Source organism: Inquilinus sp. YAF38 (assembly GCF_052113205.1).
Lineage (GTDB): Bacteria > Pseudomonadota > Alphaproteobacteria > DSM-16000 > Inquilinaceae > Inquilinus.
On record NZ_JBFRCU010000018.1, the window covers coordinates 1 to 90,776 of the forward strand.

Annotated in this window: 99 protein-coding genes; 28 read left to right on the forward strand and 71 right to left on the reverse strand. The window is 67.9% G+C overall.

The window, feature by feature from the left end; all coding sequences use genetic code 11:
* Positions 1 to 529: 529 nt before the first annotated feature.
* The 5 genes from AB4Z01_RS10605 to AB4Z01_RS10625 all read left to right on the forward strand — a co-directional run bounded on the left by AB4Z01_RS10605 (position 530) and on the right by AB4Z01_RS10625 (position 3,811).
* Positions 530 to 817: a hypothetical protein gene (locus AB4Z01_RS10605; RefSeq protein WP_441693227.1), complete on the forward strand. Its 288-nt coding sequence runs from the start codon at positions 530 to 532 to the stop codon at positions 815 to 817.
* 88 nt (positions 818 to 905) lie between these two features.
* Positions 906 to 1,070, forward strand: a complete 165-nt coding sequence (locus AB4Z01_RS10610) for a hypothetical protein (RefSeq protein WP_441693229.1) — start codon at positions 906 to 908, stop codon at positions 1,068 to 1,070.
* A gap of 185 nt (positions 1,071 to 1,255) precedes the next feature.
* Positions 1,256 to 2,221 (forward strand): homoserine kinase, encoded by a 966-nt coding sequence (locus AB4Z01_RS10615; RefSeq protein WP_441693231.1) that lies wholly within the window; start codon positions 1,256 to 1,258, stop codon positions 2,219 to 2,221.
* Positions 2,222 to 2,253: 32 nt separating this feature from the next.
* Positions 2,254 to 2,718, forward strand: coding sequence for a ribonuclease HI (gene rnhA / locus AB4Z01_RS10620; RefSeq protein ID WP_441693404.1), 465 nt, complete (start codon positions 2,254 to 2,256; stop codon positions 2,716 to 2,718).
* A 94-nt stretch (positions 2,719 to 2,812) separates the two neighbouring features.
* Positions 2,813 to 3,811 (forward strand): saccharopine dehydrogenase NADP-binding domain-containing protein, encoded by a 999-nt coding sequence (locus AB4Z01_RS10625; protein WP_441693233.1) that lies wholly within the window; start codon positions 2,813 to 2,815, stop codon positions 3,809 to 3,811.
* A 123-nt stretch (positions 3,812 to 3,934) separates the two neighbouring features.
* Here the strand turns inward: AB4Z01_RS10625 and AB4Z01_RS10630 are convergent, their stop codons facing one another.
* Entirely contained in the window at positions 3,935 to 4,417 is a 483-nt protein-coding gene (locus AB4Z01_RS10630; protein WP_441693234.1) for a peroxiredoxin, read from the reverse strand.
* A gap of 49 nt (positions 4,418 to 4,466) precedes the next feature.
* Entirely contained in the window at positions 4,467 to 6,587 is a 2,121-nt protein-coding gene (locus AB4Z01_RS10635) for a protein-disulfide reductase DsbD family protein (RefSeq protein ID WP_441693236.1), read from the reverse strand.
* A gap of 115 nt (positions 6,588 to 6,702) precedes the next feature.
* Between AB4Z01_RS10635 and AB4Z01_RS10640 the strand changes: the two genes are divergently transcribed.
* Positions 6,703 to 7,299 carry a YqgE/AlgH family protein gene (locus AB4Z01_RS10640; protein WP_429226398.1) on the forward strand — a complete coding sequence of 199 codons (597 nt, stop codon included), beginning with the start codon at positions 6,703 to 6,705 and terminating at the stop codon, positions 7,297 to 7,299.
* Positions 7,300 to 7,441: 142 nt separating this feature from the next.
* Here the strand turns inward: AB4Z01_RS10640 and leuC are convergent, their stop codons facing one another.
* Complete coding sequence (leuC, locus tag AB4Z01_RS10645; protein WP_441693239.1) at positions 7,442 to 8,848, reverse strand: 3-isopropylmalate dehydratase large subunit; 1,407 nt, start codon at positions 8,846 to 8,848, stop codon at positions 7,442 to 7,444.
* Positions 8,849 to 9,049: 201 nt separating this feature from the next.
* Here leuC and AB4Z01_RS10650 point away from each other — a divergent pair, with 201 nt between their 5' ends.
* Complete coding sequence (locus AB4Z01_RS10650; RefSeq protein ID WP_441693241.1) at positions 9,050 to 9,493, forward strand: DUF2147 domain-containing protein; 444 nt, start codon at positions 9,050 to 9,052, stop codon at positions 9,491 to 9,493.
* 170 nt (positions 9,494 to 9,663) lie between these two features.
* On the opposite strand, the gene AB4Z01_RS10655 is transcribed toward AB4Z01_RS10650, so the two are convergent.
* Positions 9,664 to 10,347, reverse strand: a complete 684-nt coding sequence (locus tag AB4Z01_RS10655; RefSeq protein WP_441693243.1) for a pyrimidine 5'-nucleotidase — start codon at positions 10,345 to 10,347, stop codon at positions 9,664 to 9,666.
* A gap of 2 nt (positions 10,348 to 10,349) precedes the next feature.
* Positions 10,350 to 10,937, reverse strand: coding sequence for a septation protein A (locus AB4Z01_RS10660; protein ID WP_441693245.1), 588 nt, complete (start codon positions 10,935 to 10,937; stop codon positions 10,350 to 10,352).
* A gap of 357 nt (positions 10,938 to 11,294) precedes the next feature.
* On the opposite strand from AB4Z01_RS10660, the gene AB4Z01_RS10665 reads away from it, so the two are divergent.
* On the forward strand, positions 11,295 to 12,785 hold the full coding sequence (locus tag AB4Z01_RS10665) for an MDR family MFS transporter (RefSeq protein WP_441693247.1): 1,491 nt from the start codon (positions 11,295 to 11,297) through the stop codon (positions 12,783 to 12,785).
* A 10-nt stretch (positions 12,786 to 12,795) separates the two neighbouring features.
* Here AB4Z01_RS10665 and AB4Z01_RS10670 read toward each other — a convergent pair whose 3' ends face one another.
* From AB4Z01_RS10670 to AB4Z01_RS10685, 4 genes are all read right to left on the reverse strand, one after another.
* A complete protein-coding gene (locus AB4Z01_RS10670) occupies positions 12,796 to 13,635 on the reverse strand; it encodes a carbohydrate ABC transporter permease (protein WP_441693249.1) in 840 nt (279 codons plus the stop codon).
* 9 nt (positions 13,636 to 13,644) lie between these two features.
* Entirely contained in the window at positions 13,645 to 14,754 is a 1,110-nt protein-coding gene (locus tag AB4Z01_RS10675; RefSeq protein WP_441693251.1) for a carbohydrate ABC transporter permease, read from the reverse strand.
* 268 nt (positions 14,755 to 15,022) lie between these two features.
* Positions 15,023 to 16,300, reverse strand: a complete 1,278-nt coding sequence (locus tag AB4Z01_RS10680; protein ID WP_441693253.1) for an ABC transporter substrate-binding protein — start codon at positions 16,298 to 16,300, stop codon at positions 15,023 to 15,025.
* Between the two features lie 130 nt (positions 16,301 to 16,430).
* Complete coding sequence (locus tag AB4Z01_RS10685; protein WP_441693254.1) at positions 16,431 to 18,071, reverse strand: alpha-glucosidase family protein; 1,641 nt, start codon at positions 18,069 to 18,071, stop codon at positions 16,431 to 16,433.
* Between the two features lie 130 nt (positions 18,072 to 18,201).
* Between AB4Z01_RS10685 and AB4Z01_RS10690 the strand changes: the two genes are divergently transcribed.
* Entirely contained in the window at positions 18,202 to 19,287 is a 1,086-nt protein-coding gene (locus tag AB4Z01_RS10690) for a LacI family DNA-binding transcriptional regulator (protein WP_441693256.1), read from the forward strand.
* Between the two features lie 122 nt (positions 19,288 to 19,409).
* On the opposite strand, the gene AB4Z01_RS10695 is transcribed toward AB4Z01_RS10690, so the two are convergent.
* The gene (locus tag AB4Z01_RS10695; protein ID WP_441693258.1) at positions 19,410 to 20,480 is read right to left on the reverse strand and encodes a glycosyltransferase family 4 protein; all 1,071 of its coding nucleotides are present in this window, start codon (positions 20,478 to 20,480) and stop codon (positions 19,410 to 19,412) included.
* 296 nt (positions 20,481 to 20,776) lie between these two features.
* Between AB4Z01_RS10695 and AB4Z01_RS10700 the strand changes: the two genes are divergently transcribed.
* The 4 genes from AB4Z01_RS10700 (at position 20,777) to AB4Z01_RS10715 (ending at position 25,287) form a co-directional block, all read left to right on the forward strand.
* Positions 20,777 to 22,567, forward strand: a complete 1,791-nt coding sequence (locus tag AB4Z01_RS10700) for an ABC transporter ATP-binding protein (RefSeq protein WP_441693260.1) — start codon at positions 20,777 to 20,779, stop codon at positions 22,565 to 22,567.
* Between the two features lie 77 nt (positions 22,568 to 22,644).
* On the forward strand, positions 22,645 to 23,658 hold the full coding sequence (locus tag AB4Z01_RS10705; protein ID WP_441693262.1) for a D-cysteine desulfhydrase: 1,014 nt from the start codon (positions 22,645 to 22,647) through the stop codon (positions 23,656 to 23,658).
* Complete coding sequence (locus AB4Z01_RS10710) at positions 23,655 to 24,236, forward strand: DNA-3-methyladenine glycosylase I (protein ID WP_441693264.1); 582 nt, start codon at positions 23,655 to 23,657, stop codon at positions 24,234 to 24,236. The genes AB4Z01_RS10705 and AB4Z01_RS10710 overlap by 4 nt, the downstream gene beginning before the upstream one ends.
* A 163-nt stretch (positions 24,237 to 24,399) precedes the next feature.
* The gene (locus AB4Z01_RS10715) at positions 24,400 to 25,287 is read left to right on the forward strand and encodes a fatty acid desaturase (RefSeq protein WP_441693266.1); all 888 of its coding nucleotides are present in this window, start codon (positions 24,400 to 24,402) and stop codon (positions 25,285 to 25,287) included.
* Between the two features lie 119 nt (positions 25,288 to 25,406).
* Here AB4Z01_RS10715 and AB4Z01_RS10720 read toward each other — a convergent pair whose 3' ends face one another.
* Positions 25,407 to 26,303: a LysR family transcriptional regulator gene (locus AB4Z01_RS10720; RefSeq protein WP_441693268.1), complete on the reverse strand. Its 897-nt coding sequence runs from the start codon at positions 26,301 to 26,303 to the stop codon at positions 25,407 to 25,409.
* Positions 26,304 to 26,519: 216 nt separating this feature from the next.
* On the opposite strand from AB4Z01_RS10720, the gene AB4Z01_RS10725 reads away from it, so the two are divergent.
* Positions 26,520 to 26,942, forward strand: coding sequence for a group III truncated hemoglobin (locus AB4Z01_RS10725; RefSeq protein WP_441693270.1), 423 nt, complete (start codon positions 26,520 to 26,522; stop codon positions 26,940 to 26,942).
* A gap of 333 nt (positions 26,943 to 27,275) precedes the next feature.
* Here the strand turns inward: AB4Z01_RS10725 and AB4Z01_RS10730 are convergent, their stop codons facing one another.
* The 8 genes from AB4Z01_RS10730 to AB4Z01_RS10765 all read right to left on the reverse strand — a co-directional run bounded on the left by AB4Z01_RS10730 (position 27,276) and on the right by AB4Z01_RS10765 (position 32,482).
* Entirely contained in the window at positions 27,276 to 27,515 is a 240-nt protein-coding gene (locus AB4Z01_RS10730; protein ID WP_441693272.1) for a hypothetical protein, read from the reverse strand.
* 97 nt (positions 27,516 to 27,612) lie between these two features.
* On the reverse strand, positions 27,613 to 28,182 hold the full coding sequence (locus tag AB4Z01_RS10735) for a hypothetical protein (RefSeq protein WP_441693274.1): 570 nt from the start codon (positions 28,180 to 28,182) through the stop codon (positions 27,613 to 27,615).
* A complete protein-coding gene (locus tag AB4Z01_RS10740) occupies positions 28,173 to 28,808 on the reverse strand; it encodes a lysophospholipid acyltransferase family protein (protein ID WP_441693276.1) in 636 nt (211 codons plus the stop codon). The genes AB4Z01_RS10735 and AB4Z01_RS10740 overlap by 10 nt, the downstream gene beginning before the upstream one ends.
* Before the next feature lie 10 nt (positions 28,809 to 28,818).
* Entirely contained in the window at positions 28,819 to 29,703 is an 885-nt protein-coding gene (locus AB4Z01_RS10745; protein ID WP_441693277.1) for a phosphatidate cytidylyltransferase, read from the reverse strand.
* 325 nt (positions 29,704 to 30,028) lie between these two features.
* A complete protein-coding gene (locus tag AB4Z01_RS10750) occupies positions 30,029 to 30,637 on the reverse strand; it encodes a CDP-alcohol phosphatidyltransferase family protein (protein ID WP_441693279.1) in 609 nt (202 codons plus the stop codon).
* A 34-nt stretch (positions 30,638 to 30,671) separates the two neighbouring features.
* Positions 30,672 to 31,541, reverse strand: a complete 870-nt coding sequence (locus AB4Z01_RS10755) for a lysozyme inhibitor LprI family protein (RefSeq protein WP_441693281.1) — start codon at positions 31,539 to 31,541, stop codon at positions 30,672 to 30,674.
* A 108-nt stretch (positions 31,542 to 31,649) separates the two neighbouring features.
* Complete coding sequence (locus tag AB4Z01_RS10760; protein WP_441693282.1) at positions 31,650 to 31,979, reverse strand: YnfA family protein; 330 nt, start codon at positions 31,977 to 31,979, stop codon at positions 31,650 to 31,652.
* Positions 31,976 to 32,482, reverse strand: a complete 507-nt coding sequence (locus AB4Z01_RS10765; protein WP_441693284.1) for a CinA family protein — start codon at positions 32,480 to 32,482, stop codon at positions 31,976 to 31,978. The genes AB4Z01_RS10760 and AB4Z01_RS10765 overlap by 4 nt, the downstream gene beginning before the upstream one ends.
* 156 nt (positions 32,483 to 32,638) lie before the next feature.
* Between AB4Z01_RS10765 and AB4Z01_RS10770 the strand changes: the two genes are divergently transcribed.
* Together AB4Z01_RS10770 and AB4Z01_RS10775 are read left to right on the forward strand one after the other, a co-directional pair.
* On the forward strand, positions 32,639 to 33,325 hold the full coding sequence (locus tag AB4Z01_RS10770; RefSeq protein WP_441693286.1) for a fumarylacetoacetate hydrolase family protein: 687 nt from the start codon (positions 32,639 to 32,641) through the stop codon (positions 33,323 to 33,325).
* A gap of 115 nt (positions 33,326 to 33,440) precedes the next feature.
* Positions 33,441 to 34,025 carry a pyridoxamine 5'-phosphate oxidase family protein gene (locus AB4Z01_RS10775; protein WP_441693288.1) on the forward strand — a complete coding sequence of 195 codons (585 nt, stop codon included), beginning with the start codon at positions 33,441 to 33,443 and terminating at the stop codon, positions 34,023 to 34,025.
* A gap of 328 nt (positions 34,026 to 34,353) precedes the next feature.
* On the opposite strand, the gene AB4Z01_RS10780 is transcribed toward AB4Z01_RS10775, so the two are convergent.
* A complete protein-coding gene (locus AB4Z01_RS10780; RefSeq protein ID WP_441693290.1) occupies positions 34,354 to 34,602 on the reverse strand; it encodes a type II toxin-antitoxin system Phd/YefM family antitoxin in 249 nt (82 codons plus the stop codon).
* Positions 34,603 to 34,664: 62 nt separating this feature from the next.
* Positions 34,665 to 35,558, reverse strand: a complete 894-nt coding sequence (locus tag AB4Z01_RS10785) for a LysR substrate-binding domain-containing protein (RefSeq protein WP_441693292.1) — start codon at positions 35,556 to 35,558, stop codon at positions 34,665 to 34,667.
* 144 nt (positions 35,559 to 35,702) lie between these two features.
* Here AB4Z01_RS10785 and AB4Z01_RS10790 point away from each other — a divergent pair, with 144 nt between their 5' ends.
* The gene (locus AB4Z01_RS10790) at positions 35,703 to 36,701 is read left to right on the forward strand and encodes a DUF1254 domain-containing protein (protein ID WP_441693294.1); all 999 of its coding nucleotides are present in this window, start codon (positions 35,703 to 35,705) and stop codon (positions 36,699 to 36,701) included.
* A 4-nt stretch (positions 36,702 to 36,705) separates the two neighbouring features.
* Here the strand turns inward: AB4Z01_RS10790 and AB4Z01_RS10795 are convergent, their stop codons facing one another.
* Positions 36,706 to 37,050: a DUF4112 domain-containing protein gene (locus AB4Z01_RS10795; protein WP_441693296.1), complete on the reverse strand. Its 345-nt coding sequence runs from the start codon at positions 37,048 to 37,050 to the stop codon at positions 36,706 to 36,708.
* Between the two features lie 224 nt (positions 37,051 to 37,274).
* On the opposite strand from AB4Z01_RS10795, the gene AB4Z01_RS10800 reads away from it, so the two are divergent.
* Complete coding sequence (locus AB4Z01_RS10800) at positions 37,275 to 40,316, forward strand: hypothetical protein (protein ID WP_441693297.1); 3,042 nt, start codon at positions 37,275 to 37,277, stop codon at positions 40,314 to 40,316.
* 32 nt (positions 40,317 to 40,348) lie between these two features.
* Here the strand turns inward: AB4Z01_RS10800 and AB4Z01_RS10805 are convergent, their stop codons facing one another.
* Positions 40,349 to 41,326, reverse strand: a complete 978-nt coding sequence (locus AB4Z01_RS10805) for a Tim44 domain-containing protein (RefSeq protein ID WP_441693299.1) — start codon at positions 41,324 to 41,326, stop codon at positions 40,349 to 40,351.
* A 228-nt stretch (positions 41,327 to 41,554) separates the two neighbouring features.
* On the opposite strand from AB4Z01_RS10805, the gene AB4Z01_RS10810 reads away from it, so the two are divergent.
* Complete coding sequence (locus tag AB4Z01_RS10810; protein WP_441693300.1) at positions 41,555 to 42,748, forward strand: class I SAM-dependent methyltransferase; 1,194 nt, start codon at positions 41,555 to 41,557, stop codon at positions 42,746 to 42,748.
* A gap of 239 nt (positions 42,749 to 42,987) precedes the next feature.
* Here the strand turns inward: AB4Z01_RS10810 and AB4Z01_RS10815 are convergent, their stop codons facing one another.
* Complete coding sequence (locus AB4Z01_RS10815; protein WP_441693406.1) at positions 42,988 to 43,920, reverse strand: PBSX family phage terminase large subunit; 933 nt, start codon at positions 43,918 to 43,920, stop codon at positions 42,988 to 42,990.
* A gap of 255 nt (positions 43,921 to 44,175) precedes the next feature.
* Between AB4Z01_RS10815 and AB4Z01_RS10820 the strand changes: the two genes are divergently transcribed.
* Positions 44,176 to 45,591 (forward strand): PAS domain S-box protein, encoded by a 1,416-nt coding sequence (locus AB4Z01_RS10820; protein ID WP_441693301.1) that lies wholly within the window; start codon positions 44,176 to 44,178, stop codon positions 45,589 to 45,591.
* 60 nt (positions 45,592 to 45,651) lie between these two features.
* Positions 45,652 to 46,014: a response regulator gene (locus AB4Z01_RS10825; protein ID WP_441693303.1), complete on the forward strand. Its 363-nt coding sequence runs from the start codon at positions 45,652 to 45,654 to the stop codon at positions 46,012 to 46,014.
* Between the two features lie 653 nt (positions 46,015 to 46,667).
* Here the strand turns inward: AB4Z01_RS10825 and AB4Z01_RS10830 are convergent.
* Positions 46,668 to 47,447 carry a DNA-methyltransferase gene (locus AB4Z01_RS10830; RefSeq protein WP_441693304.1) on the reverse strand — a complete coding sequence of 260 codons (780 nt, stop codon included), beginning with the start codon at positions 47,445 to 47,447 and terminating at the stop codon, positions 46,668 to 46,670.
* 171 nt (positions 47,448 to 47,618) lie between these two features.
* Here AB4Z01_RS10830 and AB4Z01_RS10835 point away from each other — a divergent pair, with 171 nt between their 5' ends.
* The 5 genes from AB4Z01_RS10835 (at position 47,619) to AB4Z01_RS10855 (ending at position 51,571) form a co-directional block, all read left to right on the forward strand.
* Positions 47,619 to 48,122, forward strand: a complete 504-nt coding sequence (locus AB4Z01_RS10835) for a hypothetical protein (RefSeq protein WP_441693306.1) — start codon at positions 47,619 to 47,621, stop codon at positions 48,120 to 48,122.
* A gap of 13 nt (positions 48,123 to 48,135) precedes the next feature.
* Positions 48,136 to 48,834, forward strand: a complete 699-nt coding sequence (locus tag AB4Z01_RS10840) for an SOS response-associated peptidase (protein WP_441693308.1) — start codon at positions 48,136 to 48,138, stop codon at positions 48,832 to 48,834.
* Positions 48,831 to 49,046, forward strand: a complete 216-nt coding sequence (locus AB4Z01_RS10845) for a hypothetical protein (RefSeq protein WP_441693310.1) — start codon at positions 48,831 to 48,833, stop codon at positions 49,044 to 49,046. The genes AB4Z01_RS10840 and AB4Z01_RS10845 overlap by 4 nt, the downstream gene beginning before the upstream one ends.
* Before the next feature lie 290 nt (positions 49,047 to 49,336).
* Complete coding sequence (locus AB4Z01_RS10850; protein ID WP_441693312.1) at positions 49,337 to 50,491, forward strand: hypothetical protein; 1,155 nt, start codon at positions 49,337 to 49,339, stop codon at positions 50,489 to 50,491.
* A 594-nt stretch (positions 50,492 to 51,085) separates the two neighbouring features.
* A complete protein-coding gene (locus AB4Z01_RS10855; protein WP_441693313.1) occupies positions 51,086 to 51,571 on the forward strand; it encodes a hypothetical protein in 486 nt (161 codons plus the stop codon).
* Positions 51,572 to 51,676: 105 nt separating this feature from the next.
* Here the strand turns inward: AB4Z01_RS10855 and AB4Z01_RS10860 are convergent, their stop codons facing one another.
* The 46 genes from AB4Z01_RS10860 to AB4Z01_RS11085 all read right to left on the reverse strand — a co-directional run bounded on the left by AB4Z01_RS10860 (position 51,677) and on the right by AB4Z01_RS11085 (position 89,301).
* Complete coding sequence (locus AB4Z01_RS10860) at positions 51,677 to 55,435, reverse strand: host specificity factor TipJ family phage tail protein (protein WP_441693315.1); 3,759 nt, start codon at positions 55,433 to 55,435, stop codon at positions 51,677 to 51,679.
* Positions 55,425 to 55,832 (reverse strand): NlpC/P60 family protein, encoded by a 408-nt coding sequence (locus tag AB4Z01_RS10865; RefSeq protein ID WP_441693317.1) that lies wholly within the window; start codon positions 55,830 to 55,832, stop codon positions 55,425 to 55,427. The genes AB4Z01_RS10860 and AB4Z01_RS10865 overlap by 11 nt, the downstream gene beginning before the upstream one ends.
* Positions 55,829 to 56,368 carry a DUF1833 family protein gene (locus AB4Z01_RS10870; RefSeq protein WP_441693319.1) on the reverse strand — a complete coding sequence of 180 codons (540 nt, stop codon included), beginning with the start codon at positions 56,366 to 56,368 and terminating at the stop codon, positions 55,829 to 55,831. The genes AB4Z01_RS10865 and AB4Z01_RS10870 overlap by 4 nt, the downstream gene beginning before the upstream one ends.
* 4 nt (positions 56,369 to 56,372) lie before the next feature.
* Positions 56,373 to 57,200 carry a hypothetical protein gene (locus tag AB4Z01_RS10875; protein ID WP_441693321.1) on the reverse strand — a complete coding sequence of 276 codons (828 nt, stop codon included), beginning with the start codon at positions 57,198 to 57,200 and terminating at the stop codon, positions 56,373 to 56,375.
* 1 nt (position 57,201) lies between these two features.
* Positions 57,202 to 59,394: a hypothetical protein gene (locus AB4Z01_RS10880; RefSeq protein WP_441693323.1), complete on the reverse strand. Its 2,193-nt coding sequence runs from the start codon at positions 59,392 to 59,394 to the stop codon at positions 57,202 to 57,204.
* 5 nt (positions 59,395 to 59,399) lie between these two features.
* Positions 59,400 to 59,888 carry a hypothetical protein gene (locus tag AB4Z01_RS10885; protein ID WP_441693325.1) on the reverse strand — a complete coding sequence of 163 codons (489 nt, stop codon included), beginning with the start codon at positions 59,886 to 59,888 and terminating at the stop codon, positions 59,400 to 59,402.
* Complete coding sequence (locus tag AB4Z01_RS10890; RefSeq protein WP_441693327.1) at positions 59,885 to 64,846, reverse strand: tape measure protein; 4,962 nt, start codon at positions 64,844 to 64,846, stop codon at positions 59,885 to 59,887. Before AB4Z01_RS10890 ends, AB4Z01_RS10885 begins: the two co-directional genes overlap by 4 nt.
* Positions 64,843 to 65,265 (reverse strand): DUF1799 domain-containing protein, encoded by a 423-nt coding sequence (locus AB4Z01_RS10895; protein WP_441693408.1) that lies wholly within the window; start codon positions 65,263 to 65,265, stop codon positions 64,843 to 64,845. Before AB4Z01_RS10895 ends, AB4Z01_RS10890 begins: the two co-directional genes overlap by 4 nt.
* Positions 65,226 to 65,558: a hypothetical protein gene (locus tag AB4Z01_RS10900; protein ID WP_441693329.1), complete on the reverse strand. Its 333-nt coding sequence runs from the start codon at positions 65,556 to 65,558 to the stop codon at positions 65,226 to 65,228. Before AB4Z01_RS10900 ends, AB4Z01_RS10895 begins: the two co-directional genes overlap by 40 nt.
* Before the next feature lie 14 nt (positions 65,559 to 65,572).
* Positions 65,573 to 66,511: a hypothetical protein gene (locus AB4Z01_RS10905; RefSeq protein WP_441693331.1), complete on the reverse strand. Its 939-nt coding sequence runs from the start codon at positions 66,509 to 66,511 to the stop codon at positions 65,573 to 65,575.
* A gap of 3 nt (positions 66,512 to 66,514) precedes the next feature.
* Positions 66,515 to 66,685: a hypothetical protein gene (locus AB4Z01_RS10910; RefSeq protein WP_441693333.1), complete on the reverse strand. Its 171-nt coding sequence runs from the start codon at positions 66,683 to 66,685 to the stop codon at positions 66,515 to 66,517.
* Positions 66,682 to 67,122 (reverse strand): phage tail terminator protein, encoded by a 441-nt coding sequence (locus AB4Z01_RS10915; RefSeq protein ID WP_441693335.1) that lies wholly within the window; start codon positions 67,120 to 67,122, stop codon positions 66,682 to 66,684. The genes AB4Z01_RS10910 and AB4Z01_RS10915 overlap by 4 nt, the downstream gene beginning before the upstream one ends.
* Positions 67,119 to 67,616, reverse strand: a complete 498-nt coding sequence (locus AB4Z01_RS10920) for a phage virion morphogenesis protein (protein ID WP_441693336.1) — start codon at positions 67,614 to 67,616, stop codon at positions 67,119 to 67,121. Before AB4Z01_RS10920 ends, AB4Z01_RS10915 begins: the two co-directional genes overlap by 4 nt.
* Positions 67,616 to 68,044, reverse strand: coding sequence for a gp436 family protein (locus AB4Z01_RS10925; RefSeq protein ID WP_441693338.1), 429 nt, complete (start codon positions 68,042 to 68,044; stop codon positions 67,616 to 67,618). The genes AB4Z01_RS10920 and AB4Z01_RS10925 overlap by 1 nt, the downstream gene beginning before the upstream one ends.
* A complete protein-coding gene (locus tag AB4Z01_RS10930) occupies positions 68,041 to 68,214 on the reverse strand; it encodes a hypothetical protein (RefSeq protein WP_441693340.1) in 174 nt (57 codons plus the stop codon). Before AB4Z01_RS10930 ends, AB4Z01_RS10925 begins: the two co-directional genes overlap by 4 nt.
* Positions 68,214 to 69,152, reverse strand: coding sequence for a major capsid protein (locus AB4Z01_RS10935; protein ID WP_441693342.1), 939 nt, complete (start codon positions 69,150 to 69,152; stop codon positions 68,214 to 68,216). The genes AB4Z01_RS10930 and AB4Z01_RS10935 overlap by 1 nt, the downstream gene beginning before the upstream one ends.
* Before the next feature lie 17 nt (positions 69,153 to 69,169).
* Positions 69,170 to 69,532 (reverse strand): DUF2190 domain-containing protein, encoded by a 363-nt coding sequence (locus AB4Z01_RS10940; protein ID WP_441693344.1) that lies wholly within the window; start codon positions 69,530 to 69,532, stop codon positions 69,170 to 69,172.
* Entirely contained in the window at positions 69,525 to 70,652 is a 1,128-nt protein-coding gene (locus AB4Z01_RS10945) for a hypothetical protein (RefSeq protein WP_441693345.1), read from the reverse strand. The genes AB4Z01_RS10940 and AB4Z01_RS10945 overlap by 8 nt, the downstream gene beginning before the upstream one ends.
* A gap of 181 nt (positions 70,653 to 70,833) precedes the next feature.
* Complete coding sequence (locus AB4Z01_RS10950) at positions 70,834 to 72,876, reverse strand: ATP-dependent nuclease (RefSeq protein ID WP_441693346.1); 2,043 nt, start codon at positions 72,874 to 72,876, stop codon at positions 70,834 to 70,836.
* Positions 72,877 to 73,039: 163 nt separating this feature from the next.
* Positions 73,040 to 74,335: a PBECR2 nuclease fold domain-containing protein gene (locus AB4Z01_RS10955; RefSeq protein WP_441693347.1), complete on the reverse strand. Its 1,296-nt coding sequence runs from the start codon at positions 74,333 to 74,335 to the stop codon at positions 73,040 to 73,042.
* Positions 74,325 to 75,869: a DUF935 domain-containing protein gene (locus tag AB4Z01_RS10960; RefSeq protein WP_441693349.1), complete on the reverse strand. Its 1,545-nt coding sequence runs from the start codon at positions 75,867 to 75,869 to the stop codon at positions 74,325 to 74,327. Before AB4Z01_RS10960 ends, AB4Z01_RS10955 begins: the two co-directional genes overlap by 11 nt.
* On the reverse strand, positions 75,866 to 77,512 hold the full coding sequence (terL, locus tag AB4Z01_RS10965) for a phage terminase large subunit (RefSeq protein ID WP_441693351.1): 1,647 nt from the start codon (positions 77,510 to 77,512) through the stop codon (positions 75,866 to 75,868). Before terL ends, AB4Z01_RS10960 begins: the two co-directional genes overlap by 4 nt.
* A gap of 4 nt (positions 77,513 to 77,516) precedes the next feature.
* On the reverse strand, positions 77,517 to 78,017 hold the full coding sequence (locus AB4Z01_RS10970) for a DUF1804 family protein (RefSeq protein ID WP_441693353.1): 501 nt from the start codon (positions 78,015 to 78,017) through the stop codon (positions 77,517 to 77,519).
* Positions 78,018 to 78,019: 2 nt separating this feature from the next.
* Entirely contained in the window at positions 78,020 to 78,616 is a 597-nt protein-coding gene (locus AB4Z01_RS10975) for a hypothetical protein (RefSeq protein WP_441693355.1), read from the reverse strand.
* Positions 78,613 to 78,969, reverse strand: a complete 357-nt coding sequence (locus tag AB4Z01_RS10980) for a DUF2730 family protein (RefSeq protein ID WP_441693357.1) — start codon at positions 78,967 to 78,969, stop codon at positions 78,613 to 78,615. The genes AB4Z01_RS10975 and AB4Z01_RS10980 overlap by 4 nt, the downstream gene beginning before the upstream one ends.
* Positions 78,969 to 79,193: a TraR/DksA C4-type zinc finger protein gene (locus AB4Z01_RS10985; protein ID WP_441693359.1), complete on the reverse strand. Its 225-nt coding sequence runs from the start codon at positions 79,191 to 79,193 to the stop codon at positions 78,969 to 78,971. The genes AB4Z01_RS10980 and AB4Z01_RS10985 overlap by 1 nt, the downstream gene beginning before the upstream one ends.
* A gap of 128 nt (positions 79,194 to 79,321) precedes the next feature.
* The gene (locus tag AB4Z01_RS10990) at positions 79,322 to 79,513 is read right to left on the reverse strand and encodes a hypothetical protein (protein ID WP_441693361.1); all 192 of its coding nucleotides are present in this window, start codon (positions 79,511 to 79,513) and stop codon (positions 79,322 to 79,324) included.
* Between the two features lie 13 nt (positions 79,514 to 79,526).
* The gene (locus tag AB4Z01_RS10995; RefSeq protein ID WP_441693363.1) at positions 79,527 to 79,973 is read right to left on the reverse strand and encodes a hypothetical protein; all 447 of its coding nucleotides are present in this window, start codon (positions 79,971 to 79,973) and stop codon (positions 79,527 to 79,529) included.
* Positions 79,970 to 80,473 carry a glycoside hydrolase family 24 protein gene (locus AB4Z01_RS11000; protein WP_441693365.1) on the reverse strand — a complete coding sequence of 168 codons (504 nt, stop codon included), beginning with the start codon at positions 80,471 to 80,473 and terminating at the stop codon, positions 79,970 to 79,972. The genes AB4Z01_RS10995 and AB4Z01_RS11000 overlap by 4 nt, the downstream gene beginning before the upstream one ends.
* Before the next feature lie 154 nt (positions 80,474 to 80,627).
* Positions 80,628 to 81,353 carry a hypothetical protein gene (locus tag AB4Z01_RS11005; RefSeq protein ID WP_441693367.1) on the reverse strand — a complete coding sequence of 242 codons (726 nt, stop codon included), beginning with the start codon at positions 81,351 to 81,353 and terminating at the stop codon, positions 80,628 to 80,630.
* Positions 81,354 to 81,395: 42 nt separating this feature from the next.
* Complete coding sequence (locus tag AB4Z01_RS11010; protein ID WP_441693369.1) at positions 81,396 to 81,869, reverse strand: hypothetical protein; 474 nt, start codon at positions 81,867 to 81,869, stop codon at positions 81,396 to 81,398.
* Positions 81,866 to 82,270 (reverse strand): phage protein GemA/Gp16 family protein, encoded by a 405-nt coding sequence (locus AB4Z01_RS11015; protein WP_441693371.1) that lies wholly within the window; start codon positions 82,268 to 82,270, stop codon positions 81,866 to 81,868. Before AB4Z01_RS11015 ends, AB4Z01_RS11010 begins: the two co-directional genes overlap by 4 nt.
* Positions 82,267 to 82,764, reverse strand: a complete 498-nt coding sequence (locus AB4Z01_RS11020; protein WP_441693373.1) for a DnaA N-terminal domain-containing protein — start codon at positions 82,762 to 82,764, stop codon at positions 82,267 to 82,269. The genes AB4Z01_RS11015 and AB4Z01_RS11020 overlap by 4 nt, the downstream gene beginning before the upstream one ends.
* Positions 82,745 to 83,167 (reverse strand): hypothetical protein, encoded by a 423-nt coding sequence (locus AB4Z01_RS11025; RefSeq protein WP_441693375.1) that lies wholly within the window; start codon positions 83,165 to 83,167, stop codon positions 82,745 to 82,747. The genes AB4Z01_RS11020 and AB4Z01_RS11025 overlap by 20 nt, the downstream gene beginning before the upstream one ends.
* 14 nt (positions 83,168 to 83,181) lie before the next feature.
* Positions 83,182 to 83,445, reverse strand: a complete 264-nt coding sequence (locus AB4Z01_RS11030) for a hypothetical protein (protein ID WP_441693377.1) — start codon at positions 83,443 to 83,445, stop codon at positions 83,182 to 83,184.
* Between the two features lie 8 nt (positions 83,446 to 83,453).
* On the reverse strand, positions 83,454 to 83,768 hold the full coding sequence (locus AB4Z01_RS11035) for a LexA family protein (protein WP_441693378.1): 315 nt from the start codon (positions 83,766 to 83,768) through the stop codon (positions 83,454 to 83,456).
* The gene (locus tag AB4Z01_RS11040; protein ID WP_441693380.1) at positions 83,761 to 84,069 is read right to left on the reverse strand and encodes a hypothetical protein; all 309 of its coding nucleotides are present in this window, start codon (positions 84,067 to 84,069) and stop codon (positions 83,761 to 83,763) included. Before AB4Z01_RS11040 ends, AB4Z01_RS11035 begins: the two co-directional genes overlap by 8 nt.
* 7 nt (positions 84,070 to 84,076) lie before the next feature.
* Positions 84,077 to 84,277: a hypothetical protein gene (locus AB4Z01_RS11045; protein ID WP_441693382.1), complete on the reverse strand. Its 201-nt coding sequence runs from the start codon at positions 84,275 to 84,277 to the stop codon at positions 84,077 to 84,079.
* Positions 84,274 to 84,585, reverse strand: coding sequence for a hypothetical protein (locus AB4Z01_RS11050; RefSeq protein WP_441693384.1), 312 nt, complete (start codon positions 84,583 to 84,585; stop codon positions 84,274 to 84,276). Before AB4Z01_RS11050 ends, AB4Z01_RS11045 begins: the two co-directional genes overlap by 4 nt.
* Positions 84,582 to 84,815, reverse strand: a complete 234-nt coding sequence (locus AB4Z01_RS11055; RefSeq protein ID WP_441693386.1) for a hypothetical protein — start codon at positions 84,813 to 84,815, stop codon at positions 84,582 to 84,584. Before AB4Z01_RS11055 ends, AB4Z01_RS11050 begins: the two co-directional genes overlap by 4 nt.
* On the reverse strand, positions 84,808 to 85,149 hold the full coding sequence (locus AB4Z01_RS11060) for a hypothetical protein (RefSeq protein ID WP_441693388.1): 342 nt from the start codon (positions 85,147 to 85,149) through the stop codon (positions 84,808 to 84,810). Before AB4Z01_RS11060 ends, AB4Z01_RS11055 begins: the two co-directional genes overlap by 8 nt.
* Positions 85,133 to 85,699: a hypothetical protein gene (locus tag AB4Z01_RS11065; protein WP_441693390.1), complete on the reverse strand. Its 567-nt coding sequence runs from the start codon at positions 85,697 to 85,699 to the stop codon at positions 85,133 to 85,135. The genes AB4Z01_RS11060 and AB4Z01_RS11065 overlap by 17 nt, the downstream gene beginning before the upstream one ends.
* Positions 85,699 to 86,466, reverse strand: a complete 768-nt coding sequence (locus AB4Z01_RS11070) for an AAA family ATPase (protein ID WP_441693392.1) — start codon at positions 86,464 to 86,466, stop codon at positions 85,699 to 85,701. Before AB4Z01_RS11070 ends, AB4Z01_RS11065 begins: the two co-directional genes overlap by 1 nt.
* On the reverse strand, positions 86,466 to 88,553 hold the full coding sequence (locus AB4Z01_RS11075; RefSeq protein ID WP_441693394.1) for a Mu transposase C-terminal domain-containing protein: 2,088 nt from the start codon (positions 88,551 to 88,553) through the stop codon (positions 86,466 to 86,468). The genes AB4Z01_RS11070 and AB4Z01_RS11075 overlap by 1 nt, the downstream gene beginning before the upstream one ends.
* Positions 88,550 to 89,002: a DNA transposition protein gene (locus tag AB4Z01_RS11080; RefSeq protein ID WP_441693396.1), complete on the reverse strand. Its 453-nt coding sequence runs from the start codon at positions 89,000 to 89,002 to the stop codon at positions 88,550 to 88,552. The genes AB4Z01_RS11075 and AB4Z01_RS11080 overlap by 4 nt, the downstream gene beginning before the upstream one ends.
* Entirely contained in the window at positions 88,999 to 89,301 is a 303-nt protein-coding gene (locus AB4Z01_RS11085) for a helix-turn-helix domain-containing protein (RefSeq protein ID WP_441693398.1), read from the reverse strand. Before AB4Z01_RS11085 ends, AB4Z01_RS11080 begins: the two co-directional genes overlap by 4 nt.
* A gap of 160 nt (positions 89,302 to 89,461) precedes the next feature.
* Between AB4Z01_RS11085 and AB4Z01_RS11090 the strand changes: the two genes are divergently transcribed.
* Entirely contained in the window at positions 89,462 to 90,142 is a 681-nt protein-coding gene (locus AB4Z01_RS11090) for a S24 family peptidase (RefSeq protein WP_441693400.1), read from the forward strand.
* Positions 90,143 to 90,172: 30 nt separating this feature from the next.
* Positions 90,173 to 90,493 (forward strand): hypothetical protein, encoded by a 321-nt coding sequence (locus AB4Z01_RS11095; RefSeq protein WP_441693402.1) that lies wholly within the window; start codon positions 90,173 to 90,175, stop codon positions 90,491 to 90,493.
* Positions 90,494 to 90,776: the final 283 nt, after the last annotated feature.

Genomic DNA, 90,776 nt, shown 5'->3' on the forward strand with positions numbered 1-90,776 from the left:
GCTCGCGCCCGACCAGCACGGCGGCGCAGACCAGAACAAGGGCGATCGGGGTGCCGATCCGCAGCACCGTCCGGCGGGCGACAAGGGGCATCTGCATCTCTCCAGCGGGCAGGCAATCGAGAGCGACACGGGCGCCGCGGCCGTGACGGCCCCGGCGCCCGCGATCGACGTCTCCTCCCGGTCTTCGGCTGGTCCGATGCGTCTCGGACCGGGGCCGGCGCGGGTGGCGCGCCGGCCCCTCCCTCTTGCTGCTGAACGAATGACGAAAGGTGACTTCGCCCAATTGGGGAGTCAATGAGGGGAATTCAGCAGAGGACAGGATGACGCAGCAGTTTTATTTTTGGTAAGAATCGCGAATATTAGATCTGGATTAGCTCTTTGTTAAAATCCCGTAAGGATGATTCCGCCGCTACCATTGCCGCCCATATGCTGCAGTGCGGAAACGCACGACGCCACCGCGATTCAGAAGGCGTCGCGACCGGTAAGCCGGCCCGACGGGCCGCTCCGGATACGGTTGAAGAGGTCCATCATGGTTCTGCTCAGGCATCCCCGCCCCGCGGGGTTCGTGGCCCTGCTCCTGCTCGGAACGGCTGTCGCCGGGCCGGCCTTCGCCCGCACCGGGCTGCAGTCCGAGCATTATGTGATCCCGCCGCAGATGGCGCAGGCCGAATCCGCCGACAACACGGACATGTCCGTTCCCACCTTCGATCACGGCGAGAACGGCGCCGACCGCGCCGCGGATATGGGCGTCGCCGGCCACGATCTCGGCGGGCACGAGCATGACGGCGGCCATGGCGGCGGTCACGGGAGGCGGTAAGCCTCCGCAAGGTGCCTCAGGCACCGCTTCGCAAGCACGGCATCCCCGCTGTGCCCATTCACCATCTCACTTACCAAAGGAGCCCATCATGTCTGTCCTGAAGATCGCCCGTCCCGTCGGCCTGGCCGTCCTGATCGCCCTGGGTGTCGCCGCGGCCGGCGCCGCCGACGCCCACACCGGCCTGCAGTCGGAGCATGGCCCGAGCGCGTTGCAGAGCTCGCACGGTCCCACCTATCCCAACCCGCGCCGCTGAGCCGCCTCCGCCGGTAGCAGCGAAAGGGCGGCGGCAGGTCTCCCGGCATCGGCCGGCAGGCCTGCCGCCGCCCTTTGCATTTCCGGCCGGTTCCCCGCGGCTGTATCCCGCGCCGCTCTCTCCCTTCGACAAGCCGCCCCCTGCGCTTTATGAAGGCGGCTCAGCCGCTTTCACCCGGGCGCTCCATGGCCGTCTACACCGAAGTCACCGACGAGGATGTCGCCGCCTTCGCGGCGGAGTACGACATCGGCACCGTGCTGTCCCTGAAGGGCATCGCCGAGGGTGTCGAGAACTCCAACTACCTGCTGGTGACCACGGCCGGGCCGCATATCCTCACTCTCTACGAGAAGCGGGTGGCCGAGGCTGACCTGCCGTTCTTCCTCGGGCTGATGCAGCATCTGGCGGCGCGCGGCATCGAATGCCCGCAGCCGGTCGCCGCCCGCGACGGCCAGGCGCTGCGCCGCCTGTCCGGCCGGCCGGCGGTGATCGTCACCTTCCTCGACGGGCTGTGGCCGAAGCGGATTCAGCCCTGGCATTGCCAGGCACTCGGCCCGGCGCTGGCCCGGATGCACGCCGCCGGGGCCGATTTCCCGATGACCCGGCCGAACAACCTGTCGCTCGACGGCTGGCGCCGGCTGGTGGCGGATTGCGCCGATCGCGCCGACACCGTGACGCCGGGCCTGGCCGAGGGCATCACCCGCGAGCTCGCCTTCCTCGAGGCCCATTGGCCGGCGGGCCTGCCGGTGGGCCTGATCCATGCCGACCTGTTCCCCGACAACGTGTTCTTCCGCGACGGCCGCCTGTCCGGGCTGATCGACTTCTACTTCGCCTGCACCGACATGCTGGCCTACGACCTGTCGATCTGCCTGAACGCCTGGTGCTTCGAGCCGGACGGCGCCTTCAACGTCACCAAGGCGCGGGCGCTCCTGTCGGGCTATCGGGCCGAGCGGCCGCTGTCGCCGGCCGAGGTCGCGGCGCTGCCGGTCCTGGCGCGCGGCAACGCGCTGCGCTTCCTCCTCACCCGCCTCTATGACTGGCTGAACCACCCGCCGGGCGCCTTCGTCCGGCCGAAGGACCCGCTCGAATACTGGCGCAAGCTGCGCTTCCACCAGCAGGTCACCAGCGTGGCCGCCTATGGGATCGATCCGTGACCGACATTGCCGAGACGCCGAAGAAGCCCGTGATGAAGCTGCCGAAGGTGGAGATCTTCACCGACGGCGCCTGCAGCGGCAATCCCGGCCCCGGCGGCTGGGGCGTGCTGCTGCGTATGGGCGAGACCGAGCGCGAGCTCTATGGCGGTGAGGTGCTGACCACCAACAACCGGATGGAGCTGATGGCGGCGATCCAGGCGCTGGAGGCGATGAAGCGCCCGGTCGACGCGGTGCTGACCACCGACAGCCAGTATGTCCGCAACGGCGTGATGACGTGGATGAAGGGCTGGAAGGCGCGCGGCTGGGTCACCGCCGACCGCAAGCCGGTGAAGAATATCGACCTGTGGCAGCGGCTCGAAGCCGCCACGGCATCGCACAAGGTCCGCTGGGAATGGACCCGCGGCCATGCCGGCCATGCCGAGAACGAGCGCGTGGACGAGCTGGCCCGGAAGGGCCTGCGCGAGCACGGCCGCGGCCTGGCGCCGATCGAGGGTTGACCCGGACCATCCTCTCTCCATATTACGAATAGTAAGTTACTATTCGTAATAATGCTGCCGTGCCTGTGCCGGCGGCCTGGAGAAGGGGAAGGTCATGGTTCAGCGAGTCCTGATCGCCGGCGGCTATGGCGCGGTCGGCGGCACCGTCGCCCGGTATTTGCGCCGGCTGGCGCCGGATCTCGACATCATCCTCGCCGGGCGGTCGCCGGACTCCGGCGCCGCGCTGGCGCGGGAGATCGGGGCGCAGACGCTGCGGCTCGACGTCGCCGATCCGGCGGCGGCGCTGGCCGATCTCGGGCCGGTCGACCTGATCGTGGCGGCACTGCAGGACCGCGGCGACACGTTGATCCACGCCGCTTTGGCGCAGGGCGCCGCCCATATCGGCATCACCAAGGTGGTGGAGGAGACCGGGCCCGCGGTGTTCGCGGCGCTGCATGCGCCGCCGCGGCGGCCGATCGTGCTGGCGGGACACTGGGCGGCCGGGGTGCCGATCCTGGTGGCCCGGCAGGCGGTCGAGGATTTCGCCCGGATCGACTCCGCTGCCATGGCCGCGCTGTACGATGAGCAGGACGCGGTCGGGCCGATGAGCGCCGCCGATGCCGAGGCCTTCTCCGGCCGTGCCCTGCTGCGCCGGGCCGGGCAATGGGCCTGGGTCGATGGCGCCGAGCACAGCCGCGCCCTGCGCCTGGCCGAGGGGCTCAAAGCGACGGTGCAGCCCCTGGCCGCGCTGGATGTGCCCAGCCTGGCGGCAATCACCGGCGCCCCCGACATCCGCTTCGATTTCGGCATGGGCGAATCGATCGGCACCCGGGCCGGCGGCCGGGCCTCGCATGAGGCGTTGATCGAGATCGCAGGGGTGCTGCGGTCGGGGCAGCCTGCGCGGCGGCGAGTCCTGGTGTCGGACCCGAAGGGGGTGGACCATATGACGGCGCTGGGCGCCGTGGTCGTCGCCGAGCGCGTACTCGGCCTGGATGGGCTGCCGCTGCCGGCCGGCGGCCTGGCGCTGCCCGAGACCCTGGTCACGCCCGAGGCGGCGATCGCGCGGTTCGAGCAGTTCGGAGTCCGGATCACGACCGAGACGGATCCGGCATAGCGATTGCCGACTCTCCATTCCTGGATGCCCGGGCTTGACCCGGGCATCCAGGAAATATCGATGCCGCTCCGGGTGGCCCCTGGATCGCCGGGTCAAGCCCGGCGATGACAGAACGGGGACGGATTACAGCGCCGCGAGGATCGCTTCGCCGCTCGACACCTCGAAGGCGCCCGGCTTCTCGACGGCGAGATGGGTGACGACGCCGTCCTTGGCCACGAGCGCGAAGCGCTGCGACCGGGTGCCCAGGCCGTAACCCGACCCGTCCATCTCCAGCCCCAGCGCCTTGGTCAGGGTGGCGTTGCCGTCGGGCAGCATGAACACCGAGTCGCCGCACTCGTTCTTGTCGGCCCAGGCCTTCATCACGAAGGGGTCGTTGACCGACAGGCAGACGATCTGGTCGACACCCTTGGCCTTCAGCGCCTCGGCATTGCCGGTGAAGCTCGGCAGGTGCTTGGCCGAGCAGGTCGGGGTGAAGGCGCCCGGCACCGCGAACAGGGCCACGGTCTTGCCCTTGAGCAGGTCGTCGGTCGTGATCTCGGCCATGCCCTCCTTGCCGAGATATTTCAGCGTGACCGAGGGGATGCGGTCGCCAACCTTGATCGTCATGGGTGTTCTCTCCGCCAGAATCCGAGGGGCCGGCCGTGCCGGCCGGATGTCATGAGCTCGCGCCGCGGGCCTGCTTCAGGGCGTCCAGGACCGCCTCGGTGCTCAGCAGCTCCGGCAGCAGGATCCCGTCCGGCGCCCCCGGCCCGTACACGGCGTTGAACGGTATGCCGTAGCGGCCATGCGCCGCAAGGTAATCGGCGATGCCCTGGTCGGGATTGGTCCAGTCGGCCAGCAGCGGTGCCACCCCGGCCTCGCCCAGCGCCGCCGCCACCGGGTCGCGGTCGATCACCAGCAGCTTGTTGACCTTGCAGGTCAGGCACCAGTCGGCGGTGACGTCGACGAACACCACCTTGCCCTCGCGCACCAGGCCGGGGATGGCGGACCGGTCGAACCGCGCCCAGGGAATCGCCGAGGCCGCCTGCGGCGTCGCCGCGTCGGACCGGTCGAAGCGCAGCGGCAGCAGCACCGCGGCCAGCGCCAGGACCACGGCGGCGGCGGTGCCCAGCCGCCGGATCGCGATCCCGCCGCGCCGGCGCAGCCACAGCACCAGGACGATCGCCGCCAGCACCGCCGCCACCAGGGCGGCCGCCACCGGCGGCACCTGCACGGCCAGGACCGAGAGCAGCCAAGCCGCCGTTCCGAACAGCGCGAGGCCGAGCACGGCCTTGACCCAGACCATCCAGCGGCCGGGACGCGGCAGCAGCCGGGCCAGGCCCGGCACGGCGGCGATCAGCAGATAGGGCAGGGCCATGCCGAGGCCGAGCGCGGCGAAGATCGTGCCGATCTCCAGCGGCCCGCGCGACAGGGCGAAGCCCAGCGCGGTGCCGACGAAGGGGGCGGAGCAGGGGGTGGCCAGCAGGGTGGCGAAGGCGCCGGTCAGGAACGGGCCGGCGAGACCCTCCGTTTCCGGCCGGCCGGTGCCGCTGGCCCGCGCCGCGGCGTCCATGGCGCGGCCGGGCAGAACCACCTCGAACAGGCCCAGCAGGTTGGCGCCGAACAGGGTGACGATCACCGCCATCGCCGCCAGGAACACCGGCTCCTGAAACTGCAGGCCCCAGCCGACCGAGGCGCCGGCCGCCTTCAGCCCGACGGCGCCGCCCGCCAGCACCAGGAAGGACGCGACGATGCCGCCGGCGGTGGCCAGCAGGCCCAGCCGCTGCCGCCGCGGCGTCCGGCCGCCGGCCTCGACAATCGACAGCAGCTTGAGCGACAGCACCGGCAGCACGCAGGGCATCAGGTTCAGGATCAGCCCGCCCAGCAGGGCCACGCCCAGGATCGACAGCCAGGCGGCGGCCTCCGGCGCCGCGGCGATCGCCGTCCCGACCGTCGCCTTGGCCTCGACGCTGCGCGGCCCGTCGACCAGGGTCAGGACCACCGGGCTGCCGGTCAGCGCCAGCGGCGGATCGGCCGCCGCCTGGACCCTATCGATCTCGGCCACCAGCCGGCGGCCGCCCTCGCTGGTGGTGATCCGCGGCGCGGCGAAGGCGTCGCCCGGCGCACCCTCGACGAACAGGTCCGGCGCCTCGAACGGCTCACGCGCCGTCGCCTCGATCCGCAAGCCGCCATTCTGGCCGGCCGCGGTTGCGGCCACCGGACCGATCGCGAGGCCGGCGGCGGCGCCATCGCCCGGCACCGTGTTGGCGTAGCGGTCGATCAGGTTGGCGGCGGCCGGGTCGGGCGTCGCCGTGCCGGCCGGCAGGTCGAGCGTGAAGCTGAAATTGGCCGGGATGCAGATGTCGCTGCACACCAGCACGGTCGCTGCCAGGGCCAGGTGCTGCGGCTGTCCCGTCTGCGCCACCGGCAGGGTCAGCGGGAACACCACCTCGGTCTCGTAGCCATAGGTCTCCAGGCCGAACAGCTGGAACCGGTGCGGCGCCGGATAGGCCAGGGTCGCGGTGCCGAGATTCGCCGAGCCCGTCCAGTCCAGCGCCGGCGGCAGCCCGGCATCGCCGGGGGACCGCCAATAGGTCTTCCAATGCGGCTCCAGCCGGATGTGCAACCCGGCCGGGATCTCGCTCAAGCGTCCGGTGCCGTCGACCGCCGTGACCAGCCGCGCCGACGCGCCCTTGGCGTTCTGCCACGGCGTCTCGGCGGCCCCGGCCGCTCCCGGCCCGGCCAGCGCGGCGAGGCCGAGGGCGGCAGCCGCAAGGACTGCGAGCCTAGGGGTCATCGAATCTCCGGCACCATGAAACTGCCTTTCTTTGGCCTATATAGTCGTTCGAAACCAGATCGACGCGGGTTAGCCTAGTGTCGCAGCCGGAAGGAAAGACGGAGCAGTGGTCGGTATGAGACGGGCGAAATCCTCCAAGGGCGACAAGGTGCCGGCGGATGGCAGCTACCTCGCGGGGCAGCTGCTGATCGCCATGCCGACCCTGGTCGCGCCACCCTTCGCCCGCACGGTGATCTATCTCTGCGCCCACAACGACCAGGGGGCAATGGGGCTGGTGGTCAACAAGCCGCTGTCGAGCATCGACTTCCCGACCCTGCTCGACCAGCTCGGCATCCCGCATGGCGACCTGCTGGGCAGCACCCGGGTCCAGTTCGGCGGCCCGGTCGAATCGGGCCGCGGCTTCGTGCTGCACTCGACCGACTACCGGGCCGAGAAGACGGTGGTGGTCGGCGATGTCGCGGTGACCTCGACGCTCGAGGTGCTGCAGGCGATCGCCAGCGGCGAGGGGCCGAGCCGTCACCTGCTGGCGCTCGGCTATGCCGGCTGGAGCGCCGGCCAGCTCGACGCCGAGATCCAGGCCAATGGCTGGCTCACCGTGCCCTGCGATTCCGACATCCTGTTCAGCGAGGACCTGTCGGTGAAGTGGGAGCGCGCCATCGCCAAGCTCGGCGTCGACCCGACCATGCTGTCGGGCGAAGCGGGGCACGCCTGAGGAACTGACTTCCCCCTAACTGTCATTGCCGGGCTTGACCCGGCAATCCAGGGGCCACCCAGAGCGGCATCGACATTCCCTGGATGCCCGGGTCAAGCCCGGGCATGACAGATGAAGGGAAGACCGGGCGCGGCCGTCGCGCTCAGTTCAGCTCGCGCACATCGGTCAGGTGGCCGGCGATCGCCGCGGCTGCGGCCATGGCCGGGCTGACCAGATGGGTGCGGCCGCCGCGGCCCTGGCGGCCCTCGAAGTTGCGGTTCGAGGTCGAGGCGCAGCGCTCGCCCGGCGACAGCTTGTCGGCGTTCATCGCCAGGCACATCGAGCAGCCGGGCTCGCGCCAGTCGAAGCCGGCGTCCCGGAACACCACGTCCAGCCCCTCGGCCTCGGCCTGTTCCTTCACCAGGCCGGAGCCCGGGACGATCATGGCGTAGACCGTGTCGGCCACGTGCCGGCCGCGGGCCACCGCGGCGGCGGCGCGCAGATCCTCGATCCGGCCGTTGGTGCAGGAGCCGATGAAGACCTTGTCGACCGGCACCTCGCTCAGGCGCTGGCCGGGCTTCAGGCCCATATAGTCCAGGCTGCGGCGCCAGGCGCTGGCCTTGTTGGCGTCCGGCGCCTTGTCCGGATCCGGCACGATGCCGGTGATCGGCGCCACGTCCTCGGGGCTGGTGCCCCAGGTCACCATCGGCACGATATCCTTGGCCTTCAGCACGATCTCGCGGTCGTAGCGGGCGCCCTGGTCCGACGGCAGGGTGCGCCAGTACTCCACGGCCTGGTCCCAGGCCTCGCCCTTCGGCGCCATCGGCCGGCCCTTCACATAGGCGAAGGTGGTGTCGTCCGGCGCGATCAGCCCGGCCCGGGCGCCGGCCTCGATCGACATGTTGCAGACCGTCATGCGGCCTTCCATCGACAGGGCGCGCACCGCCTCGCCGGCATATTCGATGACATGGCCGGTGCCGCCGGCGGTGCCGATGGTGCCGATGATCGCCAGGATCATGTCCTTCGCGGTCACGCCCAGCGGCAGGTCGCCCTCGACCGTGATGCGCATGTTCTTGGCCGGTTTCTGCAGCAGCGTCTGCGTGGCCAGCACATGCTCGACCTCGCTGGTGCCGATGCCGAAGGCCAGCGCGCCGAAGGCGCCGTGGGTCGAGGTGTGGCTGTCGCCGCAGACGATGGTGGTGCCCGGCAGGGTGAAGCCCTGCTCCGGCCCGATGATGTGGACCACGCCCTGGCGGATGTCGTTCATGGTGAAGATCGGCACGCCGAAATCGGCGGCGTTCTTCTCCAGCGTCTCGACCTGGATCCGGCTCTCCTCGTCGGCGATGCCGCCGGCGCGGTCGCTGGTCGGCACGTTGTGGTCCGGCACCGCCAGGGTGGCCTGCGGCTGGCGAACCTTGCGGCCGGCCAGGCGCAGCCCTTCGAAGGCCTGCGGGCTGGTCACCTCATGCACGAGGTGGCGGTCGATATAGAGGATGCACGTGCCGTCATCCTGGCGGTGGACGACATGGCTGTCCCAGATCTTGTCGAACAGTGTCCGCGGCGCGCTCATCTCTCACATCTCCGTCATCCGGCTCTTCGGCCGGCGGCCCTCTCGGCCGACGCTGGACCATAGCCGAGGGCAAACCGAGGCAAAAGCTGGAATAATTTCAAAGTTGTCACCCTCCTCGCGGTGCAAATCGGGACGATGGACAGGAATCCGGCCCGGCCGCATCCTCGACGGAGAAGCAACGAGACAGATATGGGGGTGCCCATGACCATCCGCAGCGCCGTCCTCGCCACCGGCTTCGTCCTGGCCCTGGCCTCGTCGGCCTCGGCCGCGGAGGGGATCAAGGGGTTCTGGCGCACCGGGGACGGCCGCTCGGTGATCCAGATCACCGACTGCAACACGGGCATCTGCGGCCTGATCGCGGCGCTGCCGCCGGACGCGCCGGCCACCGACGTGAACAACCCGGACGAGAGCAAGCGCGGCAAGCCGCTGTGCAAGCTGATCATGCTGCACAGCTTCACCCAGGTCTCCGACACCGAGTGGGAGGACGGCACGATCTACGACCCGAAGAGCGGCAAGACCTATGACGCCAAGATGCATCTGACCGGGCCGGACACGCTGGACCTGCGCGGCTATGTCGGCATCAGCCTGCTCGGCCGCACCGACACCTGGACCCGGCAGCAGCCGGGCAGCTTCAAGGCGTGTTGATGCTTTGATTGGCCCTTTGCGTTGCCTCTCCCGCCTGGCGGGAGAGGTCGGGCGTCCGCAGGACGACCGGGTGAGGGCTGGCCCGGGCCTCGACAAAGAACCCTCACCCGGAGCCGCTTCGCGTCTCCGACCTCTCCCGTAAACGGGAGAGGCAATGCGTTCTTCTTCGGCTAGGGAGTCCGCCGCGCCGCCGCCACCGCGGCCAGCCATTCGGCGGTGTCGTCGACGGCGATGTCGATATGGCCGTCGCCGGGCAAGGGCTGGCCCCAGTCCGACGGGGTGCGCACCCACACCGTGGTCATGCCCAGCTGATGGGCCGGCAGCAGGTTGCGGGCCATGTCCTCGACCATCGCCGTCGATCGCGGCGCCAGGCGGTAGCGGTCCAGCATCGCCCGGTAGGGGCCGGGGTCGGGCTTCGGCACATAGTCGGCCGCGACGATGTCGAAGATGCCGTCGAACTGCGACACCACGCCGAGCCGGGCCAGCACCCGCTCGGCATGGCGGACCGAGCCGTTGGTGAACACGATCTTGCGGCCCGGCAGGTCGGCCAGCGCCGCGGCCAGGGTCGGGCTCGGCCCGATCGCTGAGATGTCGATGTCGTGGACGAACTCCAGGAACGGGCCGGGATCGATTTCCCGCTCGTTCATCAGCCCCCGCAGGGTGGTGCCGTAGTCGCGGAACAGCCGCTTCTGCAGCGCCTTGGCCTCGGCCTCCGGCAGGTCGTAATGCGACCGGATGTATTCGCCCATGCGCCGGTCGATCTGGGCGAACAGGTTGCTGCGGGCGGGGTACAGCGTGTTGTCCAGGTCGAACACCCAGTGCTCGACATGGCGCAGCGGATCGGCCGGCTGCATCGTCACTCCGCCGGCTTGACCTGGTGCCGCATCAGCACCGGCATCTGCGCCATGGCGAAGACCAGCGTCAGCGGCAGGATGCCGAACAGCTTGAACCCGGCCCAGAAGCTGAACGAAAAGTTGCGCCAGACGATCTCGTTGATCACGGCCAGCACCACGAAAAACACCGCCCAGCGCCAGGTCAGGATGCGCCAGCCCAGTTCGTCCAGCTCGAACACGGTGCCCATCATCAGCTTCAGGAAGTTGCGGCCGGTGGCGAGGCCCGCGAACAGGATGGCGGCGAACAGCAGGTTCACCACCGTCGGCTTCAGCTTGAAGAACAGATCGTCGTTCAGCCACAGCGTCAGGCCGCCGAAGATCAGCACGAAGACGCAGCTGACCATCGGCATGATCGGCCAGCGCCGTTCGAGCCGGACCGATAGCGCGACAGCCACCACCAGCGCGGCCATGAAGACCGCGATCGCCGGCATGGCGCCAACCACCTGGTTGGCGACGAAGAAGATCAGGAGAGGCCCCGCCTCGAGCGCAAGGCGCAGGAACGGGCTCTTCTCGGCTTTGGCGACGGCCCGCGTGTCGGTCTGGTCGATCATGGCCGCACCCTAGACCAAGTGCCGTTTGCTGAAAACCGCGATCCAGCCGGAGCGACAAGATGGGCTCAGGCCGTTTGCGCCTCCCGCTCGCACATTCCCAACATCGTCATTGCGAGCGCAGCGAAGCAATCCAGGGGCTGCACGCACCGGCCTCTGGATTGCTTCGTCGGCTTCGCCTCCTCGCAATGACGGTGAGGGGATGGCTGTCTGCCTTCGCCCATCCCATGCCGCGCGACGATGGCAGCACTGCCGACAGCGCTCTTGTACGACAACCTCCCCGGGCGAAGGTTAAGGGCTCGGGGCGCTTCGCCGCCGCCGGCCTTTCGCATTCCGCCCCCGCCTTCGGAACGCCGCATCATGTCCGTACACAGTCCGGCGGTCGCCGTCCCGGCACCGCTCGACCACGCCACTGTCCGTTCGATCATCATCGGCATCATGCTGGCGATGCTGCTGGCGGCGCTCGACCAGACCATCGTGGCCACGGCGCTGCCGACCATCGGGCAGGAGCTGGGCGACGTCGAGCACCTGTCCTGGGTGGTCAGCGCCTATCTGCTGGCGGCCACCGCGGTGACGCCGCTCTATGGCAAGTTCAGCGACATTCACGGCCGGCGCATCACGCTGCTGGTCAGCATCAGCGTGTTCATCATCGGCTCGGTCGCCTGCGCCCTGGCGCCGACCATGCTGGCGCTGATCCTGGCCCGGGCGCTGCAGGGGCTGGGTGGCGGCGGGCTGATCTCGCTGGCCCAGACCATCATCGCCGACGTGGTCTCGCCGAAGGAGCGCGGGCGCTACCAGGGCTACATCGCCAGCGTCTTCGTCACCTCCAGCGTGGTCGGGCCGGTGCTGGGCGGGCTGATCGCCGACCATCTGCACTGGTCGGTGATCTTCTGGATCAACCTGCCGCTCGGCCTCGGCGCCTTCTGGATGGTCTGGGGCGCGCTGCGCCGCCTGCCGCGGCACGACCGCCGGCACAAGCTCGACGTGCTCGGCGCCGTGCTGATGGTCGGCGCCACCGTGGCGGCGATGCTGGCGCTGACCTGGGGCGGCACCCGCTACCCCTGGGATTCGGCTGAGATCCTCGGCCTGTTCGGCGGCTCGGCGGTGCTGTGGGTGCTGTTCGCGGCGCGCCTTCTGACAGCGGACGAGCCGTTGATCCCGCTGGCGGTGATGTCGAACCAGGTGGTCGGCACCGGCACCGCCGCCGCCTTCTGCGTCATGGGCAGCTTCATCGGCCTGTCGATCTATGTCCCGGTCTATCTCGAAAGCGTGGTCGGCTTGTCGGCCAGCAATTCCGGCCTGGCGCTGATGCCGCTGATGGCCGGCACGGTAACCGGCGCCAACATCGCCGGCCGCTTCATGGCGCGGATGACCCATTACAAGCGCACGCCGCTGGTCGGGCTGGTGATCGCCGCGGCGGCGCTGGTCGGGCTGGCCGCCTATCCGGACGGGCTGCCGCTGTGGCTGGTCGAGGTCGCGCTTGTCGCGGTCGGCCTCGGCCTCGGCACGGTGCTGCCGGTCACCACCATCTCGATCCAGAACGCGGTGGCGATGCACCAGCTCGGCACCGCCACCGGCTGCATGAACTTCTTCCGCTCGCTCGGCAGCGCCATCGTCGTCGCCGGCTTCGGCGCCATCGTGCTCGGCGCCATCGGCGGCGACGGGCGATCGCCGGAGACCCTGGGCGCTCTCACCTCGGCGATGCGCGACGGGCTGGTCGGCGCCTTCCACTGGATGTTCCTGGCCGCCGCTGCCGGCCTCGCCCTCGGCTTCGTCTGGCTGCTGCTGATGGAGGAGCGGCCGCTGCGCAGCGGCGCGGCCGCCCATGCCAAGGAAGCCCTGGTCGAATAACGGGCCGCCGCTACCCCTTCACCGCGCCGGCGGTGAGGCCGGAGACGATGCGGCGCTGGAAGATCATCACCAGCACGATCAGCGGCACGGTCACCACCACCGACGCCGCCATGATGTTGCCCCAGGGGATGTCGAACTGGGTGGCGCCGGAGATCAGGGCGATCGCCACCGGCACCGTCCGCACCTCGTTGGTCAGGGTGAAGGTCAGGGCGAACAGGAACTCGTTCCAGGCGGCGATGAAGGCCAGCAGGCCGGTGGTCGCCAGGGCCGGGCCGAGCAGCGGCAGGAACACCCGGACCAGGATCTGCCACGGCCTGGCGCCGTCGACGATCGCCGCCTCCTCCAGCTCGCGCGGCAGCTCGCGGATGAAGGTGGTCAGCACCCAGACCGAGAAGGGCAGGGTGAAGATCATGTAGCTGAGGATCAGCGAGCCGAGCGAATTGTAGAGCCCGGCCCAGCGCACCAGCTCGAACAGCCCGGTCAGCACCGCCACCTGCGGGAACATCGACACCGCCAGGGTCAGCATCAGGATGGTGCTGCGGCCGCGGAACCGCACCCGGCCCAGCGCATAGGCGGCGCTGACCGAAAGCAGGAGGCAGATCAGCACGGTCGATCCGGCGACGATCAGCGAGTTGACGATGTTGGTCAGGAAGGGCTGCTCGCGGAACACGCTGACATAGTTGTCGAGGGTGGGCGAGGGCGGCACCAGATCGGTGCCGAACAGCTGCTGGCCGCTCTTCAGCGACGAGATCACCGCCCAGTAGAACGGGAACACCGTGTAGACGATGATCGCCGCCACCAGCACGTAGAAGAAGCTGCGGCCGATGCGGCGCCTGGAGGATCTGGTCATGGCCGCCCCCTATTTGTCGAAGCGCACGCGGCCCGCCACCATCCACAGGGCGGCGAGCACGGCGATGATCAGGAACAGCAGGGTCGAGGCGGCAGAGCCGAAGCCGACATTGCCGAAATCGATGCTCTGCTGCCGGGCGAAGACCGACATGCTCATGGTGTTGATGCTGTTCGAGGTCAGCACGTAGATCAGGTCGAACACCCGCAGCGAATCCAGCGCCCGGAACAGGATCGCCACCATCAGCGCCGGCCAGATCAGCGGCAGGGTGATGCGGGTGAAGACCTTCCCGGGCCGGATGCCGTCGACCTTCGCCGCCTCATACACCTCGCCCGGCAGCATCTGCAGCGCGGCCAGGATCAGCAGCGTCATGAAGGGCGTGGTCTTCCAGACGTCGACCGCGATCACGGCGCCCAGCGACAGGCCGGGATCGGCGGTCCAGGCGATGCGGTGGGCGATGACGCCCAGCGACAGCAGCACCTCGTTCACCACGCCGTACTGGTCGTTCAGCATCCAGCCCCACATCTTGGCCGAGACGATGGTGGGGATGGCCCAGGGGATCAGCACCGCGGCCCTGAGCAGCCCCCTCCCGGGCAGATGCGCATTCAGCGTCATGGCGATGAGGAGGCCGAGAACGGTCTCGATCGACACCGAGATCACGGTGAACAGGATGGTGTTCCAGGCGGAGCGCCACCACACCGGGTCGACCAGCAGCCCCTGCCAGTTGAAGATGCCGCTGGTGTCGACGTCGTAATCGACCGGCTTGTTCTGGTCAATGTCCCAGAACTTGCCCTCGTCCGGCCTCCACACCAAGTTGGTGCCCTTGGGGTCGTAGAACACGTAGTAGCCGCCAAGAGAGTCGTCCCAGTCGGCGCGGTTGGGGCCGTAGAACAGGTAGTTGTCGAAGCCGACCAGCCGGGTCGGCCGTTCGGCCTTCAGCGTCGCGTCGGTGAAGCTCAGCGCGATGGTCCGCACCAGCGGCCAGCCGGCGACCAGCGCCAGCACCACCAGCATCGGAATCAGGAACAGCCAGGCGGCGCGGATGCGTTGCCGGCTGAGCCGGGAGACGGCCGGCTTGGCGGCGCGGGCGGCCGGGGCAGGGGTCGAGGTGGCGACGGTCATGGGGTGCTCCCCGAAATCAATGGCAGAGGCACTCAACTCAGGTCAGCCGGGCTGGTCCTCGCGGTGGCTGATTGCCTCTCCCGTTTGCGAACCCTCTCAAAATCCCCAATCCGTCATCCCCGCGAAAGCGGGGATCTCGCAACGCTCTGACCGGAAAGAGATTCCCGCTTTCGCGGGAATGACGGCAAAGGGATGGATCGTTGTTCTGAAAAGGTCTCGCAAGCGGGCGAGGCAATTGGAGCGGGCTCGGCGGAGGCCGGCCCGTCCGTTACCAGCGGCCGCCGCGGCTCAGCCGGTTCAGGTCCTTCTGCAGCTGCGCCAGGTTGGTGGCGCCGTCGCCCTGCTTCGACAGGGTGTTGTGAACCGCGTTCCAGAACAGGGTCGAGACCTCGTTGTAGCGCTCGCCGGTGATCGCCGAGGGGCGGGCCAGAGCGCCGTCGAAGGCGGTCTTCAACGTGGCGAAGAAGGGCTGGGCCTTCAGCACGTCCGGGTCTTCGTACAGCGCCGGGATGGTGGTCTGGAAGGCGCCGGCGATCGCCCGCCGCTTCTGCTCGTCCTTGCCGGTCAGGAAGGCGGCGAGGTCGGCCGCCTCCTTCGGATGGGCCGAATATTTCGACACCGCCAGGTTCCAGCCGCCGAGGGTGGCGGCGCTGCGGGCGCCCTCGCCGTCGCCCTTCGGCAGGGCAGCGACGCCGACCTTGCCCTTGACCGGGCTGTCGCCGGCATCGACCAGGCCGTGGGCATAGGGCCAGTTGCGCATGAAGGCGGCGTTGCCGGACTGGAACACGCCGCGGGCATCCTCCTCCATGTAGTTCAGGACGCCGTCCGGCGCGATGGTGCCGACCCAGGAGGCGGCGAGGTCCAGCGCCTTGGCGGCCTGCGGGGTGTTGACGGTGATCTTGCCGTCCGGCCCGACGATGGTGCCGCCGCCGAAGCTGGCGATCCATTCCAGCGCGTTGCAGGTCAGGCCCTCATAGGACCGGCCCTGGAACACGAAGCCGAAGAAGCGGTCGTTGCCGTCCTTGCGCTCGCCGTCCTGGATGGTCTTGGCGGTCTCGGTCAGCTGATCCCAAGTCTCCGGCACCTTGAGCTTGTATTTGTCCAGCAGGTCCTGGCGGTAGTACAGCAGCCCGGCATCGGTGAACCAGGGCAGGGCCAGCAGCTGGTCGCCGCGCGACAGGCCCTTGATGATGTTGGGGAAATGCTGGTCGATCGTGGCCTGGTCGACATAGGGCTTCAGGTCGATGAAATGGCTGCCCAGGATGCCGGGCCAGACCACGTCGATCTGGAACACGTCGATGTCGCTCGACCCGGCGCTCAGGATCTGCTGGTACAGGGCCAGCTGGTCCGAGGTCGATTGCGGCGCGGCGACGACCTTGACCGTGTTGCCGGTCTTCGCCTCCCATTCCTTGGCGCCCTCCTGGCACTGCGCCTGCTCGGCGCCGACGGAGCCGCAGGCGATCGCGACCGTGACCCCGGCCGCCTGCGCGGCGGTGCCGGCCAGGACCAGAGCGAATGTGAGGGGAAGGATTGCGCTCCTCGACATGGTCTCCTCCTTGTGGTTTTGGCCGCGGGGGAGACCGGCGCGCCCCCGCGTGCTTTAGTCTTGGGGCAAGGGTGACTCGCCAGGCCGGCTCTGGCGAGTCGAAATGATTTTAGTCTTGGACCGAACGTCGTCAGGCCGCGCTTCGTTCCGCCTGCACCGCCTCGGCCGCCATCGCCCCGAAGAAGGCGGCGTAGGGCGGCAGCGCCACCCGGCCGCCATCCAGCCGGGCGCCCAGACCGGGCGCGTCGGTCGGCGCGATCTCGGCCGGCGGCGCGGTCCAGATCCGGGTCTCGCCGGTCAGGTTGAAGACGCAGAGGATGCGCTCGTCCTCCAGCCGCCGCTCGAAGGCCAGCACGCCGTCGGCGGTGTCGAGGAATTTCAACGAGCCCGCGGCGAAGGCCGGGCGGCTGCGGCGCCAGCGCAGGAACTGCCGGGTGAAGGCCAGGGTGGAGTCGGGATCGTGCGCCTGGGCGCCCACGGCCAGGCGGCGATGCGCCTCGGGGATCGGCAGCCAGGGCTCGGCGGCGGAGAAGCCGGCCTGTGGCGCCTCGGCCTCCCACGGCATCGGGGTGCGGCAGCCGTCGCGGCCCTTGAAATCCGGCCAGAAATTGATGCCGTAGGGGTCCTGCAGCTTCTCGTAGGGCACCTCGGCCTCGGGCAGGCCCAGCTCCTCGCCCTGGTACAGGAAGGCGGTGCCGCGCAGCGAGGTCAGGAGGGCGATCAGCAGGCGCGCCAGCCGCGGGTCGGCCTCGGTGCCGCCCCAGCGGGTCAGCACGCGCTTGACGTCGTGGTTGGAGAAGGCCCAGGACGGCCAGCCATCGGTGGTCGCCTGCTCGAAGGCGATCAGCGCCGTGGCGATATGCGCCGCGTTGAAGGTGTCGTTCAGCAGGCTGAAATTATAGGCGGTGTGCAGCAGGTCGGCCTGGACGTATTCCGCGGTCCGGCCGATCGGGTCGTCGTCGCCGATCTCGGCCACCGCCATCCGGTCCGGATAGCGGTCCATCAGCGCCCGCAGCCGGCGCAGGAACATCAGGTTCTCGGGCTGCGACTTGTCGTAGAGATGCAGCTGCATGTAGTAGGGGTTGTCCGCCCGGTCGTCCCCGGTCGGCGCCCGGTCGGCCGGCTTGCCCGGATTGTCGCGCAGCAGCCGGTCGTGCATGTAGAAATTCGCGGTGTCCAGGCGGAAGCCGTCGGCACCGCGCTGCAGCCAGAATTCCAGCGCCGCCAGCACCGCCTCCTGCACCTCCGGATTGTGCAGGTTCAGGTCGGGCTGCGTGGTCAGGAAATTGTGCATGTAGTACTGGCGCCGGCGGGTGTCCCACTGCCAGGCCGAGCCGCCGAAGATCGACAGCCAGTTGTTCGGCGGGTTGCCGTCCGGCTTGGCGTTGGCCCAGACGAACCAGTCGGCCTTGGGGTTGTCGCGGCTGGCCCGGCTCTCGCCGAACCAGGGGTGCTGGTCGGAGGTGTGGCTGATCACCTGGTCGATGATCACCTTCAGCCCCAGCGCATGCGCCTTCTCGACCAGCCGGTCGAAATCCTCGAGCGTGCCGAACATCGGGTCGACGTCGCAGTAATCCGAGACGTCGTAGCCGAAATCCTTCATCGGCGAGGTGAAGAAGGGTGAGATCCAGATCCCGTCGACGCCGAGATCGGCGATGTGGTCGAGCTTGGCGGTGATGCCGGCCAGGTCGCCGATGCCGTCGCCATTGGTGTCCAGGAAGCTGCGCGGATAGATCTGGTACATCACCGCGCCGCGCCACCATTCGCGCATTCAACCCCTCCCGATATCCCCTGCATCCAAGCCGCGATTCGCCATCCGCCGCGATCATCTGAATGCATTCAGTTCCGACACTATCAGAGACTTTCTTGATCGATCAAGAGGGAGACTTTAGGGTGCCCACATGAACGACGGATCGGAGAAGCGGCGGGGCACGCTGCTGGACATCGCGGCGGCCGTCGGCGTGTCGCGCACCACCGTGTCGAACGCCTTCAACCGGCCGGACCAGTTGTCGGCCGAGCTGCGCGACAAGATCATGGCGGCGGCCCGGGCGCTGGGGGTGCACGGGCCGAACCCGGCGGCGCGGATGCTGCGCACCGGCCGGGCCGAGGCGATCGGCCTCCTGTTTCACGAGACCCTGCCCTTCGCCTTCGACGACCCGGCGGCGGTCGGCATGCTGCGCGGCATCGCCAGCGCCTGCGAGAAGGCGCGCTCGGGCCTGCTGATCCTGCCGGCGGTGAAAAGCCCGGCCAGCCGCAGCGCCATCCACCGCGCCGCGGTCGACGGCTTCCTGGTCTACGGCTTCCTGAACGGGGCGGAGGCCTGGACGCCGCTGCTGCGCCGCGGGCTACCGGTGGTGGCGATCGACAACCAGGTGCCGGATGGAGTGCCCTTCGTCGGCATCGACGACCGCGGCGCCGCCCGCCGGGTGGCGCAGCATGTGGTCGGGCTCGGCCACCGCCGGCTCGGCATCATCACGCTGGAATCGGCGGTCGACGGCTATGTCGGGCCGCTCGACGCGGCGCGGCGAACCAAGATGACCTTCCGCACCAGCGTCGACCGGCTGGAGGGTTATCTCGAGGCGATCGCCGCCGCCGGCATCGACCTGGGGTCAGTGCCGGTGGAGGAGCGGCCGGCCTCGAGCGAGGCGCATGGCCGCGATGCCGCGCTTTCACTGCTGCGCCGGCCCGACCGGCCGACCGCGATTCTGGCGATGTCCGACCGGCTGGCGATCGGCGCGATCGAGGCGGCGCGGTCGCTGGGCCTGCGGGTGCCGGAGGATGTGTCGGTCGCCGGCTTCGATGACATCCCGCGCGCGGCGCTGGTGCGCCCGGCCCTGACCACGATCCGCCAGCCGCTGTTCGACAAGGGCGCCACCGCGGCGCGGCTGCTGCTCGACGCCGTGGCCGACGGCGGCACGATCCCGCCCGACCGCCATTTGCTGCCGACGGAGCTGGTGGTCCGGGCCTCGACACGGGCGCCGGGGTAGGGAAGTCCCCTTACACCGTCATAGCGACCCCGGCCTTGAGCCGGGGGAAGCAATCCAGGGCCGTAAGAGCGGCGGCATGGATTGCTTCGTCGGCTTCGCCTCCTCGCAATCACGAACGAGGCTCAGTTCGCCACCGCGCGAAGCACGGCCGGTGTCTTCGGCGCCTCGACCGCCTGCAGGCCCTCATAGATTGCGAGGTAGTCCTGGGCCATGCGGCGGGCGGTGAAGCGCTGGTCGAAGACCTCGCGGATGCGGGTGTTCGACAGCTCGGGCAGGCGCTGCACCGCGGCCACCGCGCCGATCTCGTCCTCGACGATGAAGCCGGTGACGCCCTCGTCGATCACCTCGGGGACGGAGCCGCGGTTGTAGGCCACCACCGGCGTGCCGCAGGCCATCGCCTCGATCATCACCAGGCCGAACGGCTCCGGCCAGTCGATCGGCACCAGCAGGCCGATGGCACCGCTCAGGAAGGCCGCTTTCTGGGAATCGTCGATCTCGCCGATGAAGTCGACATGCGGCGATCGGGCCAGCAGCGGCTTGATCTCGGCGTCGTAATATTCCTGGTCGGCCTTGTCGACCTTGGCCGCGATCTTCAGCTTCAGGCCGCTCTTCGCCGCGATCTCGATCGCCCGGTCGACCCGTTTCTCCGGCGCGATGCGGCCGAGGAAGGCGAGGTAGCCGCGCTCGGCCGGCACCGGCGTCAGCAGCTGCGCCGGCAGGCCGTGATGCACGGTGGCGATCCAGCCGGCCTTCGGCATCGGCCGGCGCTGGGCGTCGGAGATCGACACCACCGGCACATGCGAGAAGGTCTCGAACATCGGGTGCAGCTCGGGCAGGTCGAGCCGGCCGTGCAGCGTGGTCACGAACGGAACGTCGCCGCGGCTGAACAGCGAGAACGGGAAATAGTCGAGATGGCAGTGGATGATGTCGAATTCGTCCGACCGCCGGTACACCTGCTCGAACATGTGCATATGGGGCGCGATCCAGTCACGCACCGAGGCGTCGAGCCGCATCGCCCGCGGCCAGCAGGCCTCGAGCGTGGCGGAGGTCACGGAATCGCCGCTGGCGAACAATGTGACGTCGTGACCGAGGCCGACGAGCTCTTCCGTCAGGAAGGACACGACGCGTTCGGTGCCGCCATAGAGCTTGGGGGGGACCGCTTCGAACAGCGGGGCGACCTGCGCGATTCGCATGTGGATGGAACTCCCTCCGCAGATGGGGGTTTTGTCTGACATCACCGGCGCTGCGGTGCAGCAATGCGGCGCTGCTCTCTTTCAGGTGCTCCCGCGGCAACGGGCACTCGATGACCACAGACAATCGGGGCGGCAAAAGGTTCCGACTCCGCCCCGATAATGTCTGTGGGGTGCGCGCAGATCAGGTGCAGTGCAGCGATGCGCCGTCATCTGTCGGCATGGCGTGCCAAGACTCGCAAGGCGGCCGAACCGTGCCGTCCATGGTGGATGAAGACAAAGCAGGGGAGCTGATGGACATGGCGTCCACGCAGACTCGCACTCTCGAGGGATTCCGGAACCGGCCGATCGGCTTCATCCTGCACTATGTGCGGCAGGAGGCCGCGTCGCATGCGGTGGTGATCGCCTCGGTCGTGGCCGCGGTCGCCTGCGCGATCGGGTCGCAATATGCGATCAAGCATCTGATCGACGTGCTGGCCCTCGGCACCTCCGGGGCGATCTGGCTGGCCTATGGCCTGCTGGTCGGGCTGATCCTGGCCGACAACATGCTGTGGCGGGTCGGCGGCTGGGTCGCCAGCCGGGCCTTCGTCGCGGTCACCGGCGCCGTCCGCCGCGACCTGTTCCGGCATCTCACCGGCCACGCGCCCAGCTACTTCGCCGACCGCCTGCCGGGCATGGTCGCCGGCCGCGTCTCCGCCACGGCGAATGCCATCTTCACGACCGAGAGCATGTTCTCCTGGAACGTGCTGCCGCCGGCACTCTCCCTGGTCGGCGCGATCTGCGTCCTGGCCTCGGTCGATCTCGTCATGGCGGCGGCCCTGGTCGCGGCCGCGGTGGCGCTCTCGATCTTTATCTACCGCCTGGCCAAGCGCGGCGGGCCGATCCACCGCAGCTATGCCACCGAGGCCGCGAAGGTCGACGGCGAGCTGGTCGACGTGATCGGCAATATGGGCCTGGTGCGGCTGTTCGGCGCCACCTTCCGGGAGCAGGAGCGGCTGGCCGACCGCATCGGGGTCGAGCTCGCCGCCCGCCAGCGCAGCCTGCGCTACATGGAGCGGCTGCGGCTGATCCACGCGGCGATCACCGGCGTGCTGACCGCCGGTCTGCTCGGCTGGGCGCTGCTGCTGTGGCAGGCGGGGCGGGCCACGCCCGGCGACATCGTGCTGGTCTGCTCGCTGGGCTTCGCCATCCTGCACGGCACCCGCGACCTCGCGGTGGCGCTGGTCGACCTGACCCAGCACATCGCCCGGCTGTCGGAAGCGATCGCGAGCCTGCTGGTGCCGCACGACCTGCCCGACGCGCCGCATGCCGAGGTGCTGCCGGCGCCGAAGCATGGCGGCGGCGTGCCGATCGCCTTCGAGGGCGTGCGTTTCAGCTATCCCAAGCGGGCGCCGATCCTGGACGGCTTCGACCTGCGCATCGAGCCGGGTGAGCGGGTCGGGCTGGTCGGCCTGTCCGGCGCCGGCAAGTCGACCGTGCTGACCCTGGTGCAGCGCTTCTACGACGTCGAGCTCGGCCGGATCGAGGTGGCGGGGCGCGACATCCGCGACCTGACGCAGGAGAGCCTGCGCCAGATCATCGGCGTGGTGCCGCAGGACATCTCGCTGTTCCACCGCAGCGTGCGCGAGAACATCCGCTACGGCCGGCCGGACGCGACCGATGCCGAGGTGATGGCCGCGGCCGAGGCCGCCCATTGCCGGGAGTTCATCGAGGTGCTGCCGGAAGGCTTCGACACCGTGGTCGGCGACCGCGGCGTGAAGCTCTCGGGCGGCCAGCGCCAGCGCATCGCCATCGCCCGCGCCTTCCTCAAGAACGCGCCGGTGCTGCTGCTGGACGAGGCGACCTCGGCGCTGGACAGCGAATCCGAGCGCGCGGTGCAGGAGGCGCTGGACGACTTGATGCAGGGCCGCACGGTGATCGCCATCGCCCACCGCCTGTCGACGCTGCAGCGTTTCGACCGGATCGTGGTGATGGAGGCGGGGCACGTGATCGACACGGGCACCCCGGCCGCCCTCGCCGCCCGCCCCGGCATCTACCGCTCCCTGCTGCAACGCCAGCTCGGCCATCCGGAAGAAGCCCACGCCGCGTGAGCCGGTTCGCACCCGCCGCCCCGGCGTGATATGCAGCCTGGGCGGCCGCCCGGGGCCGCGCCTCAGGGACGAAGCCGATGCCATCGCTCGACCAGTTGCCGCGCCTCCGCCTGCAGCACGCGCCGACGCCCTTGGAGCCGCTGCCGCGGCTCACGGAAGCGCTCGGTGGCCCGCAGCTCTGGATCAAGCGCGACGACTGCACCGGCCTGGCGCTGGGCGGCAACAAGGTGCGCAAGCTGGAGTTCCTGCTCGGCGACGCACTGGCCCAGGGCGCCGACACCATCATCACCGCCGGCGGCCCGCAATCGAACCACGCTCGGCAGACCGCGGCCGCCGCCGCCCGGCTGGGCCTCGACTGCGTGCTGGTGCTGACCGATGCGGTGGCGGGGCGCGACCCGTCCTATCACGCGAGCGGCAACCTGCTGCTGGACGAGCTGTTCGGCGCGCGGATCGAGCTGCACCCCGGCACCGCCGACCCGGATGTGGAGATGGCGCGTGTCGCCGAGGAGTGCCGGGCCGAGGGCGGCACACCCTATGTCGTCCCGGTCGGTGGGTCGAACGCGCTCGGGCTGGTCGGCTATGTCGATGCGGCGCAGGAGTTGCTGCGCCAGGGCCGCGACCAGGGCGTCGCTTTCACCCATGTGGCCCTGGCCAGCGGCAGCGGCGGCACCCAGGCCGGCCTCGCGCTCGGCCTCGCCCWCGGCGGCAGCACCGCCCCGGCGGTCGGCTACTGCATCAGCCGGTCCTCGGCGGAGCAGCGGCCGAAGGTCGCCGGGCTGGTCCAGGCCGGCGCTGCGCTGCTCGGCGTCCCGGCGCCGCTCTCGGCCGCCGATCTGGTGCTGGAGGACGGCGTGGTCGGCGACGGCTACGGCCTGCCGACGGAGGGCATGGTCGAGGCGCTGCAACTGGCCGCCAGCCGTGACGCGATCGTGCTGGACCCGGTCTACACCGGCAAGGCGATGGCTGGGCTGATCGCCGGCATCCGCGCCGGCCGCTTCCGGCCCGACGACGTCGTGGTGTTCCTGCACACCGGCGGCACGCCCGCCTTGTTCACCTATCCCGACGCCTTCCCGATTCACTGGGGCGAATGACCGATCCGGATCTGCCGCGCTGTGGCTGGGCCGCGGGCGGCCCGGCGATGCTGGCCTATCACGACCGCGACTGGGGCACGCCGGAGCGCGACGACCGCTCCCTGTTCGAGAATCTCAGCCTGCAGGGCACCCAGGCCGGCCTGTCCTGGCGGCTGGTGCTGGAGCGGCGGGAGAACTACCGCCGCGCCTTCCACGGCTTCGACATCGCCCGGGTGGCGGCGATGACCGACGCGGAGATCGAGGTGCTGCTGGCCGATGCCGGGCTGATCCGCAACCGGGCCAAGCTGAACGCGGTGCGGACCAATGCCCGGGCTGTTCTCGCCGTGATCGAAGCCGAGGGCGGGTTTGGCCGCTATCTCTGGTCCTTCGTCGGCGGCGAGCCGCTGGTCAACCGCTGGACCGCCCATGCCGAGATGCCGGCCACCAGCGACATCTCCGACCGGATGAGCCGCGACATGAAGCGCCGCGGCTTCGTCTTCGTCGGCTCGACCGTCTGCTACTCGCTGATGCAGTCGGCCGGGCTGGTGAACGATCACATGGTCGGCTGCTTCCGGCATCCGGAGTTCGGGCAAAGCTAGCTCATGGCTTCCTTTTTTGTCATTGCCGGGCTTGACCCGGCAATCCAGGGGCCACCGAGAACGGCTTTGAAAGCCCCTGGATCCTCGGGTCAAGCCCGAGGATGACAGTTATAGAAGGACCGACAGCCTTGATCCCCACCGCCGCCCGGGACCAGGATGAGGCATGGCGGAGACCAGGGCATTGTCGCCGGAGGCGCTGAAGGCGCTGTCCCGGCGGTCCGACATCGACGGGCTGTGGGCGCTGGCCCGGCATGCCGGGCTGATCGCGCTCGGCGTTGCCCTGGTGCTGGCGGCACGCGGCAGCCTCTGGGTTTGGCCGGCCATGGCGCTGCTCGGCGCCGCCGAGATCTCTCTGTTCGCGCCGCTGCACGAGACCACCCACCGCACGCCGTTCCGCTCGCTGTGGCTGAACCGGCTGGTCGGCTGGGTCGCCGGCTTCCTGCTGGTGCTGCCGCCGGAAGGTTTCCGGCTGTTCCACATGGCGCATCACCGCCATACCCAGGACCCGGCGCGCGACCCGGAGCTGATCGGGGCCAGGCCGCTGACCCGCGGCCGCTATCTCCTGATCCTGACCGGCCTGCCGTATTGGAGAAGCCAGATCCTCGCCCTGCTGCGCACCGCGGCCGGCCGCGACCGGTCGCCTTGGATCCAGGCGGCCGACCGGCCCCGGGTGACGGCCGAGGCCCGGCTCTACGTGCTGCTCTACGCCGCGATCCTGGCCATCAGCTTCGCCACCGGCAGCACCCTGGCCCTGCTGCTCTGGATCGGGCCGGTGGTTCTGGCCCAGCCGCTGCTGCGCTGGGTGCTGCTGGCCGAGCATTCCGGCTGCGTCCTCGGCAACGACCGCTGGGCCAACACCCGCACCACCCTGGCCGGGCTGGTGCTGCGCGGGCTGTTCTGGAACGCCAGCTACCACACCGAGCACCATCTGGCGCCCGGCGTGCCGTTCCACGCCCTGCCGCGGATGCACGACCTGGTCTCCGCCCGGCTCGCCGTGCTGTCGCCGGGCTATCCGGCCGCCCATGCCGAGATCCGCCGCGGCTTGGTGTGAGCGTCGTTTCACGTCATTGCGAGCGCAGCGAAGCAATCCAGGGGCCGCTCATACCGGCCCCTGGATTGCTTCGTCGGCTTCGCCTCCTCGCAATGACGGCCCTTGGGGGTTGACCCGCCTCACCCCCGGTCCGCCTTGATGAGATCGACGAACGCCCTCAGCGGCGCCGGCATATGGGTCCGGCTCTGATAATAGAGGAAGGGGCCGGAGAAGCTCTGCCACCAATCCTCCATCACCGGCACCAGCGCGCCGCTGTCGAGATGCGGCCGCAGCACCTCCTCGAAGGAGCTGATCACCCCCAGCCCGGCGACCGCGGCCGCCACCTCCATCTCCAGCGCGTTGGCGATCAGCGGGCCGTCGGGGCTGATCCGGATGATCTGGCCGTCGCGCTCGAACTCCAGGCCGGCCAGGCGGCCGCTGGCGAAGCGGTGGCGGATGCAGGAATGGTCCAGCAGGTCCTTCGGATGAAGCGGCCGGCCGCGCGCCGCGAGGTAGGACGGCGCGGCGGCGACGACGAAGCGCTGGACCCGCGGGCCGACCGGCACCGCGATCATGTCGCGCTCGACCCGCTCCTCGTAGCGGATGCCGGCGTCGAAGCCCTCGGCCAGCACGTCGACGAAACTGTCCTCCGCCGTCACCTCCAGCCGGATGCCGGGATGCGCCACGAGGAACCGGGCCGCGATCGGCGGCAGGATATGGCGGCCGACGATGGTCGGCACGTTCAGCCGCAGCGTCCCGGTCGGGCTGTCGCGGGCGCTGGTCACGGCATCGAGCGCGCCGGCGATCTCGCCCAGCGCCGGGCCCAGCCGCTCCAGCAGCCGCTCCCCGGCTTCGGTCGGGGTGACGCTGCGGGTGGTGCGGTTCAGCAGCCGCACGCCCAGCCGCGCCTCCAGCCGCCGCAAGGCGTCGCTCAGCGAGGAGGCCGAGACGCCGCGCAAGGCCGCCGCGCCGCGGAAGCTGCGGGCCCGGGCCACGGCGACGAAGGCGTCGAGATCGGACAGGTCGGGGCTGCTCATCGTTCGGCTTTCCGCACGGCTTGTTCGCCACTGCCCGGATTATCGCACGAAATCTGCTCGCCCGTAGTCGGCCTGTCTGGCCCGGATCGAGCAGGCCGTGCCCAAGGGCGCCGCCGCCGGCGACCGCTCCACTCGTCGAGCGCCCTGCACCCTCTTGAAGCCAGACCTGCAGCGATCGGCCTTGGCGTGCCGACTCGGATCTGGCCATATATCCGCATGGATATGACGGATGCCGATCCCATCGAGCCGATCGACGAGGCGATGATCAGGACCCTGGTCCACGCCTTCTACGGCCGCGTGCGCGGCGACGCGGTGCTGGGGCCGATCTTCGCCGGGGTGATCGGCGACAACTGGGACCGGCACCTCGCCAAGATGTGCGATTTCTGGTCGTCGGTGATGCTGCGCAGCGCCCGGTACCAGGGCCGGCCGATGCAGGCCCATGCCGGCGTCTCGGCGCTGCGGCCGGAGCATTTCGCGCATTGGCTGGACCTGTTCCGCGCCACGGCGCGCGAGGTCTGCCCGCCGCGGGCCGCCGCGCGCTTCATCGACCGGGCGGAAAAGATCGCCGAAAGCCTGCGCCTCGGTGTGATGTTCCAGCGCGGGATTCTGCCTGATACCCCGGCGCGCCGGGCGGGCTGAGCCGCGGTCGACCATGTCGCGTTGCCTCTCCCGCAAGCGAGACCTTTTCAGACTCCAGCCACCCGACTCGACCTATGCCTTTAATCCTCCCCCTCCCCTTGCGGGAGGGTGCTAGGGGTCTGCGCGCGGCGGCGCGCATGGGCAGTGAACAGAGATCGCCACCCGGGCCGGTCCTCCGACGATCCAGGCCGGGTCGAGCCGAGAGACCCCCTCCCCCTACCCCCTCCCGCGAGGGGAGGGGGAGGATAAAAAGTCTATGCCGGAAGGGTGGGAGCTATTCTGAAAAGGTCCCGCAAGCGCGAGGGGCAACGCGTTGGCTGAACTGGCTGTGACTTACCGGCGAGCCGCGAACGCCGCGACGGCGAAGCCGGCCGCGACCACGGCCAGGCCGCCGGCTACGGTGACGATGGTGAGCGCGACCGAGAGGTCGCTGCCCGACGGGCCGAACAGGGCCAGCAGGCTGGCGCCCAGCCCGGCCAGCGAGATGCCGCCGACGGTCAGCAGCGACTGCAGGTCGGACGAGGTTTCCGCGGCGGCGCTCTTGGCGCGGCCTTCGGTGCGCGACAGGTCCATGGCTCTCTCCAGGCGGTCCGGCTGAGCCGAAGCCCGCGGCTGTCGTCTCCATATGTCAGACGTGTTGTCCCAGACATAGGGCGGCAGAGGCCTGGCGTCAGCCCCCGACCTTGGACCAGTAGGCCACATAGAACGCAGACCAGCCCAGCGCCGCGAGCAACAGCCGCACCCGCAGCGGCTGCAACCAGCCGGGCATGGCGGGTGTCAAGCCGTGCAGGATCGCCCCGGCCGCGGCGAGTGCGACAAACCGCGGCAGCCGCACCAGCGGCGTCAGCAGCGCCAGCTCCCACACCGGGACGCCCAGTGCCGGCGCGCTGGCGGCGGCGATCTTGTAGGGGATGCCGCTCAGGCTCGCCAGAATCATCGCCCCGGCCAGGCCGGCGGCGGATTCGGTGCCGGCCATCATGGCCTGCATCCGGGCGATCATGGCGGTCGGGATCGCCGGCACCTCATCGATCAGCGCGATCGCGGTCTCCGGTGCGTGGCTGGCGAACAGCGCCAGCGCGGTGCCGCCGACCATCGCCCCGGCCGCGGCGGCGACCGCGGCCCGCAGCCCCGCCCGCCAGCCGCAGGCCAGCGCGATCAGCGACACCGGCACGTCCGGCACCACGAAGAACAGGCAGGCCTCGGCCACGCCCCAGAGGAAGGCCAGCCACGTCAGTCCCATTCGGAAAACCTCGTGCCCTCCACGAGCTTCGCCATCGCCGCTTCCAGCCCCTCGACGAAGGCGTCGGTGTCCTCCGGCCGGTCGGCCAGGGGCGGGCCGACGAAGGCGTCGCAGAAGAACGGCACCGGCAGGAAGGCGCCGCGCGGCAGCACCTTGCCCAGCCCATGCAGATAGACCGGTACGATCGGCACGTCCGGCCGCCGCTTGGCCAGGTGGCAGATGCCCTTCTTGAAGCGCTGCAGGCGCTCCGGCTCGCCGCGCGACCCTTCGGGGAACAGGATCAGGATGCAGCCCCGGTCCAGCGCCTCGATACAGCCGGTCAGCGGGTCCTCGCCGCGCTCCCGCGCATGCCGGTCGAAGGGCAGGATGCCCATGCAGCGGGTCGAGAACCAGGCCATCGCCTTGCTGCTCATGAAATAGTCGGCCGCCGCCACCGGCCGCACCTTGTGCAGGATCCGGCTCGGAAACAGCGAGGTCAGGGCCACCGTGTCGGCATGGCTGTTGTGGTTGGCGACGATGATCGCCGGCCCGGCCATCGGCAGCCGCTCCGGGTTGCGCACATGCAAGCCCACGAACAGCAGCATCAGGGGCTTGGTCACCAGCCAGTGGAACAGCAGTCGCCACATGGTCCGGGCCTCAATAGTAGAAATAGCGCATGAAATGGAAGAACAGCGGCGCCGCGAAGATCAGGCTGTCGATCCGGTCCAAGACGCCGCCATGGCCGGGGATCAGCGTGCCGGTGTCCTTGATGCCGATGTCGCGCTTGACCGCGGAGACGGTCAGGTCGCCGAAGAAGCCGCTGACCGCCATCAGCGCGCCGGCCGCCAGCGCCATGTGCAGCGACAGCGGCGCCAGCAGCGGCCCGATCAGCCCGGCGACCACGGTGGTGGTGACCAGGCCGCCGATGAAGCCCTCCACCGTCTTGTTCGGGCTGACCGAGGGCGCGATCTTGTGCCGGCCGAAGATCCGGCCCCAGACATACTGCGCCACGTCGTTGCCCTGGGTCAGGATCAGCAGCAGCAGGAGCAGCCCGGCGCCGCCCGGCCCGGCCTGGCCTTCCTCCGGCAGCACGAACAGATAGGCGACATGGCCGATGGCGAAGACGCACAGCATCAGGCCCCAATGCAGCGTGCCCAGCGCGCGCAGGAAGCCGGTGACCTCGCCGCGCAGCACCATCATCGCCGGCACCACCATGAACAGATAGACCGGCACCCAGATGATGAAGAAGCCGTACTGCTCCTGCGCGATCCACCACCATTGCGTCGGGATTGCCAGATAGGCGATCAGCAGCACCGCCCGGTCGGCCCTCCGGGTCGGCACCACCGACAGGTACTCCTTCAGCGCCAGGTAGCTCACCACCGCCAGCACCACCAGGACGGCAATCGGGTTCAGCACCAGGGCGATGCCGCCGGCGATCACGATCACCCACCAGGAATGGATGCGTAGCCTGAGCTCGGTCCAGTCCTTGTCCGGCTTGCTGCGGCGCAGGAACAGCACGGTGGCCTCGGCGACCAGCAGCACGACGATCAGCGCGGCCAGCGTCCAGGCGACGGTGGGATCGACATTTAGCCCGGATATCTCACACCCCCTGCGCCCTGCGTCGTCTTGCGGTGAGTCGGATGTGGGGGCGGGACGCGAAAAGCGTATCGGGACATACGGTTGAGCGGCCCGCCCCCGCAGGCGGCCGCCGCAAGACGACCCTTCGGGCCGGTTGAAAATGCCGACAGGGTGCGTCGAACGGCTTGCCCGATGCAAAAGCATCGCGCTGCGCCGCTCTCCTGCCCCGCCGGCATTTTGAACCGGCGCAGGGCACAGGGGGTGTGAGATATCTGGGCTTGCCCGGCGATCATGCCCCGATCTCCGCCAACGCCGCGCGGACGCGGTTCAGAATGGTCAGGATCGACAGCAGCAGCAGCGCCCCCAGCACCAGCGGCATCCACAGCGCCGGGGCCAGGATCTGGAAGTAGGCGGCGACGGCCAGCACCGAGAAGCCCAGCGCCCGGTCGGACTTGCCGAACGGCCCGTCATAGCGCCGGCCGGCGCCGATGCTGCGCGCCGCGATCCCGGCAGCCTCGCCGATCACCGCCAGCAGCACGGTCAGCACCACCAGCCAGGGCGGCGCCGGCAGCAGCAGCGCCAGCGGCAGGTACAGCGCCGCATCCGACACCATGTCGCCGATTTCGTTCAGCAGGGCGCCCAGCGGCGTCGGCTTGAAGAACTCGCGCGCCAGCATGCCGTCGATGGCGTTCAGCGCCATCCGCAGCAGCAGGAAGGGCGGGTACAGCAGCAGCAGCCAGGGCCAGCCGGTGGCGGCGACGACGAGGCCCAGCAGCACCGACAGCCCGGCAGCCGCCAGGGTCACGGTGTTGGCAGTGACACCCTTCTGCGCCAGCCGCGCGGCGGTCGGGCGCAGCAGCGCCTGGAATCTCGGCTTGATGTCGTAGAGCGATGGCATGGATCCCCCGATCCCCATCATACCATCGCGGGCGTCATGGCTTTTTCGTGGTGCCGTCGCTGGCGGAATCCGCCTTCGGATAGCTCGGATCGGTCAAGCAGGCGCGCAGCCAGAGCGCGTCGTCGTCCAGCCCTCCGCCCTCGGCGTCGATCCGGGGCAGGGATCCGACCGCGGCGACGGCATCCGCATTCGGCTGCAGGTCCCAGCCCGCTTCGGCCTCCTGGTCCTGATCCGGGCAGAGCGGCAGGGCGCCTGTGCCGCCGATGGAGCAGGCGGCGACGGTCTTCAGCTTGCCGCCGACGACCTCGGCGACGGAATGGGTCTCGGACACCGAGCCGGACGCCCAATCCTCGGCGACGCCGCAGACCCGGTCCTTGTTCTGATAGAAGCGGGTGGCGAAGCAGCCATAGACATCCGCCGACGCCGACCGGCCGTCGGCCGGCAGGAAGTCGCATGCGGTGCTGAAGCCGGCGAAGGGCCCGCCGGTGAACCGGGCGGCGAAGCGGCGCTGCGCCTCAGCTGCTGCGATCAGGTCGAACTGCTTGGGGTCGGTCCGGGAGCGCAGGCCGAGCGCGTCGGAGCGGTCACGCATCGCCTTCAGCAGCCGGGCATGCCAGGCTGCTTCGTCCTCGTCCTCTTCCGGGCCGGCGAGCCGCTGGTCCCGCGCGGCCAGCCAGCGCCGCTGGCTGGCCACCAGCATGTCGCGGATCTCGGCATCGTCCGCGGCCGCTTTCAGGATCTGAGCATAGGCCTGGCCCATGGCCGCGTCGGCCGCCTTCAGTGTCTTGTCGCCGCAGATCGCGTGCTCGATCCTGGTCGATGCCTTGCCGCAATCCAGCGCCAGGGCGGGGGAGGAGAGGGCGAGAAGGGCGGCCGCGGCGAGCAGCAGGGATCTGATGGTCATCGGACTCTTGGATATGAGACTGAGCAAGATGGCAAGGACATCCGTCCTGCCGCGGTCCGCAGCATCTCCGCGCGGAAAGCGGGCGGCATCGTGGCGGAGGCGGGACGGTCACGCGGCCAGGCGCCGCCCGAGCAGGATCACCGCGGCGCCGCCCAGGCACAGCACCGCGCCGATCAGGTCGAAGCGGTCGGGCCGGCTGCCCTCCACCACCCACAGCCAGGTCAGCGAGGCGGCGATGTAGATGCCGCCATAGGCGGCATAGGCCCGGCCGGCGAACTCGGCGTCGATCCGGGTCAGCAGCAGGGCGAAGGCGATCAGGCTGCCGGTGCCCGGCAGCGCCCACCACGGGCTGCCGCCCAGCCGCAGCCAGGCCCAGAAGGCGAAGCAGCCGGCGATCTCGGCGAAGGCGGCCAGGATGAAGGCGAGGATCGAGGTCACGGCCGGCCGATGCCGTCCTGATCGGCGGTCAGCCCGTCCAGCAGCAGCCGGAGCAGGGCCAGCGCGAAGGCCTCCATGTTCGCGGCGCGGTCGGCGCTGCCGGTTGCCACGGTCGCCGTCGTATTCCGCGGGCCGCAGATCGCGATGCAGCTATGCCCGGCCAAGTCGCCGTAGCGGTTGCCGGTGGGGCCGGCCGCGCCGGTCTCGGCGATGCCCCAATCCGCCTGGAAGCGGTCGCGCACGGTGCGCGCCAGCAGCGCCGCATAGGGCTCGGTCGACGGGCGCAGGCCGGCCATCTCGGCCTCGCCGATCGCCAGTAGCGCCCGCCGGGCCGCCGCGGTGTAGACCACGGCCCCGCCCAGGAAGTAGGCGCTGGCCCCCGGCACCGCCAGCAGGGCCGCGGACACCAGCCCGCCGGCGGAGGATTCAGCCACGGCGATGGTCTGCCGCCGGGCGGTCAGCAGCTGGGCCGCCTGGGCGGCGGCCGCGGCGATGGTCGTCATCCGGTTCCTCGATCTTCGGTCCGACGGCAGGATGCATCGGATCCTGCCGCGCATCCTAGCGGCGGCTGACGCCGGGCATCGATTCCGGGTTTGACAGGCCGGGCGGGTCCGCGCAGCTTCGCCCGCGGACCATCGCCTCCCGTGAAGGACTTCCCGATGTCGACCGTGATCCCACAGCCGCCGCAGACCCTTGTCCCGGTGCTGGGCAGCGACGCCACCTTCCCCGTCGGCCGCATCTTCTGCGTCGGCCGCAACTACGCCGCCCATGCTCGCGAGATGGGCCACGACCCGGACCGCGAGCCGCCGTTCTTCTTCGCCAAATGGGCCGATGCAGTGGTGCCGACCGGCAGCACCATCGCCTATCCGGCGGCGACCAGGGACCTGCATCACGAGATCGAGCTGGTGGTGGCGATCGGCGCCGGCGGCACCGACATCGCGGCGGAGCGCGCGCTCGGCCATGTCTGGGGCTATGGCGTCGGCCTCGACATGACCCGCCGCGACCTCCAGGCCGAGGCCAAGAAGCTGGCCCGGCCCTGGACCATGGCCAAGTCCTTCGACCAGTCGGCGCCGCTGTCGGCGCTGCGTCCGGCCGCCGAGATCGGCCACCCGTCCCAGGGCGCGATCTGGCTGAAGATCAACGGCGAGGACCGGCAGGTCGGCGACCTGGCCGACCAGATCTGGCCGGTGCCGGAGATCATCGCCCACCTGTCCCGCCTGGTGGCGCTGCGCCCCGGCGACCTGATCATGACCGGCACGCCGGACGGCGTCGGCCCGGTCAAGCCGGGCGACCGACTGGAAGGCCATGTCGACGGCGTCGGCGAGCTGACGGTGACCTACCGCTGACGGCCGGCAGCGCCTCTCCGATGATGCTCCCCTCACCGTCATTGCGAGCGCAGCGAAGCGATCCAGGGCAGCTCGCGCGGCCCCTGGATTGCTTCGTCGGCTTYGCCTCCTCGCAATGACGATGGAGGGACAGGACGACCTGGACGCGGTGCTGGCCGATGCCTGGGCCCGGCTCGGCCGCGCCACTGGCGAGCGCCGCCGCACCACCGGCCGGGTCGCGCTGGCCAGCGTCAACGCCCGGGGCGGGCCGGCGCTGCGCACGGTGGTGCTGCGCTCGGCCGACCCGGCGGCGCGCCGGCTCGAGATCCACACCGACCGCCGCTCGGTGAAGGTGGCGGAGATCGAGGCCGATCCCGCCGTGGCGCTGCTGCTGTACGAGGCGGCGGACGAGGTGCAACTCCGGGTCGAGGGCCGGGCGCAGCTGCTGCCGCCGGGGCCGGCGCTCGACGCCGCCTGGGCGGCGACGCCGGGGCCGATCCGTGCCGCCTACCGCATGCCGGGCCCGCCCGGCACCCTGATCGCCGATCCCGCCCTGCCGCCGCCCTCGACCGACGGCTCCGAGGCGGGCCGCGAGAACTTCGCCGTGATCGTGCTGACGGTCGACCGCATCGACTGGGTCCGCCTGGTCCCCGGCGCCGACCGCCGGGCTTTGTTCGACTGGACGGGCAGGGAGCTGCAGGCGAGCTGGCTCATCCCGTGACGTGTTCGACAGGCGAACCCGACTTTGTCCTTTCCTGTCATGCCCACGGCTGTCCGGTTAAGCTTTCGGGTTGCAGATCCAGGTGAGGAACTAAACTTTATTGTCATTGCCGGGCTTGACCCGGCAATCCAGGGGCCACTGAGAGCTGCTTTGGAAGCCCCTGGATCCTCGGGTCAGGCCCGAGGATGACAATTAAATAGAATAGAACCTAAGATAAACACGCTTCAGTTGCGATTTTTCCTCAGCCGGACAGCCGTGGGTCAAGCCCGATAATGACGGTCAGAGAGGCGCGGGCGTGCGTTCTCGGGCTGCGAACCCACCGACGCGCTCATCCCATGTGGGATCGCCGGCCGGTGTCGCTGTCGCGCTCGATACTGAAGCCGCCCACCTTTGGGCCGCCGAGCAGAAGCGCCCGGACATCCGGCTGGAGGGAGAGCAGGGCGCGGTAATCCTCGATCGACAACAGCACCGCGCGCTCACGGCCGTGGCGCGTAATGGTCTGCGGTCCCTCCGTCCGCGCCCTTTCGACCAACTCGCTGAAGCGCGCCTTCGCCTCCTGGACCTGCCACTCCGCCATATCGCGCTCCAAACCGATGTGACTGGACTATTCGCCCCGATCGGCCGCACGGCAAGTCGGAGTCACGCAGCGGCGCCGACCTCGCAGGCCCGGGCGATGTTCGGCAGCCAGCCCTGGCAGAAGTCCAGATAGGTCCGGATGATCGTCGACGGGTGGCGGTGCGGCGGATAGACCAGGTGCAGCGGCCATTCCGGCAGCGGGTATTGCGGCAGCAGCGGCACCAGTCGCCCGTCGCGGATCGGCCCGGCCGCCAAGAAGGGCGGCAGCTCGGTCACCACGTCGCCGTCGAGCGCGCGGCTGCACAGGAAATGGTAGTCGTTGGCGGTCAGCACCGCCCTCGGCACCACCACCTGGCCGCCCAGATCCCAGCGGGCGTCGATCCGCGTCGACCACACCGCGCAGGGGAAGCGCTGCAGCGCGTCGGGGTCGGCCGGCAGGCCCAGCCGCTGCACCAGCGCCGGGCCGGCGACCAGGACGTTGCGGAACGACAGGACGTGCCGCGCCACCATGGCCTCATGGACGATCGCGCCGACACGCAGGGCGACGTCGATGCCGTCCTCCACCAGGTCCATGCGCCGCTCGGTCGAGGTGACATGGACCTGGATGTCGGGATAGCGGCGCTGGAACGCGGCCAGCAGGTCCCACCACGGCAGGAAGGTCTGCGGCAGGGACAGCCGCAGGCGTCCCTTCAGCCGGGCCTGGTCGCTGGCCACGGCCTGCTCGGCCTCCAGCAGCGCCTCGATGCCGCCGCCGGCATGCTCGTAGAGGCGGGCCCCGGCATCGGTCAGCCGGGTGCCGCGGGTCGAGCGTTCCAGCAGCTGTACCTTGAGCTGCCGCTCCAGCTCGCGAATGCGGCGGCTCAGCGTCGGCAGCGGGATGGCCAGGCGGGCCGCCGCCGCCGACAGGCTGCCCGCCTGGACGACGGCGACGAACATGCGGGCGGCGTTCAGATCCATGCGGCACCCTATCATATCCGAGAGGCTGATTGTCATCGGCGCCGGTTCATTTCCAGATCCGGCAGGTCTACCTGTTGCGCTTGGAAGGGTTCCGCCTCCCCGGAAAGCACGATGACCAAGACCTGCAGAAGGATCCTCGCGGCCATGTCCCTGTTGATGAGTTCCGCCGCATCGGCGCAGTCGGTGCCCGCCTTGCCCGTCACCGTCGAGACCTACAGCCGGGCCCAGACCGATGTGAATTTTTCGGGAGTGGTGAAGGCCGGCGGCTTCGGGGCGTTCAAGCACGGCCGCGAGCTCGCCCCGCCGGTGCAGCAGGGCATCGTCCGGCCGAACCGCGACACCCTCTATTCCTTCGCCATCCTCGATCTCGATGCCGGGCCGGCGACGGTCACGCTGCCGGATGCCGGCGAGCGCTTCATGGGCATGCAGGTCGTCAACGAGGACCAGTACACCCGTGCCACATACTACGATTCCGGCCGCCACACCCTGACCCGGGAGGCGATCGGCACGCGCTATGCCATCGTCGTGGTCCGCTTCCTGGTCGACTTCGCGAGCAAGGACGACGTCGCCCAGGTCCATGCGCTGCAGGACAAGGTCACGCTCGGCCAGGATCGTCCTGGCAGTTTCGAGATCCCGGACTGGGACCTGGCCAGCCTCAGGACGATCCAGGCGGGGCTGCAGCAGCTCGGCACCACCGTGTCCGACACCCGGCGGATGTTCGGCGCCGGCCCGGATGCGGTCGATCCGGTCCGGCACCTGATCGGCAGCGCCATGCTGTGGGGCGGCAATCCGGAGAAGGACGCGCTGTACCTGCCGACCACGCCGGCCCGGAACGACGGCCGGACCGTCCATCGGCTGACGGTCGGGGACGTGCCGGTCGACGGCTTCTGGTCGCTGACCGTCTACAACAGTGCGGGCTATCTCCAGGCGAACCCGGAGAACGTCTATTCGGTGAACAGCCTCACGGCGAGGAAGGGCCTGGATGGCGCGGTCACCATCCAGTTCGGCGGCTGCGACGGCACGGTCGCGAACTGCCTGCCGATCACGGCGGGCTGGAACTACACTGTGCGCCTGTTCCGCCCGCGGGCGGAGATCCTCGACGGGCGCTGGACCTTCCCGACCGCCCAGCCCGTCGCCGGCTGAGGATTCAAATCCCCTGGCGCTCGAAATGCCGCCGCAGCAGCCGGGCGTTGCGGCGGTTGGCCTTCAGCCCGATGTCCAGGATATCGCCCAGCACCGGCACGACGCCGAGGGCGACGTCGAGCACGACATTGCCGGCCATCAGCGCCAGCACCCGGTTCGGCGCGCCCAGGCGCCGGGCCCGCAGGATCAGCCAGGCGGAGAGCAGCCCGCCGGCGGCGTCACCCAGCCCCGGCACCAGCCCGATCACGGCATCGAGCCCGAAGCGCCAGCCCAGCAGCGGCAGGCGCCAGCGTGCGTCGAGCAGCGTGGCGAGGCGTTCCAGGCGGTCCAGTTCGGCGGCGCGGTCCAAGGCGAGATCCCGATGTGGTCGACCGGCGGATGAGATGGGTGTGGAGCGGGCGGTTGTCCATGCGACCGGCTGTATTCGGAAGAATTTTGTGCAAATTGCCGAATTGGCCATCAATAAATTGAGGTGATACGCTCTCATTCTATTGAAGAACCGGGTATTCCGCTCAGAAGGCGGGCTGTTGCTTCGTTTGTATCAAATGATTGGCGAGAGCGCCGGGGGGCGTCATGCAGGAACATCGGGATTCAGCCGATCGGGGTCGGCCGGGGGCTCTGCGCCGGGGTTGGGTCGGCCTGCTCGCAGCCGCCGCCATCGCCCTGTTCGCCACTCCCGGGCTCGCCGATCCGGCCCGCTGCACCGCCGAGCAGGCCCAGCCGCTGCTGCCGACCGATCCGGCGCTGTGCCGGAGCCTGCTCGCCGCCGTGCGCGACCCGTCGGCCCTGCCGCTCGACCAGTACGAGGCCAAGCTCAACCAGTTCTTCGGCAATTACTGCCACCGCGACACCGCCTCCGGCTGGCGCCGCGACAAGCATGTCCGCGACGCCGGCCCCTTCACCGCGGCCCTGGTGGACGGCGCCTGGCAGGGCAAGGGCTTCGGCACTCACACCCCGGTGGTGATCTGGTACTCGCCCGACATGGCCGATTGGCTGGTCGAGCACCGCTCCGGCGAGACCGCCGGGACCAACCCGCCGCCGCCGGTGCCGGACGGCGCGATCATGGTCAAGGAGATGTTTCCGTATCCGGCCGCCGCCTGCGCCGATGTCGACCCGTTGAAGCTGTACCCGACCTCCGGCGCCGCGGTCATGATCCGCGACGGCAAGGCGTCGCATGATGGCTGGTTCTGGGGCTGGTACGGCTTCGGGCCGAATGGCGGCTGGTCGCCCGACTGGCCGGCGAGCCCGAACAACGGCATCGGCAACATGGGCTTCGCCCAGTACTGCATGAACTGCCACGCCTCGGCCAAGGACAACCTGACCTTCGCCTCGCCGCGCAACATCGAGGGCGAGCCCGGGCGGCCGCTCGTCTATCTCAGCCAGTCCTGGTCCTCGCCGCCGTCGCCGCCGGACCATCACCGCGAAGTGACGCTGCCGCCGGACGATGTGACCCGGCTGGGCGAGCCGCTGTACCAGGCCGACAAGGCGGTCGACCAGGCGCTGCGCGCCTATCTGCTGAAGATGCCGAGCTGGGATTCGGTCCCGATGATGCCGTCGGCGAGCTACGACAACACCTGGGTCGGCGCCGGCGGCCCGCGCCCGGCGGACCAGTTCGTCTCCTCGACGCAATGCCTGGGCTGCCACGACGCCGGCAGCACCGGGCTGCAATTCGACATGACGGTGCCGAACCCGCATGGCGACACCCTGATCAACCTGTCGCCCTACGCCACCTGGCGCAGCTCGCCGATGGGGCTGGCCGGGCGCGACCCGTTCTTCTTCGCCCAGCTGGCCAGCGAGACCCAGAGCTTCCATCCGAACGCGACGCAGATCGTCCAGGACACCTGCCTCGGCTGCCACGGCATCCAGGGGCAGCGGCAGTTCCACATCGACACCTTCCCCGCTGCCGACCAGTGCCTCGACTTCACCCGCGACATGGTGAACGCGGTGCCCTGGCCGGTCGCCGATCCGAACGCGAAATACGGCGCGCTCGCCCGCGACGGCATCTCCTGCACCGCCTGCCACCGCATGGCGCTGGGCCCCGCCGCCGTCGGCATCGCCGATGCGCCGGAGAACGCCTGCATCACCAAGCGGCAGGATTTCCTGAACCCGCACAACACCGGCTTCGCCCGCACCTTCACCGGCAGCTTCTTCGTCGGCGCGCCCGACACGCTGATCGGCCCGTTCGAGAAGCCGCAGGTCAAGCCGATGCAGAACGCGCTCGGCATCAAGCCGGAGCACAGCACGGCGATCACCAGCTCCGAGGTCTGCGGCACCTGCCACACCGTGCACCTGCCGGTGCTGCAGCCGGCGGTCCAGCCGACGAACTCGCCCCTCCAGACCGCGAACCCGCAGGATCCGCCGATCATCACCCGGATCTACGAGCAGACGACCTATCCGGAATGGGCGTTCAGCGCCTACCGCACCGGCACCTCGCCCGACGGCCCGCTGCCGCACGGGGCCGGCAGCCTGGCGCAGTCCTGCCAGGACTGCCACATGCCGTCGAAGTCGGCGGACGGCAAGCCGCTGCGCAGCAAGATCGCCAGCATCCAGGAATACAGCAACTTCCCGGAGGCCGAGAACAACCTCGGGCCGGAGGATATCGACCTGCCCGTGCGCGACGGCTTCGCCGCCCACACCCTGGTCGGGCTCAACGTCTTCCTGATCAAGATCGCGCAGCAATTCCCCGACGTGCTCGGCATTCCCACCTCCGACCCGATGCTGAGCCGCGGCGTCGACCCGCTGGTGCGGACCGAGCAGGCGATGCTCGATCTGGCCAGCCACCAGACCGCGGCGGTGAGCGTCAGCGGCGTCTCGGCCGCCGGCGGCACGCTGCAAGCGACCGTGACGGTGCGCAGCGAGACCGGCCACAAGCTGCCCTCCGGCGTCGGCTTCCGCCGCGCCTTCGTGGAGTTCCAGGTGCTGGACCAGCAGGGCAACACGCTGTGGGCCTCCGGCCGCACCAATGCGGCGGGCGCGCTGGTCGACCAGTCCGGCAACCCGCTCGACGGCGAGTACTGGTGGACGGATGACTGCACGTCCCGCATCCAGCCGGAGGCGCGGCTGATGCAGCCGCATTTCCAGCGCATCACCGGCCAGAACCAGGCCCAGATCTATCAGGAGCTGGTGTCGACCCCGCCGCCCGACGCCACCGCCGCGATGTGCGGCCCGGGCACGCCGCCGCAGGGCATGCTGACCACCAGCTTCCTGTCGATCTGCAACACGGTGAAGGACAACCGCATCCTGCCGCAGGGCACCCTGCCGCTGGCCGAGCGCACCGAGATCGCCAAGGCCCTGGGCGCGACCGAGGACCTGGCCAGGGAAGCCGGCCCGACCGGCGTCGGCGACGACCCCGACTACGTCGCCGGCGGCGGCGACAGCCTGGTCTATCAGGTGCCGCTCGCCGACCTGCCGGCCGGCAGCCGCCCGGCGTCCGTCCTGGCCACGCTGTACTACCAGGCGCAGCCGCCCTTCTACCTGCAGGACCGCTTCTGCACGGCCAAGGGCGACGATCCGGAGCGGCTGAAGTTCCTGGTCGGCCACCTCAATGTCGAGGGCACCCAGGTCGCTGGCTGGAAGCTGTCGGTGGTCTCGAGCGGCCAGGTGGCGGTGCCCTGAGGGCCCGGGCAGAGAAAGCCCGAGGCCTCGCGTCAGGCCGCCGCCTGGACCGCGGACAGCTTCCAGTCGGCGCGGTTCCTGCGGGCGAAGGTCCAGATCTCGACGGTCTCGGTCGGCTTGTCGGCGTCGCCCTCGACGATCCGCCCGGTCGCCCGATCGCGCGTGGCGTCGACGCTGGAATAGCGCATCGCCACGGTCGCATAGTCGGTGTCGCCCTCGCGCCAGGCCTCGGCCAGGTCGCCCTGCAGCAGGCGGACATCCGACACCTCGTTCTTCACGCCCCGCGTGGCGTTCTCGCCGAGCTCCTCGGCGAAATACGACATCACCTCCGGGGTGGTGCGGGCGCGCAGGCCGGCGAAATCCTCCGCCCCGTGCGCGGCCTGGATCTCGCCGAGCAGCCGTTCGAAGGCATTGAAGTCCGAACCGTCGAGGCCGACCCCGTCCTTCGGCGGCGGGGGCGCGGACCTGCCCGAACCCGCAAGCCCCGGGACCGGACCGCCGGCGGTCCCGCCGTTCATGGCGGACATGGCCGGGCCGGCATAGGCCGGGCGGGCCGTACGGCTGAAGATGCGCCGGAACGCCATCACCGCCAGCACCACCAGGCCGATCTGCAGCACCATTCCCATCAGCCCGGCGGCGCCGCCGAAGCCGTGGCCCAGCAGCATGCCGATCAGGCCGCCGACCGCCAGGCCGCCGAGGATGCCACCGAAGCCGCCGAACCGGCTGGGAGTCTGGACTCCGGCCATCGGCTGCGTTTGATTCGGCTGGGCCGCCGTCTGCGTCCGCGGCGTCATCGACCGGTCGATCGGCGCCGCGGTGCCGGGTGCGGTGGGCGTGGCCGGCGGCGCCTGGAAGGTCCGCACGCCGCGGCTGCCGAAGCCGCCGGAGTTCACGCGGCGGGCATCGGCGTCGTCGACGGCGGCCAGCAGCACGCCGAGTCCAAGGACGAGGCTGGCGGCGAGTCGGCCCAGGCGGCTGCGGAAGAGCTTCATGTTCGGTCCGGGATCCATGCTGTTCTCGGTGCCCGCGACATATGGGGAGTCCGGCGCCGGATTCGAGGGCACCGGCCGTCGCGCGGTCCGCCAATTCCGTGGTTGGCCGCCGTGGCCGACGGTGACTACACTCAGCGTTGCAAGGCAGCGGCAGGGCGTGCGCAAGCGCATCCGCCGCGAGCCCGCCATGGCCGACCGCGACGGTCGTTAAATCATCGCTGATTTGTTTGGGGGGAATTGCGCTTCATGAATAAGACCATCGACCGCTGCCCGCATTGCGGCGCCTCCGAGCTGGAGGTCCTGGTCGAGATCGAGAAATACAGCTACCTGATCCGCCCGACCGAGTTCGAGAGCATCTGGCGCACGGTGCCGATGACGGTCGGGCTGTGCCATGGCTGCGGCACCTCGATGCAGCTGCTGCCGCCCAACCTTGAGGCGCTGAACGAGATCTACAGCAAATATTACGGCTCCTACCCGACCTTCGCCTCGGACCCGGAGATGAACGAGCGCCACCGCGAGTTCCTCGAGTTCCTGATCGCCAGCGGCATCCCGATGACGGGCCACGCGCTGGAGATCGGCTCCTATGACGGCCGCTTCCTGGCCCGGCTGCAGGACGCCGGCATGACGGTCCATGGCTGCGACCCGAACGAGGCCGCGGCGGCCGAGGCCGAGCGCGCCTTCGGCATCAAGACCACGCTCGACTATTTCACCCCCGACACCTTCCCGGCCGACAGCTTCGACTTCGTCAGCAACCGCCTGGTGCTCGAGCACGTCACCGAGCCCGACATCTTCCTCGGCGGCCTGCGCAAGGTGGTGCGGGAGAACGGCCATGTCTGCATCGAGGTGCCGGACTGCGGCATCGTGATGGCGGAGGGCGCGCCGTTCTGGATGTACGAGCATCCGAACTACTTCACCGCCACCTCGCTGCTGCGGGCGATGCGGCGGCACGGCTTCGACGGCGCGGTGACCTCGCACAAGGGCATCCTGCGCGCCGTCTGCCGCAAGACCGCCCATGCCAGCCTGCCGACCGACGACGTGGCCGTCGACATCGCCCTGGCGCATGAGTTCCGCCGCAAGTACCGCGACTATGTCGCCCGCTTCGACGCCGTGCTGGCGGAGGTCCGCCGCCAGGGGCTGCCGATGGCGGTCTACGGCATCGGCAACTACTTCACCAACCTGCTCAGCTCGACCTCGCTCGACCATTCCGAGATCGTCGCGATCTATGACGGCAACCCGAAGAAATGGGGCCTCGAGATCGAGGGCCTGGGGCTGCCGATCCAGTCGCCCGACACGGTCAACGAAAGCGGGCCGGGCGTGGTGCTGCTGGCCAGCGCCTCGTATCCGGGGATGATGGAGCGCATCGCCCCCTATCTCGACCGCGGCGGCAAGGCCCTGCTGCCGCTGCCAACCCCGATGCTGTACCAGCGGCCGGCGGCCTGAGGCGGAAGGGCGCGCGGGAGCACCCGACCGGCAACCGAGCCGCTTCCGTCTTTGTCCCTCCTTCCGCGAAGGGCTACGGCAGTCACACATCTTCCGATCAGTGAGGTCAACCGCGGGTATGCGAACAGATTGCCTCTCCCGCTTGCGGGAGAGGTCGGACAGACGTCGCCGGCTGATGCGTGAATGCCGTAGCCCGCGAGGGGAGGGGTCTCGGCTCCGGCTGGCGCACCGTCCCTCCCTCACCCCACCCACTTCATCGAGCTGTCATACCCGTCCCGCCGCTGCCCCTCGACCGCATAGCGCAGGGCGTCGACGGCGTGGTTCTCGCGGTCCTCCAGCTCCGCCAGGATCACGCCGGTCTTCGGGTGGGTGCGATAGCTGTAGAGGGCCAGCTCGTCGATCAGGTGCCGGCAGCGCGGATGCACCAGGATGTCGTGCGCCTTCAGGAACTCGACCCCGTCCTTGACCGATCCGGCACCCTTGGTCGACCCGGTGATGCTGTCGAAGCCGTTGCGCTGCATGTAGCTGATGGTTTCCGGCCGGGCGCTGTCGGCGATGATCTGGCCCTGCCGCGACCCCGGCACGATGTCGAACAGCGCCGGCGTGCGGTCGATCTCGCAGCCGACCTGATAGGCCTCGTGGTCGACGAACAGCGTCCGCCCGACCACGAAGCAGCGCACCAGCACCGTCGGGTCGCGGGCGAAGCCCCAATCGGCGCCGAACAGAAACTCGGCATCGGCCGGGGTCTCGAACGCCTCGACCTTCCAGTTCTTGAACACCCGGGCCTCGCTGACCTTCTGGTACCCGCCCAGCCAGACATGCTGGTGCTTGTCGGCATCGCGCGCCCGGTCCCACTCCATCTCCGCCCGCAGCACCTCCGGGAAATGCGGGTTCTCCGTCCAGTTGGCCCACGCCACCGCGGCATCCGGCGGCGGCGTCCCGGCGCGGAACAGCGCGTCGACCGGGTCGTCCGCCCGGGTCGGGTTCCACGAGAACCACAGCTCCGACCCCGGCTTGCGGATGGTCGGGCGCAGCAGGTCCAGGCTGCGGATCGACAGGGCCTGCGCTTCCTCGACCCAGGCGATGTCATAGCCCTCGAGCGATTTGATGCTCTCCGCCGTGTGGTTCTGCATGCCCTGGAAGATGATCCGCCCGCCACGCGGCCCCAGGATGCGGTCGGCCGGCTATAGCCGGGCGCGCGCTTTTGGATAACGGGGCAGTCCATTTTGGACGGCTGACAAGCGCTTTCAGAACGAGAGCGCCGCTGCTTGCTAGATCGTGTCTACGACGCTTCAGCGCACGCCTGGTCGCAGCCTGAGGACATTCACATGCGTCTGGTGAAACGTGCTATTATCTGCTGTTGTGCTCCAAGCGTGCATGACGGTTCCTGCCTTCCAGGACGACACAGTCGAATGGAATCAAATGAGATGGCATCGGCGATCGGCGGCGGGGCTGCTTCGGCTAGCCCGCCTCAATTGATCCCGCGTCCTACCCCAGAGCATGCAGCTGAAATGCTCGGCGCGTTACCGGTCGCCGTCTACGCTACGGATGCCGCGGGAAAGATCACCTACTACAACCAGGCTGCCGTCAAGTTGTGGGGCGTGCGTCCGGAATTGGGCACGACTGAGTTCTGCGGCTCCTGGAAGCTGTATTGGCCGGATGGAACTCCACTTCCTCACCACGAATGTCCGATGGCGATCGCGCTCAGAGAAAAGCGCGCGAACCAGGGCTTCGAGGCCATTGCAGAGAGGCCGGACGGGACGCGCGTTCCCTTCGCGCCCTATCCCGTTCCGCTGTTCGACAGCTCAGGCAACCTCACTGGCGCGGTGAACACCCTCGTCGATCTGAGCGACCGCCAGAAGTTCGAGCAGAGCACCCACCGTCTCAAAGCGATCGTAGACTGGTCCGAGGATGCAATTGTCGCCAAGGACCTCGATGGCAACATTACAAACTGGAACCCGGGGGCGGAGCGGCTGTTCGGCCATACCGCCCAAGAGGTGGTCGGAAAGCCCATTACGATCATCATCCCGCCAGATCGTCTGGACGAGGAGCCGGGTATCCTAGCGCGAATCCGGAGCGGCGAACGGGTCGAACACTTTGAGACCATCCGTCGGCGCAAGGACGGCACACTGGTGGATATTTCACTCACAGTCTCGCCGATTCGAGATCACCGGGGCAGAATCATAGGTGCGTCTAAGGTCGCTCGCGATATATCGGAGCGGAAGCGAGCGCAGGAGCGGCAGACGTTGCTGCTCCGCGAAATGAGCCACCGGGTGAAGAACCTGTTCGCGCTGTCCAGTGCCATCATCACCCTGAGCGCGCGCCAAGCACGGACGCCCGAGGAGCTGGCGGAGGCGGTTCGCAGCAGATTGGGGGCCCTGGCCCGAGCGCATGATCTGACAATGGCGGATCTCAAAGAGGAACTCGCGTCCACCCCGACCACATTTGAGGCGATCGTCCGGACGGTATTGGCTCCGTATGTCCCGCCGACCGGCGGGGGGCTGCTGGTCAGTGGCCCCCCCGTCATCGTTCAGGGAAATGCGGTGACCGGCGTCGCGCTGCTGCTCCACGAATTCGCGACCAATGCGGCCAAATATGGCGCGTTGATGCGGAGCGATGGCCACATTGCCATCACATGGTCGATCAAGAATGACCATCTGGAGCTGAACTGGACGGAACGAGGTGGGCCCAAGGTCAAAGGACCACCCACTCAGGCAGGCTTCGGAACTTTTCTGACGGATAGCACCGTCACCAGCCAGTTGGGTGGCGTCGTCGAGAGAGAATGGGCGCGGGAAGGACTGATCCTTCGCATCAAGGTCCCCATCCGCCGCCTGACTGCTTGACCCGGAACCCTATGCCCCCGCGCACTGTTGGACAGTGATAATGAATCTCAGGGTTTCGGTGTGGCAAAGGTTCTCGTGGTCGAAGACGAGCCCTTACTAAGGATTGTGGCCGAAGATGTGGTGCGGTCCTTGGGCTTCGAGGCGATTGGTGCCGGTGACGGAACCCAGGCCATAATGCTCGCCGAATCCTCGCCGGATCTTGAGGTCCTGGTCACCGATATCCATCTAGGCCCAGGTCCGACAGGCTGGCAGGTTGCGAACTCGATCAGACAGACGCACCCGAACATCCTCGTGATTTACACCAGTGGGCTGGCGGGCGCCGATGATCATTCGCGTCACGGCCTACGGAACTCCGTCTTCCTCTCGAAACCGATTACGCCCGAGGAGTTGGCAGGTGCCATTCGGGGCTCCTTGCCACCCTAAGGGGCAGGTAACCTCAAGGGTACCCGCCCCCCGAAGCAAATTGCAGCGCTACTGCGCGTCCGCGGCCTCTGGAGTTCGGTTTAGCGCTCGGCAAGCTTGTTCAATGCGGCGGCAGACAATTTCGAAGTATCCCTCGCATAGCCGCGCGCGCCCTTGGGCATGGCGGGGCGCGTGCTTTGGCAGGTATAGCCGGCGCCGCTCTTGGATACCGGGCAACTTTTTTTTGGACCGGCCGGCTTTCCGAAGCTTCGGTTGGCAGCGGTCTCCTTCTGCTGACGAGTACGGGCGGAGGCATTCGGAAATTTTCTGCCGTCCCGGCAAAACATTCATAGCGGCCCTCGGGTTTTCGTAGTACATGTGCATAGGTTTTTATGAGTGCTGGGGGCGATTCGTGTACAACGTGCTCGTGAATCTGCAATCGTCCGAATCGCACGTGTTGGAACTAAGTAAACGGAGCGAGGCGATACGGCTCCCATTCAAGCCAACTAGTAATATGCTGGCCGCCGGCGCCGGTGCGGGCGGGGTAACTCCCGATGTCGCTTGGCGGATCTATCGAGCGATGCTCGACGCCGCCGCGGGTGAATTCTCCAGCGCTGGCCTCGTCACATAGATGACGGGGCGGGCCGCCCAAGACGGCCTGCCCCGCTCTCGCATCACTGATCGTTAGCGATTTCCAAGACGTGATCGAGCGAGCGATACGCCTCCTCGATCCGGCCGCAGGCGATCTCGAAGTATCCCTCGTCCTGCTCGATGCCGACGAACCGCCGGCCGAGCTGGACGCAAGCGACGCCCGTTGTGCCGGAGCCCATGAATGGGTCGAGCACCGTCCCGCCGCAGAGCGGAAGCAGATCGCTCATCAGCCGCGTCGGCTTGCCGGTCAGGTGGTGCTTATCGTCCGGCAGCACCCGATGCCGGAACACCCCTGGTAGGCACGGGCCATCGGCCGGCAATGAACCGCTGGATCCCCAGGCGATGTACTCTGCCTGATTTCGATAGCGGCCCCGCTGCGGCCGAGCCGCCTCGGTCTTGTCCCAGATGCACAGCCCCCGCCAGAGCCACCCGCCGGCCTGGATGGCATCGGTCGTCGTTGGCAGTTGACGCCAATCGCTGAACACCAGGCACAGAGCGCCAGGCTTTGCGATCTTCAGCGCTGCCCCGAGCCAGAGAGCGGACCAGGCGGCATAGCTGCGCTGGTCGCGATTGTCCCCGGAGAAGTCCGGGTACAGGTGCCGCTGCTTGGAGCCGACATACTTCTGCGACGGCTTGGCCATGCGGTCGGCGGAATGGACGCCGCCTGAGCTATAGGGCGGATCGGCGACCAAGGCATCGATCGGATCAAGATCCGGGATGATACCCAGCGACTCCCCACAATACATTGTGGCGTCGCCGATCCGCCGAACTTTCGCCCGGTGGATGACGGCTGGCGCCCCCAAGATTCGACTCGACTCTCGCAAAGTTTGTTCTACCTTTGTTCACGTCGTCGCGCGCGATCGACGGGTCGGAAACGAGCGAGCGACCTTCTCGCGGCTTGGGCGTTGGCGCGCCCGGCCCCCGTCGTACCGACGGAGGATTCGATGAAGAGGACGAAGAGGACTCGACCCCAGATGACGCTGGCGCTGCCGCTTGATCCGGCAGCGTCGAACGCCGAGTTGGAGGCTGCCGTAAGGGCGGCGGAAGCGTCGTTCCTGGCAAAGCCTGCCGAGGCGCCGCCGGCTCCCGCGCCGGCGCCTGCCGCAGAGGTCGCGAAGGTCGCCGCGCCTGCCGTTCCGCAGGCGCCATTGCTCGCGCCTTCCGAGCCCGCGGCCAAGGCGGCGGAATTCGTGGGCGAGCCGCGGAGCGGCCGAAGCACCCTGTACATCGTCGCCGCCGCGAAGTGGGACGAGATGAAAGCCAGGCGCGGCGGCAAAGTTGGGTGGCAGCGGCTTCCCGACGTCGGCTTCAAGGCAAAAGGCCAGGCCCTGCGCGCGGCCGAGCTGATGGTCGAGGCCGGCCGCGCGACCGGCGCCGTCGCGGTGCAACAGACCGCAGATACCGACGCCGGTGACTACGACGAGCCGGTGATCCTGGCCCGCTATGGGCGTCTGCCCGAGGGTTTCGCAGAAATCTGAGAGGGAGGCCGCGATGTGCGGCGAGAACACAAACGAGCTGGATTGGCCTCAGATCCACGCGTTGTACCGTCTGACCCTGCCGAAGGAAGGCCCTCGGCCAGAGCTGCAGGCCGATCAGCGGCCCGGCAGTTGGGGACCTGTGATCCGCTACAACCCGGCGACGCGGGAGCGATCGGTCGACCTGCTGCTATGGGGACTGATCCCGCATTGGGCGCGCGACCCGACGCAGTTCCAGAAGACCTACAACGCCAGAGCCGAGAACCTGACCGAGCGGCGTTGCTGGATCGAACCGTTCCGTCGCCGGCGGTGCCTGATCCCGGCCGCAGCCTTCATCGAGCGGAAGACGACCGGCCACGGGCCGCGTGGCGGCAAGCACGCGTTCAGCTTCGCCGATGGCCGCCCCATGACCCTCGCTGGCCTCTGGGACGGCTGGCGGTCGCCGGGCGGCATGTGGGTCAAGAGCTATACGGTCATCACCGTCGAACCGAATCCGGTGGTGGCGGAGGTCCATGATCGGATGCCGGCGATCCTGCCGCCCGAGCACTGGTCGACCTGGCTAGGCGAGACGCCGGCGACCGAGGCCGAGCTGAAAGCCATGTTGCGCCCCTATCACGATTGCGACCGGATGGTGTCGAGGCCCGTGCAGTTGCCCGATCGCGGCATGAGCAACCGCGATCTGCTCGATGCACTCCGGCCGGAGCTGGCCGCATGAAGCACCGGCGAGGCCCGTTCAGCGAAGACGTCCGGATGGCACGGAGCGACGCTGACCCCGAACTCATGCTCTATCGCGTAAGGGCGCGGCGTGAGCGCGTGTCGGCCGAAGCTCGCGCCCAGGGCATAACCGAGGAGGAGATCGGTCAACTGCTCGCCCAAGGCGTCAACGCGGCCGAGCGGCGGATCTATGGCGACGAGGAGGCGCGCTGAGGTGCTTTGGCCCGCGACCGCATCGTCAACAATTGGGACATCGGGATGTGGCTGTGTGACGTCTCGTCAAGCGCCGCGACCGTGGCCAGCTGTGGCCGGTGAACCCGCTGTCATTTCTTGAGGCACCCGATCCGGTTGCCCAATCCACGGCCGCAGTCGACCAAGCTTGACTCGATAAGCATCTGATCCTGAGTATATTCTCCTCCTGCTCGATTGGGATGGCCCAAGCAGGTGGTTCGGCTCTGATGTTTTCGGCCGCTCCTTTGTTTCGCATTTTTACGGAGAACTCAATGTCTGACAAATGGTCTTTGAATAACATCAAAGTGACTTGTGATACTCATTGGTGGGGCTTTACTCTCCACCTGAATGAAGATGCAACGCAGCTACTTCTCGATATCGACAAATTCGCAGAAAAGGTCAAAAGCGTCCTGCCAGAGGATATTGCCGACCCTTTTGGTGACATGATTGTTCTCTATCTGAGGCTTCGAAGTGCTGTTATTCAGGCAGAGGATAAGGGCAACGGTGTGCGGCTGGTATCCCCTTGGACCGCCCCGACTCTACTTGTTCCACTGCCTGATACTCAACACTTTGACGACTCTCAGTTGCAATGGAGAGTTCTTGGCACCGATGATAACGGTTGGACCGATCCAACGAAACTTAAGGGTGTTTTCACAGAAGACGGACCAGAGCTTGCGACCTATCGGAACACACTGGTTTGCGTCGCGCGCGGCGCAGGGGGTGACGCCAAATTATACCATATGACGTACGACGGGGACTGGAGCCCCTACAACGCCATACCAGGCGTGTACTCGGGTTCTGGGCCTTCATTAGCGGAGTACCAAGGTAAGCTTTACTGCCTCACAAAAGGGTCAACCGATTACCTGATGTGGTGGATGTACTATGATGGATCGTCATGGAGTCGCTACCAATCAATCCCTGGGGTATATACTAACGACGCCCCGGGATTGGCTGTATTTGATAACAAACTTCATTGTGTCGCCCAAGGAACGCAAAAAAGCGAAATATGGTGGATGTGGTACGATGGGGGAAATTGGAGCCGGTACCAACAGCTGAATGGCATGTATACTGCTTCCAGGCCCGCGATAGCGGAATACAATGGCAAGCTGTATATGGTCGCGCGAGGCACAGACAATGCCCTCTGGTGGGCCACATATGATGGCTCCCGTTGGGGAGAATACCGCCAGATCCCGGGTGCCTATGCGGGAGACGGTCCGTCGCTGGCTATCTTCGACGGCAAACTATTCTGCGCTGCGATGGGGACAGAGCATCAAATTTGGTGGATGACCTTTAATGGCTCTTCATGGAGTTCTTACAATTCTGTGCCGGGATCCCATATTTCCCACCGCCCGGCAATAGCACATTATCGGCAGCCGAAATCGACGCGCGATCAGCTACTGATGGTGCATCGGGGCGATCAAGGTTAATCAGGACGATGCGCTGCGCGGTAGGCATCTTCGGAAGTGGCTGCACCGCAGCGCATCTGCAACCACGATCCCCGATAGCCAATTTGTCTCGTCCTGAGTGACGCGCCTTGGACCTACGACGCGCACAAGTTCGTCTGAACTGGCTGGCTGCATCACGAAAGGCAGTCGCGAGGCATCGGATCGAATCCGCCGATCAGTGGATCGGAACGATGCCAGCATGCGATCGTCCCCAAGCGGCGGTTAGCGGACGGGCTGAACCGCGGTTCCTAAAGGTCCGCATAGGGTCGCAAGCGGCCACCGGGAGGTGCGGTGCAGAACCGCACCTCCCATTGACGGCGTGGTCAAGATCATCTGGCTGGAGGGTCAGGGGCCGGCGCCGCAAGAGAGCCGATCGGTTGGCATCGCCGCCCACGAGGCAATCAATGCGGCGATCCGACCGAAGCGTGACTGACGAGGCTAGATGCCTCAGCCGCCCAAGCCCGCCAAGCCGCCAGTCCTGGTTTTGCGCCCAACGGGAGCGGCTTCCTACATTTGAGGCGCGATGCTAAGATAGCCACGCACAAATACATTTATTTATCGCAGTTGGAGAAGAAAATGGATACTTCAGACCGAGCGAAACGTCTGCAGCAGACGTTCGCATCAACCGCGACAGACCAAGCCGACGCTGGTGATGGACTTGCAATTCTAAAAAGTTTTGCAGTGCAGCAGTTTCGAGAACTTTTGAATATCAGCAGGGATGATGTCACCTCTATATGCACTCAATTTGCTAATGACCACAGCATCCCCGCGTTTAGAATGCACCTCGACAATGAAACGACAACAACAAAATACAAAATTCAAGATATACTCACTATCTTATCCGATGAGGCGGAGCGATTTAGGCAAAATCAAGATTCATCTACTCAGAGTTTAATTATGGGATACATGAATACAGCTGAAGGTGTTGCGGTAAATATGAATTCCGAAATACAAACCTATCTGAGCAACCTTGCACAACAACCAAATTCCACGGATTTTTCCGCAAGTATACAGCAATTTTACTCAAAGCTGACCGCAGACATTACGAGTGCTCTCAGTTAAGTTCGTGTAGACGGACGGTGCCCAGTCCACCCTGAGCACCGTCCGTCCCCAAAGGTTTCACGTGTTCAAGATCCGCGAGGCCGAAACCGGCCTCCGCCGGGCACCTTACGGCAACGCCAGCGTGGTCGCCGGCGACAGGCCGGCGCCATTCTTGGCCCTGATGTCCAGCTTCAGCGCCGGCCACGGGCCGCCATCGGCCGCGATCAGGTCGGCCGTATAGGTCCAGCCGTTGTAGAGCGACCGGTAGGTCCGCACCGCCGTGGCTTGGCCGCTCGGCCGGACGGCGATCTGGTACTCGGTCGCGCCGGTCGAGGGCGCCCACTGAAACACCAGGTCCGGCGACGAGTAGGCGTTGGTCAGCTCCGGGTTTTCCGGCGCCGGCGGCGGCTGCTGGGCGGTGGTCAGCGGGATGCCGGCCGAGATCAGGTAGTCGCCGGGGAACAGGTCTCTGGCCTCGATCCGCACGTAGTGGGTCTGGCCGGCCGGCGGGGCATCGACCTCAACCTGGGTCGCGGTGCCCTCATAGACCAGGCTGGACGGCAGCGGCGTGAAGTCGGCGGACGATCCCCGGTAGACGGCATAGGACTTGAAGTCCGGCTCGGTGACCGCGTCCCAGCTCACCTTCATCCGGCCATTGAGCTGCGGCGTGACGGTGATGTCGGCCGGCGGCTCAGGAGCCGGATCGAGGACGCGCAGCACGGCCGGCGTGGGGGATTGCCCGGCCTCGTTGACGCCGACCACCCGGATCTCGAACCGCCGCCACGGGCCACCGACCGGCTGCACGTCGCCGGCCGAGATCGTTAGCGGCGGCAGCGGGGTGGAGAGCGCCAACGCCAGCTTGTCGAAGACACCAGGCGTGGCGTCCTCGACATAGAGCGAGACCTGATAGGACGCAGCCCGCGGGGCCGGGTTGAAGCGCAGCCGTGCCGACCCGGCGGCATACCGGGTTTCGAGGGCGAGGCCGCTCACCACCGCCGGTAGGATCTGCGGCTGGCCGTAGACGCCGCCGATCGGCGCCGTCCAAGGGCCGCGGAACGTCCCGACCGCGGCGCCGCGGATGTAGAGCATTCCCGCCTCCGGTCGGAGGGTCACGCGGTTCGCCCCACCGGCATAGACAGTCGACCAGGCGATCGTATCCCGCGACGTCTGGATGATGTAGTTCGCGGCCCCCGGCGTCACGGCCCAGGACAGGTGCAGAATGGGGTCGAGGCTGTTCGGGTCCTGCGCGATCCGCAGGTCGCGCATCTCCGGCGCGTCCGGCGACAGCGGCAGGATCGGCGGCATGGGAGGGACCGGGAGGCCCAGCTCGGCGACATGGACATACTCGTCCTCTATCTGCAGCTGCAGCTCGGCATGGGTGAGGTCGATCGGGCGGGCCGAGATCAGCAGGAACCGCTTGATGAACTCCTTCCCCGGCCCGGCCACCCATTGCGTGGCGACGGCATCCGGATCGAGGCGGATGATGGTCGCCAGCGAGGCGCCCTGCTGGGCCGCAACCAGGTCGTGGTCAGCCCGATCGACGATCGCCTGGTCATCGTATTCGCCCCGCGCGATCTTCACCGGCCCCCACTCGCCGCCGTTCGGCCGGCGGAGCGCCATCCAGTGCTGCGCGCCTTTAACCCAGCCGATCGGCTCGGCCAGATCGAGCGCGAGCGTCGCCGGGTCGAAGCCCATGACATCTCCGCCGTAGCCCCACTGCGGCATGTCGTGGTTGATGATGACCAGGTCGCCGCGCTGCAGGAGCCGCCCTTCCATCTCGGCCTGGAATTTGGCGAAGATCCGCCGCCGCGCGTTGACGGCGGCCTGGTAGACGCCTTCCCGGAACGCCTGGGGCCGCTTGGCACAGCCGAATAGCGACATGCGGGCCGGCTTCACCGAGGCGCTGCCCGGCAGCACGCAGCGGACCTCCTGATCGGTCCAGACCTGCTCGTCCACATACTCGACGATCACGTCGTCGGGCGATTCCGGGTCCCAGAGCTTGTAGGTGACTTCGAGCGTGCCGCGGACGATGGACCGCGGCGTGAACACCGCCTTGGCGATGCTCTGCGGCCGATCGCGGGTGACGGTGACGATGCCGCCGAGGTTCACGTGCTGCGCCCGGCCGACGCGGAGCAGCGCGGTCAAGGCGTCCTCGAAGGACCGCTCGGTGTCGAACACGCCGTCGAAGGTGTCGCCGCGCTGTGCCCAGACCTGGTCCAGCGCCACGAAGGCCGGCAGGTCGATCCGGCTATCGGGTACGCCAGCGCCGGAGCGGCCGTTGCGGAGCATGTAGGTCGCCGCCCAGGCGATCGACCGGGTCGGCTGTTCCTCGGTCCACCCGCTGCCGGTCCAGATCTGCAGCATGCGGGTCTGGATGACCCGGAACTGGCGCGACGACTGCTCCGAGAGCTGGTCGGTCGCCTTGATCTTGACGGCGAGCAGCGAAGTATCGGGGTAGGTCTGCTCCCCGACGATGTAGGCCCGGAGCCCGCCCCAGACCGAGCTGTCACGGACATTGGTGTCGTTGGAATTCTTGCTGGTCCGCCGCATGCGGCCCTGGTAGCGGCCATCGGCCACATCGAACGGGATCGTGAGGCGCTGTGGGTCGACCGTGGCCCGCTCGACGAAGGGTTCGCCCAGCGTCACCCAACCGCCGATCGGATTGCCGAGATCGTCGATCTGCCGGGCCTGGCACTCGAAGGTAACCGACTGCTCGCCGATGTCGCCGTCCTTCTCGTCGGCCTCGAACAGCCCCTGCGGGAAGACGATGTCAAAGGCCAGGCGGTTGCAGATCTGGCCGGGGCCAGACGCCGCGAAGGGGCCGACCCAGCCTTCGAGAACGATCTCGATCTCGACATCGGTCTCGTCGGCGACCGGCTCGGCCACGATCACGGTTTTATCGTCCGGTGAGATCGAGACGATGGTGAACGTGCCGCTGTTGAGGGCCGAGCCGGTGACGATCACCCTGTCCCCGACGATGAAGCCCTCGGCACCCTGCGACTTGTCCTGGTCGAAGGGACCATCGCCGTCACGGAAGCGGATCGACCGGTCGCCGGCATGGATGTCGACGTGTCCCCCGCTGCGCAGATGGCGCAGGCTCTGGCCCGTGACCTCGGCCGAGGTCACGACATTGAACGGCCACTTCACCTTGCCGCCCGGCGGGATGAACTGCAGCTCGACGCCGACGAAGTTGCCGGTCAGCCCGCCGTCCTCGCGCCAGAGCGAGGTGTTGGCGATCAGCACCTCGTGATGCTGGTAGCGGCCGATGCCCAGGCTGAACAGCTGGTACAGGAACTGCTCGTTGTCCTGGAAATCCGCCCAGGGCGGCGCCGCGAAATCCGGGACGATGATGTGGCGGCCGAACAGCTCGGGGATCGGCTGGTCGAGGCGCGCCTGGTTGCCCTGCGCCTGCAGGCTGTAGGTCGGCGAGGCCGCGGGCAGCCCGCCGGCGCCGCCCGGCGACTTCGGCGTCGCCGGCGGCAGGATCATGTTGATCAGGACGCCGCCGACCAGGGTGATGCCGGCGGTCACCAGCGACAGGGTCGCCGCGGTGGCGCCCACGCCCGCGATGACGGGCGCCAGGTAGGGCGCAGCCACGGCGAGGGCCAGCATCGCCACGATGCGGAAGATGCCGGCGGAGCCGCCGCCGCCGTCGCCCGGCAGCTCGACGAATGCGACGCGATCGGTCGGCTCGATCAGCGTGGTCGACCAGTCCGCGCGCAGGACCGGCACGTCGTTGCGGAGGCAGACCACAGGAATGCGCGGGTCGATCGGATGGCGCTCCAGCCATCCGGCGATCGTCACCGGCTCGGCCAACTCGAAATGCGCGATCGGCCCGAGCGGCGTGGTCCGGCAGATCGTCGGCTCGATCCCATCAAGCGGCATGGTCGTACCAGGTCAGGCAGCGCCAGCCGCCCGCGGTCAGCTTGGCTGGCGAGTCGAACAGCACCCCGCCGGAGCGGGCCGAATGCAGGACGCCGCCCTCGTCGAGTTGGAGCCAGACACCCACGTGGTGCGGCGTCGAGGCGTGGCTCATCTCCACGATGCCGCCGTGGACCGCGGCCGGGATCGGCGACCAGGCCGAGCGGGCGTGGTGACGCCGGATCGTGCGGGCGATGGTCAGCGCATCGTCGGTTCCGACGCGCACGATCGGCAGCTCGCGGCCGAACAGCTCGCGCTGGACATGGCGGCAGAGGCCCCAGCAGTCGAAGGCATCCGGCCCCTGGCCGCCGAGCGCCCAGGGCAAGCCGATCAGGCTGTTGACGAACTCCACCGGCGTCATCGGGCCAGCAGCGGGAAGCCTTCCCGGGTGTAGCGCAGGCCCGGAAAGGTGCGGTTGACGAAGTCCAGGAACCCGGCCCGGCCGGTGACCCGGTAGATGGTCGCGATGGCCTCGCGCAGCGTAAACCCACTCATGACGCGGTGCGGCTGCGAGGTGTCGGCGGCCAAGTACTCCCGATAGGTCAGCTCGATCGGTGCCCGAACGGCGATCGCCTGGCCGAGGCGATCGGCAATCTCGCGGGTGACGTTGTCCACCGAGATCTCCATTTCCGGAAGGCGGCCGGCCGTCTGCTCGGGCAACCCCACGGTGAAGGCGAATCCCTTGAAGGCCACCGGAAGGCCGCCATGCAGGGGCGCATCACCTTCGAGGGTCAGGACGTGATCGTCGTGGTCGAGCACCACCCGCACCGCATCGGGTGCGCCGCTCTCCGTGATGAACGCCGGATGCCGCATCTCCAGCGTGTGCAGCACCAGGGTGCCGGGCGCCGCATAGGCATAGGCTTCTGCCAGCGCCTCGGTGATGGTCGGAGCCGTCATCGGGTCAGCGGCTCCGGGCCTGGCGGATGACGGCGCCGGCGGCGTCCACCGTGACCAGATCCTGGTCGGAGAGCTTGCGCTTGTAGACCCCCCAGGTCTCGACGGCGAGGCTGCCTCGCGGATAGATCGGCGTCTGCGATCCGACGATGGGCTTCATCGTCGAGACGACGTTGCCGCCGACGTCCTTGGTCATTGCAGCAATATCGACCTGCGCGGAGACCCGCACGATGATGGCGCCGCCACGCATGAAGAGCACGTCGGCGGTACCGGTCGACGCGCTGTCGGGCGCGAAGCGTAGGCACAGGGTGCCGGTCGCTCCGTAGGTCAAGCCGGCGGTCGCCGGCGTTCCCACAGCCGGCTGCTGCACGCCATTGGCAGACACCCGCAAGGCAAAGGCCAGTGACGTGCTCGCGTCGGGATATGCGCTGCCCACGGTCTGGAAAACTGTGATACCGCGCGTGGGGGTCACCGTGCTGGTGATGAAGCCGCTGGTCCAGGGCGACGGGCCTCCGGGGACCAGCGGAGACTCGATCTTGCCGTGCCAAACGGCCGACCAGGGCTGGGTCATATCGATTGTCGGGCCAGGCACGTGCGCGGTCGCCTGCAGCCTGATGCCGCCGTTGGCCATCAGGGTGGCGCTGTCACCCGAAGCGCCGGCCGTCTGGGCGGCGGTGGGTGCGCCCCCCGGCGCCCAATTCTTGATCGAGCCAACCGTGTCGGACTGATCGAAACAGTAAAGGCCGACCAGGTCGGTGATCGGGAAGCCGCGGACGCCGACGATCGGCAGGTCGGGGCGCGGCGCATTACCCTTGAGCCGGATGAGCAGGCCCATTTCAGCGGATCTCCATCTCGAAGGCGATAAGCCAGTTCCAAAGCGGGTAAGGGCCGGATCGGCCGTTGTAGGAGGTGTCGGCGAAGACGAGCGGCGATCCCGCGCGATCGTCGTCGCGGATGTTGCCGAAGCTGAAAGGCCGGTAGACGGAGACCGGGTCGCCGATGGCGAAGGCCGTTCCGGTCAGCTCGCGCGCCTCGCCGCGCAGGATCGTCTGCCCGCCCGACTCGATCACCTGCCGCACCACAAAGCGGGCGGCGCCGGCGTTCGCGACGTAGAAGGCACCCTCCCTGGCGATCGTCGCGAACTCCGCCGCGACCAGGCCGGCGAGCACCAGCTCCTTCGACGCCTGGCCGTTCGCCAGGGGCGGGCCGTCCTGGACGGCGGCCAGTGGCAGCGATGCCGTGAAGGCGTAGCTCTGCTGCCCGTGCCGGAGCGTGTAGGTCGCCTCCGCGTCCAGCCCGTCGCCGGCCAGCGCCAGTTCCAGCGTGTCGGGAGCGATGATGGTGCCGCCGACAACAGCAGGGCCGCCCGTGCGGATTTCAAACCCCAGCGACGAGCCCTGGGACGGCAGGGTCGTGGTGTCGATCACCAGGCGGCCGCCGCGGGGCAACCGACCGCCGGCCAGGCGCATGATGACCTTCTTCGGGTCGGCGCCGCGCCGGACCTCGACCGGGTGGAGCGGCTGCCAGTCCTCGCGCTCGGCCCAGATGCGCCCAAGCACCTTCCCGGCCTGCACGCCGAACCAGCGGGCGCCGTCCGCTGCCAGGTGAATGCGGGCGCCATGCTTCTCTGGCGTGCCGTAGCGGCTGTTGATCGCCGAGGCCACATGATAATGCGGCCCGATCATGTAGATGTGCGGGTGCCGCTCGGCGGCGCGGCGCTGGGCCTCGCCGGCCGCCTCGCCCTCGGTCTGATAGGTGATCAGCGGAACGCGGCCGGCCTGGCCGGTGATCGTCCGGATGTCGGCGTCCGCGTCGTCGGCGTAGTCCATGAGATCCTGGCAATAGGTCTCGCGGAACACCTCCTTGTCGAGGACCGGACCACCCGGCTCGATCTGGTAGAGGTTGTTCGCCGGCCCCTGCATCCAGAAGACGCCGGCGACGGCATAGGACTTCTGGTTCTTGTCGGCCCAGGCTTTCAGGCGCCGGACATCGTCGATCATCGTGTCGTGAAACTTCGCCTGCGGGTCCCGCGCATGGCGCTTGTCCAGCTCGCGCAGCATGCGTCCGCCTTGGCCGGCGAAAGTCACAACGATCATCGGCGGCGCCGAGCGCTTGGCTGGGCCGTAGGCACCCAGCAGCACCTCCTTGAACATCGCCGCGGCGCCGGCAAGCGGGGTCTCGCCAAGGGCGCCGTTGACCACCTCGGTCAGCGGGACGAGCTGGAAATCGCTGTCCGGCCGGGACGCCGGCGCGGCCGGGAAGTTGGCCTCAAGCCAGGTCCGGGAGCCACGGGCGAACCGCAAGGCATCGTGGCCAGTCTCGGCGGTGGTGACCGGCGGGATCGCCTCGGCACCTTCCTGCTCGGACTGGCCCTGCCCGATGATGTGCAGGACATCAGGGAATCCGGCGCCAGCGCCCGAGGCGCGCCCGACCAGGAAATCGTCCTTGCCGTCGCCGGAGACCTTGAGCAGGTAGCGATCGTCCTCGGTGGCGATGCCGAGCAGGATGTTGGGATCCACACCAGGCTCGAAACTGGCCCCCGAACCGAACAGCTTGAGCGCCGCGTAGACGATGGTGTTGAGCTGGGCGTCCCAGGCGACCGCCGCCCGGTCGCCATCGCCCACCACGGCGCCGACAATGGGTTGCCCGGCGACGTCTCCGCCCGTGTCTGGCCGCAGGGCGTCGGTGATCGGCGCCAGGTCCGCGCGGACCTCGCCGATGGCCGTGTCGCCGATCTTGGTCCAACCTGCCGACCCGGCCGGCGCCGTCTTCTCATAGACGCCGTTGTTCGTCCGCGTGTCCCGCTCGACCTCGGCCAGCCAATGAATGTCGTCGGCGACGATCTGCTGCAGCTGGGCCAGGGTGTCGACGCGCCGCTTGCCGACGAGCCGGATCTTCGACACCGCGCGGGCCATGGAGTCGACCTGGCCGCCATCCGTCTCCACGACGGTCGACGCATCGCCATTGACGATCAGGCTGGCGCGCTGCGCGTCGCGCTGGAACTTGGTGATATCGTCTTCAAGAGCCATCGGGCTTACTCGTTTGCCGGGAGCGAGGTGGGGAGGGTCACGTTGACCAGCTGGTCGAGGCTCGCCATCAGCCGGGCCGCGTCCTCGGGGCCATAGGTGCCGAGGAACCAGACGGCATCGGCGTTGATGGTCGCGAGCTGGCGCACGGAAAGGGTCGCCGAGACGGCCCAGGTCATCGAGCCGCGCAGCTTCGGACGGTACGGGCCGACGAACTTCACCAGGGTCGGCTCGTATCGCGAACCGGTGAACAGCGGCATCGTGAACGACAGCTGCCCGTTGCCTAGCACGTGCTGGTACCAGCCCTTGAACAGCTCGAACTCGTCCAGGTCCCACAGCCAAGTCTGGCGGAACGTCGCCGGCGACCGGCTGAACCGCATGCGCGTCCGCGCGGGGCCGGCCTCCATGTCGGTGCGGAGGAGCGGCTCGTGCGGGTCGAAGTCGAGATCGTCCCGCGACGGCTGATAGGTGAGACCGACCGGCCAGGTCGCGGTCATGACCGGTTCCCCATCGCCCGGTTCAGGCCGAAGCGTGAGGACATGGCGGTGACCTCGTCGCTGTCGCCGCGATACATGCCGTCCACGATCTCTTGGCGGACCCGCCGGGAGACAATGCGGATGATCTCCTCGCCGTCCGGCCCGCGGTCCTGCTGGACCGAGGCGCGGGTGCCGTCGCCCTGGATGACCTGGACTTTGACGTTCGCGGCCGGCTGGCCGCCGCTGGCGCCGGCCGAGCCGCTGATCGACGCCGGTGGCGGCGCCGGGACGTAGCCGCCGAACACGCCGCCCTGGGCGAAAGGCTGGACCGGCGGCAGCGCGACGCCGAGCGTGCCATCGGAGAGGCGGGTCAGGTGCAGCGGCACGATCTGCCCGTTGTGATTGGCGGCGCGCACGGCCAGGCCGCGGGCGCCGGTGATCAGCGGCATGATCGCCTCAGGCCCGGCCTCGCCCATCAGCCCGGTGCGGCCGCCCGCCATCGGGAAGTAGGTCGGGCCGGTCACCACCGTGCCGGCGGCGAAGGGCTGCACGGAGCCGCGCGCGAAGGCGGCACCCTTGGCAAAGCCGATCGAGGTGCCGATCGAGCCCAGGAAATCGCCGATACCGCCGCCGATATCGCCGAGGAAGCTGCCGATCCCGTTGACGATGCTGCTGAACGCGCCGCCCAAGCCCGACAGGAAGCCGCCGCCCTGCTGCTCGACCCCTTCGGTCACCGAGGTGAGGCCGGAGCCGAAGTTCTGGTTGAACTGGTCGGCCGCCGTCTTGGTGTCGGTTGCCGCCTGGGCGATGCCGCCCAGCACGTCGCCGCCGGCGCCGCCACCGGTGCCAGGCAGGCCGGACCCCACCGTGATCGAGGCCGTGCCGATCGCGATCGAGGCCGCCGCCGCGTTGTCGTTGGCCGCTCCTCCGAACAGGCTGCTCGCCAGGCCGCCTAGCAAGCCGCCGATACCGCCGCTGCCCCGGTTGTCGTTGGCCGGCTGGGTCGGGCCGGGCGATTTGTCCAAGCCGGCGCCGCGGGCGATGTCATCGAACAGCGCGTCCGCAGCCTCGCCGAGCGGCTCGAACGCGAACTTGTCCAGCGCCAGGCTATACAGGCTGTCCAGGAACGACTGGAGCGCGTTGCCGGCCTCGGCGCCGCCCTTGACGATGGTGGTCGCCAGCTCGCGGAAGCTGGTCTTGAACCCGTCGAGGAAGCCGGACAGGCCGGGGTTCTGCAGCTCCAGCGTGCGGCGCCGGATGGCTTCGAGCGCGTCCGCGACCGAGTAGCCGGACTCGGCCAGCTTATCGAGCATGGTCGGATCGCCGCCTTGGATCAGCTGTCCCATGCGCGAAAGGTCGGCCAGCTCACGGTTGCGGGCCTCGGCCGGGCGCGCCGTGGAGCCGACGAGCGAGACCGTGTTCCCCGCCAGGCTCTCCCCCTGGCGCTGGGCGATCTGCGCCTGGCGCTGGGCCTCGGACGCCTTGGCGTAGGAGTCCGCCTGCTTGTCGATCTCCGCCGTCAGCTCGGCCGTGACCTTGCGGCCGTCCTGGTCGGCCGCGGTCAGCAGCCGGCGCTGCGCCGTCAGCCGGGCAGCAGCTTCGGACGACAGGCCGAGGGTCTCCGACTGCAGCTGCATGTCGCGGACCTGGTCCTTGAGCCGCTTCGACTCCTTGTCGAACTCGGACTCCTTGGACCGCGACGAACCAGCGCCGCCGTGCCCCTTGCTCCAGGTCGACCACTGGCCCTGGACGCCCTTCCAATACTCGTTCCAGCTGGGCACCGTCTCCGGCTCGCCCTGTACCTGGCGCGCGCGGGTCAGGACGCCGTTGGCCATGCCGGCGACCCAGCCGAGGATGCCGCCTGCCTGTGACCCGGCCTGGGTCAGCGAGATCATGGCATCCAGCGCCCGGCTGATCACGTCGTTGAGCGCCGCCTTGGCCTGCATCGCGCCCCAGGCGATCTTGGCCTGGGCCTCGATCTGCGCCTTGATCGCGGCGGCCAGCTCGGTGTTGCCGTCCTTGACCGCCTTCTTGTACGCCTCGAACCCCTCGACCGAGATCCGCGAAGCCGCCGCCGAGAACTGCTCCTGGCTGATGCGGCCCTCCGCCAGCAGCTGCGCCGCAAGCTCCAGCTCGCGGTTGTAGCCGGCCAGGCCGCCAGTGGCGGTGTCGCGGATGCGAGCGGCCAAAACCTGCTTGTCCTGCTCCTCCTTGATCTGCCGCTCCAGGTCGAGCCGCTGGCGCAGCTTCGCGGAAATGGCCTCGATCACGGCCGGATCGTCGCCCCGGCCGATATCGCGCGCCATCGCCGCGGCACGGCTGGAGACGGTCGCCTCCTCGACTGCGCGGGCATAATCCCGCACGCCGTTGGGCAGCACGCGCCAGGCCAGCAGCGCCGCCTGCAGGTCACGGTTGTCCTGGTCCAGATTGGCGAGGCGCGACCGACGTTCGGTCTCCGCGTTCATTTCGGCCGTGGCGCGGCCGACCTCCTGCGCCCGCTGCGCGGCTAGCCGCAGTTCCGCGTTCGGAGCCTTGAGGCCCTCGGCCAGGGACCGGGCTTTGTCGCCGGTGATCTTCAAATCGGCCTGGTAGTCCTTGAAGATCTTCTCGGCGTCTTTCGTTGCCTGGGCGGTGAGCTGCTGCTCGGCCCGGAACCGCGCCAGGCCGGCCAGGCCGCCGCTGTCGAGAGCGTCGGCCGCGCCCTGCGCTGCGGTGGTCAGAGGCGTCGCTGAAGCGGCGATGCCGCGCGCCACCGCCGGATTGTTTCCGGTCGCGCGGTTCATCAGGTCGCGCTGCTCGCGCAGGGCTTCCGTGTAGGTCTGAGCCGACCGTGCCGCCGCCTGCTGCCGGCGCTCGGTCTCGGCCAGCACCGCATTGGCGTTAGAGAGCCGGCTTTCCTCCTCCGCTAACGCGGCGCGTTGGTCGAGCAGCGCCTTGGTGAAGCCGTCGATCCGAGTCACAACGCCGCCAGCGCCGAGAGCCTGCGCCTGCTCGCGCATCCCGTTCAGCCGGTCGATCAAGCTGTCCAGCTCAGCCACCGTGCGTGGCGTCGATTTCTCGACCTCGCCGGCCAGCCCGGTGAATTCCACCCCGGCATCGTTGCCGAACAGCCGGTCCAGCAGAGATCCGCCGGCGGAGACGGTGGCCCGGCCGGCCGCGCCCGAGATCTTGCTCTGGATCGCGTCGATCGCCGCCGTCGCGTCCTCGGCGCTGCGCCGTGCCGCCGCCTGCGTCGAGGCCAGCATGTCGGTGCCCAGCTGCTTGACCGCCCCACTTGCGGCCTCCGCGGCCCGCGGGACGTAGTCGATCGAGCGGGCCGCCAGCTCCATGGCGCGCGAGTAGGACTGCGCCGAGCGCTCGCCGGCATCCTGGGCACCGGCCAGCAGTGTGACCCCGACCACGGCCGCCGTCGCGATGATGCCAGGCACGCCGCCGAGGAGGCCGACCGCGCCGGAGGCCAGTCCACGCGCGCGCGCCGCTACGCTGGCACGAGCTTGAGCCGCCGCGTTGGCATTGACAGCAGCCGTGTTGGCCGCCGCGGCCTCGGCAGCTGCCAGCTCGGCCACCCGTAACTGAGCAAGGGCCGCAGTCGAGGCGCCGATAGCCGCGCGTCGCCGAACAGCAGCACGTGCTGCGGCCAGTTCCGCGGCGGCTTGTTGATAGGCCGCCTGTGTGGCTGCGGCCTCGGCTTGCGCCTGCGCGATCCCGGCCGCTCGGGCGGCACTCGCGTCGGCGATCCGGCCGCGCATTGCTGTGGCCAATCGGACGAGGCCCACCGCCGCCAGCGCGGTGACCAGAGCCCCGATGACTCCGAAATTCTCCCCCAGCCCGACCAGTGTGTTCGCGAGCAGCGCGGCAGCGCCGGTGGCGGTCGCGGCCTGGCCCACCCAGCGCTCCGCGCCGGTCAGAATGACGGTCCAGCCCTCACCGATCGTGGCCTGCATCCGCTGATATTCGGCGTCGATCGCGTCGGCCTGGGAAAGGAGAGCCTTCACCACGGTCTCCGCGGTGAGCTGTCCCTGCTCGGCCATGGCGCGCAGCTCGCCGCGGGTCTTACCCAAGGCATCCGCCAGCGCCTGGGCGAGGCGCGGCGCCTGCTCCATGACGCTGTTGAACTCCTCGCCGCGCAGAACACCCGCTGACAGCCCCTGCAGCAGCTGCATCACCGCGGCGTCTGCCGAGGTCTGGGACCCGCCGGAGACCCGGAAACCCTGGTTGATAGTCCGGGTCACCGCGAGGATCGACCCCTCGGACACCTTGAGGGTCGCGGCGGCGCGCGAGATCCCCGAGAACAGCTCGGCCGTGGAGCCGAGCGCGCTACGGGTGTCCTGCGCTAGGCCGAAGACGGCCAGCCGGAGGCGCGAGACATCGTTCTCGTTGGCGGCGACCAGGCGCAGGCGGTTGCCGACGATGGTCCAGCCGTCCGCCATCTGGGTCAGCTGCTGGACCGTGATGCCGACCCCGAGCGCCGCCAGCATGCCGCGAAGGCCGCCGAGGGAACCGGTCAGGACCGAGACCGCGCTGTTGCTGTTGGCGGCCTGGCGCTCCAGCCCGGCCACCTCGCCGGTGGTCTGCTGCACCGCTGCGCCGAGCTGGCGGACGCCGGCGGCGCCTGAGGTGGTCTGGGCAGCCATGGCCGTGGCAGCGGCGCTCATCGCCCGAGCTGCGGCGGCCAGCTCGGCGACATCGCGGCCGGCCGCGCCGGACCTCTGCCCCAGGGTCGCGGCATCGTTCGCTGCCGTGGCCGCCTGGCGCGCCATGGCGGAGGCAGCGGCGCCGGCCGCCTGCTCGGCCGTGGTCAGCTTCGCTGTGTCGACCGCCGCGGCCTGGGCCGCATCGCCGACCTGGTCGATCGCAGCCGCGGCACCGCTGGCCGGCGCCGCCTTGCCGATGTCCGCGATCGACGCCTTGAAGTCGCGGACGCGCTTCTCGGCCTCATCGGCGTCGACATCGATGCGCATCGCGATCTTCAGGGTCATCGGCGGTTCAGTTCCTCGATCGCCGCGCCTTCCATGAGCTGGAGGCCGGCCCAGAGTTCAGGGGTGACGTCGATCCCGGCCCCGTCGAGGCCAGCGCGGGCGCCGGCGTAGTCGAGCCCGAGGTAGAGAAACCGGCCGGGACCGAGCCCGCCGGATATCGCGCCGGTGCGCCATTGGGTGCAGACGGCGGACCAGGCGCAGACGGCGGGCCAGTTCTCGGGGTAGATGCCGAAATCGCCGGTCGAGAGGAGACCGAGGCGTCGCTTCGCCTCCGCGATCTCGGCCTCGGTGGCGCCGAGCCGCCGGAGATCCTTGATGGCCTCCGGCTCGCCCTCGGCCCGGCTGGGCTTTCCGCGCGCCCATCGCTGGGCCGCCTCGATCAGTTTCCCTTTCGGGCCGCCGTGATGCCGTCGAAATATGTGTCGATCAGCCCGCGCCGTGCGATCGGGTGATTGAGCACCTGGTCGCGCAGGGTGTCGCTGTAGGGCAGCGGCTTGCCGGATTCGTCGACCACGTCGGTTAGGTCGACGATGACCCGATGCAGGAACCGCGTGGTGTCGTCGGCTTTCATCAGGTCGAAGCTGTTGGTTTCCTCGACCGACAGCAGGTTGTACGTCGCGAAGAAGGACGAATCCGTGTAGCCGCCGCCCATGGTCGGCGTGCGGATCTCGACCTTCTTCTTGAACGTCGGATTGGCCTCGACTTTGAACATTTGCCCTGCGCCTTTTACTTGAGGGTGATGGTGAACTGATCGTTGCCGGCGGTCGGGAGCGGCGTGAGCGACAGCGGCCACTCGACGATCTTCTGGTTGTTCTGGTAGCCGCTCAGGCGCTTGACCTGGCACTTGGAACATTCGACTTCGGTGATGAAGCCGGGGTCGGTGCCGTGCTGCATGAGGAACGGCACCTTGCGGCGCTCGACTGCGGCGTCGAACGGGTCGAAGACGTCCAGCTCCATCGCCTCGACCACGGCGGCGATGGACTCGCCGCGATCGGCGATCAGGATGGACTCCGAACCCACGAGGAACCGCCCCTGGACGTCGCAGCCGAGATCGAGGTTGGTCGACCGCATCACCATTGTGATGCCGTCGATCTTGTAGACTGGCGTATTGACCGACGTCGCCAGCTCGGGGTCCTTGAAGCCGGCGAAGCTGATGCCCGCCGGCGGCGCCTGCTTGGTGGGCTTGCGCCAGAGGCCGGTGAGGGTCACCCGGAGCTTCGGGATCTTCTGGGCCTCGACCTGCAGCACGGCGGTGCCGCGGGTGCCGATCAGCGCATGCTTGGTGCTTTCGATGAAGAAATGCACCGTCACGGCCTCATGGCCCCGGCTCACCGGGCGGTACTCGACGCTGGTCGCGGCGGTGATGACCTCGGCCAGGCCGCAGGCGCGGGCGATCGGACTCCAGGCTGGCGCGGTCCCGGCGGTGCCGGACCCGACCAGCTCGACGCTGAAGGTCAGGATCGCATGCAGGCCGGCGGGCAGCTCCTCGTCCGCCCCGAGCCACGGCATTTCGAGGTTGCGCGCCTCGTCGGTCCCCTCCATCGGACGGAACTCGACGTCCGTCACCAGCATCGCGTCCGCCGCGGTGGGGGCAGCATCGGTCCCGTAGGCGGCCTCGGTCTTGATCAGGAGAGCCTTGCTCTCCCAGCGCAGCGGCTCGGCCATGAATCAGCCTTTCGCGTTGGTCTTGGGGGTGTCGGCCGGGGCATCGGACGACGTGGCGGGCTTCGCCGCCGGCGCGGGGGCCGGCGCCGGCGGGCGGGAGTCGGTGAAGGCGACGCGCTGCAGCGTGCCGTCCGGCTTGCGGACGTAGCTGCCGCCCGCCACGGGAATGCTCATGGAGTGACCCTCAGCAGTTGGGGGATGGAGAAATCGACCTGGTAGAAGGCGGTTCCGGCATGGAGGCCGAGGAGCGCACCGCGCTCGGCCGCGAACGGCCCCCAGGCGCCTGGTGCCTTCCACCCGGCCACCGCCCGAAGGACCAGGTCTTCGAGCTGGTCGACCTCCGGGATGCTGGCCTCGCCGATCGCGTCGCCGGCGAACTCGACCACCAGGATGACTGCCAGGCGCCGGACCAGCTCCTGGCTGTGGAGGCCGGTGGCCGCGGTCGGCGCCCCGGCCCGGAAGCCCAGCGGCACGACGAACGCCGCGGTGCCGCCTTGGGGCAGCGAGCCGGCCTTGATCAGCGCCTCCAGCTCGCCGGCCCGTCCGATCCGGCCGGCCAGGCTCGGGATCTTCTCGGCCAGCCGGGCCATGACCTCGTCGACCATGGTCATGGTTGGGCCTCGGCGACGGCGAGCCAGTCCTCGGCCTGGGCGACGATCTCGGCCTCGTCGTCACCGTCGATGCCGAGGAACGGGCGCGCTGGGATCGTCACCGAAGACGCGAAGCGCCAGCCCAGGTCCCCAGGCAGCTTGAAATGCAGTGCGCCTGCGTTTTTCGGGACGATGGTTCCGCCCATCTGATGGATGCGGGCATACTCGGCGTCGCTACCCCACTCGACCCCATCGTTATCGGCTACATGGGTGATGCTCCCGTACAGCCGGCCCGACAGGCGCAGGATGTTGCCTCCCTCGATCAAGACGCGCAGCGGCTTCGGCCATGGGCTGCCGTCCGGCGCCTGCTCGCGCTCGAACCGCATCTGGGTCGAGACCACCATCGCGGCGCCGATGTTGTCGTAAAGCCCGCGCGCGTTCGTCATGCGCTCGGACACCCGACCCAGCGTCGCCTGGACGATGGCGCTGTCGACCCGCGTCGAGACGCCGACCATCAGACGAATCCCCGCAGATTCGCCGGCGTGAAGACAGGCGGCGAGCTGGTCGAAACACTGGCGGAGCCGGGGCCGCGCTCGGGCTCGATCCCGTCGAGGTCGAGCCGCTGCCGGCCGGCCGCGATGTCCTGCAGCGTCTTGATCGCGTCCCGGTAGTCGGCCGTGATCTTCTCGTCCGGCGCCTTGCGGTGCAGCTTGTAGATCGCCACGGCTTCGGCCGTGTGGGTCAGCAGCTTGGGGACCGAGGCGATCGGCAGCCGGTAGCGCGCGGCCAGGTAGCCGTCGATCGTCGCGTCGGCATCGGCGAGGGCATCATCGACCGCCGCCGCGTCGACCTGCCCGGTGGCGGGCTGGCCGCGGTCGGTCAGTTGCTGCAGCAGCTTGGTCCCGTACCGCGTCTCGAGGCCGGCCTGGGTGGCGTAGGTCACTTCGCCTTGACCTTGCGGCTGGCGGTGGCAGACGCCGGACCGATGCGCTCGCCCAGAAGGGCGGCGTCTTCCTCCGATAGCTCGGGGAGCGGATCGCCGATCTCGAAGTGCTGGCCGCGATACTTGATCGCGACCAAGGCAACGTGGCGCGTGGAAGTGACCTCGGCCATCAGCTGACCGCGTCCTGGATCAGGTAGCCGGCATACCCGGCGATCACCAGCTCGCGGACGCTTTCACCCGTCCGAACGCGCTCGCCGCCACGGAGGCCGATATCCGGATCGGGGCGCGAGCCCGCGATCTTGTCGCCCCACTGCGCCGTGGCCGCGAAGGTGAAGTCGGGAGCCCGGAACGAGAAGTTGCGGTTGCGGTAGATGAACGAGGCATGGTTGCCCCAGACCTGCGACAGCGCGGCCGGCTGACCCTTGCGGGCCGTGTTCAGCCGCGACTGGCCGACGATGATGTCTTCCAGCTCCAGCAGGTCGGCCACCGCCCGGCGCGTGGCCACCGCCTCGTCGCCGGAGTTGGCGTTGATCGCCTTCGCGATCTTCGGATGCCGGCGCAGCTTCGACCACACCTTCTGGCCCAGGATGCCGATGTTGGGCCGGACCAAGCAGGCGTCTAGACCGGCGAGGATGTCATCGACCGGATCGCTCGTCGGATCGTCCCAACGGTCGGCCGCGGTGGCCAGCTGGATCTTGTTGCCGACCGGATAGACGGCCGGGTTGAACAGCAGCCGGGCCGCCCGGACCTCGCGCCCGAGGGCGATATAGTCCGCCAGCCGCTCGGTCGCATGGGTCCGCGGGTCGTAGCCCACGGTGGCGCCGATATCGATGTCCTCCTGGGGGATCGGATCCTCCAGGCCGTGGTCATCGACCGAACCGTCGCGCTCCTCGGCGCGGAACTCGATCTCGTTGGTGCGGCCGGTGCGGCCGACCTTGGTGTCGGTGGTCGAGAAGGACTCGTCGACCGGGTATTCCCACCACTTGAACAGCCGCGACGGCACGGTCGCGCGCGGCAGCACCTGGTCGGCGATGTACACCTGGTTGCGGTAGCCCACCGCAACGGCGGTGAGCTTCGGGTCGACTGGAAACGGCGCCTGGATGGCCATGGGACCTCTCTTGGGGGCTAGGCGGCGACGCCGCGATCGAGGAGAACGGAGCCGATGTCGCCGAGGACGCCGGTGGCCATCGCCTTGCCGATGACGCGGTTGCCGGCGGCGGCGACCACCGCCCGGCCCTGGGCATCGGCGGTCAGATCAGCGCCGCGGGTCACGGGGCCGCCGTATTCGACCTCGGCGACACCCGTCAGGACGACGTCGCAGGAGATGTCGACGGCGCCGGCGCCGAGCATGTCGACCACGCCGATGCTCAGGTCGGCAGGCGCGGTCGCTAGGGCGACGTGGTCATCATCGGCGCCGAACTTGACGATGCGGTACCCGGCGAATGCCGCCGCGGCGTAGAAGGTCTTGACCAGTCCATGGTTACGCACGGCGAGCCTCCCCGTTGGCGGTGACGTGGTCGACCGCCGCCGCGAAGCTCACGCTGTCGCCGAGGGCGGCTCGGTCGGCCTGGTACTTCCTCGCCCGATCGGCGATCTGCTGGGCGTTCTCTTCGGCGGGCCGGCCGGCGGCTTCCGCGATCTCGCCGAACGCGACGGTGGGCGCCAGGCGGGAGAGGAACCGGCGGAAGTAGCCGGCCGGCGTTTCCTTCTCGTCGCCGGCGGCGAAGGCCACCGTCTCGCTGTCGTCCAGATGCGCCAGGAAGGCTGCGACCTCGGCCTTGTGGCCGGCCGGAACCCGGTTCTGGGCGACCAGGCTGTCGATGAATGCCGTGTCGGCCGCCTGGCGCCGCTCGGTCTCCTGCGCGGCGAAGGCGGCGATCTGCCGATCCTTGGCCTGGCTCTCCTGGCGCAGCCGTTCCAGCTCCGCCTTGTCCGCGTCGGACATCGGGGTCTCCGTGATGGTGGTGGTGTCGGTGGAGGTGGCGGCCGGCGCCGCATAGGCGACCCGGTTGGCCGCCGGGTCATCGGACTTGGCCGCCTCCTCCTGGAGGAAGTCCAAGTCCCAGGTCGGGATCACCTGGTCGGCCGTCTCCAGCCCTTCCTTGCCGATGATCCAATCCCGGATGCGGCGGAGGATGCTGGCGACCGTCCGCTCGGCCCAGGCGAACTCGACGGTCTCGGTCTCGTCCTCGGCCGCGAACCGCACCGGCGGCAGCCCCTCGACGGCCGGTGGGTGGGCGCCGAGGAAGCCGACATGCTTGAGGTACCAGGTGCCGGGCACCGGGTTGCCCTTCGCCTCGGGGCGATAGAAGCAGGCCGAGACATTCTCGTACCGGCCGTCGTTGACGAGCTGGGCGAAGGCGGCCTCGACCCGCTCGGGCACCACCCGCAGCGTGTTGCCAGACGCCTCGACCTTGCCGACCCAGCCCCAGGCCGGGTCTTCCATCTTGGGATGGCCGATCACCAGCGGCGCCGGCCGGAGGGCCGGGTCGTAGGCCGCGGCCGAGGCCGCCAGGTCCTCCGCCGTGATCGTGACGCGGGCGCCGCTGGCATCCGTGCGGGTGCCGGCCCGGAAGGCGTCGAAGGGGTTGAGCGGGGCGTTGGGCACAGGAACCTCGATCGGTGCGGGATCGAGGGCTGTGATAGGATGCGGCGCCGACGACGAATTGACCCAACGTCGTTGGGTCAGGGCCGGCCCTTCATGGCGGGGTCAGGCTGCCACCGCGCGCCGACGTTGTCCATCCATGCGCAGCGTCGCCGCTAACGGGGGGCTAACGGGCCTACGGCGGTTAATCGAAGACAGAAGGCTCCCTCACCCCGGCGAGGGGGGATTCAGCGGGTACGGGCTCTCCTGCGTCGTCGTCCGGAAGCAACAGATCACCGAAATCATCCGGGAAGCCCCCTTCCTCGTGAGGATCGGCCTCCTGCACGGTTGCCTCCGCCGTCTCGGCGGGGCTGTCGGGCTGAGGATCGGCTGGGCGCGCTGAGTGCATCTCCACCAAGCGCTCTATGACTCGGATGAGAGGTTCAAAACCGAGGAAAGCTTCCTTCGGCAGTGTGGGAACAACGTGATCCGCGAAGTGAGATTTGCCAGACACGATCTTCCTAAACCATGGTTCTGTGGCAGGGCGTTTCTCAAGAATCCGCCTGCCTCTCTTGACCTCGATATTCTCAAACTGAATCTCAATGCCGAATCCATCCGTCCTTTTTAAAAGATGATCATCGTCAAATAAAAATTCGATGCTCAGATTCTCGAAATCCGCATAGCATTTTTTGCTATCTGGATAGGGTAGAAGTAATCCGCATGCCATTCCATTCCGGCTTATTTTGACGTCGTCGAAATCGCTTAGGGCAGAAAAGTTATTATCCAGCTGGAAACCACTTTTGCCACCTTCATCTCTATCAAATAATCCTATGATGAAGTGTGGATGATCCGGCCTGATTCCCCGCAACGCTATTGCAAGTGTTCCAAACCCAGCGGCCTCAGATAGTTGGTCCGCCGGATTTAGGTTGCACGACTTGATGGCCGCAGGGAGATCACCATCGCGTAGATGCCTCCATGCTGCCTGAATGATGATCGCGTCGGTTCGCCCCTCAGTGAGCAATACAGGACGCCGAACGTCCGACAGATCCTCACTGAGCCGCTTATTCAATGAGATGATGTCCTCGATCCGTTCGATCTGAGGAGCAATCCGATCATGCATCTGCCCAAGTAACGCAATATGGCCCAGCTCACGAGCAATATGAAGCTCCAGATCCTCGGAAAACAAGCTCTTGGCAGTGGCTTCTGAAATGTGCTCATACACCGTGCCGCCGACTTGCCACTTCGCCAAAAAAATCGACTGCCGGTTGGCCCTCAAATCGATGAATGCAGGCGAATGGGTAGTTACAAAAATCTGACTCGTTACTGAATAATTATTTCGCATGGTTGAACATAGCTCGAACGCTCTAGCAAACTCCATCGAATTCTCCGGCTCTTCAAACCCCCATATATGGAATTTCGAGGATCGCTCGGCAATATAGTTTAGCATGGCTGGGATAAAACGAACTCTGATCCCGTCACCTCTCTGGTCAAGACCCACGTCCTCTGTGGTCGTACCTTCCGTGCGTATGCGAAATGCTTGAAACAGATCTCGATGTTCCGATGGCAATGCGATTTTCGCATTGATGCCCGTCGCGGTTGAGAATTCTGACTTAAGTTCCGAAGCCTGATTTTGTAGATCCATGTTGAATTGTTCAATTCTACTGCGAAACCCTCCCGGGCCTCGCTCGCTATTTTCGAATATGGCCGATTGAAGTTCCGAGATAATTTCGCTAAATGTCTGATTATCCTTAATCGCGGGAATATAATTGAACTCAATTCTACCAAGAAACCGAGAAAGGCTCGACTGCGCTTTCGGGATTGTGGTATCCACTTGGCCAGATTTGATTCTGGCAGCCAAATCATGCGTTATAAAGGGATAAAGGCTGTCTCTGTACCAAGTCTTGGTAACTCTGAATTTTTCAGGAAGCGTTGCCAGAAAAAACTTACCTCTGTTGAACTCAATCGATATTTGGATAAATTGCTTTCCTTTCACTGAGTTCTTGCGCACTTGATCTAGACGAATGTGGGAGAATTCCTCTTCGAAAGTGATTGGCTCACCGGATGGAGCAGACTCGTTAAAAAACAGATTCAGCGCCCTCAATAAGTTGGATTTTCCGACATCGTTTTTACCCGTTATGATATTAAATTCAGAACAATTTCTCAGTTTACAAGTATTTATAGATCTATAGTATTTTATATCGATCGATCGTATTATATTTGGCAGCTTTTTCATTGCGAAAATACCCATTGTCCAAGCGCCAGACTTATTGGCGGCGCATGCATCTTGACAGAGTAGACGCCCAACATCGTCCTTGTGTAAAGTAGGTTGCTGCCGTCAGTCGGGCCGCCCGCCCGTGCACCAGAAAGCTGACGGAGCTGGCCGGGGGGCGGGTGCCCGGCCGAATTCCCACTCATCGCTGATACAGCAGGACCCCATAACGCGCTCGGTCGATCTGGGCCGCGCTCGTCGGCGGGAACAGGGTCACGCCATCCCAGCCCTTGGGCGTCCACTCGAACACAGCCAGCCCGCCGCGCCGCTTGTCCATGTCGAACCGTCTCACGTAGCGACGGCGGAGGATATAGTTCGGCGGCTGTCCCGGCGGGGCGACGTCGAACCAGTGCAGCCAGATCTCGTCTGGGTCCTTCAGGGCCGCAGCTAGCGCGAGCAGATACTCCTCCCGGCCCTGTTTGGTCACCTTGAACGTCCCGTCATAGTTGCGGAACAGCTCGTCCGTGATGATCGTTCGGGTGCCACTGGGATCCCGCCACACCACGGGTTGCCCGATGTCGCCGCCAAACTCGCGGAGGAAGGCGCGGACATAGTCCTCCTCCGCTAGACCAGCCGGGAGCTTCGGCACCGGCGGCAAGGGGGTGGATGGCAGAGGCGGCAGCTGCGAAATAGGCGTTGAGCCGGGCAATGCATCCAGCTGCGATGACGGCTGACCTGGCGGTGGCGGATTCGGAGGCGTCGGTGACGGCAGCGGTTTCCGCAGCTGGGGAGGGGTGACGCCGCGCAGCCAAGAGTCGCCAGGATTGTACCCGAAGCCGGTGTCGATGCCTTTCGGCGTCCAGACCGTTTCGATAGAGCCGTCCGGCGCGCGGACCTCGCGCGGCTCCATCTCGATCTCGGGCGGATCGAGGGTGACCTTCAGCCCGAATCGCTTGAGGTCGCGCTCCGAAAGGCTCTGGGTATGGCACCGGCAATTCCAGCCGTTCGGCGGCCAATGGGTGCGCCACCACGGATGATCGATCGGAAGGATGATGTCGTGCCAGGCATAGTGCTCGGGCCGAGTCTTCAGATCGTGGACATCGACATAACGGGCATAGGGCCTGGTCGCCTTCAGCCGCTGAGCCTGCTGCCAGCGGCCGGAGCTGTAGGCCATCCGGGTGTTCATCTCGAAGATCAGCCGGCTGCGCCTGTTCCGGCTGCCGTGATAGGCCCAGCCGTGCTGGGCGACGATCCGGTCGAAGTCCGCGCGGAAGGTCTCCAGTGTGCCGCCGGCCGAGATCGCGCGGTCCAAGGCTTCCCGGAAGTCGGCCAGCAGCGCATCCGATGTGGCGCCGGCGACGGTGAACGCGCGGGTGTGTGCCTGGTGCATCAGGTCCGACCAGCTGTTCGTCGGCAGGTTTACCTTGCTGCGGAAGTAGTCGATCGCCTCGACGAAATGGACGCGCGTCGCCGAGACCCGGACGGCTTCACCGGCCATCGAGCTGGTCACCCATGCCGGTTAGCGCCGAGAGCGCCAGGCCGTCCCGCAGCAGCTCGGCCAGTCCGTCGATCGGCATGGTCGACTCCATCCGCGCCAGGCGCGCGGCGAACTGCACCGGCGTTTCGCGGAGGCGGATGGACTCGTCCAGCTCGGCCTTGATGGCGTCGATGATTTGGTCCAGCGCCGGGCCGGTCGCCTCCTCGACCTGGTCGACCAGATGGTCGACCGGATCGGCGGCCGGATTGCGCTCGGCCGGCGTGGCGAAGGCCGCCGGCGGCGGCGTGCCGCCCGATTCCGACGACAGCTGCGGCTCCGGCCGGCCGACGAAGAACCACCGGCCTCTGGCCTGGTCGACAAACTCGGCCTCCGCGTCCTCGGGCTCGTAGCCGGCCCTGCGCATCTTCTCGACATAGTCCACCGCGGCCGATCGCGCATCGGTCTCGGCCTTGTCGGTCTCCGCGTTCTCCTTGCGGTTCTCCGGCCGGGGGCGCCAGACGGTCGGCGGCGCCGCATCCGGATAGTTCGCCTCGGTCAGCCAGGTCAGCAGCTGGGCGTTCAGGGCGGCCGACAGCTCATCGCAGTCGCCATCGCAGAGATCCTCGCGGACCTCGTTGTGGGTCTGGCTGGCCGCCCGGCTGCCGGCCTGGCCGACATTGGTCGACAGCGTCTCGCCTAGCACGGCTTCCGAGATCTGCTCGTCCAGGTACCGGCAGAACTTCTCATAGGTGTCGACGCCGGCACCCTTGGCCGCGTCCAGCAGCTCGATGAGCGTGCCCTCGGGCACGGCAATCGCACCATCCTGGCCCAGGCCGATGAGGGCCTTGAGCAGTTCGCGGGGATCTTCGCCAGGGCCGGCAGTGCCCTTGATGAAGGGCATGCCGAACCGCTCGCAGAACTTCGCCCAGAACTGCAGCGAGTTCCGCTTGAAGAAGATCGGCCAAAACAAGCGATGGCCCAGGCCGAGGCCGTAGGGATCGAAGCTGGTGCCGAACCGGTGGACCAGGAACTTGCGCGGCGGCAGCGCGATCCCGTCGAGCTGGTTCTCCGGGGTTAGGAGCCGCAGCTCCCATTCCCGGTTGAACACGAAGCGGCGCGGATCGCGGGGCTTGGCCTCGACCGGCACGGCGAAACCGTCCCGCATGTCCCAGATCACCTCGGAGACGGCATAGCCCTTGAGCTGGGCGTCCAGCAGGTCCAGGCACAGCTTGTCGAAGGACAGGCCCCATTCGCCGTCTAGGACACGCTCCGCCAGCTTGGCCGCTTGCTTGTCGGCCCGTCGCGGCCCTCCTGGCGTCACCGACCATTCGCGGGCGACCACCGCCCGCTTGCGCTTGTCCAGGACGGCTCCGGCGCGAGGGTCGCGCGCCAGATCCTCATACAGCTTGAGGCCCTTGCCGACGCTGCGCTGGGCCAGAATGTCATCCTGCGGCCGCAGGGTATCGCCCCAGCCCAGGAGGGTGATGTCCAGCTTCGCGGTCGCGATCTCGCCGGTGCGGGTGACGGCCGGCGCCGTGGCGGAAGTGTCGGTCATCGCGCGAACCCGTTGTGGATCTGTTCGTAGGGCATGGATCGGGGGCCGGCACGGTGGATGCCGGCGGTCATGCGCATGCGCTTGACGGCCAGGACCCAGAGCATTTCGAGACAGTCGGGGCCGTCATCGTGATCGCCCTTGGGGAAGTGCCGCAGTTGGTCGAGCAGCACCGTCTGGGAAGGATGGAATCGGATCAGGCCGTTGGCGACATGCGGCTGTAGGCTCTCGATCCGCAGCGCCTTGTCCGATTTCGTCATGATCGGCACCGCCGGCACGGGCACGCCGCGCTCGGCCGACCGGCGCACCAGCTCCGTCCGGAAGAACTCCTGGAACTGGACGGCCTCGACGCCCCACACCAGGCAGCGATGCTCGCGCTGCAGGGCGATCACGTCCTCAATGATCTTGTCCGGCAGCCGCCGGGCGATCCGGGCCTCGACCACGTCAAGGATGCCGGTCTCGCGGTTGAGGCCGCCGACCAGGAGGGCGGACGGGTCGCGCCCGCGGTTCTGCTTGCCCAGGGACGGGTCGCACGCGCCGAACATCATCCAGTGCCCGAGGCGGTTGACCCAGAACGTCACCTTGCCGAACAGGGCGTCGTCGCTCGACACAGGATCGTTCTGATATTCGGCATCGAACGGGCCGACCTTGATGCGGACCCGGATCTTCATCAGCTTGACGAAGGGTTGCACCGCCGGCCACAGCACCTCGGCGCCGGCGTCCATCAGCTCCCGCTGCCCGGCATAGAAGGCGTCCGCCGCCTCCTCGTCCTCGTTGTGAAGAACCTCCTCCCACCGCTCCCACAGATCCATCCGGTCGGGCCAGCGGACGATCGCGCGGAAGACGGTCGCCCGCCACAGTGGGTTGCGTAGCTTGCGGCTCAGCACCGAGTCATAGTGCAGCACGGTGCCGACATAGATGATGTCCATGGAGCCGTCCGGCGGCCCCAGTGGCTCGACCGCCTTGTCGATCCAGGCTTCGAGCTTATCCCGTTGCTCCGGCGACCGGACGTTCTCGTCGTTCTCCAGATCGTCCAGCCAGCACAGATCCGGCCGGTGGGCACCGTGGCGCACGCCGCGCAGCCGCTTGCCGCTGCCGAACGCCTGCACCTTGACGTTGCCTCGCGTGACGATGACGCCGACCTGCCACACCCGGCCCTGGCCGACCGCGTCAGGGAAGTCCTGCGCCAGCCGCGGATTGACCTCCAGCTCGACCTTGATCCCTTCGAGGATGGCGGCGGCCTGGTCGCTGGCGTCCGACATCACCACGGGGAACCGCTTGTACCCGTAGACGATGCACCAGAGGATGAACATCTGGCCGTGCGTGGTTTTGGCATTGCCGCGCGGCGCCGCGATGGCCTCGCGGGCGCCGGCCGACTTCCCCGGGTTGTGGATCAGCGCCGGCAGCCGGTCATAGAGCCAGGTGTGGAAGCCGCTGGCGGCGCTGGTGACATAGTGCGGGAAGTAGGTCGCGCAGAAGGTGCCGAAGTCGGTCGCCGCCCGCTTCTTGCGCTCCCGCTGCGCCACCGGGTCGGGGCTGAAGCCCTGGACCTTGTTCTCGATCTCCTGGCGGATCTCGGCGGACAGGGCCGCCATCGCCGCCAGGAAGTCGGCGGGCTTTGTTTGTTTCGAGGCGGACTTCGCCATCGCGTCACCCGTAGCGCTCGGCCACGCGGCCGGCAAACGGCTCCAGCACCTCGGCCAGGGCCTCGGAGTGTTGTGGGAACTTCTCGCGGACGAAGACGGCGAGCAGCTGCAGCAGCTCGGTGGCGACGGCGTAGCGGCCGAGATCGGGGGCGGCCTTGGCAACGGCCGCCATCGTCTTGTGGAAGGCGTCGGACAGCCGGCTGATGGCCTCGGCCTTCTCCAGCGGCGCGACGTCGTCGGCATCCTTCAGCTGCTCCATGGTCGCCTGGTGCAGGACCAGGAAGTCGGCCAGCACGATCTGGGCGATCATCCCGGCGCCGGAGGTCGACAGGGCTGCGGCGCCACGCGCCTTGTCCCAATCGTCACCCATAGCGGCGGCCAGGCTTTTCCATCTCCGGACGGTTGCCACCGCGACGTCATGTTTGGCCGACGCCTGCTCCAGCGACATGCGCTCGTAGATGTAGGAGCCGCGGACGGCGGTCTTGATCTCCTGGGCATGCGCCATGCTCAGCGCTCCAGGATCGAGCGCGCGGCCAGCGCCCCGGCCCGGAGGGCGGCGCCATAGGACGGCTTGCGCACGCCGGGCACCACCTCCCGGCCGGCGGCGACATCGGCGCCCCGGCTGGTCAGCACCAGCATGCTGTCGGTGGCGCTGGCGTCGAGCAGGCCGGCGCCGACCAGGAACGAGACGTCGGCTTCGACCTGAGGCCGGCTGGCGGCCATGGCGAGGCTCGCCAGGCGCGAGCAGAACCAGTCGAGATTGGCGACGGGTGCCACGCCGGGCCAAGCCCGCCGACCCTCCGCAACCTCCGCGCCACGCTCGGTCACGGCCAGGATGTCGACGCCGCTCTGGTCCCGGCCCGCGCCGGCCAGGCCGTGATCGGCCAGCCAGGCGCCATGGGCCAGAACCTTGTCGCGCAGGATCGGCGCGCCGGCATCGGCGGTCAGGTCGCGCAGCAGCGAGACGTTCCCGGCGCCCTGCGGCAGCAGCGCCAGCAGCGCGAGGATGAGCAGCCGCTCGCGCTCCTCGGCCGGCAGATCGGCGAGACACCGCAGGATGGCGAGGCGGCGATGCTCGGCCAGGCGCTCGGCAAGCGGGATCATTTATCACCTCGTCCCAACAAATGGTTGGTCAGCATCCCGAGCTGGTCCGAGATCGAGCTGAGCGCCCCGGTGTGCCCCTCGGATTTGGCATTCAGCTTCTCGATCGAGGCGTTCTGGACCGCCACGGCGGCCTGCAGCGCCTTCATGTCGTCGCTGGTCGGCATGTGCCTCATGCGCTCTCCGATGAGGACGGTCTCGCGCTCCAATTGGTCGACGCGCGTCGCCAGCCCGCCGACATCGGTCTTGAGGGCGAAGCGCTGTGCCAGGACCAGCAGCGCTAGGTTCGCCAGGATCGTCAGCAGCCCGATCACCCATAGCCAGTGCTGCCGCACCGCGTCGAAGAAGCCGTCCATCAGCGCCCCCCGCGCTCGATCGAGGATTGGCAGGGGGCGCAGCGGCGCGCCCAGGGCGCGGCCCTGCGGCGCGCGGTCGGAATCGGTTCGCCGCAGCCATCGCATTCGCGCGGCCCGATGTCTTCGGCCGCCGCCTCGCGGGCACGGCGGACCCGGTGCGGATCGAGCGCCTCCGATTGGAAGCGCTCGACCAGCTCGGCCGCCCGGTCGATTTCGTCAGCCACGGCACGCCTGCAGCTGCGCATCGAGCCGCTTGAGATCCTGGTACCAGGYGCGGGTGGCGGGCTTGGGCGGGGGAGCGGCGAACTCGTCCGCGACGCCGGGGCCAGCCGGCGGGAACGCCGGGCAGACGCTAGCGCCGCTGCCGCAGCCAGTCGTCAAGCTCGCCATCAGGCACGTCAGGGCGGGAAGCGATTTCATTTTGGGTGGCCAGGATCTTGGCGTTGCGTTTGGCTTCGGCGCCCTCGGCGGCCCGCCAGGTGAGGAACGGGACCAGCAGAGCCTTCACCAGCTCCGCCAGCCCCTGGACGAGGTCGCCCCACATCGGGCGGTGCCCGTCAGGAACTCGGCGCCGGCATCCGCGCCCGGATGTAATCGGCGACCCGCTCCTCGGTCAGGCCGAAGCGCTTGAGGGCATCCGGCGCCGACCGAGCCAGATAGGTGCCGGCATCGGCGATCCACTGGTCCCGCACCTCGACCTTGGCGACGTCGTGCCCCAGCTCAAGCAGCCGGTTGCGGGCATAGTCGATCGCGCGGACGGCAATCGTGTCCAGATAGGTCCGGATGGCGTCGTCGGCCTTGAGCCGCAGCAGCTTGGCCGCCCAGCCGATGACGGCCAGGCCCCCGGCGCCGAGCGCCGAGACGAGGATGCCGACGAGGTAGTCGACAGCCGGGGTGAAATCGATCACGAACCCGTCGCCGGCCATGGCGACGGGGGCGACGAGGCAGGCGAGCAGCAGCGCGACGAACGCCGCCCAGATGGCCATGGGCCGCAGGGAGATCATTTCCGCTCCTTGGGGGTGGTGGTGTCGGACAGGGCGCCGCCGGCGCGGACATAGACGTCGAGCAGCGTCTCGAGCTTGTGTTCGCGCTGGCCGTAGCCGGCGCCGGGCAGGCTGGCCCAGATGTTGCGGCAGCGGTCGATGGCCTCGGGGATCCGTCCGGCCTCGATCAGGTCCAGCGCGCGGCGGCCGCGGATTAGCTCGACAGCGGCGCGATCTTGCGAGGTCGGAGAAAAGTCCGGCAGGCGCAGCGTAACCGCGAGGTCGTCCCAGGTGCGGGCCAGAAATTGATAGCGGCCCGCTGCGGTGGAACCGATCTTGTACCGCGGTAGCCAGACGAGTTGGCGCGGATGCGCGGCATAGCCGGAGAACAGGGTTCCGCCGACCAGCACGTCGTAACCGTCGTCGCTGCCGCCGATTGTGCTGGTGCCTTCGGACACGGCCAGCGTGTCGAGGAAGGCGGCGACGTTCGAACCGAGATCTCGGGCTGATAGACGGGGCATTCTCGGGCACGACTCCGGAGAGGGCGGCTCGGCCGCCTGGTGCCCGAATAAGAACGCCGCCTCAAAGGCGGCGAATTGACCCTACATCGTTGGGTCAGAGCGCCTTCACGAATCAATCAGTGGTCATTTAATGTCTGCATACATCTTACGAGATTCATTTAGACCAAACAAAATCGGACTGCTTAATGGGTACGAATTCCAAACCTTCGACTGTTTTTTCCTCATAGATAATAAATGACTTGGATATTGTGTTCCCATTCAACAATCTCGCACAAATAATCCTCTCGTTTGCTATTCTCAGGGCAATATACTCCTTATCTCCGTACGAGAATTTGTATAGCGTGCGAGATTTAGCTTCAGATTGCCCAACTACGCTTCCGACAATATATAGAATAAAGATAGATATGATTAGAGCGATCAGAAATGACTGAAAACTTCTACTCACCGAATAATTAAACATGTAATTCCTAATTTTTCCTGTCTTTAGAAAAAATAAATAGGCAACTTGTAAGAGCACGAATGCCAAAAAAACAACTATTGGCGCAATTACGGTTCCATAAGATGGAATTAATGGACGAAGAATGGCGGCAGTGACGATTATAATCAGCACTAGAAATACGGATAAGTATCTGTAAAATTCAGTATCCGGAAATGAGCTTGTAAACAGTACGTACCCCTGAAAGCCTGGAGCCAGAAGCGCTATTACCGCTGCAATAGAAAGCAGAACATCGGAGACAGAAATGTAATACAGTTCGCTTGGATATCCGAAATGCTTTGCAAAACCAAAATTAAACCCGTAGGCGAATAGGTATCCTGCTCCGGTTATTGTGGCAAGGAGGACCGTATCGCTGAGTATCCGATCTCTTAAGGAGCCAATCATGCTCTTCTCTCGTGATCAATGAACCGAAGTAGCAGATACAGCTTATCTGGAATTCCGGAGACCGACAGTGACACTTTCGCCGGCGACAGAATGTTGGATGCCGGGCTGAAAGTCCTCCTGCCCACCGCCAGGATCGAACAGGTTGCCTTGTGGCCCCGTCCCGTCCGGCCGGCGCTTACGCACCCGGCGGACCCATTCCTCAGTGCACCCTAGATCCTGGGCGCAGGCGCGGGTGCCGCCGGGATGCCGCAGGATCTCGCGTACCAAGGCACCGTCCCCAGCGGCACGAGGGATCAGCTTGTGTCCCGGCCCGTGCATTTCGGCGAGCAGGCGGGTGGCATCGAGACCGATGATACCGACCAGCGGCGAGGTCGGCCGCACGTGCTCGACGCCGGGAATGTAGCGTTTGCCGCCGCCCCAGACCTTCGCCAGAGCCCGCGCTTCACGGACATAGCCCGCGACAGCCAGGTCGTAGAGCAGGCCGGGGAAATATTCCGGGGTGACGGGATCGGTCATCGCGCTCCACCCTTGCGTCGCTTCATGCCTTTGAGTGCTTCGATGACTTTCGAGGCATCAGCGACGGAGAGCATGTCGGCTTGGGGGATCACGTCTTCGGCCAGGCCGAGGACGCGGCGGATCATCGAACGCAGTGATGCCTCCGACTTCTCGCGGGAGGCATCGTGCCAGAGCGCGCGGATCAGGCGACCGGTTGAGGTGCGGCCGGTGCGGAGGTCGGCGCCACCGGTCCAGCCGAGCCGGACGAATTCGCGGATAACGCTGCCGAGCTGGACCTCGTTGAGGTCGGCGGCGCTGTCGCGACCGGTCACCCGGCGCAGCACGGCCCGGTAGGTCTCGTCGTCCAGCCCGAGCTGCTTCTTGGCGACGTGGACCTTGGCGATGGCGGAGGCTCGGCTCACGGCCGTATCTCGATCTCGCCCCACGCTTCGCGGAGCAGCTGCTCGAACTCGGCCCGGATGCGATCGGCGTGAAACTTGGTCGGGGCGACGACGATCTGCAACTCGCCCTGCCGCTCCAGCCGCAGCGGCCGGAACCAGGTCGACCACTTCTTGATGCCGACCCAATCAACGAGGCCACCGAAGGGATGGACTGCCGTGTCCGGCTCCGGCGGCACTCGGGAACCGGTTGCCTCCTCCGCCGGGACATAGTCTCGCCAGCGCTCCTCACCGAGGAAGGTCGAGGCCATCCAGTTGTATTTCGGATCGGCCTTGGCTGCCCGTCGCTCGGCGGCATAGGCGGCGGCAGCCGCGGTCAGCTCCTCCGCGGTCACGGTGCCGGCCTTGATGAGGGCGTTGAACAGCTTCCGCGCCCGCTCTCGCGGGTTCGGCCGCCGCTGGGGATAGGCGGCCCAGAAGGCATCGAAAACAGGATCGTCAGTAGGCTTGCGGGGCATCGGTCGACTCCGTCACCGAGACGGGCGTGCCCGCCGCCAGCGACGTCAGCACGTCATTGCGGACCAGCACGAAGCCGTTCGGGATTTCGGGGGTGGGGAACTGCGGCCAGTCCGGCGTCGGCAGGCCGCGAATGGCGCTATTGAAAGTGATGGCGATGTCCGGCCGGGCGATGCCGGCGCGCTCAAGGCACTCCACGACACCGAGGATCAGCCACCGCGCATCATCCGTCGTGAACCGCAACTCAGGCACCCGGCGCGCCTGCGTCTGCTCCCGGCGCAGGCCGGCGACGATGCGGAAGATCGTCTCCTTCGCCGCCGCCTTCGAGCTGCAGGACGGGCCGTGGGCTTCCTGGAAGATCCGGTTGAGCCGGAACAGGAACAGGGCAAGCTCGGTGTTGTTCATCGCTGGGCGTGCCGCTACTGGTCCTGCGCGTCCGCGCAGTCCGACCGCCGGCGCGCAATCCGCCGCCACGTGGCGACCTCGTCGCGCATCGATTGCCGGCCGCTGACATAGGACAGCGCCCTGCCGAGATCCGAGCCGCAACGCGAGAAGGCGGCGACCAGGTCATCCCGGGTGCAGCGCTTGAGCAGGCAGGCGAGCTGGGTTCCCTTCCCCTGGTCGGCCCGCATCAGGGCGCGGTCGATCTCGGCTGCAGTGATGGGTGCTGGACGGCGTGGCATGGTCGCTCCTACTGGCCACGCCTCTCCGCCAGATCGGCGGAGAGGACGAAGGACGGTTCGTCGAGGGTCAGCGGGACGCGCCGAAGGATCTCCAGCGCGCGGCTGTGGTGCGGCTGCCGGCGCAGATAGCCGCGCTCGATCAGCCTGGTGATGAGCCGATGGATTGCGCCCTTGGAGCGCAGGTCCAACTCGTCGGCCAGCTCCTGGTACGACGGGCAGACCCCCGATTGGTCCATCAGCTCCTGGATGACGCGCATGCAATCGGCCTGATTCGGGGTGAGGCCGATCCCGACCGATGCCGGGTCGAGGGCGGGGTTATCCATGACGCCGCTCCACCGGCACCGGGCCGGAGCCATGAGGGTTGAAGCCGTCGTCCTCGTCCTTCTCCCGCGCCAGGAAGGCGTCGACCTCCCGGTCGGTCATGAAGCGCCAGGCGCCGACCGCCTTGACCGGCGTCTTGAGACGGGTCTGGCAGACTTCGAGAAACGCAATCGGGTCGGCCGGGGTCGGGATCGGTGGCAGGTACTGCAGGTTCGGGATCTCGATCGTCACTTCCTCGCCGGCCGTGCCGACCAGGAACAGGCGGACGCTGGCGCGGGCGCCTTCGGGCAGGATCATCGTCATGGGCGTCTCAATTGGGGCTGCCCAGGCCCACGAAATGCGGGCCGTAGAGCACGAGGGTCAGGAGGGCGATCAGGATCAGGGTCTCGGCGATGAACTGCCGGGTGACCACGCGGACGCCATGCAGCCAGTAGGCGTGCCATGCGAGGCCGCCGACGAGACCGGACAATCCGGCCAGCCAGACGGCGAGGATCAGGAGGCCGATGGTCATGGCCGCACTCCCCGCCGACTCAGCCAGGCGGCAGCGAGCGCATGCATCTGCCTCCCGATCGGCATCCGCACCGAGCGCCCGTCTAGGATCGCCTGAGCGATCCGGTCGGCCGTCCCGTCGTCGATCACAGTTGCGACCTCGCCCTCGGGCGTCACATCGACAATGCCGGACAGAGTCTCGTTGCCGTTCGTCGCCGTCACGGCATAGCGATTGCCGCGCAGCTGCCGATAGGTCTGAACGATGCCGCGCACCGTTCCATGGCCCGCCAGCTCGAAGCTGACTTCACGGCCGATGAGGCGGGCCGTCACGGCACGATCCCCGCAGCTTCAAGACGGCGGGCCAGGTCGAGCGTCTTCTCCGACACGGCGACCGTCGGCCGGCTTTCAAGCGCGGCGGCCTCGATCTCCATGCTGCCGAGCAGCTCGATCATTCGCTTCACCTCGGCCTCGCTCAGCGGTTGGCGTGAGCTGAGGCGGGTGTCCAGCTTGCGCCGCATCGAATGCAGCTCGCGGGACAAGGGCGACAGCAACTTAACCACGGGATCTCTCCTCCTGGGGTTTGTTGGGGCAGGTTTGGCAGGCGCGCCAATGGGCGGCGGCGTGCGGGGCGTGGGTGGGACAGGGATCGAGCGCCAAGCGGCAACGGTCCCGCCGCACGCGCTCGGTCAGGAACGGGCACTCCACCTGATCGAGGGCGGCCAGCACCGCGGCCTCGAACCGGCTGGTGTCGGCGGCCGGGTATTTGCCGGAGAGGGCCAGGGACACCGCGGTGCGGCTGCGGCCGATGACATCGGCGACGGCTCGAATGCTGCCGCGCCGGGATGCCTCGGCGCGCAGCAGTGCCACCACGGCGGGGTCAACCGGCCTGGACATCGGCGGTCACCACGCGGCCCAGGTTGCGGTCGAAGATCGATCCGTCCCGCCGCACCAGCGGGCTGGCGGGGCCGGTGTCGCGGACCAGGCGATAGCGCTTCTGGCCGGTGTTGGGATGGGCAGCCACCCTGACCCGGCCGGTCAGCGGCACGAGATAGCCGGCGGCGACCAGCCGACTGATGTAACGGCGGATCGAGCTCTCCAGCGCCTTCCGATCGGTCTCCGGCTGGGCGACCGCTCCAGCCACGTCAGCGCGGCAGAACCGGCCGAGCTGCCGCATCGCCGCCCAGATGCGGTTCCGGGCCGTGGCATCCCAAGCCCCGCCCACGCCGGTGGGCGCCGTGGTCACCATCAGGGGCTCGACGTCTTCCGATCGGCCGCGCTCGGTCAGCCGGTAGCATCCCTCCGATGCGCGCTCGATCAGGCCGGCCGCATAGGCGCGCCGCAAGTCGGTGCAGGCATCGCGGTAGCTCTTGCCGAGCAGCCCCGGCAACTGGTCAATGGTGACGCAAGCGCCGGGTTCGGCCAGCGCATCCAGCAACGCGCGCATCAGGCCACCACCACCGGCGCGCCGGTCTCGCGGCTGTGCAGCAGCACCTGGCCGCGCATCGCCTCGACGCCCACCGCGGCGCCCGCTTGGCGTAGGCCGAAGCGCTCGATCGCCGCCACCGCCTCTTTCAGCTCGCGGATGTAACCGCCACAGGCGCGGTGAGTGTAAGCGATGAGGTCATCCTTGACCTCGACCTCGCTGATGCCGGCGATGACCGCTCGCACGTCATCCACGGTCAGTGGCTTGAACTCGACCTTCTGGCTGATGCGCGACGCCACCTGCGGATAGCGGTCCAGCCGTTTCCTGATCCGGTCCATCCCCACCAGCACGGTCGGGATCTCCAGGTGGTCGGTGATGTCGCGAATGCCCTCGATGACATCCCGGCCGGCGGCGACGGCGTGGTCGGCCTCGTCGATCAGGAGCACGGTGGTGGCGTGCCCGAGGCGGGCCGCTTGGGCCTGCCGTGCCGTCAGCGCCGCCACCACCGCCTCGAACAGCTTCGCCGTGTCGCGCGTCTGGGACGGCCGACCAGTGGCGGCAGCGTACATGTCCCGCAGGCACCAGCTATGGGTCCAGCCTTGCTTGGCGCGGACGTGGATCGCCTGATTCTGGACGCCCCACCACACGGCCGTCCCGGTTTTACCGAGGCCGGGCTCGCCATCGACCAGCATCAGGCAGCTTTCCGACGCGCCGCGGTTCTTGAGCGCGTTGAAGGCACCCAGCCAGGCCATGACGTTGGAGACTTTCGGGATAAACACGGGCTTCATCAGGCGGCCTCTCTGCACAGGGAATTCAGCGCCTCGACATCGATCGAGCAGGCGTCGAGGAGCAGCAGGAAGTGGGGGTCGGCCAGGCGGGGCTTGAGCCACGCCAGGTCGGCGGGCGTCGCCCGGCCAGGATTGGCAGCCAGCCAGGCGGCGAATTCGTGATCGGTGCCGAAGATCGGGCGCGCGGCCGCCTCGGCGGCGTTAGCGGGAGCCGGCGCCGGCGTCGCGCTAACGGCTTCCATCGCGTCCAGCTGCTGCCGGGCGGCGTCCAGGAAGAACTCGTCCACTGTCGTCCGGTGGGCGTGCTCGATCAGCGCCGGGCCGCCGTTCAACTCGGCCTCGACAACGGCGAGATCCCGGTTCAGGCGGTCGCGCCGACCCTTGGTGCGGATCTGCTGTTCCCGCTCTGCGCGGGTCAGCGCCGGCATGAACGGCACCTTGTTGCCGTCCAGCTTGGCGATGCCGACCAGGCGCCCGGCAAGGTCGCGCACCCACACCTGGCTCGCGTCGTGCAGATCGAACCCGACCTGGACGGTCTCGCCGTGGTGATGCTCCAGGTCCCGCAGGAAGTAGATGTTGGTCCACAGCTCGACCTGGCCGCGCCGGGCGACACGCTCGACGGTCGGGCGGAACAGATCCACCGCCTCCTCCGGCGCCAGCCGATCGATCATCGTGTCCGGTTGATCGCGGAGGAGCTTCTCCCACCGGTCCAGCGGCGACATGCCCAGCTCGCTATGGCGCCGGCCGTTGTATGCGGCGACCTGGGCGCCGACATACTCACGAAAGTCGTCGAAGGACATCAGCAGCCGCGACCGGCCGATCATCTTGATGTCGGCGCGGGTCAGCTTGTGGACGCGGTGCTTCGCCTCCTCGTCCATCTTCGCGCCGATATAGGTCGGCAGCTGCTTCGCGGCCCGGACCAGGCAGGACTGGTGGACGCGCTCGACCACGCCGCGGGCCTGCGAGCTGTACGGCAGCGAGTTCTCTTTGTGCACACCCAGCCGGGCCAGGAATCCAGTGTGCGGGCCGTCGAAATAGGCGTTGTTGAAGCCCTTGCCGCGGTCGACGTACCACAGCGCCGGCACGCCCCAGGACTCGCAGGCGTGGCGCAGGGCATCGGCAACGCCCCAGGTGTTCTCGACGATGCCGATCGACCATCCAACGATGACGCGGGTGGCGACATCGATAACTACGGTCACCTCGGGCCGGAACGGCTGGCCGTGGATCGGATGCGCGATCTCGGCGTCGAAGGTATGGCCGTCCGCGACATAGATCGCGGTCGGCCAAAGGTCGCCGAAATCGCGCGTGACATAGGCCCGCATCGTCTTGAGCTGGCGCGGCCCGATCCGGCCGCGGTTGCGGTCGATCACCGAGATCTGGCGGAGGAACCGCTTCACCTGGTCGTAGCTGGGGACGGCGACATTGGCCGGCAGCTCGTCCCGCAGCAGCTCCAAGCAATGGGCGATCGACAGCTTTTGGGGGCGCGCCCACAGCGACCAGAACGGCCGCACCCATTCCGGCACGATCGGTCGGGCCGACGCCGCCTCGCGCGGCGCCAGGGCAACGGCGCCGGCGGCGTCCCGTTCCTTGAACCAGTTGTACATGGTCGCGCGACACAGGGTCCGGCCGCCGCCTTTGCCGGCCCGAGCATTGGCCTGCGAAATCAGGGCCGCGAGATCGGAGCGGAGCGAGCCATCGCGCGCCTGTTCTATCAGGGCCTCGACGGCCTTCCCACGGCTTAGACCGGCAGCCAGCTGCAGCCGTTCCACCTCGGCCAGCAACGCCGCTCGCGCATCCATGGTCTCACGCTGCCAGGATTTGAGGTGATCAACCCGAACCGGCCGTAAATCGGGCGCCGCTGCCGCCGCAGCCGGTGCCTGCAGCGCGCGCCGGGCAAGAGCCTTGCGAGCAGCATCGGGAAGTGCCGAAATCGGATAGGCATAAGCCGGCCTTCCCCCGGTCGAGCCCTGCCTGGTCGCCGGAGCCCCGATGCGGGCCAGGTATTTCCGGACGTTACGCTCGTTGGTGGCGAGACCTGGCAGCTTGAGGTCTGCGATCTCGCGAGCGGTCAGCCATTGCTCGGTCATCGGCTGCCTCCGCGCACGGAGCGGCGCAGGCGCGCTTGGCGACGCGCTATCTCGGCTTTCTCCTCCTCCAGGATGCCCATTTCGACATACGGAAGATGGCGCCGATCAATCAGCGCCACGCCGAATTGCTCCAAGCCGATCGACAGCAGCCGGGCATCCCCGGTGACATGCGCCAGGGCGATCAGGCGCGGCCAGCTGATCACATGAGTGTCGCGGGCCGGGCTTGCGTAGGCGTCGAGCATTGCCTCGCTGACGGTCGCACCGAGGTAGCTCGACATCGCCTCGGCGACTTTGGCGCGGGTCTTGCCACATGCCTTGAGGCTGGTCGAAATGGCGCGACACAATTGTCCGTTCAGCGTCGCCGCACGGACGTCCTCTGGCGAATAGGCGATCTCGGCCGGGCTAGGCGCGGCGCCGAACAGGTCGGCCACTGCGCCCGGCTTGTTCACGCCAGCCTCCGCAATTGACGTTCGGCGGCTTCACGGCCCGTGCTACGGTTCCAGGGTCGCGATTGCGGCAGCCGTCGGCCTTCGGGCGTGAACCGATCCGGGAAAAGCGCCTGGACGGGGATCCCCAGTTCTTCGGCGATCGCAATCTCAATGCGCTCGGACGGCGCCATGAGGGCGATCGAGCAGGACTGGTGGCTCACCCCCAACCTGTCGGCGATCTTCCGCAGGCTCGACCCGCGCAGGCGAAGTTGACCGACGATCCACACCCGCCGCTCGGCGGGTTCTTTCGGGATGTTCATGCTTGAGGCCGCGTCTGACATGGCAAGCAAGGTAAGACACATCTGTCCGAGTGTCGAGGACAAAACTGTCTGCCCAAAAGGTGTGGGCGGGCCTCATTTGTCCCAACGCCAAAATTCGAGACAGATCAGTCTCTTAACCCCTTTTGGGCGCGACGACTAAATGCCGGAGCAGGAAACCGAAAGTGAGCGCGCCTTTCGGGCGCGCCTGCAGGAGCTGGTCCGGGACCTCGGGGGGACGTCAGCAGCTGCGGCGTTGACGGACAAATCCGTCAAGCAAATCAGCCGCTATCTTACAGGCGAGAGTGAGCCGCCATGGACATTTGTGTCCATCATCGCCGAACGAGCAGGGCGACCCATTGAGTGGCTCGCCACCGGCCGGGAACCCAATGATCCTGTGCCAACCCGAGCTGTGGCGGTGGAACAGGATGAGGTGCTTGTTCCGCTATATGACGTTGCGGTGGCCGCCGGCAGCGGGCGGCTGATCGACGACGCTTTCGTCGTCGAGCACATTCCCCTGCCACGGCACACGGTCGCTGAAGCCGGCGGAAATCCTGGAACCCTCGTCGCCTTTCGGGCGGAGGGGCAATCCATGAATCCGACCATTCGGCACGGTGAAATTATTATCTGCGATATGTCAAAGAACAATGTCCGGTCGGATCTTGTCTATGCATTCCGCATGTCAGGCGAAATGAGAGTGAAGCGGTTCCGTCTGGGCGTTCGGCATCTTCTTGCCTTCTCGGATAATCGAGATTTTGATCCGGAAATGCTGGACGTAAAAGAGATCGAGGACTTTGAAGTGATAGGCCAGGTGCTCCTGGTCTACGGTCGGCACGTCGCGTAGGCGCTGGTTTAGGAGGGGCGAATGACAACAATGATTCTCGCGGTAATCGCCGCGGTCCTCCTGTTCGGAGCTGCGGCAGTCGTCTCTGTGGTGCGCGGATTTCTGATCGCCCTGGGGATCGTCTCCGCCGCTATCGCCTTGGGTTTGGGAGTTCGAGCGCTGACCGGGTCGGACGCCGCGGCATTCCTGGTGCCCTCCGCGGCCCTTGTCGCGCTTGCCCTGTGGGCGAAGCGGCCGGGGACGACGACATCGACACCAGTAGCATCAGCCGAGTGGACGCCGGAGGAACAGCTGCGCCTCGCCCAAGGCACGACGCTTAAGGATCTCCAGGCTCGCTCAAAGCGGACCTGATGTCAGCCAGTCGGTCTAAAATTGACCGCCCAATCCGCGCATTTTCACGCATTCCGTCCAAAACCGATCCGGAAGCTGCGCTCGTTGAGACGATTTCTATTTCAATGGGTTAGGGACGATTTTTGGGTTCTATGACCGTCTAAAACTGATCACCCCCCTATACCTGCACCCGGAAGGCCGACCCGACGCCCAGCGCCTGGATCTTGTCCTCGATCAGCCGCTTGACCGACTGGTCCAGCGACCGTTGCACCTCGCGGATGCACACCGCCCGCAGCGGCGCCGC

Excerpts from the sequence above, each read along its gene's own strand:
- AB4Z01_RS10905 (WP_441693331.1), bottom strand. The coding sequence starts at position 66,511 with ATGGCCGAGCCGCTGCGCTGGGAGAGCAAGGCTCTCCTGATCAAGACC.
- AB4Z01_RS10910 (WP_441693333.1), bottom strand. The coding sequence starts at position 66,685 with ATGAGCATTCCCGTGGCGGGCGGCAGCTACGTCCGCAAGCCGGACGGC.
- AB4Z01_RS11010 (WP_441693369.1), bottom strand. The coding sequence starts at position 81,869 with ATGACCGATCCCGTCACCCCGGAATATTTCCCCGGCCTGCTCTACGAC.
- AB4Z01_RS10625 (WP_441693233.1), top strand. The coding sequence starts at position 2,813 with ATGGTTCAGCGAGTCCTGATCGCCGGCGGCTATGGCGCGGTCGGCGGC.
- AB4Z01_RS10735 (WP_441693274.1), bottom strand. The coding sequence starts at position 28,182 with ATGGGACTGACGTGGCTGGCCTTCCTCTGGGGCGTGGCCGAGGCCTGC.
- AB4Z01_RS11060 (WP_441693388.1), bottom strand. The coding sequence starts at position 85,149 with ATGTCCAGGCCGGTTGACCCCGCCGTGGTGGCACTGCTGCGCGCCGAG.
- AB4Z01_RS10960 (WP_441693349.1), bottom strand. The coding sequence starts at position 75,869 with ATGACCGACACTTCCGCCACGGCGCCGGCCGTCACCCGCACCGGCGAG.
- AB4Z01_RS10785 (WP_441693292.1), bottom strand. The coding sequence starts at position 35,558 with ATGGATCTGAACGCCGCCCGCATGTTCGTCGCCGTCGTCCAGGCGGGC.
- AB4Z01_RS11095 (WP_441693402.1), top strand. The coding sequence starts at position 90,173 with ATGATTCTCGCGGTAATCGCCGCGGTCCTCCTGTTCGGAGCTGCGGCA.
- AB4Z01_RS10690 (WP_441693256.1), top strand. The coding sequence starts at position 18,202 with ATGAACGACGGATCGGAGAAGCGGCGGGGCACGCTGCTGGACATCGCG.
- AB4Z01_RS10640 (WP_429226398.1), top strand. The coding sequence starts at position 6,703 with ATGAGACGGGCGAAATCCTCCAAGGGCGACAAGGTGCCGGCGGATGGC.
- AB4Z01_RS10820 (WP_441693301.1), top strand. The coding sequence starts at position 44,176 with ATGGCATCGGCGATCGGCGGCGGGGCTGCTTCGGCTAGCCCGCCTCAA.
- AB4Z01_RS10885 (WP_441693325.1), bottom strand. The coding sequence starts at position 59,888 with ATGACCGCGACCTGGCCGGTCGGTCTCACCTATCAGCCGTCGCGGGAC.
- AB4Z01_RS10780 (WP_441693290.1), bottom strand. The coding sequence starts at position 34,602 with ATGGCGGAGTGGCAGGTCCAGGAGGCGAAGGCGCGCTTCAGCGAGTTG.
- AB4Z01_RS11070 (WP_441693392.1), bottom strand. The coding sequence starts at position 86,466 with ATGAAGCCCGTGTTTATCCCGAAAGTCTCCAACGTCATGGCCTGGCTG.
- AB4Z01_RS10695 (WP_441693258.1), bottom strand. The coding sequence starts at position 20,480 with ATGCGAATCGCGCAGGTCGCCCCGCTGTTCGAAGCGGTCCCCCCCAAG.
- AB4Z01_RS10950 (WP_441693346.1), bottom strand. The coding sequence starts at position 72,876 with ATGGGTATTTTCGCAATGAAAAAGCTGCCAAATATAATACGATCGATC.
- AB4Z01_RS10765 (WP_441693284.1), bottom strand. The coding sequence starts at position 32,482 with ATGACGACCATCGCCGCGGCCGCCGCCCAGGCGGCCCAGCTGCTGACC.
- AB4Z01_RS11065 (WP_441693390.1), bottom strand. The coding sequence starts at position 85,699 with ATGCGCGCGTTGCTGGATGCGCTGGCCGAACCCGGCGCTTGCGTCACC.
- AB4Z01_RS10855 (WP_441693313.1), top strand. The coding sequence starts at position 51,086 with ATGGATACTTCAGACCGAGCGAAACGTCTGCAGCAGACGTTCGCATCA.
- AB4Z01_RS10990 (WP_441693361.1), bottom strand. The coding sequence starts at position 79,513 with ATGTGGGGCGACCTCGTCCAGGGGCTGGCGGAGCTGGTGAAGGCTCTG.
- AB4Z01_RS10665 (WP_441693247.1), top strand. The coding sequence starts at position 11,295 with ATGTCCGTACACAGTCCGGCGGTCGCCGTCCCGGCACCGCTCGACCAC.
- AB4Z01_RS10680 (WP_441693253.1), bottom strand. The coding sequence starts at position 16,300 with ATGTCGAGGAGCGCAATCCTTCCCCTCACATTCGCTCTGGTCCTGGCC.
- AB4Z01_RS10605 (WP_441693227.1), top strand. The coding sequence starts at position 530 with ATGGTTCTGCTCAGGCATCCCCGCCCCGCGGGGTTCGTGGCCCTGCTC.
- AB4Z01_RS10615 (WP_441693231.1), top strand. The coding sequence starts at position 1,256 with ATGGCCGTCTACACCGAAGTCACCGACGAGGATGTCGCCGCCTTCGCG.
- AB4Z01_RS10870 (WP_441693319.1), bottom strand. The coding sequence starts at position 56,368 with ATGACGGCTCCGACCATCACCGAGGCGCTGGCAGAAGCCTATGCCTAT.
- AB4Z01_RS10710 (WP_441693264.1), top strand. The coding sequence starts at position 23,655 with ATGACCGATCCGGATCTGCCGCGCTGTGGCTGGGCCGCGGGCGGCCCG.
- AB4Z01_RS10860 (WP_441693315.1), bottom strand. The coding sequence starts at position 55,435 with ATGCCGCTTGATGGGATCGAGCCGACGATCTGCCGGACCACGCCGCTC.
- rnhA (WP_441693404.1), top strand. The coding sequence starts at position 2,254 with ATGAAGCTGCCGAAGGTGGAGATCTTCACCGACGGCGCCTGCAGCGGC.
- AB4Z01_RS10835 (WP_441693306.1), top strand. The coding sequence starts at position 47,619 with ATGACGCTGGCGCTGCCGCTTGATCCGGCAGCGTCGAACGCCGAGTTG.
- AB4Z01_RS10630 (WP_441693234.1), bottom strand. The coding sequence starts at position 4,417 with ATGACGATCAAGGTTGGCGACCGCATCCCCTCGGTCACGCTGAAATAT.
- AB4Z01_RS10915 (WP_441693335.1), bottom strand. The coding sequence starts at position 67,122 with ATGACCATGGTCGACGAGGTCATGGCCCGGCTGGCCGAGAAGATCCCG.
- AB4Z01_RS11020 (WP_441693373.1), bottom strand. The coding sequence starts at position 82,764 with ATGCCCCGCAAGCCTACTGACGATCCTGTTTTCGATGCCTTCTGGGCC.
- AB4Z01_RS10995 (WP_441693363.1), bottom strand. The coding sequence starts at position 79,973 with ATGATCTCCCTGCGGCCCATGGCCATCTGGGCGGCGTTCGTCGCGCTG.
- AB4Z01_RS11035 (WP_441693378.1), bottom strand. The coding sequence starts at position 83,768 with ATGGATAACCCCGCCCTCGACCCGGCATCGGTCGGGATCGGCCTCACC.
- AB4Z01_RS11040 (WP_441693380.1), bottom strand. The coding sequence starts at position 84,069 with ATGACGATGATCCTGCCCGAAGGCGCCCGCGCCAGCGTCCGCCTGTTC.
- AB4Z01_RS10810 (WP_441693300.1), top strand. The coding sequence starts at position 41,555 with ATGAATAAGACCATCGACCGCTGCCCGCATTGCGGCGCCTCCGAGCTG.
- AB4Z01_RS10840 (WP_441693308.1), top strand. The coding sequence starts at position 48,136 with ATGTGCGGCGAGAACACAAACGAGCTGGATTGGCCTCAGATCCACGCG.
- AB4Z01_RS10775 (WP_441693288.1), top strand. The coding sequence starts at position 33,441 with ATGACGATGGAGGGACAGGACGACCTGGACGCGGTGCTGGCCGATGCC.
- AB4Z01_RS10880 (WP_441693323.1), bottom strand. The coding sequence starts at position 59,394 with ATGGCTCTTGAAGACGATATCACCAAGTTCCAGCGCGACGCGCAGCGC.
- AB4Z01_RS11030 (WP_441693377.1), bottom strand. The coding sequence starts at position 83,445 with ATGCCACGCCGTCCAGCACCCATCACTGCAGCCGAGATCGACCGCGCC.
- AB4Z01_RS10865 (WP_441693317.1), bottom strand. The coding sequence starts at position 55,832 with ATGACGCCGGTGGAGTTCGTCAACAGCCTGATCGGCTTGCCCTGGGCG.
- AB4Z01_RS10930 (WP_441693340.1), bottom strand. The coding sequence starts at position 68,214 with ATGGCCGAGGTCACTTCCACGCGCCACGTTGCCTTGGTCGCGATCAAG.
- AB4Z01_RS11075 (WP_441693394.1), bottom strand. The coding sequence starts at position 88,553 with ATGACCGAGCAATGGCTGACCGCTCGCGAGATCGCAGACCTCAAGCTG.
- AB4Z01_RS10650 (WP_441693241.1), top strand. The coding sequence starts at position 9,050 with ATGACCATCCGCAGCGCCGTCCTCGCCACCGGCTTCGTCCTGGCCCTG.
- AB4Z01_RS10770 (WP_441693286.1), top strand. The coding sequence starts at position 32,639 with ATGTCGACCGTGATCCCACAGCCGCCGCAGACCCTTGTCCCGGTGCTG.
- AB4Z01_RS11005 (WP_441693367.1), bottom strand. The coding sequence starts at position 81,353 with ATGATTGGCTCCTTAAGAGATCGGATACTCAGCGATACGGTCCTCCTT.
- terL (WP_441693351.1), bottom strand. The coding sequence starts at position 77,512 with ATGGCGAAGTCCGCCTCGAAACAAACAAAGCCCGCCGACTTCCTGGCG.
- leuC (WP_441693239.1), bottom strand. The coding sequence starts at position 8,848 with ATGAGCGCGCCGCGGACACTGTTCGACAAGATCTGGGACAGCCATGTC.
- AB4Z01_RS10755 (WP_441693281.1), bottom strand. The coding sequence starts at position 31,541 with ATGACCATCAGATCCCTGCTGCTCGCCGCGGCCGCCCTTCTCGCCCTC.
- AB4Z01_RS10975 (WP_441693355.1), bottom strand. The coding sequence starts at position 78,616 with ATGATCCCGCTTGCCGAGCGCCTGGCCGAGCATCGCCGCCTCGCCATC.
- AB4Z01_RS10610 (WP_441693229.1), top strand. The coding sequence starts at position 906 with ATGTCTGTCCTGAAGATCGCCCGTCCCGTCGGCCTGGCCGTCCTGATC.
- AB4Z01_RS10845 (WP_441693310.1), top strand. The coding sequence starts at position 48,831 with ATGAAGCACCGGCGAGGCCCGTTCAGCGAAGACGTCCGGATGGCACGG.
- AB4Z01_RS10805 (WP_441693299.1), bottom strand. The coding sequence starts at position 41,326 with ATGGATCCCGGACCGAACATGAAGCTCTTCCGCAGCCGCCTGGGCCGA.
- AB4Z01_RS10715 (WP_441693266.1), top strand. The coding sequence starts at position 24,400 with ATGGCGGAGACCAGGGCATTGTCGCCGGAGGCGCTGAAGGCGCTGTCC.
- AB4Z01_RS10800 (WP_441693297.1), top strand. The coding sequence starts at position 37,275 with ATGCAGGAACATCGGGATTCAGCCGATCGGGGTCGGCCGGGGGCTCTG.
- AB4Z01_RS11025 (WP_441693375.1), bottom strand. The coding sequence starts at position 83,167 with ATGAACAACACCGAGCTTGCCCTGTTCCTGTTCCGGCTCAACCGGATC.
- AB4Z01_RS10980 (WP_441693357.1), bottom strand. The coding sequence starts at position 78,969 with ATGGACGGCTTCTTCGACGCGGTGCGGCAGCACTGGCTATGGGTGATC.
- AB4Z01_RS10685 (WP_441693254.1), bottom strand. The coding sequence starts at position 18,071 with ATGCGCGAATGGTGGCGCGGCGCGGTGATGTACCAGATCTATCCGCGC.
- AB4Z01_RS11085 (WP_441693398.1), bottom strand. The coding sequence starts at position 89,301 with ATGAACATCCCGAAAGAACCCGCCGAGCGGCGGGTGTGGATCGTCGGT.
- AB4Z01_RS10935 (WP_441693342.1), bottom strand. The coding sequence starts at position 69,152 with ATGGCCATCCAGGCGCCGTTTCCAGTCGACCCGAAGCTCACCGCCGTT.
- AB4Z01_RS11045 (WP_441693382.1), bottom strand. The coding sequence starts at position 84,277 with ATGACCATCGGCCTCCTGATCCTCGCCGTCTGGCTGGCCGGATTGTCC.
- AB4Z01_RS10955 (WP_441693347.1), bottom strand. The coding sequence starts at position 74,335 with ATGGCCGGTGAAGCCGTCCGGGTCTCGGCGACGCGCGTCCATTTCGTC.
- AB4Z01_RS10900 (WP_441693329.1), bottom strand. The coding sequence starts at position 65,558 with ATGTTCAAAGTCGAGGCCAATCCGACGTTCAAGAAGAAGGTCGAGATC.
- AB4Z01_RS11000 (WP_441693365.1), bottom strand. The coding sequence starts at position 80,473 with ATGCCCCGTCTATCAGCCCGAGATCTCGGTTCGAACGTCGCCGCCTTC.
- AB4Z01_RS10700 (WP_441693260.1), top strand. The coding sequence starts at position 20,777 with ATGGCGTCCACGCAGACTCGCACTCTCGAGGGATTCCGGAACCGGCCG.
- AB4Z01_RS10670 (WP_441693249.1), bottom strand. The coding sequence starts at position 13,635 with ATGACCAGATCCTCCAGGCGCCGCATCGGCCGCAGCTTCTTCTACGTG.
- AB4Z01_RS10740 (WP_441693276.1), bottom strand. The coding sequence starts at position 28,808 with ATGTGGCGACTGCTGTTCCACTGGCTGGTGACCAAGCCCCTGATGCTG.
- AB4Z01_RS10920 (WP_441693336.1), bottom strand. The coding sequence starts at position 67,616 with ATGGTCGGCGTCTCGACGCGGGTCGACAGCGCCATCGTCCAGGCGACG.
- AB4Z01_RS10675 (WP_441693251.1), bottom strand. The coding sequence starts at position 14,754 with ATGACCGTCGCCACCTCGACCCCTGCCCCGGCCGCCCGCGCCGCCAAG.
- AB4Z01_RS10730 (WP_441693272.1), bottom strand. The coding sequence starts at position 27,515 with ATGGACCTGTCGCGCACCGAAGGCCGCGCCAAGAGCGCCGCCGCGGAA.
- AB4Z01_RS10970 (WP_441693353.1), bottom strand. The coding sequence starts at position 78,017 with ATGGCGCATGCCCAGGAGATCAAGACCGCCGTCCGCGGCTCCTACATC.
- AB4Z01_RS10790 (WP_441693294.1), top strand. The coding sequence starts at position 35,703 with ATGTCCCTGTTGATGAGTTCCGCCGCATCGGCGCAGTCGGTGCCCGCC.
- AB4Z01_RS10655 (WP_441693243.1), bottom strand. The coding sequence starts at position 10,347 with ATGCAGCCGGCCGATCCGCTGCGCCATGTCGAGCACTGGGTGTTCGAC.
- AB4Z01_RS10720 (WP_441693268.1), bottom strand. The coding sequence starts at position 26,303 with ATGAGCAGCCCCGACCTGTCCGATCTCGACGCCTTCGTCGCCGTGGCC.
- AB4Z01_RS10850 (WP_441693312.1), top strand. The coding sequence starts at position 49,337 with ATGTCTGACAAATGGTCTTTGAATAACATCAAAGTGACTTGTGATACT.
- AB4Z01_RS10660 (WP_441693245.1), bottom strand. The coding sequence starts at position 10,937 with ATGATCGACCAGACCGACACGCGGGCCGTCGCCAAAGCCGAGAAGAGC.
- AB4Z01_RS10875 (WP_441693321.1), bottom strand. The coding sequence starts at position 57,200 with ATGGGCCTGCTCATCCGGCTCAAGGGTAATGCGCCGCGCCCCGACCTG.
- AB4Z01_RS10890 (WP_441693327.1), bottom strand. The coding sequence starts at position 64,846 with ATGACCCTGAAGATCGCGATGCGCATCGATGTCGACGCCGATGAGGCC.
- AB4Z01_RS11090 (WP_441693400.1), top strand. The coding sequence starts at position 89,462 with ATGCCGGAGCAGGAAACCGAAAGTGAGCGCGCCTTTCGGGCGCGCCTG.
- AB4Z01_RS10725 (WP_441693270.1), top strand. The coding sequence starts at position 26,520 with ATGGATATGACGGATGCCGATCCCATCGAGCCGATCGACGAGGCGATG.
- AB4Z01_RS10750 (WP_441693279.1), bottom strand. The coding sequence starts at position 30,637 with ATGCCATCGCTCTACGACATCAAGCCGAGATTCCAGGCGCTGCTGCGC.
- AB4Z01_RS10635 (WP_441693236.1), bottom strand. The coding sequence starts at position 6,587 with ATGACCCCTAGGCTCGCAGTCCTTGCGGCTGCCGCCCTCGGCCTCGCC.